Genomic DNA, 115,343 nt, shown 5'->3' on the forward strand with positions numbered 1-115,343 from the left:
GGGGAATAGGGGAATAGGGGAATAGGGGAATAGGGGAATAGGGGAATAGGGTGCGGGCAGGTGGTGGACAAGGCAAGCAAAATATTCGCCTTGACCGAGAATACGCATCCGGATGCATTTTCCCTTACTCCCTTACTCCCTTACTCCCTTACTCATTTTCCCCGGCGCTCAGTCAAAGGATAACGCTTCATTAAGCTTAATATCCGATAACTGACGAACGAATCCGCTATGGCGCCAAGTTGACGGCAAATGGCCGGAATCCGCAAGCAAAGCACTTGAGCATGTCTCCCAAAAGTGGGAACCGGTTTTGGGACAAAGACATGCATGAAACCAAAAGATTAAAGCGCGAGGCGCTTTAGGTATCGGGCCGCGTACCCGGGAAAGGATCGGAATGATGGCGAGCCTCGGCGGAGACAATTCTCAAGCCGGTGGGGCTGAAGTCCGTCACGTTCCGGTGCTGATCGCCGAAGTGATCGACGCCCTGAAGCCTGCACCTGGCGCAGTGATTGTCGATGGGACATTCGGTGCTGGTGGTTACACGCGTCGCATACTGGAAACGGGTGCGGATGTGATCGCGATTGACCGCGATCCGACCGCAATCGAGGCCGGGCGGGCGATGGAGAAGCAGTTTCCAGGCAGGCTCGATCTGGTTGAGTCCCGGTTCTCTGCTCTTGATGACGCAGTTTCGCATGTTAAAGGAGCGGACAGCAAAGTGGACGGTGTTGTGCTCGATATTGGCGTATCGTCGATGCAGATCGACGAGGCCGAGCGCGGCTTTTCCTTCCAGAAGGACGGTCCGCTCGACATGCGCATGTCGAAAAAGGGCCCCAGCGCTGCCGATGTGGTCAACCGCCTCAAGATCGGCGATCTTGCCCGCATTTTCAATTTTCTCGGCGAGGAGCGGCACGCGGGCCGCATCGCACGCATGATCGACAAACGCCGCGCGGTACAGCCTTTCACACGCACGCTCGATCTCGCCAATGCCATCGAAACGCTTGTTGGCCGCAATCCGAAGGATCGCATCCATCCCGCGACGCGCGTATTTCAGGCGCTACGCGTTTATGTGAATGATGAACTGGGCGAACTGGCACGGGCGCTGCTTGCCGCCGAGCGTATCTTGAAGCCGGGCGGTCGGCTGGTTGTCGTGACCTTCCATTCGCTCGAGGATCGCATGGTGAAGCGCTATTTCGCTGACCGCGCGGGCGGTAGCGCCGGATCGCGTCATCTGCCGGAAACGCATATCCGCCTGCCAAGCTTTACGCCTGCGGTCAAGGGCGCTGTTGGCCCGACAGCGGAAGAAGAAGAACGAAACCCGCGTGCGCGCTCGGCAAAGCTGCGCGCCGGGATCAGGACGGACAATCCGCCACTGGAAGACGATCTATCGCTGTTCGGGTTGCCCAAACTGCCCGAGACGAACGAACTGGCCCGGAGTTAAACGAGTGCTGCGTACTTTCGACATCATCATGATAGCGGCGATGCTGGTGGCGGCGACCGTCACCTACACGATCAAATATGACGCGGAAAAGCAGATCGCGGTCATCGCCAAGCTCAAGCGACAGATCGACTCCGAGAAAGACACGATCACGCTTCTGCGCGCCGATTGGGCATTGATGACCCAGCCAGGTCGCCTGCAGAGCCTTGTTGGTGTTTATGAAAAGGAACTCAATATCCAGCCGATCGAAGCCGAACAGCTTGTGCTGGGCGTCAACGAAATTCCGGAACGTCCGGTCGACGATATACAGAAGATCATTTCTGGCAGCGACGAACTGCTCGCAAGCGGTGTGCTCGAAAAGGATGCGATCACCACCGGCAGCGTCAAGAAGAGCGGGGCGAGGCACTGATCATGCGGCTGAGACTATTCGGAAAAAAGAATACGCAACTAGATGACGGTGTTGGGCCGGTCAGCGATGAAAAGCTGTCCGGCAACATGGCTTTTGTCGGTTCGCGCAAGAAGCATGGCAACCGCGCACGCAATCGCCTCTGGATGGCCATCGCCTGTTTTGTCGGCATCTATGGTGTCATGGCCGGCAAGCTCGTCTATTTCGGCGTCATCGGCGGGGAAAACGAGGACAATGCAGGTCCGGCTGTTCACCAGCTTGCATCGCGCCCGGATATTCTTGACCGCAACGGCGAAATTCTCGCCACCGATATCAAGACTGCTTCGCTCTATGCAGAGCCGCGCAAGATCGTAGACCCCGACGAAACCATCGAAATGCTGTCGACAGTGCTGCCCGATCTCGATTGGGAAGCGACGTACAAGCGTCTGAAAAGTGGTGCTGGCTTCGTCTGGGTCAAGCGTGGGCTGACCCCGAGACAGCAGAGCCAGATTATGGCGCTCGGCGTGCCGGGCATCGGCTTCCGCACGGAAAAGCGCCGCTTTTATCCAGGTGGGCCGACCGCATCGCATATTCTCGGTCTCGTCAATGTCGATAATCAGGGCATTGCGGGCATGGAAAAATATATCGACAGCCAGGGGCTGACCGACTTGCGTTCGGTTGGTCTTGCGACCGGACAGTCGCTGGAGCCGGTGCGCCTGTCGATCGATATTCGCGTGCAGCACATCATGCGCGACGTGCTGGTCAAGGCTATGGAACGCTACCGGGCGATTGCTGCCGGTGCGGTGGTGCTGAATGTCAAAACCGGCGAAGTGATCGCCATGGCATCGGTGCCGGATTTTGATCCGAACAACCCGGTCCATGCGCTGGACAAGGACCGCCTGAACCGCATGTCGGCAGGCACCTATGAAATGGGCTCGACCATCAAGAGCTTCACCACGGCGATGGCGCTCGATTCCGGCAAGTTCAACCTGCAGTCGAAACTCGATGCGAGCCGTCCGCTGGTGTTTGGTCGCCAGACGATCCGCGACTTCCACGGCAAGGGGCGCTGGCTGACGCTGCCGGAAGTTTTCATCTTCTCGTCCAATATCGGTTCGGGCCGCGAAGCGGATGCCGTCGGCATCGAAGGGCATCGCGCATTCCTCAAGAAGATCGGCCTTCTCGACCGCATGCAGACGGAGCTGCCGGAAGTGGCGCGTCCCGTCGAGCCGCGTGTGTGGAAGAAGGTCCACTCGATGACTATTTCGTTCGGTCACGGCATGATGACGACGCCGCTACAGACGGCCGTTGGTGCTGCCGCTCTGATGAATGGCGGCAAGCTGATGGAGCCGACTTTCCTGATGCGCACGCAGGCTCAGGCTGATCAGGTGGCCAAGCAGGTGGTTCATCCACAGGTTTCTGCGGATATGCGCTACCTCTATCGCCTTAATGCAACTGCCCAGGGCGGTTCTGGCAAGCGGGCGACGGTTCCGGGCTACCGCGTCGGCGGCAAGACCGGCACTGCCGAAAAGGTGGTGCACGGACGCTATTCGAAAGATGTGCGTTTCAACGCATTTCTTGCTTCATTTCCAATGGATGATCCAACCTATGTCGTCCTGACCATCATTGATGAGCCGAAGCCGGAAGAAGGCAAATTCAGTGCAACCGCAGGTCTCAACGCAGCGCCGATGGTTTCGGAGATCATCCGTCGTTCGGCTTCGTTCCTCGGTGTGAAACCCGATTTCCAACTCGAAGCCCAGCCAGCAATGGTTAGCAATTTAAGCGGCAAGCCTGATTTTCAACAGGAAGTGCCGCCAGCAATGGTTTCCAACGAATACGACTGATTCGCATAAAGCAGCCTTTGCAGCGAAACGCGCACAACTGAATCTGGATTTGGTATGACCATGAAACTGAAGGAAATCGCTCTCTTTAACGAACTGGCCTCCGGCAATGCCGGCGAGGTGGAGATCACCGGCATCACGTCGGACTCCCGCAAGGTCGAACGCGGTTTTCTTTTCGCAGCGCTGAAGGGCGTGAAAGCGGATGGTGCGGCTTTTGTCGCCGATGCCGTCAAGCGCGGCGCCAGCGCCATCATCGCAGGCAAGGAGACGGCCATCGCCGACGCAGGCGTGCCGGTTCTTCATGTCGATGATCCCCGCCTTGCATTGGCAGTCGCTGCGGCGCAGTTCTATGGCAAGCAGCCACAAGTTATGGTTGCCGTCACGGGTACCAGCGGCAAGACTTCCGTCGCGTCCTTTGCCCGCCAGATCTGGGCCTATGCCGGTTTCCCGGCGGCGAATATAGGCACGACCGGCGTGTTTTCGCCGACCCGCAGCGACTATAATTCACTGACGACGCCCGATCCTGTGGAGCTGCATCGCGTTCTGGCAGAGCTTGCCGACGAAGGCGTGACCCATGCGGCCATGGAAGCTTCGTCGCATGGTCTCGATCAGCGCCGTCTGGATGGTGTCAAGCTCGCCGCCGGTGCTTTCACCAATCTCGGTCGTGACCATATGGATTATCATGCGACCGTTGAGGAGTATCTCGGCGCGAAGATGCGTCTCTTCAACACGCTTTTGCCGAAGGGCGCGCCCGCCATCATCTTCTCCGACGACCATTTCTCGGCGCAGGCTATCGAAGCAGCAACGCTTGCCGGTTGTGACGTGAAGACGGTCGGGCGGAAAGGCAATTTCATTGCCCTCAAGCGCGTGGAGCATGAGCGTTTCCGCCAGCATGTCGAAGTGCGCATCGGTGACGATATTTTCGAGATCGAACTGCCGCTCGCTGGAGATTTTCAGGTTGCAAATGCGCTGGTCGCAGCGGGACTTGCGATGGTCACAGGCGTTCCGGCTGCGGCTGCGATGCGCGCGCTGGAGCGTCTGAAAGGTGCTCCGGGGCGCCTCGATCTTGTCGGTGCAACAGAAGATGGCGCGCCAGCCTATGTCGATTACGCCCACAAGCCAGAGGCGCTGGAAAATGTTCTGACTTCGGTACGCCCGTTCACGACCGGTCGGGTGATCGTCGTCTTCGGTTGTGGGGGCGACCGCGACAAGGGCAAGCGTCCGATCATGGGCGAAATCGCCTCGCGACTGGCCGATGTGGCAATCGTTACCGATGATAATCCGCGTTCGGAAGTTCCGGCCCAGATCCGCTCCGAAATCATGGCTGCGGCGCCGGGCGCGACCGAAATCGGGGATCGCCGTGAGGCAATTTTCACCGCCGTATCAATGATGCAGCCAGGCGATACATTGGTCGTTGCGGGCAAGGGGCACGAGGAAGGGCAGGTCGTCGGCAACATCACGCTGCCATTCTCGGATCATGCGGAAGTTGCAGCAGCACTTGCTGCCCGTCTTGAGGAGCGCTCGGAATGAGTGACTGGCTCTGGACGTCCAACGATATGGTCGAAGCCATGGAAGGCAGGCCCTTCGGCAATCTTCCTGCTGGTATAACCGGTATCTCCATTGATAGCCGCTCGCTGAAACCCGGCGAGGCATTTTTCGCGATCAAGGGCGAACAGTTCGACGGGCATGACTTCGTAACCTCTGCCATGGCCGCCGGTGCGGGTCTTCTTGTGGTGGCCGAGCATCGTCTGCCCGCATTCGGCAATTCAAAAGTGCCGATGATCGTCGTTGAGGACGTGCTTGAAGCTCTTACCAAGCTCGGCATTGCTTCGCGGGCGCGCTCGAAGGCACAGATCATTGCGGTGACGGGTTCCGTCGGCAAGACGACGACCAAGGAAGCCTTGCGTCATGTGCTTTCGGAAGTTGGCAAGGTTCATGCGTCAGTGGCGTCGTTCAACAATCATTGGGGTGTGCCGCTGACGCTTGCACGCATGCCTGCTGATACCGATTACGGTGTCTTCGAAATCGGCATGAACCACCACGATGAAATTCGTCCGCTGGTGAAGATGGTGCGTCCGCATGTGGCGCTGATTACGCTGATCGCACCCGCACATCTCGGTCATTTCGCCAATCTGGAAGAAATTGCTGTCGCCAAGGCGGAAATTTTTGAAGGCATTGTTCCGGGTGGCTATGCGCTTCTCAATCGGGACGACAAACGCTTCAAGCAACTGGAAGAACTGGCCGAAAAGGCCGGTATCGAACACATTGCCACATTCGGGGAAAATGCCCGTTCCGACTACCGCCTGCGCGAAGTGAAGCTTCATCCTACCTGCTCGTGCATGACGGTGAAGATCGGCACGCATGAAGCTGCGGTCAAGGTTGGCATGCCGGGCCGCCATATCGTGCAGAATATGCTTGCTGTTCTCGGTGCCGCTGATCTGGTCGGGGCTGATATTGCCAAGGTGATGATGGCCATGGCAACGCTTTCTGCCGAAGGTGGTCGCGGTGCGCGCCATGTGCTTCAGCATCCCGAGGGCACGTTCACGCTGATCGACGAGAGCTACAATGCCAATCCGACCTCGATGCGCGCAGCCCTGTCGCTGCTGCATTCGACGATACCGGAAGGTTCGCGTGGCCGTCGCATCGCGGTTCTGGGCGATATGCTGGAGCTTGGCCGTCAATCGGGCAAACTTCACGCCGATCTGGCGCGCCCGATCGTGGATGCCGAAGTGAATGCGCTTTTTATCGGTGGACCGGACATGGCGGCGCTTAAAAATGCCTTGCCGGTTGAAATTCAGACCGAGTACAGGCAAAGCACCGACGAATTGTTGCCGCTGGTGATCAAGGCGGTCCGTCCGGGCGATGTCATCATGGTGAAATCGTCGAAAGGGATCGGCTTTTCCAAAATCGTCAAGGCGCTGATCAGCCAGTTTCCGCCGGTGGAACCCGCGGAGTAAGCGGTATTTGAGGGATTTTTCTCTACATGTTGATGCTTCTCACCTTCTTCGCCGAACATATGACACCGCTCAATGTGTTCCGCTATATTACTTTCCGCACCGGCGGCGCGATGATTACATCGGCGCTGATCGTGTTCCTGTTCGGCCCGTCGATCATCAACTCGCTCCGGGTGCGTCAGGGGAAAGGCCAGCCGATCCGCGCTGACGGCCCGCAGACCCATTTCAAGAAAGCCGGTACACCCACGATGGGCGGCCTCATGATCATGACCGGCATTCTTGTGTCGTGCCTGCTCTGGGCCAATCTTGCCAGTGTCTATGTCTGGGTGGTGCTGACGGTCACGGTGGGCTTCGGAGCCATCGGTTTCTACGATGACTATCTGAAGGTAACAAAGCAATCCGACAAGGGCTTTTCCGGCAAGGCACGTCTCGGTATCGAATTCCTGATTGCCGCTGTCGCCGCTTTCATCATCATGCGGGCAGGGCAGGAGCCGTTCTCGTCATCGCTGACATTCCCGTTTGCCAAGCAGTTCGTCATCAATCTGAGCTGGTTCTTCATTCCGTTTGCTGCCTTCGTCATGGTTGGTGCAGGCAACGCCGTAAACCTGACCGACGGTCTCGACGGGCTTGCAATCGTTCCGGTGATGGTGGCCGCAGCCTCCTTCGGCTTCATCGCCTATCTTTCCGGTAATGCGATCTTCGCCGACTATCTGCAGATCCATTTCGTGCCAGGCACGGGTGAGCTTGCGGTGGTTCTCGGCGCTGTTATCGGCGCCGGGCTTGGCTTTCTCTGGTTCAACGCGCCTCCCGCCGCTATCTTCATGGGCGATACGGGTTCGCTGGCGCTGGGCGGCATGCTCGGCGCGGTCGCAGTTGCGACGAAGCATGAAATCGTTCTCGCCATCATCGGCGGTCTGTTCGTCGTCGAAGCGCTTTCCGTTATCATTCAGGTCGGCTCCTTCAAGCTGACCGGCAAGCGCGTCTTCCTGATGGCGCCTATCCACCACCATTTCGAGAAGAAAGGCTGGACCGAGAGTCAGGTCGTGATCCGGTTCTGGATCGTTGCGATCATTCTCGCGATGATCGGTCTTTCCACCTTGAAGCTCAGATAACAGGCATATCGAATGATCCCGATCACCGCCCTCAAGGATAAGACAGTCGCCCTTTTCGGACTGGGCGGGTCGGGCATTGCGACCGCCAAGGCTATTCTTGGCGGAGGAGCAAAGATCATTGCCTGGGACGACAATCCCGACAGCGTTGCCCGGGCCCAAAGCGCGGGCATTGCCACAGGCGATCTGCGGCAGGCTGACTGGTCGCAATTTGCGGCTTTCGTGCTTTCGCCGGGCGTCCCGCTGACCCATCCAAAGCCACACTGGACGGTCGATCTGGCTCATGCTGCCGGTGTTGAAATCATCGGCGACGTGGAGCTTTTCGTCCGCGAGCGCAATCATATCGCTCCCGATTGCCCGTTCATCGCCATCACCGGCACCAACGGCAAATCGACGACGACCGCTTTGATTGCCCATATCATCAAGGCTTCTGGCCGGGATATGCAGCTTGGCGGCAATATCGGCACTGCAATCCTGACGCTGGAACCACCGCAGGCAAATCGTTTTTATGTGGTCGAGTGTTCATCCTATCAGATCGATCTGGCGCCATCGCTGAACCCGACGGCGGGTATCCTGCTCAATCTGACGCCGGACCATCTCGACCGTCATGGCTCGATGGAAAACTACGCCGCGATCAAGGAACGTCTGGTGGCGGCGAGTGATACCGCGATCATCGGCGTTGACGATCCTCACTGCGAAGCCATTGCGGATCGGCTTTATCGTGACGGCGTGCACGTCGTGCGGATTTCCAAGGAAAAACGCCTCGGTAAAGGTTATTTTGCCGATGGTGCGAAGCTATTCTGGACGCAGGATGGGGAAATCGATGAAATCGCTTCGCTGGAAGGCATTGGTTCGCTGCGCGGCGCGCACAATGCGCAAAATGCACTTGCAGCTATCGTCGCCTGCCTGTCGGTCGGTTTGAGCATCGAAGAGATACATGCCGGGTTGAGGAGCTTTCCTGGTCTTGCTCACCGCATGGAACAGGTCGGGCATCGCGGGAAAGTCCTGTTCGTCAACGATTCCAAGGCGACCAATGCGGAAGCAACTGCTCCGGCATTGTCTTCCTTCCCGCAGAACATCTACTGGATTGCAGGTGGTGTGCCGAAAGCTGGCGGGATTTCTTCGCTGGCGGGTTTCTTCCCGCGGATCGCCAAAGCCTATCTGATCGGCGAAGCTGCAGCGCAGTTTGCAGCAACGCTTGGCGATGCGGCGCCGTTCGAGATTTCCGATACGCTTGCAGTCGCGGTCGAGCACGCGGCCCGTGATGCCGGTAACGATGCTGCTCCCGAGCCGGTTGTGCTGCTGTCGCCTGCCTGCGCGAGCTTTGACCAGTTCCAGAATTTCGAAAAACGCGGTGATGCATTCCGCAGCGCTGTTCTGGCGCTTGCGGGTGTTGAGCCGATAGGAGGAAAAAGCTGATGGTAAGCCGTGTCGATCGCGGTCCTGTCGCCAATTGGTGGTGGACAATAGACCGCTTCTTCCTCGCCGCATGTCTGGCCCTGATGGGCCTTGGCATTCTGCTGTCATTCGCCGCAAGTCCTGCCGTGGCCCAGCGTATCGGCCTCGACGGGTTCCATTTTGTCGAGCGCCAGATTTTCTTCATGCTTCCGGCAGTTGGTGTCATGATCGGCGTTTCGTTTCTCTCGCCACGTCAGATCAGGCGATTTGCATTGATCCTGCTTGGTATTTCGCTCGTGCTGATGGTTGCCGCACTGTTTTTCGGCATCGAGGTGAAGGGCGCGCGACGCTGGGTTAATCTGGCGGGCATCTCCATTCAGCCTTCGGAATTCATGAAGCCCGCGTTTGTGGTGGTTTGCGCCTGGCTGTTCTCAGAGCGGGAACGCGGTGGCGAAATGCCCGGCAATTTTCTTGCCATGCTGCTGTTCGGCACGGTTGCGGCGCTGCTCGTTCTCCAGCCTGACCTTGGCCAGACAATGCTGACCACTGGCACGTGGGGAGCAATGTTCTTCCTCGCCGGCCTGCCAATGTTCTGGATTCTGGTCCTCGGCGGCCTTGCCGTTTGCGGTGGTGTTTCAGCCTATTTCATGTTCGATCACGTCGCAGGGCGTATCAATCGGTTCATGACGGGCGAGGGCGACACGTTTCAGGTCGATGCCGGTCGTGAAGCGATCCTGCGCGGTGGCTGGTTCGGACAAGGTCCAGGCGAAGGCACCGTGAAGCGGATCATCCCGGACAGCCACACCGACTTCATTTTCTCGGTCGCCGCCGAAGAATATGGCATCATTTTGTGCATGATCATCATGCTGCTGTTTGCATTCATCGTCGTGCGCGGCCTGTCCATCGCACTGCGTGAGCGTGATCCATTTACACGTCTGGCCGTTTCGGGGATTGTCATTCTGTTCGGCTTCCAGTCGATCATCAACATGGCGGTGAACCTGCATCTCATGCCTGCAAAGGGCATGACCTTGCCGTTCATTTCCTATGGCGGTTCCTCGCTCATCGCTATCGCCATCACGATGGGCATTCTTCTTGCCCTGACGCGCCGTCGTCCGGAAGCGCGCATGACCCATACGGTCGGCAGTGGTGTCGATATGGGCAAACGCATTCCTGCGCTGTGAGGGCTTGATGGACAATCTTGCTAATCGGGGCGTAATTGTACTGGCCGCCGGTGGAACAGGTGGTCACCTGTTTCCGGCGGAAGCGCTGGCGCATGAATTGAAGGTGCGCGGCTGGGACGTTCATCTGGCAACCGATGCGCGCGCCCAGCGGTTTGCGGGCGCCTTCGCGGAAGATCATGTTCATGTCATTCGTTCAGCGACGATTGCAGGCCGCAACCCGATAGCGCTTCTGAAAACTTTCTGGTCGCTGTGGCAGGGCAATCTCGATTCTCGCAAACTGTTTCGTCGGCTGAAACCCAAACTCGTTGCGGGCTTTGGTGGCTATCCGACGCTACCGCCGCTTTATGCGGCCAGCAACATGCATATTCCGACACTGGTGCACGAGCAGAATGCTGTCATGGGCCGCGCCAATAAAGGGCTTGCAGGTCGGGTAAAAGCCATTGCTGGTGGCTTTCTGCCCGAAACCGGCGGTGCTTATGCCGAGAAGACGGTCACGACCGGCAATCCGGTTCGTCCGCCCGTTCTGGCTGCAGCCGGAACACCCTACAAGCCGGTCAAGGCGGATGAACGGTTTCGTCTGCTGGTCTTTGGCGGCAGCCAGGGCGCGCAGTTCTTTTCGACCGCCATTCCTGCTGCCGTGGCTTTGTTGCCGGAAAAGGATCGGGCGCGGCTGCTAATTACCCAACAGGCGCGTAAGGAAGACGAAGCCGCCGTGCGGGAAGCTTACAAGAAACTTGGTATTCCCGCCGACGTAGCGCCGTTTTTCAACGACATGCCTGCGCGTATGGCGGATGCCCAGTTTGTGATTTCGCGTTCAGGTGCTTCGACTGTTTCCGAGATCACGGTCATTGGTCGCCCGGCCATGCTGGTGCCGTTTCCACATGCGCTGGATCATGATCAGGCTGCCAATGCGGCAGCGCTCGCGGCTGTCGGCGGTGGCGAGGTTGTTCGCCAGTCGGAATTGTCGCCAGAACGCCTTGCCGGGATACTCCAGACCGCGATGAATGAGCCGGAGCGCCTCGAAGCACAAGCAAAAGCTGCAAAAAGCGTTGGTAAGCCAGATGCAGCGCGGTTGCTTGCTGATCTGGCAGAGGCTATTGCAGCGGGTAAATCAGTTCAGGAATTCAAAGAAGGAACTCGGCCATGAAAATGCCGCTGAATATCGGGCTTGTCCATTTCATCGGAATTGGCGGCATCGGCATGAGCGGTATTGCCGAAGTGCTGCACAATCTCGGTTACAAGGTACAGGGCTCAGACCAGTCCGACAGCGCCAATGTGCAGCGCCTGCGTGACAAGGGCATCGACGTCTTTGTCGGCCACAAGGCTGAAAATATCGGAGATGCCGAAGTGGTCGTCGTTTCGACGGCGATCAAGAAGAACAATCCCGAATTGGTTGCTTCGCGCGAAAAGCTGTTGCCCATCGTGCGCCGCGCCGAAATGCTGGCAGAGCTGATGCGCTTCCGCCGTGCCGTTGCCATTGGTGGCACGCACGGCAAGACAACCACGACGTCCATGGTTGCGGCATTGCTCGATGCGGGGCATCTCGATCCGACCGTCATCAATGGCGGCATCATCAACGCCTATGGTACCAATGCCCGCATGGGCGACGGTGACTGGATGGTGGTGGAGGCCGATGAAAGCGACGGTACATTCCTGAAGCTGCCCGCCGATATTGCGGTCGTGACCAATATCGACCCCGAACATCTCGACCATTACGGCAATTTCGACAATGTGCGCGCCGCCTTTGCACAGTTCGTCGAGAACGTGCCGTTCTACGGTTTCGGTGTCATGTGCCTCGATCATCCGGAAGTGCAGGCTCTTGTGAGCCGCATTGAGGATCGCCGCATCATTACCTACGGTCAGAACCCGCAGGCAGAAGTACGCTTTATCAATCATCGCATGGATGGTGCGGCGAGCCTGTTCGATGTCGTGATCCGCTCCCGCAAGGGCGAGGCGACCGAGATCAAGGATCTGCGTCTGCCGATGCCGGGTCAGCACAACGTATCAAATGCAACGGCGGCAATCGCCGTTGCGCATGAGCTGGGTATCTCTGCCGACGATATTCGTCGTGGTCTCGGCTCGTTCGGCGGCGTGAAGCGTCGCTTCACCCATACGGGCACATGGAATGGCGTCGAGATATTCGATGACTACGGCCATCACCCGGTTGAAATCCGCGCCGTGCTGAAAGCCGCGCGTGAAGCCACGAAAGGCCGTGTGGTCGCCATCGTGCAGCCGCACCGTTTCACGCGCCTGGCAAGTCTGTTCGACGAATTCGCGGCATGTTTCAACGATGCCGATACAGTCATCGTGACGCCGGTCTATACGGCTGGCGAAGACCCGATTGAGGGCGTCAATTCCGAAGCGCTCGTATCACGCATCAAGACCGCAGGTCATCGCGATGCGCGCTATGCCAGCGGCCCGGAAGCGCTGGCGCCATTGGTCGCGTCGATTGCAGAGCCGGGCGACTTCGTGGTCTGCCTCGGCGCAGGCAATATCACGCAGTGGGCATATGCACTGCCGAAAGAACTGGCTGAGCAGGGTAAGAAGTAAGATGGAAAGCGGCGAGACGCTTCTGAAGAAGCTCGACGGCAAATTGTCGGGCTTGCGTGGTCGGCTGACGCCCGATGCCGGTATGGACAAGATCACCTGGTTCCGCGCCGGCGGACCGGCACAGGTCCTGTTTCAGCCTGCCGACGAAGAAGACCTCTCTACATTTCTAAAGGCTGTACCAGAAGAAATACCGATTCTCGTCGTAGGTATCGGCTCCAACCTGCTTGTACGTGATGGCGGTGTGCCCGGTTTTGTGATTCGGCTGTCGGCGAAAGGCTTTGGCGAGGTGGAGCGTGTCTCCCACACGCAGCTCAGGGCGGGCACAGCGACGCCAGACAAGCGCGTGGCTGCGGCCGCGCTGGAGGCCGGACTTTCGGGCTTCCATTTCTACCACGGCATTCCTGGTGGCATTGGCGGGGCGTTGCGCATGAATGCGGGCGCCAACGGTGTGGAAACGCGTGAGCGCGTCGTGGAAGTTCGTGCACTTGATCGAAAGGGCGAGGTGCATCTGCTTTCCAATGCGGATATGGGCTACGCCTATCGTCATTCCTCAGCCTCACTGGATCTGATTTTCACTTCCGTATTGTTCGAAGGCAATCCGGGCGAGCCTGATGCAATCAGGCAGGCCATGGACGAGGTGCAGCACCATCGCGAGACGGTGCAGCCTGTGCGCGAAAAGACGGGCGGTTCGACCTTCAAGAATCCAGAAGGCACATCGGCCTGGAAGGAAATCGACAAGGCAGGCTGCCGTGGCTTGCGTGTCGGCGGCGCGCAGATGTCCGAAATGCACTGCAATTTTATGATCAATACAGGCACCGCAACGGGGCATGATCTGGAGACTTTAGGCGAAACAGTTCGCGCCAAAGTTTTCGAAAATTCGGGTATTCGCCTTCATTGGGAAATCAAACGTCTTGGTTTGTTCCGCGAGGGTGAGCCGGTTGAAGAGTTTCTTGGAAAATTTTGATAAAAAAGTTGCCCGGATTTTCTACCTGATATTCCGGGCTTTTTTGCCTTCACAAGCGACGCGTAAGGTTCGTCCCTTCCTATAGGGTCTTGTCACGGAATCAATCCTCTGATTCTTTAGGGTTAACCACACAGTGATTTGATTCGGCAGGATTTTCCTGCCGCGGGTGCCTGCGGCCTGTGCTGCTGGGTTACTCGGATTCTGTTTAATTGATGCGCAGGGGATTGCGCAGAGGGGATGCTAACATGACGGGAAAGCACGTCGCCGTTTTGATGGGCGGTTTCTCTTCGGAGCGCCCGGTCAGCTTGTCCTCCGGAACGGCTTGCGCTGCAACCCTTGAAGAGCGCGGCTATCGCGTGACACGTGTTGATGTGGATCGCAATATTGCCAGCGTTCTTGCCGAGCTGAAGCCTGACGTTGCGTTCAATGCGCTGCATGGTCCTTTCGGTGAGGATGGCGCTATCCAAGGTGTTCTCGAATATCTCCAGATTCCCTACACGCATTCGGGCGTGCTCGCTTCGGCGCTTGCCATGGACAAGGACCGCGCCAAGAAGGTGGCTGCCGCCGCTGGCGTCGCTGTGGCTCCCTCAAGGCTTATGAATCGTTTCGACATCGGTATGCAGCATCCGATGGAGCCGCCTTACGTGGTGAAGCCGGTTCGTGAAGGGTCGAGCTTCGGTGTTGTTATCGTCAAGGAAGATCAGGCGCATCCGCCGCAGGTTATCGGTTCAGCCGAGTGGAAATATGGCGATGAGGTTATGGTCGAGGGCTATATTGCCGGGCGCGAGCTGACTTGTGCCGTGATGGGCGATCGCGCCATGGACGTGTGCGAGATCATTCCGGTCGGGCATCAGTTCTACGACTATGATTCAAAATATGTTGCAGGCGCGTCATCTCACGTGTGTCCGGCAAAAATTTTACCAAATATTTACCAAAAAATACAAACAATGGCCCTTACGGCGCATCGGGCAATCGGGTGTCGGGGCGTAAGCCGGTCAGACTTCCGTTTCGATGATCGTTTCTCTGAAGATGGCGAAGTTATCTGGTTGGAAATCAATACCCAGCCGGGGATGACTCCTACCTCGCTCGTGCCTGATATCGCCAAAGCGGCTGGTATCTCTTTCGGTGAATTGTTGAGTTGGATGGTGGAGGACGCGTCTTGTTTGCGTTGAACGGAAAATCGGACGGATATGGGCGCTCGGGCTCGATGCGGGATGCATCGGGAGCGATGGGTGCTGCTTTTGTCCTGCCGCGCTTCCTGCGCAAGCCGTTCCGCTTCGCTGTTCGCCTTTTCCAGGGCAACGTTAATATCCCGCGCCATGCTGGCACTGTCGGTATGCTGGGTTTTCTTGGTGCTACCGGCCTTTACGGTATGGCGGTTGGTAATCATACGCCCGAGGTCGTCAAGGCGACAGCTTCCACGTTTGGTTTCGCAATCGAGGATGTGAAGGTTGTCGGCAATAACGAGACTTCCGATATTGATATTCTTGGTCAGCTCGATCTCGACGGCGAGACGTCTCTTGTCGGCCTGAGCGCTGAAGAAGCGCGCCAGTCCATCGACAAGCTGCCGTGGATTGAAAGTGCAGAAGTTCGCAAAATTTATCCCGGTACTGTTCTCGTCTCGCTGCACGAGCGCAAGGCGTTCGCCATCTGGCAAAACGACAAGGATCTGTCGCTGATCGACGCTGCCGGCGATACGATCGTTCCATTCCGTTCCGGCCGGTACAATTCGCTGCCGCTCGTCGTAGGCGAGGGCGCGGAAAAGAAGGTCAAGGGTTTCGTCGACGAGATTGCTGCCTATCCCGGTCTGGCCGGAAAGGTTCGCGCCTACATCCGCGTTGGCGACCGTCGCTGGGATCTGCTTCTCGATAATGGCGTGCGCATCATGCTGCCGGAAACCGATCCGCTGAAGGCATTGGCGCAGGTCGAGAAGCTCGATCAGGATCAGCATCTTCTGTCGCGCGATATTGCTGCGGTCGATCTTCGTCTCGATGATCGTGTGACGGTCCAATTGACGGCAACTGGCATGGAGCAGCGCCAGAAGTTTCTGGCCGAGCGTAAAAAAGAACTATCCCGCACGGGGAAGCGCGTATGAGTATTCTGGGCGGCAAGGGATCATCACAAGGCGGAACTGCAGGGCGCAAGGTGCGCCTGTTAACGGTTCTGGATGTCGGATCAAGCAAGGTTTCCTGCGTCATCGCACGGTTGCGTCCGCATGAAGGCGGCGCACTGCTGCCGGGTCGCACGCACCGTATGGAAGTGCTGGGCATCGGTCACCAGCGTTCGCGCGGCGTCAAGTCGGGCGTCATCATCGATCTGGATGCGGCTGAGCAGTCGATTCGTCTTGCAGTCGATGCAGCAGAACGCATGGCTGGCCTTACCGTCGATAGCCTGATCGTTAATATTTCGGCCGGTCGCCTCAAGAGCGAGACCTTCACGGCAAGCGTCAATCTGGGCGGCCATGAAGTCGAGCAGACCGATATTCGCCGCGTTCTGGCCGCTGGTGCCAAGCAGGCGCTTGCAGCCGAGCGTCACCTCGTTCATTCGCTCCCGGTTGGTTATACGCTCGATGGTGAGCGCGGTATTCGCGATCCGCTCGGAATGCTGGGCGACAGCCTTGGCGTGGATATGCATGTGCTGACCGCCGATGCAGCGCCGCTACGCAATCTGGAGCTTTGCATCAACCGCTGCCATTTGTCGGTGGAAGCCATCGTTGCAACGCCTTACGCCAGCGGTCTTGCGGCTCTCGTGGGCGATGAAGCCGAAATGGGCGCTGCCTGCATCGATATGGGTGGCGGCACGACGACGATTTCCGTCTTCTCGGAAGGCAAGTTCATTCACGCCGATGCCGTGGCCATTGGCGGCAATCACGTGACGATGGACGTGGCTCGTGGCTTTTCCACCCGGATGGAAGACGCTGAACGCCTCAAGGTCATGTACGGCTCTGCTCTTCCGAGCGCTGCCGATGACCGCGACCTCATCTCTGTTCCGCCCATCGGCGACGATGAGCGTGATGTACCCAATCAATATCCGCGCTCGGTACTGACGCGGATTATCCGTGCAAGAGTGGAAGAGACGCTAGAACTGGTGCGCGACAGGCTCAACCAGTCAGGTCTTGGACATATTGTCGGTAAGCGTGTGGTTCTGACCGGTGGCGCAAGCCAACTGCCAGGAATGCCAGAGGCTGCCAGGCGGATCCTTGCAAGAAATGTACGAATCGGGCGTCCTCTAGGAATAGCGGGATTGCCTGAGGCGGCTAAGGGGGCAGCTTTTGCCGCGACCGTTGGACTTCTGATTTACCCGCAGGTGGCCGGGATAGAAGAGCGGTCGGTGAAAGCAGCTTCCTCCGGTCTGATGACTGGTACGGGTGGGCGCATTCAACGTGTCAGCCAATGGCTGAGAGAGAGTTTTTGAGTAAGCATTGAGTGAACTGTTGAATCAGCGTGTTGAATTAGCATGTCGACTTATTGGGGCGTGACCATCTGGGTAACAACCAATCCACACCGCGGCGGCGAAGCGGTGGTAAGGCTTAAGAGGAACAAGGACCTATGACTATCAATCTGCAAAAGCCGGATATCACCGAGCTGAAGCCTCGCATCACCGTATTCGGTGTTGGCGGTGGCGGCGGCAATGCGGTCAACAACATGATCAATGCCGGTCTGCGCGGCGTGGATTTTGTCGTAGCCAACACCGACGCTCAGGCTTTGACGATGTCGAAGTCCGAACGCATGATCCAGCTTGGCGCTGCCGTCACGGAGGGTCTTGGTGCTGGTTCCCAGCCAGAGGTTGGACGCGCGGCTGCTGAAGAATGCATCGACGAAATCGTCGATCATCTGAATGGCACGCATATGTGCTTCGTGACCGCAGGCATGGGCGGTGGTACCGGCACTGGTGCTGCTCCCGTCGTGGCGCGTGCAGCGCGCGAACGCGGTATCCTCACCGTTGGCGTTGTGACCAAGCCTTTCCATTTCGAAGGCGCCCGCCGCATGAAGACTGCCGATCTTGGCATCGAAGAACTGCAGAAAAATGTCGATACGCTTATCGTCATTCCGAACCAGAACCTCTTCCGCATTGCCAACGACAAGACCACCTTCGCCGATGCTTTCGCAATGGCTGACCAGGTGCTCTATTCGGGCGTTGCCTGCATTACCGACCTGATGGTCAAGGAAGGCCTCATCAATCTCGACTTCGCTGACGTTCGTTCGGTGATGCGCGAAATGGGCAAGGCCATGATGGGTACGGGCGAAGCTTCCGGCGAAGGCCGCGCAATGGCGGCTGCCGAAGCTGCAATTGCCAACCCGCTGCTCGACGAGACCTCGATGCGCGGCGCGAAGGGCCTTCTGATCTCGATCACCGGTGGTCGCGACATGACCCTGTTCGAAGTCGATGAAGCTGCAACGCGTATTCGCGAAGAAGTCGATCCGGATGCGAACATCATCCTTGGCGCAACCTTCGACGAAGGCCTCGAAGGCGTCATCCGTGTGTCTGTTGTCGCGACCGGTATTGACAAGCAGTTAGGAGACGCGGCGCCTGCGCCGCTGGAATTTCGCCAGCCGGTAAAGCAGACCGCTCAGGTGAAGCCGATGGCTCCGCATGGCGCACTTCGTCCTCCGGTCGTTGAACAGCCGCGTCAGGTCGATCCGATTGCCCAGGCGATCCAGTCTGCTGAAGCTGAAATTCCAGCCGCACCGGCAGCTCCTGCCGCTTCTGCTGAGCCGGAGTTCCGCCCGCAGAGCCGCATTTTCCAGGCTCCGGCGCCAGAATCCTTCGAACGTGCTCCGGCTGCCCGTGCACCGATGCCACAGGCCCCGGCAGGTCATCAGGCAGCGCAGCCGCAGGCCTACCAGCAGCCGCAGATGCACGAACAGCCGGTACGCGAGCCGCGCCCGGCTCCGCGTATGCCTGCCGTTTCGGATTTCCCGCCGGTCGCCCAGGCTGAAATAAATGCCCGTCGTGCTCCACAGCAGCCTGCACAGGAAGAGCCGCGTGGCCCGATGAGCCTCCTGAAGCGCCTGACCCATGGTCTGTCGCGTCGCGAGGAAGATCAGCCTGCAGCTCGTTTGGAACCAGCACAGCATCGTGAACCCGGCATGCGCCCGGCTGAACGCCGCGCTCCACAGCAGGATTCGTCGATCTATGCACCGCGTCGTGGCCAGCTTGACGATCAGGGCCGTCCGCAGCCGCGTGCAGCTTCGGAAGAAGATCAGCTCGAAATCCCGGCCTTCCTGCGCCGCCAGTCGAACTAATCTTTTCTCAACAAAGTCATGAAAGCCCGCCTGAAACAGGCGGGCTTTTTTGCTTTTCGGGAGCCGTCTTGTATGAAGGTAAGGCATTTTGGATTGCCGCTCTGTCTTGAACTGATAAACGGCGATGAAGCGGGGCGGAGTAAATGAACAATCGTTATGGAAATCTTGCTGCCTGGGTCTATCATCTGGACAAGCCCGTGGGGCGTTCTTTCGGCGATGTCGAACTTTATCGTGATTTGCTGGGCAGCGCTTCCGGCCCTGTTCTGGAACCTGCGGTCGGCAATGGGCGTATGCTCGTTTCGCTACTCGAAGCGGGGTTTGAGGTGTACGGCTTTGATACTTCGCCAGAAATGCTTGCCTATTGCGAGACCGCCTGTAGCACGCGCGGCTTGAAGGCCAATCTCAGTCAGCAAAGCTTTTCCGATTTCACATTCGACAGAACATTTTCTGCCGTCATCGTTCCCGCTGGCTCGATCCAACTCGTGACCGACACAAAAGAAGCCCTCGCGGTTCTGCGCCGGTTCCATGATGTGTTGAATGTGGGTGGACGCCTCATTCTCGATCTGGATTCCATCCGCTGGCTCAGTGCTCCCGCGGACGCGATGCGGCATTGGGAGGACGGCGACGATATGCTGACGTTGCAGGAAGAGCGGCTGGAGACAGATTTTGCAAACCAGACGACGACCTCCCTGCTACGTTATGAACAGTGGAACAACGGCAAGCTCCTCAACACCGAAATCGAAACCTTTACCCTCCGTTTCTGGGGTATAGGGGAAATGGAACTTGCTCTGCGTGCCGCCGGTTTCCAATCCTTGAAGGTGCACGCCGGATATGAGCGCGATGGCGCCATTACCCCGGACAGCGAAATATTCACTTTTGAGGCTCTGAAAGGCTGAATGCCACGCTTTTTGTAATGTGGCGTTAAAAAGCGTGATTTTGTTCAAGTCACGCAAATTATTATTTTAATCGAAACGGGATATGGTTCGGGCAGCACAAGTTTGTGAAACCCCTGTATTCCCTGTCGCAATTTTAGCTATATCTATCCATATAGACGCAAAGAATTGCAAAATGGGCTGTGTTGAAATTTTGTTTGAACGGCCTGCATCCATTTTATTCAGCAGATTGGAACTGTCTTGAGCGCTTATCAAAAGACAATTGGTCGTGCGGTCACGCTTTCAGGCGTTGGCGTTCATGGCGGAGCTCCGGCTTCGGCGACATTTTTTCCAGCCGATGCTGATACGGGCATTGTCTTCCAGCGTTCCGACATGAAGGGCAGCGCACCAGAGGTACGCGCCCACGTTTCGCAGATCGGTGCAACGGATCTCTGCACATCGCTTGGGCCGAAAGAATCCAAGATTGATACGGTCGAACACCTGATGGCGGCAATCGCCGCATTGGGCATCGACAACCTTGTCGTGGAAGTCGATGGCCCGGAAGTTCCCATTCTCGACGGTACTTCTGCGCGCTTTATCGAAGCTTTCGATGAGGCGGGTATCGTCACGCAGGAAGCAAAGCGCCGCTTTATCCGCATTCTGAAAACGGTTCGGGTTGAGGCCGGAGGTTCCTGGGGGGAGTTCCGTCCATTCGCCGGTACACGATTTGAGGTCGAAATCGACTTCGAGTGCCCGCTGATCGGGCGGCAGAAATTTGCTGATGACGTGGATGAAGCGGCCTTTCGCAAGGAGCTTTCCACCGCGCGCACGTTCGGTTTCATGAAGGATGTGGAACGTCTATGGGCTTCGGGCCATGCGCTTGGCTCTTCGCTCGACAATTCGCTTGTCATCGGTGACGATAACTCGGTTATCAATCCGGGTGGCCTGCGTTTCAAGGATGAGTTCGTTCGCCACAAGACACTCGATGCTGTCGGTGATCTGGCTCTGGCCGGACTTCCGTTCATCGGCTGTTTCCGCTCTTATCGCAGCGGTCACAGACTGAACGCCGAAACGGTGAAGGCGCTGCTGTCGGACAAGACTGCATTCGACATTGTTGAGGCTTCCGGTGTCCGTCGGAATTCCAGGGCGTCGGATTTCGTTACTGTGAAGCCGAATATCGCCGCTCCATGGGCGCTCTAACTTCTTCTATTTCAAGCATAATCTTATCGATCCTCGTTTCACTCTGGTCGGATTATGCTCTAAAATCAGCCAAGAAATAAGTGTGTATCGGCGCATGGCCTTAATTGGGCCGTGTTCGCCGGTTCACCTCGCAATTGAGTCGGTGCGCCGTGTCTGCGGTGGATTGATCGGGGAGTATCTACCCATACGGGTGGTCAATACCGGGGACAATTCACACTGGTTACGCGTTTCGATACGCCGTCCGGCGCATTTCAGACCACTAGGCGATTGCCGATTTCTCTCGCATGTGGTTTATGGACGGCCAAAACAGCGTCAGCTATGTTCGTACATTCGCTGAAGCTGAATGATTTGTATGGATGGAGCCGCCGTGCAGTGTTAGAAGCACGCAACTCCAAACAGGAATGACGCTGCCAGAAGGCCGGAGACCGCATGACGAGTTTCAAATTCAAGGGTGTGACGAAAACCGCGCTGCTGACTGGCGCTATCGCCGTTCTTATCCCGCTCGCCGGTTGTGCCAGCAAGGACGACGACATCGATCTCACCAAATATGTCGAGACGATCGATCCAGCCGACAAACTCTACAATGAAGGCCTCGCCAATCTGGATGCAGGCCGCCTCGATGAAGCTGCGAAGAAGTTCGCCGCCGTCGACCGCCAGCATCCCTACACGGAATGGGCACGCAAGTCGCTCGTGATGGCTGCCTTCACCAACTACCGCAAGGGCAATTACGAAGAAGCGATCTCGATGGCGAAGCGTTACAACACGCTTTACCCGACTTCGCCTGAATCCGCTTATGCCTACTACATCATCGGTCTTTCCTACTTCCGCCAGATCCCTGACGTGACCCGTGACCAGGCTGCAAGCCGCCGCGCAATCGCTGCGATGCAGGAAGTCGTCGATCGCTTTCCGGATTCCGAATATACGGATGATGCCAAAGCCAAGATTCGCTTCGCCCGCGACCAGCTCGCCGGCAAGGAAATGCAGGTTGGCCGCTATTATCTGGAACGCAAGGAATATCTGGCAGCTATCAAGCGCTTCCGCGGCGTCGTGGAGGAATATTCCAACACCCGTCAGGTAGAAGAAGCGCTCGCTCGCCTCGTCGAAGCCTATTACGCACTTGGTCTGACGTCGGAAGCCCAGATGGCCGCCTCGGTACTCGGCAAGAACTATCCGGACAGCCAATGGTACAAGGACAGCTACAAGCTTCTGCAGAGCGGCGGTCTTCAGCCGCGCGAGAACGGCAATTCATGGCTGGCCAAGGCTTCGTCGCTCATCACCGGCGGCGGCTCATAAGCTGATTGTCACATGCTGTCGCACCTGTCGATCCGCGATATTGTTCTGATTGAAAGGCTCGACATCGAGTTCAAGACAGGCTTGTCCGTGCTTACCGGCGAAACCGGAGCGGGCAAGTCTATCCTGCTTGATTCGCTTTCGCTGGCGCTTGGTGCACGCGGCGATGCCTCCCTCGTGCGTCATGGTGCCGATCAGGGGCAGGTCACAGCGGTATTCGATGTGCCGGGTGGTCATCCGGCCCGACTTTTTCTTCGCGAAAATGGTTTTGACGACGATGGCGACGTTATTCTGCGTCGTTTGCAGATGGGCGATGGTCGCACGCGCGTCTTCATTAACGATCAGGCGGCGAGTGTCGCGCTTCTTCGCGATCTCGGACGCAGGCTGGTCGAAATTCATGGCCAGCATGACGACCGTGCGCTGATCGATACTGATCTTCACCGTACATTGCTGGATGCTTTTGGTGGTCTCGAGCAAGAGGCCGCAGTGGTTCGCGAGCGCCATAAAGCCTGGCGCGATGCGGAAACCGCACTTGCCAAGCATCGCGCCCGCGTCGAGCAGGCCGAGCGCGAAGGCGATTACCTGCGTTCTTCGGTTGAAGAACTGACCAAGCTCGATCCGCAGCCCGGCGAAGAAGAAGAGCTCGCCGAACGTCGCGCAATCATGATGAAATCCGAAAAGATCGCCGGTGACGTGAACGAAGCTGGCGAGTTGCTGTCGGGGCAGGGATCACCTGTACCGACGCTGGCGAGCCTCGTGCGCCGTCTGGAGCGCAAGATTCCGGAGGCACCGCATCTTCTGGAGCCGGTTTGCAAGGCAATCGATGAGGCGCTTAACAGTCTGGCTCTTGCGCAGGACGGCATAGATTATGCCATGCGCGAGATCGATTTCGATCCGCGCGTGCTGGAACAGGTGGAGGAGCGGCTCTTTGCTTTGCGCGCTGCCGCACGCAAATATTCTGTCGCGGTGGAGGGATTGCCTGCGCTGCGTGACAAGATGGATGCCGATCTTGCCGATCTCGATGCCGGGGCGGAAAAGCTCATCCAGCTTGAAAGTCAGGCGAGCGAAATGCGGGCGGCCTATGACACTGCGGCGGCCAAGCTTTCCGGTTTACGCAAGGAGACGGCGGAGCATCTAAAGGCCGCCGTAATGGCCGAACTGCCGGCACTGAAGCTTGAGCGTGCTGAATTCATCGTTGAAATGACGACTGATGCGCAAGCGCGGGCGGCGGAAGGCATCGATACGGTTGAATACTGGGTGCGGACCAATCCGGGCACAAGGGCTGGTCCGATGATGAAGGTTGCTTCGGGCGGTGAGCTGTCGCGTTTCCTTCTGGCGCTGAAGGTGGCGCTTGCGGATCGCGGTTCGGCCCCGACGCTCGTATTCGATGAAATCGATACCGGCGTGGGCGGTGCGGTGGCAGATGCCATCGGGCAGCGCCTTGCACGGCTCTCCGGTCGCGTGCAGGTCCTTTCGGTCACGCATGCGCCGCAGGTGGCAGCCCGTGCCTCCACACATTTCCTGATTGCCAAATCGGCAACCCATAAAGACCGGATGGCGACCTCGATCCGATCCATCGGGGTCGATGAGCGGCAGGAAGAGATTGCCCGTATGCTGGCCGGTGCCAGCATCACCGATGAAGCGCGTGCCGCTGCTGAGCGGTTACTGGCCGAGAATTGAGCATTTCCAGCAAAAGTGCGAAGCGGTTTTGCGTCGGATAATGCGTACAAACAAAGAAATAGTGCACTCGTCTCCTGACACGACGCTGTCTGGGGATTTGCATGTTCGTAATGTCGGGCCGATATAGGCGCGATGCCATTTCTTGGTTATGTTGAGCAAAATTGAATCAGCAGGTTTTGCTCCGCTTATGTCCGATATTCCCGTCGAAAAACTGACCGAACCAGAAGCTGCTTCTGAACTGGAACGACTGGCGCGTGAAATTGCTCATCATGATGAGCTTTATCATGCCAATGATCGGCCAGAGATTTCGGATGCCGAATATGACGCGTTGAAGCGGCGCAACGATGCGATTGAAGCGCGTTTTCCGCATCTGGTACGAGCAGACAGCCCGTCCTTACGGGTCGGCACTGCGCCGATTTCCAAATTTGCGCAGATTGTCCATGCGCGCCCGATGCTTTCGCTGGGCAATGCGTTTTCGGACGAGGACGTCCGCGATTTCGTGGGCAGTGTCTATCGCTTCCTGGGGCATCTACCGGATAATTCCATCGCCTTTACCGCTGAACCGAAGATCGACGGACTCTCCATGTCGATCCGTTATGAGAACGGAATTCTGGTTAGCGGTGCGACGCGCGGGGACGGTACGACCGGTGAGAATGTGACGGCGAATATCCGCACTATCGCCGAAATTCCGAACAGACTTCCGGCTGGAGCGCCTTCTGTGGTTGAAGTGCGCGGCGAAGTCTATATGGCCAAGAGCGACTTCCTCGCGCTCAACGAGCAGATGGCGGCCGAAGGCAAGCAGACTTATGTGAACCCGCGCAACACGGCAGCAGGTTCGCTCCGCCAGCTCGACGCCAAGGTGACGGCGAGCCGCAAACTGAAATTCTTTGCCTATGCCTGGGGTGAAATGTCGGACATGCCTGCCGATACGCAGCATGGCATGGTTGAGATTTTCCGTGAATGGGGGTTCCCCGTCAATCCGTTGACGAAGCGACTTCACGGTGCAGACGAATTGCTCGCGCATTACCGTGCCATCGGTCTTGAGCGCGCCGAACTCGATTATGACATTGATGGTGTCGTTTATAAGGTTGATCGGCTCGATCTGCAGACACGGCTTGGTTTCCGCTCGCGCAGCCCGCGATGGGCAATTGCGCATAAGTTTCCGGCAGAACAGGCTTTTACAAAGCTTCTGAAAATCGACATTCAGGTCGGACGTACCGGTGCGTTGACGCCGGTAGCGCGACTGGAGCCGATCACTGTTGGTGGGGTGGTCGTCACGAATGCGACGCTGCACAACGAGGACTACATCAAGGGTATCGGCCTTAAGGGTGAGCGTATTCGCGCGGATGAGCATGACATTCGCGTTGGCGATACGGTCATCGTGCAGCGTGCAGGCGATGTCATCCCCCAGATTGTCGATGTTGTGCTGGAGAAGCGCCCGGATGATGCTGTGCCTTTCCATTTCCCCCATGAATGCCCGGTCTGTGGCAGCCATGCCGTGCGCGAAGAGGGCGAGGCGGTTTATCGCTGCACCGGCGGTCTGACCTGCGCTGCACAGGCAGTTGAGCGCATTCGCCATTTCGTATCGCGCAATGCGTTCGATATTGAAGGTCTTGGTGAAAAACAGGTCGAGTTCTTTTTCCATGCCGAAGATGACAGCCTGAAGATCAAATCGCCTGCCGATATCTTCACGCTGCAAAAACGACAGGCCGAATCGCCTCTGAAGAAACTCGAGAACATCGAAGGCTTCGGCGTGACTTCCGTGAAGAAGCTTTACGATGCGATCAATGACCGGCGCGAGATTGCCCTGCATCGCTTTCTGTTTGGCCTGGGTATCCGTCATGTTGGCGAGGTGAATGCCAAGCGTTTTGCGCGCGCCTATCTATCTTACGCGGCGTTTGAAAAAGCTGCGCTGGAGGCTGTGCCGCCGAAAGAAGGCGACCGTACCGACAAGGGCAATGAAGCCTGGCAGGAGCTGATTGCGGTTGAAGGCATCGGTTCCATCGTTGCCGAAGCGGTCGTGGATTTCTATGCGGAGCCGCATAACGTGCAAGTACTGGCAGCTCTTCTTGCCGAAGTAACACCGCTCGATGAGGAGGCACGTGTTGCCACCGGTTCGCCGGTCGAGGGCAAGACGGTCGTATTTACCGGCAGTCTGGAACGTATGTCGCGCGATGAGGCAAAGGCCATGGCCGAGCGCTATGGGGCAAAGACAGCCGGGTCGGTATCGAAGAAGACCGATCTCGTGGTGGCCGGACCGGGAGCCGGTTCCAAACTCGCCAAGGCATCCGAGTTAGGCATCGAAGTCATCGATGAAGACGCCTGGTTCACATTGGTCGGAGAAGAATAATGGCCCCGTTCAGCGGATTTGGTGAGAAAGCGATCCCGTTTCTGAAAGCTCTGGATTTTCACCAGAATCGCGAATGGTTCGTTGAGAACAAAGATCTTTTCGAACAGCAATTGAAGGAGCCGCTTGGCGATCTTGTGGACGAACTGACTGGTCGTTTCGAAAAGGCCGGTCTGCCGTTCAAGGGCGACCGGGTGAAATCGCAGTTCCGTATCAAACGCGATACGCGGTTTTCCAAGGACAAGGCACCCTATAACCGCCACCTGTCTGCACTGTTGTCGCAATCTGGCACGAAATGGGATGAGAGCGGGTGCTTCTATGTCTGCATCGGCCTGCCGGGTGTCCGCGATTGCTACGCTTGTGTTGCGTGGTGGGGGCCGAAAAAAGAACTGCTTCTGGCCATACGCACTTCTATTGCCGAGAAGCCGGAAGAATTTCGCGCCATGGTCGCGAAACTCAAGAAAAACGGTTTGAAAATCAGTGATTATGACCGGCTGAAACGCACGCCACGTGGTTTCGAGGCCGTGACCGATGATGATCTGCTGGAAGCAATTCGCAATCGGCATTTTTCTGTGCGAATCGAAATCGATCCTGAAACGATTACCCGTGCCGATCTGGCAGATCGTCTTGTCGACTTTACCGAACGGGCTCGCCCGCTTGTGGACTGGATGCACAAAATCGAAAAGACCGTTCCGCAACAATCATGATCGTTCATGAATACATCAGCAGGATTTATGAGTGATGCGCAAATGCGGCATCGCTGTTTAATAGTATGATTTTTTGGGAAATCATATTCCAACAGGCCGTAGAATTTCCTAGTTACTCTTCATTCGGAGGAGTGAATATTCGTGGATCAGACTTTTCGGCCCGTAAGGGCTTCAGCGCGCGCCGATATTATTGACGGTGTCCGGCGCGGGCTTCCGCTTGTCGTTGCCGGGGCACCTTTTGGCCTGCTGTTCGGCGCGCTTGCAGTCGATAACGGATTGTCGCTCGCCGAAGCGGTATTCATGAGCTCCATCATCTATGCCGGTGCCAGCCAGATGGTCGGACTTGATCTTTTCGGGCAGAATATCGCGCCGTGGATGATCGTCATGTCGATCTTCGCCGTCAATTTCCGGCATGTCCTTTACTCGGCGACCACGGGCCGGCGTATCCGTCACTTCAAGCTTTGGCAGAAGGCGCTCGCCTTTTTCGTTCTGGTGGACATCCAGTATGCGGAAGTGGAACAGCGGGCGGAAGCCGGAAAGCCGGTCACCTTCGTCTGGTATATGGCCATCGGGCTCACATTCTATTTGACCTGGGTTCTCGAAGCGCTGATCGGTGGGCTGTTCGGCAATCTGATCACAAACCCCTATGCCTTCGGCATCGATTTTCTGTTGCCGATCTATTTTCTTGGCATGGTGATGAGCTTCCGCCATCGGCAGAACTGGCTGCCGGTCGTCATCGTCAGTGCGATTTCAGCAGTGGCCGCCTACAAGCTCGTAGGGTCTCCCTGGCACGTGTCACTGGGCGCACTCGGCGGCATTGTGCTTGCGGCGATTATTGCCAAGCCACGCGAAGGGGAGGCGTAAATGTCCACTACGATCTGGATCATTCTTGCAGGCGCGCTCTGCACTTACCTCACCCGTATTGGCGGGCATCTGGTCCTATCCAGGTTCAGCCGGGTGCATTATCGGGTGGAAGCGGCGCTCAACGCCGTGCCTGCGGCCGTTTTGACGGCCATTGTGGCCGCACCTGCTTCGGATCACGGCTGGCGCGAACTGCTCGTGCTTGCGGTCTGTATCGTGCTTTCGCTGCGGCTCAGCATGATGACCATGTTCTTTGCAGGCGTAGCGCTTTTGATCGCGCTACGCCATTTCACCGTGTGAATGCATTATCAAAGCGGCGCGGTTGCCGCTTCGAGCCATTTGCGTTCAGTGTCCTTGAGATGGCCTGACAGTTTCTCGCACACGCTGGCATGGTAGCTGTTCAGCCAGTCGATTTCCTCCTGCGTGAAAAGTGACTTGTCGATCAGGCGTCGGTCGATAGGACAGAAAGTCAGTGTTTCGAAACCCATCATCGGAAGGTCGCCGCCTTCGGGCACTTCCGGTTCTGTGACGATAATGAGGTTCTCGATGCGAATGCCGAACGAATCGGGTTTGTAATAGCCCGGTTCGTTGGAAAGGATCATGCCCGGCAATAGTTCCTGCGCGCCCTTTTTCGAAATGCTCTGCGGGCCTTCGTGCACCGACAGATAAGAGCCGACGCCGTGGCCGGTTCCGTGCGCATAGTCGAAACCATGCTTCCATAGTGCGATACGCGCCAGAACGTCGATATCCTGCCCGCGTGTGCCTTTCGGGAAGCGGGCAGTCGTGATCGCAATCACACCTTTCAATACGAGCGTGAAAGCCCTGATCGTCTCTGGCGTTACCTTGCCGATGGGGACGGTGCGTGTGATGTCGGTGGTGCCGTCGCGATATTGTGCGCCGGAATCGACCAGATAAAGCTCGCCGTCTTCAAGCGTTCGGTTGGTATCCGTATTGACGCGATAATGGATAATTGCGCCATTTGGGCCTGCCCCCGAGATCGTATCAAAAGATATGTCTTCCAGCGGCATCTGGAAGTCGCGCCCGGCATTGGCACGCGATTCTTCCAGCTTCTGCGCTGCGCTGATTTCATCGATTGTGCCGGGCTTCTGGGCGTCGATCCATGAGAGGAAATTGACCATCGCCACGCCGTCGCGCTCATGGGCAGAGCGCGAGCCGTCAAGCTCGGCCTTGTTCTTGATTGCGCGTGGAATACGGGCAGGGTCTTTGCCTTCGATCACGCTGCCGCCTGCGCTGGTGACAATGAGGCGAAGTTTTTCGGCCGCGAGAATCGGGTCGAGAAGAATAGCTTCGCCCTTGGCTGCGCGAGCGCTGAGATGCCCTTCCAGATCGGCAGGCGCCGAGAGCTTGGCAAGCTGGGTCAGATAGGCACGCGGTTCGATGGAGAGCTTGCGCTCATCGATGAAAAGCTCTGGCTCACCCTTTGCAGGAATGATGGCAAAGCTCAGCGGAAGCGGCGTGTTGGATACGTCCTTGCCGCGGATATTGAACACCCATGCGACTGAAGACGGGTCGGTCAGGACAGTCGCGCTGGCACCGCTTGCCGCAACTGCTGCCTGCATTTCCTTGATCTTGTCTTCTGCTTCATGGCCTGAGAAGCGAGCTGGCTGGATCGTGATTTCTGCCGTCGGCACTTCAGGTTGGTCGTCCCAAACAGAATCGACAAGATTGATTTCCACGGGAATGAGCTGCCCACCGTGGTTTTCGAGCGCATCGCGTAAGCTGCGGGCCTCCGAAATGGTATGGAGCCAAGGATCGAAGCCGATATTCAGGCTCTTGCCGTTTTCCGCCAGCCAGGAAGCGGGAGGATTTGTGACAAGGCTTTCATAGGAAAAGATCTTTGGATCGGTTTGGGCGCGGACCTGTAGCTCATAACGTCCATCAACGAAGATGTAGGCACTATTCTTGAGGATGAGCGCGGCACCGGCCGATCCGGTGAACCCGGTCAGCCAGGCGAGACGTTGTGCATGGGGCGGAACATATTCGCCCTGATGTTCGTCCGCCCTGGGAACCAGAAAGCCATCGAGGCCAAGTTCAGCCATCTTCGCACGTAATTTTGCAACGCGTGGGCCGCCGTTGGCTGGATTTGTGGTGACGTCGAAATTCTGAAAAGCCATAGGTGTAACTCGCTCAAAACAGGAATATGCCGTGATCTATACGGCCTGTTATTTCAGATGAATTGCCACCCAGCCTTCGCGATGCAACGTCTTTTGATGGGTGAGTCCCTGTGCCTGATAGGCAGCGAGCACCGCATCATGCTGACTGTCAAGTATTCCCGAAAGAATGATGGAACCACCGGATGCCAAATGCTCTTTGAGGGAAGGCGCTAGCTCGATAAGCGGATTGGCGAGAATGTTGGCGACGATCAGGTCGAATGGCGAATAGGAACGGAAGATCGAGTGGCCGAAACCTTCTGCCGTTGCTGTGACGATATGTTCTGCCACACCGTTTTTGGCGGCATTCTCGGCAGCCACCGTGACGGCAATGGGATCAATATCCGTGGCCAATACCGGAATCGGGGCAAGCTTGGCGATGGCGATGGCAAGAACTGCGCTGCCAGTGCCAAGGTCGAGCGCATTGGTCGGGTGTTCGCCGGTGACGGTTTCCTCGATCAGTTCGAGGCAGCCCGCTGTCGTACCGTGATGGCCGGTACCGAAAGCAAGACCGGCATCGATTTCAATGGGGATGTCGCCCGCTTCAATCTTGTCGCGGTCGTGTGAGCCGTGGACGAAGAAATGTCCGGCTCTCACTGGTTTCAGCCCTTCCAGCGAATGTGTGACCCAGTCGATGTCAGGCAGTTCCTCAACTGCGAAAATATTTGGCCCCACCAGAACATCGATTCGTCTGGCGACATCTTCGGCATCGTCTTCGACATAAACCGACACCTCGAAAATCTGCCGATCTTCATCGATCTCGGTGATAGCGATGGGGAAGCCGTCTTCCTCGAAAGCCTGTTCGAGAATGTTGTAGACGCGCTCGGCTTCCGCCTTATCCGCCGAAAAGAAAAGTCGTGACTGGGCCATGAAGTAAAAAGCTCTCTGCTGGAAATGCTTCGGAGCCTTTACTTAGCCGTTTGCAGCGGCTTTGGCCAGATTCTTCAACTTTTCCAGAGCCGTATCCGGGTTTTCCTGATAGGCGATGGTGCTGCGGAAGCGACCGCCCTTGTCGAGCAGAAATACCGATGCCGTATGATCCATCGTATATTCGCCGTCTTCGCCCGGAACCTTCTTGGCATAGACGTGGTAGGACTTGACCATATCAGCAATATTCTGCGGCGTGCCGGTGACGCCGATGATGCGATCGGAAACATTGCTCACATAGGTCTTCATGACTTCCTGCGTATCGCGTTCCGGGTCGACGGTGATGAAATAAGCCTTGATGTCACTGGCTTCCGGTCCAAGCTGCTTCAGCCAGCCATCAAGCTCATAGAGCGTGGTCGGGCAGACGTCCGGGCAATGGGTGAAACCGAAGAAGATGGCTGCGGGCGCAGCGCGCAGGTCCTTTTCGGTGAAAGGTGTGCCGTCCATGGTCACGAGGTTGAGCGGACCGCCGAAGGGTTCTTTCGCCGCCTGCTTATCGCGGAAAAGGTTGAGACCTGCAGCGCCGACTATGACGACGATAAAGGCGATGATGAAGATGGGCAGAAATTTTTTCATGTCCAGTCAGCCTTGAATTTCCGAACGCGCCTTTGCTGCGCTGCTCGACAACCTATCTTTTCTTTATGCGCTGCAGAACTGTCGATATAGCCGCATTCTGCCATCATGAAGAGTACTCTAACTATTTGTTTTGACGCACATCTTATCCGGAAACTGTTTCACGGTTTTCGGAATGCGCCTTAATGTACGGCCATTTATTCAATTTTCAATAATTTCTGAAACTTTTGACTATTTGTCGCTGGTCGCCTGGTGGATAACCATGCCTTGCAGAAACTGCAAGTTCATTGCGGTTTGCGGGCGACCAAAGTTGAACGAGTTCTCCATTCTTTCATTTTGCAAGCTCGACTGAACTGATATATTTCCATCATAAAACTGCAATTTATTGTGAGATTTATAGTGGACGTCGATTACGTAATCGCATGGGTCGATGGGCAGGACCCTGCGCATATGGCTGCCAGAAAAAAATTCGCACCGGATTCCGATCGTACACATTTTGAGGCTGTAACGAGCGAACGTTATCTCGATAATGGCGAGATTTACTACAACATCGCTTCCGTCATCAAATTTGCGCCGTTCATCAAACGCATTTTCATTATCACTGATCACCAGAAGCCCCGCTTTCTTGATGCCTTCAAAAATGAGGGAAAATGCGATTCTTCCTTTATCCAGATCGTATCGCATGATGACATTTTTGAAGGCTTGCCGGCTGCCCGCCCGTCGTTCAACGCTCGGACCATCGAAGGTGCGATGTGGCGGATACCCGGATTGTCGGAGCATTTCATTTATTCCAACGACGATTTCTTCGTGAATGCTCCACTGACGGTATCCGATCTTTTTGAGAACGAAGGTCCTGTCCTGCACGGCGATTGGGTGCGGCCTGAGAATACTCGCTGGAAATACAAGCTGCGTCGTTTGCTCGGGAAGATATCGCGGTACGAGTACACGTTCCCGAAATTCCGGCTGGCCCAATGGAAAGGCGCTGCTGCTGCTGGCATGAAGGACCGCTTCATGTCGATCCATCATCACCCGCATCCGCTGCGACGCAGTACGCTGGCGGCTTTCTTCGCCGAGAAACCCGATGTTCTGAATAAGCAGGTCAGTTTCCGGTATCGTGATATCGAGCAGTTCAACACGGTTGCTCTCGCCAATCATCTCGAGATTTTACGGCACAAAGCCTCCGTTCGCCCGGCAAGAGAACTGGCTTATCTGGATTTTGTTCAGGAGAAGCGTTGGGCGGAAGAACTGCAAGCAATCGAAGCGGGATCAGCGCCCTTCGGCTGTGTGCAGGGGTTTGAGCGTTTCGATCCCGCGTTCCGTGCCCAAATTCACCAGACACTCATTGCAAAGTTTGACGATGTTCTGCCGAATGTTATCAAGGATTATCTTTCCGGCGAGGAAGATGGTTCGCAGGAAGCGGCTTAGGCAGTTCGTTCCAGAGCTGACTGTGCTGCAGGAAAGCTTGGGGTGAATTTGCAATGACGTCGTCCGGTGATCTTCGTTTCCAGAACAGCGAACCGCGCATTCATTCCACGGCTCAGTTGAAATCCGTCAAGCTGGGGCGGTATGCCGACATTGGTGAGCGCGTGATTCTTCGTGACGTCACAGTCGGTGACTTCACCTATTTCGAGCGTAACGGTGAGGGGATCTACGCCGAAATCGGCAAGTTCTGTTCCATTGCCGCGAATGTCCGCATCAACGCGCTCGAACATCCGATGGAACGGCTGACGACGCATAAGGTCAGCTATCGGCCGAATGAGTATTTTCGCTATCTAGGCGTTGATGGAGAGTTCCGGGCAAGGCGTCAGGAACAGCGTGTGGTCATCGGCAACGATGTATGGATCGGCCATGGTGCGGTCATCACACCGGGCGTTCAGATCGCTCATGGTGCTGTGATTGGCGCGAATGCGGTCGTAACGAAGGACGTGCCACCTTATCACGTGGTCGGCGGCGTTCCCGCTCGCTTTATCCGGAAGCGCTTCGATAATGCGATCATTGATCGACTGTTGGAGCTCGCATGGTGGAATTGGTCGGTAGAAAAGCTCTATGAAGCGGTTCCCGATATTCAGACGCTGGAAATCGAAGCATTTCTTGAAAAGTGGAGCGGCTAAAGCGCATCCCGAAAAGTGTGAAGCGGTTTTCGGACAGGATGCGCATGCTAAATCTGGCTCTTGCAAAGCCGTAATTGGTTGCCCACCTTCGCATAACAACAGTTCTGGAGGCTGGAAGATATGGTTGGACTGAAGCGCTTTGCCGGTTGTTTGCTTGCTCCCATGCTGATCGTTGCTGCTTCGGCAGCCGCTGCCGAAGAAGTCGGCAAGGTTGGCGTCGACTGGCTTGGAAACGATATCGTCATCGATGCGGTCCAGGACCCGAAAGTGCAGGGCGTAACCTGTCATCTGGCGTCGTTCTCGCGCGGCATGATCGACCGGCTGCAAAAAGGCAACTGGTTCGAGGACCCGTCCAATGCTTCCATCTCATGCGAACAGACAGGGCCGATCACAATCGCTGATATCAATCTCGGCAAGGGTGGAGAACGGGTTTTCTCCGAGCGTACCAGTCTGATCTGGAAGAAGCTTGTCATCACCCGCATTTATGACAAGACAAATAATACGTTGCTTTATCTTGCTCATGCGACACAGGTTCAGGACGGTTCAGCGAAGACTTCGCTTTCAACCGTGCCGCTCTATAAGGGCGATGTTACGTGGGCGAAGGGCAAGCCGGAATAATCCGGCTGCCTGATGTTTGGTTGAAAATGTGGGAATTAGATCGGCTGGACGAAACTATCGAGAACACGTTTCTGTCCTGCTTTATCGAAATCGATTGTCAGCTTGTTGCCGTCGATGGCGGAGATTTTGCCATTGCCGAACTTCAGATGGAACACACGGTCGCCGGGCTTGAAGGCCGATGGTTTGTCGGCCACTGATTTCGCTACCAGTTCACCGTCAATCGTGCGTCCCTTCACGGAACCTCGCCCGGCTCCGAAACCTGAATCGGTCTCGCCATAGCCGATGCGTTCAACGCGGCTACCGGAGCGCGAGCCCCAGTTGTTGCGCGTGGCGTCGGAACGGTTCTGCTGCGCACGCTGCCAGCCGGGCGTCGAATAAGAGTTCTGGAACGGGTCAGCCTTGTCAAAGCGAGACTGTCCATAGCCGCCGCCATAACCACCGTAATTGCCTTCCAGTTCAGCCACTTCCACATGGGCTTCCGGCAGTTCTTCCAGAAAACGGGACGGAATGGTCGATTGCCACATGCCGTGGATGCGCCGGTTGGAAACGAACCAGATATGCAGGTTTTTTTTGGCACGTGTCACGCCGACATAGGCGAGGCGGCGTTCTTCCTCAAGGCCGGAACGTCCGCCTTCATCGAGTGCGCGCTGGTGCGGAAACAGACCTTCTTCCCAGCCAGGCAGGAAGACGGTTTCAAATTCCAGACCTTTGGCTGAATGCAGCGTCATGATATTGACGGCATCCATATCTTCGTTCTTCTCGGCATCCATGACGAGCGCGACGTGCTCGAGGAATCCACGCAGGCTTTCATATTCCTCCATGGAACGGATCAGTTCCTTGAGGTTTTCAAGTCGGCCCGGTGCTTCCGCCGATTTGTCGTTCTGCCACATGGCCGTATAGCCGGATTCATCCAGAATGGTTTCGGCCAGTTCCGTATGCGGCGTGTTGTCGATCAAGGACTGCCAGCGCAGGAAATTCTCGACCACTTCGCGCAGGGCGGAGCGTGGCTTCGGCTTCAGTTCTTCCGTTTCGATGAGATCGCAGGCAGCGGCGAACATGGAAATGTCGCGTGCGCGCGCATAATCGTGGATTTGCCGGATAGCCGCTTCACCCAGACCACGCTTTGGCGTGTTGATGATGCGCTCCAGTGCCAGATCGTCTGCCGGTTGTGCGACGACGCGCAGATATGCCATCGCATCGCGGATTTCGAGGCGCTCATAGAAACGCGGTCCGCCGATGACACGGTAGTTAAGGCCGAGCGTGACAAAGCGATCTTCGAACTCGCGCATCTGGAAGGAGGCACGGACGAGGATCGCCATGTTGTTGAGGAGGTGCCCCTGACGCTGGGCCTGTTCGATGGCCTCGCCAACAGCACGGGCTTCCTCTTCTGAATCCCATGCGGCGTGGATTTTGACTTTCGGATCGTCGGGATTTGGCGCTTCTGTGAAAAGCGTCTTGCCGAGGCGACCTTCATTATGTGCGATCAAATGGGCTGCGGTACCCAGAATATGTGCGGTCGAGCGGTAGTTGCGCTCAAGCTTAATCACGACTGCGCCTGGAAAATCCTTATCGAAGCGTAAAATGTTGTCCACCTCGGCTCCGCGCCAGCCATAGATCGACTGGTCGTCATCACCAACGCAACACAAGTTCACTTTGTTTTCGCTCACGCTGTCGCCGCTGCGCGGCTCGCTCCGCGGGGGCGCGCCATCAGGCGCGACGCCCGGTCGGGCTTGCCGACCTTCGGTCGGATAGGGCGCTGGTGCGGTCGTTCGTGATTTTGGTCGCTGTGCCAGTAGGCGCAGCCAGAGATATTGGGCTGTGTTGGTATCCTGATATTCGTCCACGAGAATGTAGCGGAACTTGGCGTGATATTCGCGCAGGATATCGGGATGATTGCGGAAGATGCGGATCGGATGCAGCAGAAGATCGCCGAAGTCGCAAGCATTCAGCGTGCGCAGGCGCTCCTGATAGGCCTGATAGAGCTCGCGACCTTTGCCGTTGCCAAACGAGCGTGCGTCGCCTTCCGGAATGTCGGAGGGGCCAAAGCCCTTGTTCTTCCAGCCGTCGATCATATTGGCGAAGGTGCGGGCGGGCCAGCGCTTGTCATCCAGACCTTCCGCCTGAATGAGTTGCTTGATCAGCCGGATCACATCGTCCGTATCAAGGATGGTGAAATCGGATGTGAGATTGACCAGTTCCGCATGGCGGCGCAGCAATTTCACGCCGATGGAGTGGAACGTGCCGAGCCACGGCATACCTTCCACTGCGCCGCCGACCAGATGGCCGATACGCTCTTTCATTTCGCGCGCGGCCTTGTTCGTAAACGTTACAGCGAGAATCTGGCTTGGATAGGCAAGGCCAGTGGTGATGATGTGGGCGATGCGGGTAGTCAGAACGCGGGTCTTGCCGGTGCCAGCGCCCGCAAGCACCAGAACGGGGCCCTCGGTGGTCAGGACGGCCTGACGCTGTTCGGGATTCAGCCCTTTCAGATAATCGGGCTCGTCACGCTGCTGGTTGCGTGCCGCCATGGCACGTGCGGCAATGCTTCCGGGAGCAGGTGCGCGGCCTGCCGGAGCTTCGTCATCGCCGAAAAACGGCATATCGTCGGGAAAGTCAGACATTTGACCCGAATGTAATGATTCGTGGCTGAAAGACCAGCGAAAGGGTTAAAATATTCGACTACTCTAATTGAGTGACGCGACGATCCGTAAAGTTCAGGCGATGCGAGGCCAGTGCCTCCACAAGACCGCGCAGTTCCGGTTCGCGCTGTAGGAGATCGTCGAGTTCCGTCATCTGGTTCATCGCAATCAGCCGCAGAATGTCGTCGCGTATAGTCCCGTCGGCTCGCCGTGGCAGGTGGGCAACCGGCTGGATCAGTTCGACTTTCTGTCCTTTGAGCCTTGCGCGAAGGCTTTTTTCGTCGGCGTTGAGCGTTTCCACGAAAGCGTAGATGCCAACGCCCTTGGCGGGCAGGGAATAGAGCGCGAGCGCTATATCCGTGACACGCGGGTCGGATTTGAGCGCGGCCTGAATTGCAGGCCCTTCATTGTCGATCCGGTCGCCGGTGCCTTCACCATCCGACCAGCTAAAAATGCCGCGCGTGATGAAGTTGTAGACTTTCTTGCCTGTGGCCAGCCAGATGCGCGACGGCAGGGAGCGGCGCGCCAGAATGCGCTTTTCCGTTGGCGTCATCAGGTCTTTTGCGAAAGCCCGCTTCTGCTTGATGAGGTGGCGGAAATCCTCATAGGCCATCAGTCGATAGAGGGCGCCACGACGACGATGAACGCTTGCAAGCTGGAAATCGATGACTGCCGCTTCGCCTTCGGGCGTCATCAGCCAGTTCTGCGGCTTGGCAAGATCGTTGTGGGTAACGCCAAGGCGGCGCATGTCGCGCAGGATACGGTGCGCGGTGCGATACCATTTCGGATCGGAGGGGCGCGCAAGATGCAGCGGTGTTCCCTCCGTCCAGGATCGATACAGTCCATCCTTGTCGGTGGCGAGGAGCTGCGGGACACCTTCAATGCCGCGCACTGTCTTGAGGCCGCGGATTTCTCGCCGGGCCAGTATCCACGCGAGCGGTCTCGACCACCAGGGAGCAGCGCTCACGACGCGACGGATGATGCGGGTATCGGGGTCGCCTGTGAAATAGCCAGCATGCGTTTCTGAAAACACGTCGCGCTTGAACACGGCGGTCTCGACAAATTCCGGTATTTGATCGCCTTTCAGAGGCACATCTATATTGGGGTTCTGAACCATAAGGCTCCCACTAGCCGCTTGCGTCCGATCAATCAAGTTTGATGGCGGATAACCCTCATTGCAATCGCGTGATCGAAAGCGCACAAGGAACACACAGATTTCGTTCAAGTCATCGGGGAAATGCAGAAAATGGCACAGGGCGACGACAACAAGCAGGCGATTGCGCAGATCATCCGACAGGAACAGGCGCTTATTTTTTCGTCGTTTGACGAGAACGAAGCATTTGCACTCGGTCATCGTATTCGCGACATCGCCGTGAAGGAAAAGCTCGGCATCGCCATCGAAATCTCACTGTGGGACCGGCAGTTGTTTTATGCGACGACTGCTGGAAGCACTGTGGATAATCAGGAATGGCTACGTCGCAAGTTCAATGTCGTGCGCCGCTTTCACACCTCAACTTATCGTCTTGTTCTGGAACAGAATCGCGACGACCGCATGTTCGCTCCCCATAAGGCGTTGAATGTTGAGGACTACGCGCTGGCGGGCGGCGGATTTCCGATCCGCGTTGCCGGGGCAGGTGTGATCGGCGCCGTAATCGTATCGGGGCTGCCGCAGCGCGAAGACCATAATCTGGTTATCCGGGCCGTTGCCGAGCATCTTGGACAGGATCCTGTTGCGCTGGCATTGCTTGCCGTTTGAATATGAATTTCGGAGAATGAACGATGTCGCTTGAGAATGTTGTCGCGCTTGCACGCAATGAGAACGGTATTGCAGCAGCAGTGGGTGTTCTCAAGCAGCGTTTCGGTGAGCGTGCGCAGACCGGTCAGGCTATCCGCGAACAGCACGGCCACACGACGACCTATGTGCCGACACAGGCGCCAGACATCGTCATTTTTGCCGAGACTGCGCAGGAGGTGCAGGACGTTGTCCGCATCTGTGCCGAACATCGTGTTCCTGTCATCGCCTTTGGTGCCGGTTCATCACTCGAAGGGCAGGTCAATGCACCCGCCGGTGGTGTATCTCTTGACCTCACGCGCATGAACAGGGTGATTGCCGTGCATGCGGAAGATCTTGATTGTGTGGTGGAGCCCGGCATCACACGCCGGGAACTGAACGAGTATCTGCGCGATACCGGACTGTTCTTTCCGATCGATCCGGGTGCCAATGCCACGCTCGGTGGTATGGCTTCCACGCGTGCGTCCGGCACGAATGCGGTGCGTTATGGGACCATGCGCGAGAATGTGCTGGCGCTGAAAGCTGTGATGCCCGATGGGCGGCTGATCGAGACTTCCAAGCGTGTGAAGAAGACGGCTGCGGGTTACGATCTCACGAGGCTGCTTGTCGGAGCAGAGGGAACACTTGGCATCATTACCGAGCTGACGTTGAAACTGCAGGGAATTCCGCAGGCGATTTCCGGCGGTATCTGTCCTTTCCCGGACGTGGATTCGGCTTGCCGTACGGTGATCGAAACCATCCAGATGGGCATTCCTGTTGCGCGTATTGAGCTTGTGAACACGCTTCAGATGCAGGCGCTGATCCTCCATTCCAAACTGCCTTACGAGGCGCAGCCTTATCTGTTCGTCGAGTTCCACGGCACGGAAAGTGGCGTTGCCGAACAGGCGGAACTGTTTGGGGAAATTGCTGCAGGCAATGGTGGGGGCGATTTCCAGTGGACGCACGATGCCGAGGAGCGTGACCGGCTCTGGCGGGCGCGTCACGACGCCTATCTCGCCTCCTTCCTGCTAAGGCCCGGTTGCAAGGGCGTTTCCACCGATGTCTGCGTGCCTATTTCGCGCCTGGCCGATTGTATTGGCGAGACGGAAAAGGATCTGGCCGAAACCGGCCTGATCGCACCGATTGTCGGCCATGTGGGGGATGGAAATTTCCATCTTCTCCTGCTTCTCGACACGGATGATGTGAGCGAGATGGAGCGTGCGGAGGCTTTCATGGATCGGCTGGCCAAGCGCGCCATTGCCATGGAGGGAACCTGCACCGGCGAACATGGCATCGGGCAGGGCAAGATGAAGTATCTGGCCATGGAGCTGGGTGAAGCCACGGATTACATGCGTGCCATCAAGAACGCACTCGATCCCGATAACATCATGAACCCCGGCAAAATACTGATTTCGTGATTCAAATCAGCCGTTTGGACGGGTTTGCCAAGAGTTTGATTCAGGCAGGCGTGCATATCGATGTGGCTGCGATGCAATTTGCCTTGTTGTCGCCGGATCGATGCCGTTATGTTGCGCAGATAAAGACAGCGTGATTCACTCTTTGTTTCGCGCTAACTTGCAATCTGTTTGACCGGAGCTGGTTCTTGGGCCGCATATTCGTCATCGTCGGCGGGCTTCTCGTGTTGCTGTTGACGGCAGCACTTGTCGTGCCGCCTTTTGTTGACTGGAGCGGCTATCGTGCCGATTTCGAGCGCGAGGCGAGCCGCGTTTTGGGGCGCCCTGTCAAGGTCGCCGGTGATGTCAGCGCGCGGCTTTTGCCATTTCCCTCCGTAGCATTTTCCGATGTGCGCGTTGGTGCCGATGGGGCTCATCCGGTGATGACGGTCGATACGTTTTCGATGGATGCAGAACTGATGCCGTTTCTGCGCGGCCAGCTTCTGATTTTCGATATGCGCGTGGATCGTCCCCGCGCTACAATTTCTCTCGACAAAAGTGGCAAGGTTGATTGGGCAATTCGCCCGTCGACGCCGCTCGATCCGACGAAAATCAAGCTGGAACGGCTTTCCGTCAGCGACGGAACAATTACCCTTCGCGAAGAAGCAAGCGGTCGCAGTCATACAGCAACGGAACTCAACGCCGTGATTTCCGCAAACAGTCTTGCAGGCCCGTGGCAGGCAAACGGAAGTCTCGTTCTTCAGGGTGAAAAGCTGGCGATCGATCTTTCGAGCGGCGAGGCAAAGCCGGACGGTTCGCTGCGCGTGCGTGCACGCATTTCGCCGGATGCAATCCCAGCTACTTTCGAGACGGATGGCGATGTGACCGTCACTGACGGGCGGCTCGATTATGCCGGTGATTTTTCGCTTCGCTCTTCCGATATGGTTGCCAAAGCCGGGAAAGACCAGAAAATACCGACAGAAACGCCATTTTTCAGTGGCGTGCGCGTAAGCGGAAAGTTCAAGGCGGATCGCAGTCGCTTCGATGCCAGTGAATTCCGCATGGAGCAGGGACCGACTGACAATCCATATGTGGTGAATGGGAAGGCATTCATCGATTATGGCGACAAGCCGCGTTTCGAGGTCAGCGCCGACGGGCAGCAGTTGTTCTGGGGGCCGAATGAAGCTGTCAGCGAAGAGCAATCCGGTTCTGCGATGCCCGTCCCGGATCGCATTGCGATAGCGCGTCGGGTTCTTGAACAGCTTCCTATTCCGAGCATACCTGGCAATGTGGATCTGCGCCTGCCTGCAGTTATTGCAGGGGGCACGACGATACGTTCGGTTACAGTGAGCGCTGAGCCGGACGGAAACAATTGGAATATTCGTCAGTTCGCTGCCGATCTTCCTGGTCGGACCAAGGTCGAAGCCAAAGGGACGCTCTCCGTTGGAAAGGATTTCGGCTTTAAGGGAGACATACTCGTCGCCTCGCGCCAGCCGTCCGGCCTGGCAAGCTGGCTCAACGAGACTGTTGATGATTCCGTGCGCAAACTTGAAGGTGCGGGATTTTCCGGACACGTGGATCTTCGCGATGGGATGCAGCGGATCGATAATCTCGAAATCGCGTTGGGGCAAACGTCACTCAAAGGATCGTTTGTTCGCGAGGCAAAGGGTTTGGCCCAACCTGCACTTACGCTCGCGCTTAATGGCGGCACGGTGGAAAGCGAGGCCCTGCAAGCCTTTATCACCTTTTTCTCAGGGGGTGAGGGGCTAGGGTTTCTCGATGGCCAGTCGCTGAACTTGGCGTTCAAGGCCGGTCCCGTCCGATATCAGGACATGGAAGCCGGTAATGTCGATATGGCGCTCAGGCTGCACGACGGTCGCTTCGATTTCGACCGGCTTCTGGTCGGTGATGTTGCGGGCACCACGTTGACTGCAACAGGCACGTATGAACCTTTCGTCAATACGCCCTCCGGTTCGCTCGATGCGACGATCCTGTCCGGTGATCTTTCGCGCTTCCTTTCCCTGATGGCTAATCGGTATCCTCAGCTACCGCTGTTTCATGCGCTTTCGATGCGGGCGGCGAATTTTCCAGGGCTGTTCGAAGATAGCGAAATCAATGTCATCGCCAATGCGGTGGCGCCGTCCGTGCCGAAGGCCGACAAGGCACCCGCGAAAAGCACGGCATCCAAGGGCAAGAGCGCACGGCCTGCTGAAGTAAAGACCAAAAACGTTCCCGGTGTTGGAGAGTTTTCGTTCAGCGTCACCGGAAAAACAGGTGGTATGAAACTGGATCTTTCGGGGACAGCGAGCGGGGGTGAGGGCGAGAGCGAGCCGTTGCAGATGCAGTTGAATGGTACTGCAACGTCGGATCAAGGCGAAGCTGTGCTTGCACTGATAGGCTTGCCCACATTGCCCCTGGGGCTTGCTGGCGAGCTTACTGCCGATCTGAACATGCAGGGCGCGCCGAGTGCAGGTATGCGGACTCAGCTCAAGCTTGCGGCACCTGATGGCTCGGCCGCCGCCGATGGCGTGATTTCGCTGGTCGGCGGCGATATAGCTGCCAGCGGCAAGGCACAGTTGAAGTCTGCCGATCTGCAACCGTTCATCGCGACAGCCGGTTTCGCGTTGCCTGGTTTCGGCGAAGGACTTTCGGCGGATCTGACCAGCGATTTCCAGTTTGCAAAGGGTATTTTACGTTTTCCCAATCTGGCCGGAAAGCTGGATGGAGAAGATGTTTCAGCGCGACTGGAGGCCAATTTTGCCGATAGTGGCTTGCCACAGTTGAAGGGTGAAGCAAAGCTTGCCACGCTCGAGGTCGATAGCCTTGCAGCAATCATGCTGGGGCAGGATGCATTCGAGCCGGCAAAACCCACCGCAAAGACCATCTGGCCACGCGGTGCATTCGCGGTTCGACCTTCATTACCACTGCTGCTGGATATGAAACTCAACGTGGCCCGGGCTCATATGGATGGGTTCGGAACTGCCACGGAGTTTTCCACACGGCTCCAGAAGACCATGGACGGTCTTCAGTTGAACGAGTTGACCGGTAATTGGGCGGGCGGGTATCTCGTCGGCAATGTTTCTCTGAGCAACAGCGACAAAAACGCTCTCCTCTCGACAGAGATCAAGTGGAGTGGCGCGAACCTCAAGGATTTCTATCGTCTGGAGGATGGTGCTGCTCCGCTGGGTGGCGTGGTGAAAGCTGCCGTGAATTTGAACGGCAGTGGCGAGAGCGTTGCAGCGTTGATCGGTTCGCTTGCGGGAACGGCAAGTTTTGACGTGGAGAATTTTACCGTTAACGGTCTGGACGGAGCGGCATTACCTGCAATGATCGGAGCCGCCGATATGATGGGGGATCAGTCCTCCGGATCCGACAAGCTGGCTTCCAAGCAATTTGTCGGTATTGCCGACAAGGCTACGGGGCAAGGCGTATTCGCGCCAGGTAATGCACGGTTCGATTTTACAGTTAGTGGCGGCGTCGCACGCATGGCGGCAACCAATCTGAATGACGGAAATGCTGCGCTTCTCAGTGATTTGCAATTCGATCTGTCGACGCTTGGTATCGGCGGAAACGGCACCTTGACGTTCCGGAATAGCGACGGCGCTGACACTGGCATCGCTCCGCAGGTGGCCATTTCGCTTGGTGGCAGCTACAGCGCACCCGAGGTGAAATTCGACCGACAGCCTTTGGTTCAGTTCCTGACTCAACGTGCGCTTGAGCGCGAACAGGAACGCGTTGAATCCATGCAGGCGAGCCTCATGGAGAAACAGCGTCTTCGTCGCCAGCTTGGGCTTTTCGAAGCGGATGAAGCGGAACGGGACCGTTCGCAACGTGAGGAAGAGGCGCGACGCCGTGCTGAGGCTAGTGCGCGCGAAGTGGCTCGGAAAACCGCCGAGGAAGCTCAGCGGCTTGAAGCAGAGAAGCCACAAGAGGGACCGGCGGGCGGGTCGAAAGATCCCCTGGCATCGCCGGAGGGTGGGCAATCTTTGAACGAGTTTCTGAAGAGTCTGGAGCAGACACCAGCGGTTCCTGTGCCTCAGCCGTGAGTTACTCTGGATTTAAGCCAGTCGAGAACGTGGAGTCTGAGCGCGGACGACAGGTTGATCGATCTGTCACGCTCGCTGTCGATTTCTGCAATCAGGGCCGCAACGGAAAGCTCTCGTGTGGCCGCGATTTCTTCGATCAATTCGAAGAATGGGTCTTCAAGCGTATAGCTGGTCGCATGCCCACGAATACTGACGGAATGTTTGCGTAGCGGACCCGACACGGTTACTTTTCCTCGTCCGGCTTGTCGCTTTTTTCCAAACGGTTCTGGTCCAGAAACCGCTCCGCTTTCGTCGCTTCCGTGCGAGCGAAAGCTTTTTCAGTCTTCGTTCGACCGAATTGAATGCGGTTCTGATCAGCCTGCTTTTCTTTTTCAGTGCGGGCTTTCTGCTTCTTGAATTGCCTGAGATTGACGATGTCGCTCATGGAACCACGCGGAAATGTTGAGGGTTTTGGAAAAATTACCGCGTTTCGGCTCGGTCTCGCAAGTTCGTAATGGGCTGGTACTATTTCTGCGGGTCCTTTGGATTGGTGAACCACCAGATGGCCAAGGACACCAGGATGAGGAGTATGAGCCCCACCGTCATCTGCAGAAGAGGAAAGTTGGGTTCGTCTTTTGCCACAAAGAAAGCAGCTACGATGCCGCTTATCCACAACACTGCCTGAGCAATTGCACGAATCATTGAACTCATTCCTGAACTGGTTGCCGTCAGGACAGAGTATAAAACGTCTGTTTATTTTTCACCATTGATTGCAATCAACAGTGAGATGAACTGTCCTGTCAAACAGGACAGCATAACCAGCGGGAAATTTGGCAGATTCGTGGGGCAGAGATGGCAGGTGCAGGATTACTTCTTGCGGAAGGCATCCAGCGAAACAACATCAGCCGTAGGCTTGCCGTCCTTATCTGCACCGTCATCTGCATTGCTGTCCTTGGATGCAGCGGCTTCTTTTTCGGCAGCAGTCTTGCGTGACTTCGATTTGGGCTTTTCTGCCTTTTCGACTGGCGCATCTGTCGGGACAATTTCGATGGGGGCAACATTGCCGCCTTCGTCATTGTCGCTTTCCGGCTGTGCGACCGCGACATCGAACTCGAGTTCGAAATTTACCGAAGGGTCATAAAAGCCGCGGACTGCCGAAAAAGGAACCGTCAGCTTTTCGGGGATGTCGCCGAAGGATAGGCCAACTTCGAACAATTGGTCCGTGACAAGCATGTCCCAGAACTGATGCTGTAAAACAATAGTCATCTGCTCGGGATATTTTTCCTTCAGGCGCGAGGAAATCCGCACACCGGGCGCTCCTGTCAGGAACGTGATGAAAAAATGATGGTTACCTGGCAAGCCAGCCTTGGCCACCTCCGCAAGTACCTTGCGAATGACGCCGCGTAGGGCTTCCTGAGCGAGAATATCGTAACGGATTAGGTCCTGTACCATGGTTTGCTTATCCCACGGATTCGGAGGTCGATGTCAAGTTCGTTCTCGCAGGAACTGATGATATATGACCTGAAATTGCGACAGGCGGTATCTATGATAGAAAGATACGCAACTTTTGAGCGCAACAAATGGGCGTTACTCTATCTGCATCCGAAAGCCATCAGAAACGTGCGCACCCCATTAACGGCGCTTTTCTCGATGATTGCGTCATCTATGCCTTGGCCGGTGAGCATGTGGTAGTGCGTATCGGCATTGATCAGCGCCATGAAATGGCGTGCCGCCAGATCCGGGTCATCAATGCGCAGATGGCCGTCCATTGCAAGGCGAGCCAGACGCGCAGCTATAGCAGGGATAGCCTGTGCCGGGCCTTTCGTATTGCAGATACTGGCTGCAAGCGGCAGGTTGGTCTCGTTGGCCTGCATGATCTTGCGTAGGAACGCACCGGACGGATCGTATATGCAGTTCCGGCTCATGCGGATGGAAAAAGCCACGAGATCCTGCTCCAGATTTTCCCCAGTCTGGGGGAAGGTGGCCAGAACCGCGAACAGGCTCGCATTCATGCGTGCGAGCGCATCCTCGACGACGGCGGCAAGCAACGCTTCCTTGTCGCGATAGTGATTATAGATCGTCTGACGCGACACGCCCGCTTCGCTGGCAATGAGGTCTATGCTCGCGCCTTGAAACCCGTCGCGATTGAAAACGCGCGCCGCAGAGCACAAAATAAAGTCGCGCTTCATGCACTGTCCGGGCTTTACCGCCGCGGAATTCAGGCCCTTTTCGGATACGGCGCGCTTCTCGGGCAGGACGGCCATGTCAAATATGTCAGTAGGCTTCATAACCCCAACATAAGATAGCTTGACGTTTTGGACAATGGTGTCTAATTTGACATTAGTGTCAAAACTGTTTTGACGTTGCGTATAGAATGCTTTTCGCTACTGATTTTTCGAGTGTCGGCCATATTGAGAAACGGGTCGATATCATCAAGGTGAAAAGAAAACTGGTAGTGAATACAAATATTTACCTGTCCTGTGCCGATTTTGCGAGCCCGATGGCGCCATCCTCCCAAGCAAAACCGGAGACCCGAAATCGGTGCGGGAATCTCACGAAACATTGATGAAAGCGCGTCCCCCATGGCTTCCAGTCTTGTGCGCAATGCCATTGTTCTTGGCCTTCTTTCCGCCATTGGCCCATTTGCGATCGATATGTATCTGCCAGCTCTGCCCACCATAGCCGCCGATTTGCATGCGGAAACGGGTGCCGTGCAGATGAGTCTTCTGGCCTTTTTCATTGCTCTCGCGGTTGCACAGCTTTTCTGCGGGCCGCTGTCCGACATGGTCGGGCGTAAACTCCCGCTTTATGGCGGTCTGGTGCTGTTCGGTATCGGCAGCATCGGTTCTGCTCTGGCGACGGATATAGACGTGCTGGTGTTGTTCCGTTTCGTGCAGGGGCTAGGGGCTGCTGCAGGCATGGTTATTCCGCGCGCTGTTGTGCGCGACCTTCACACAGGTGTCGAAGCGGCGCGTCTTATGTCGCTTTTGATGCTCGTCTTCTCCATTTCACCGATCCTGGCACCGTTAACCGGCTCGATCATCATCAGCTTCTTCGGTTGGCGCGGTGTTTTCTGGGCCGTTCTGGTCGCTGCTGCGATCGGAATAGTGCTGGTTGCGACGGCGCAGAAAGAAACGCGGACGGCCGAAGCACGCCTTGAAAGTAATCTCGGTACCGCTTTGCGCGGCTACGGTCGCCTGCTGAAGGATCGTTATTTCCTCGGGCTGGTTTCCGTCGGCGGCTTTGGGATCGCTTCCTTCTTTGTCTATCTCGCTAATTCGTCGTTCGTGCTGATCGACCATTATGGGCTGACGCCGACGCAGTATGCGATGGCCTTTTCGGCCAATGCGGTGTCGTTCTTCGGTGTTTCACAACTGAATGGGTGGCTTGGATCGCGCTTCGGACTTCGTCGTGTCATGCGATTTGCGGTTTCGGGATTTGCAGCGGCAATGCTCGCCATGTTCGCAGCCGCGCTCATGGGGCATCAGTCGCTATGGCTGATCGCGGGGTTCCTGTTCGTGGGATATGGCTTCTTGGGGCTCGTCATCCCGACAACGGCGGTGCTCGCTCTCGAAGATCACGGGGAGATTGCAGGAACCGCTTCTGCGCTGATGGGGACGCTGCATTTTGTGATTGGCGGCGTGGCGATTGGTGTAACCGGTTCATTCTTTGATGGAACGGCTCTGCCGATGACCGGAGGGATTGCCGGTTGTGCGCTGACGGCCTTCGTGCTGACGCAGATCGTTCTTTCGCGCAAGGCGAGCGAACTGGATACGGAAGCTGCCGCTGCATAGGCTTTGGGAAAGGGAAAGTGGAGGCTTCTGTTGCCAGGTGCCTCCGAACCCCGCCTTAAGGGGCTAACCCTAAGGACTTTAGAGTGGGTTTCCCGCACCGCCATTAGGCAGCGAGAGCATAACCCTGAGCTTTGTTGTCATTTGCAACTACTCAATTGACCCGATAACGGTGGTATCATGCCGAGTAAAAGAGCGATCTTTACACCCTTGTCGATCCTATTTCGCCCCCGCCACAATACAAACCGCCTGATTGATCTGTATTCTGGTGGAGGCGCCGGGTACCGCCCCCGGGTCCAATAGGTTTATTACACCGTCCGTTTATCACCATAGTCAGCTTGCGCCGACACGCCGTATATAGGCGCGGTTGATCGTGATTGGAAGAGGGTGCACAGTTTTTAACGGGTTTTGCCTGCGGGCCTCGACAACCAGCCCTTGCGTTCATTTTTCATTGACAGCCTGCATTTGCTGGTCAATCCTCGCAACATATCGGGGCCGGCAAGTAAATTCTTGTATAGCCGGATTCCGTGGCTGAAACGGGGTGCTGTACCCCATTCGAAGGAGAGTGGATATATGAGTGAATATCTCGCGGATGTCCGTCGCTACGATGCCGGTGCCGATGAAGCTGTAGTCGACAAGATCGTCAAGCATCTGGGCATTGCGCTGCGCAATCGCGATTCCTCGCTCGTTTCGGCAACGGACCCGGAAGAATTGAAGCGCGTCCGCACCAACTGGGTTGCCAAGAAACTCGGCATCGACGACGAAGCCAAGGGCGATGAGGTGGTTGCGCATGTTGCTGAAGTCATGAAGGGCGATCGCAACAAGAATCGCGTCACCTTCTATTATCTGGTCGCCAAACAGCTCGGAAAACTCGGCGGCCTCTGATCCACAGCGATTTTCTGAATCCGAAGCCCCGGTGCCCTCACACCGGGGTTTTTCTTTATAGTGGACTCGAAACGAATCGGTTCTGGATCATCGCCATGCGTACCTATCTCAATCTTCTTCAACATGTGCTCGATAACGGCGTCGACCGTGGCGATCGTACGGGTACAGGTACGCGGTCGGTTTTCGGATACCAGATGCGCTTCAATCTCGAAGCGGGCTTCCCGGTTCTGACGACCAAGAAGCTGCACCTTCGCTCGATCATCTATGAACTGCTCTGGTTCCTGAAAGGCGACACGAATATCGCCTATCTGAAGGAGAATGGCGTCTCGATCTGGGACGAATGGGCGGATGATAATGGCGACCTTGGTCCGGTTTACGGCTATCAGTGGCGCTCATGGCCGGCGCCGGATGGCCGCCATATCGATCAGATCGCGAATCTCCTGAAGATGCTGCATGGAAATCCCAATTCGCGGCGTCTGATCGTGTCGGCCTGGAACCCCGCATTGGTCGACGAAATGGCTTTGCCGCCATGCCACTGTCTTTTCCAGTTCTATGTCGCCGACGGCAAACTCTCCTGCCAGCTCTATCAGCGTTCTGCGGATATTTTCCTGGGCGTGCCGTTCAATATTGCGTCCTATGCATTGTTGACGATGATGATCGCGCAAGTTGCGGGTCTGAAGCCGGGAGAGTTCGTGCACACGCTTGGTGATGCGCATATTTACGCCAATCATTTCGACCAGGCGCGCCTGCAACTGAGCCGCACGCCAAAGAAATTGCCGACGATGAGGATCAATCCGGACGTGAAGGACCTTTTTGCCTTCCGTTTCGAGGATTTTCAGCTTGAAGGATATGAAGCCGATCCGACGATCAAAGCGCCGATTGCGGTCTGAGGTACGTCATGTCCGCAAATAGGCCGATAGTTTCGATTATTGTCGCCGCCGCCGAAAATGGCGTCATCGGACGTGACAATGACATGCCGTGGCGGCTTTCAACCGATCTCAAGCGCTTCAAGGCACTGACGCTCGGCAAGCCGGTTATCATGGGTCGACGGACCTGGGAATCCATCGGGCGGCCCTTGCCGGGACGGCCCAACATTGTGGTGACGAGGGACAACGGATTTCAGATTGAAGGTGCAGGTATTGTCGGTTCTCTCGATGAGGCGATAGCGCTCGGGCGAAAACTGGCTGCTGACATGGGTGTCGGGGAAGTTTGCATCATAGGCGGCGGGAAGATTTATGCGCAGGCTTTGCCTCTCGCGGACCGCATTCACCTGACCCGTGTTCTAGCCGAGATCGACGGAGACACGCTCTTTCCAGAAATCGATCCGCAACTGTGGTGCGTCGTTTCGCAGGAGGATGTGTCCGCCGGAGAGAAGGATAGCCATCCAACACGTTATTTCGTGTACGAAAAACGTGCTGTGTAAAGCGTAGTTCACGAATTTTGACGTCTTCGCGTTGAAAGCGGACCTCGCGATGCCTATAAAACGGAAACATTAGTTGATGACGGGAGTGGGTAACTCGCTTTCCCGTCACCCGGACGAGAGGTGAGGATGCCCTGGAGTAATCAGAATGGTGGCGGCGGTCCATGGGGCGGCGGCGGCGATAATAACAATAACAACAATAATGGCGGCCCTTGGGGACAAGGACCGAAGGGCCCGCGTGGCGGCGGCCAGAACACACCACCTGATCTCGAAGATATTCTGCGTAAAGGACAAGATCGTCTGAAGCAGGTCTTCCCCGGTGGTGGTGGCAAGGGCGGTAGCAATCGCGGCGTTCTTTTCCTTATCGGCGCAGCAGTTTTGGGTTTTTGGCTTTATCAGTCGATCTACACCGTGCAGCCCGACGAACTCGCCGTTGAATTGCGCTTTGGTAAGCCGAAGGATGAAGTGTCCGAACCAGGCCTGCATTTCCATTGGTGGCCGATCGAAACCTATGAGAAGGCGCAGATCGTCGAAAAGCAGATCAATATTGGTGGGCAGGGCAACCGAAGTGCAACGCAGGGCCTCATGCTGACGGGCGACCAGAACATCGTCAACGTTCAGTTCTCGGTTCTTTACCGTGTATCGGACCCGCAGGCTTATCTTTTCAACGTTGATAGCCCTGATGCGATGGTGCAGCAGGTTTCTGAAAGCGCGATCCGCGAAATCGTCGGTCGTCGTCCGGCTCAGGACGTTTTCCGCGACAACCGTTCGGCCATTGCAGCGAGCGTACGCGATATCGTTCAGCAGACGCTGGACACCTACAAGGCGGGTATCCAGGTCAACGCCGTATCCATCGAAGATGCCGCGCCGCCGCGTGAAGTGGCTGATGCCTTCGATGAAGTTCAGCGTGCCGAACAGGACGAAGACCGTTTCGTAGAAGAATCAAACCAGTATTCGAACCAGAAGCTTGGTCAGGCCCGCGGTGAAGCAGCCCAGCTTCGTGAAGAAGCAGCCGCTTACAAGAACCGTGTTGTTCAGGACGCGGAAGGTGAGGCGCAGCGTTTCAGCTCGGTTCTCGGTGAATACCAGAAGGCGCCGGAAGTGACGCGTAACCGTCTCTTCCTCGAAACGATGGAACAGGTGCTGAAGAGCACCAAGAAAGTTATTGTCGAACCTGGAAAGGATGTCGTGCCTTATCTGCCGCTGAACGAACTCATGCGCCAGCAGCCACGCCCCGGTGTGAATGCGACCACGACGACCCCGAGCGGAGGTGCCCAGTAATGGCCCAGAACAGGCTTCCAATCATTGGCGGTATCATCGCCGTCATCGTTTTCCTGATCTACTCCGCCACGTTCATCGTTTCCGAGCGTCAGCAGGCCATCGTGCTTCGCTTCGGTCAGATCGTTGATGTGAAGACGGAACCGGGCATCTACTTCAAGCTGCCTTTCGGGTTTCTTGACGCAGACACGGTGCAGTTGATCGATGATCGCCTGCTGCGCTTCGATCTGGACGATATTCGTGTTCAGGTTTCGGGCGGCAAGTTCTATGACGTCGATGCGTTTCTCGTCTATCGCATCACCGATGCCCGCAAGTTCCGTGAAACCGTTTCGGGCAGCACACTGCTTGCCGAACAGCGTCTGCGTACCCGTCTCGATGCTGCGTTGCGTAGCGTTTACGGCCAGCGTGGTTTTGAAGCGGCACTTTCGGAAGAGCGCGGCGACATGATGCGCGAAGTTCGTGACCAGCTTCGCCCGGACGCAACGTCGCTCGGCCTTACCATTGCCGATGTGCGTATTCGTCGTACAGACTTGACGGCTGAAGTTTCGCAGCAGACCTATGACCGCATGAAGGCAGAGCGCCTCGCCGAAGCGGAGCGCCTACGCGCGCGTGGTCGTGAAGCTGCCCAGCGTATTCGTGCTGTCGCTGATCGTCAGGTCGTGGAAACGATCGCCGAAGCGCGAAAGGAATCGGAAATCCTTCGCGGTGAAGGCGATGCCCAGCGCAGTGAAATCTTCGCAGGGTCTGCAGGCAAGGATCCTGGTTTCTTTGCCTTCTATCGTTCGATGTCCGCTTATCGTGAAGCGCTTGAAACACCGGATACAACGCTGGTTCTTTCGCCGGACTCGGAGTTCTTCAAGTTCTTCCGTGATGCTGGCGGCAAGCTGGCAACCCCTGCCCAGTAAACCGGGTCAAACGCTCATGAGCGATTTTCTAGCCGCCGTAGGTCTTCTCTTCGTTCTCGAAGGGCTGCTCTACGGCGGCTTTCCTTTTTTGGCGAAGAAACTTGCCCGTGAAGCAAGCGAAACGCCTGAAAATATGTTACGCATCGCCGGGATTGCGGCGCTTGCAATCGGCGTTGGTATTGTCTGGCTTGCCAGGGGATAAGCCGCTTTCCTTCTGTTATTTATTGTTTGTAGTCTATGCGGGGCCGTAAACAGGCCGTATTTTGCAGCGACTTATCGCTAATCAAACGACTGCAAGCAGACAGGAACGGAGCAGGGCTTCATGGCAATTGCACCAAAGGCGGGATTTGTTCGCACTCTTTTCGCAACCGTGGCATTGGGAGCGATGACCGTCGCTGGCACTCTTTCGGTAGGAACGCCTCCGGCAATCGCGGCTCAGGGGCCGGCTTCAGTTGCCGATCTGGCCGAAGGACTGCTTGATGCGGTCGTGAACATATCGACCTCGCAAACCGTCAAGGAAGACGGTGAAGGTGACGGCGCGGTTCCAATGCCGCAGGTGCCCGAAGGCTCTCCATTCCAGGAATATTTCAAAGACTTCTTCGGTGGCAAGGAAGGTGCGCAGGGCGACGAATCGCGCAAGGTCCAGTCGCTGGGGTCCGGCTTCGTCATCGATGCCGACAAGGGCTTCATCGTCACCAACAATCACGTCATTGCCGATGCGGACGAAATCGAAGTCAATTTCAACGATGGTTCCAAGCTGAAAGCGGAACTGGTTGGAAAAGACATCAAGACCGATCTGGCAATCCTCAAGGTCGATCCGTCCAAGCACAAGCTGAAAGCTGTGCAGTTCGGCAATTCGGAAAAAGCGCGTATCGGCGACTGGGTGCTTGCAATCGGCAATCCCTTCGGGCTCGGTGGAACCGTAACGGCTGGTATCATTTCGGCCCGCAAGCGCGACATCAATTCCGGCCCTTATGACGACTTCATCCAGACCGATGCGGCCATCAATAGGGGCAATTCCGGCGGTCCGCTGTTCGACATGGACGGCAAGGTGATCGGTATCAACACGGCGATCATTTCTCCATCGGGCGGTTCTATCGGCATCGGTTTTGCCATCCCTGCTGAAATGGCAGTGGGTGTTATCGACCAGCTCAAGGAGTTCGGCGAGGTTCGCCGTGGCTGGCTCGGCGTACGCATCCAGCCGGTAACCGAGGATATAGCCCAGAGTCTTGGACTGAAGGAAGCCAAGGGTGCGCTGATTGCCGGGCTGATCGAAAACTCCGGCGTTGACAACAAGGCTATTGAAGCCGGTGACGTCGTGATCCGCTACGAGGGCAAGCCGGTCGATACGGCTCGCGATCTGCCTCGACTGGTCGCGGAAACTCCTGTCGGCAAGGAAGTCGAGATCGTTGTGGTTCGTCAGGGCGAAGAGAAGACTGTTAAAGTGAAGCTTGGACGTCTGGTCGAGGATGACAAGAGCACCGAGGCTGCCGCGGAAGATCAGGCTCCACTTCCTGAAGGCGAGGGCGGTGACGAAGGCACACAAACGCCGGATACACAGAAAAAAGAACAGAAAAGCGATGCCGCTCCGAGCGTGCTTGGAATGAAGCTCAGCGAATTGAATGACGATGTTCGCGGAGAATTTGGCATTGCAGAAGATGTGGAAGGTGTTGCGGTCCTGTATGTTTCCCCCGGCTCAGCCGCAGGTGAGAAACGTATCGAAACCGGCGATGTTATCGTCGATATCGGACAGGTGACTGTGAAGACACCCGAGGACGTGAAAAAGCGTATTGATGCGCTGCGTCGCGAAGGGCGCAAGAATGCTCTTCTGATGTTGGCTTCCCGTTCGGGAGAATTGCGTTTTGTAACTGTCCGGATCAATTGATTCATAATTGAATACACTGCTGAAGCGGCATTGTAGAGAAATCTGCAATGCCGTTTTGCTTCGTAGTTTGAATGGCTTGACGCTAGAACTGCACAAACAGATTCGGGTAGTCCGCCGTTTGGCTATCCGAAATGGCAAAGCCTTCTGTTTCATAGGTCACCGGTGTGCTATGGACCGGCGCCATTCGGAGTAAGGTGAATTGGAAACAGTTGATATCGTGGTCATAGGCGCCGGTGCAGCAGGCATGATGTGTGCCGTCGAGGCGGCCAAACGCGGGCGTTCCGTGCTGGTCTTGGACCATGCAAAATCGGCTGGTGAGAAAATCCGCATATCGGGTGGTGGTCGCTGCAACTTCACCAATCTTCATGCAAGCCCGAAGAACTATCTCTCACAGAACCCGCATTTCTGCATCTCCGCTCTGAGCCGTTATACGCAACGCGACTTCATCGCGCTCGTTGAGCGTCACCGCGTCGCCTATCACGAGAAGACGCTGGGTCAGCTCTTCTGCGATGGTTCGGCATTGCAGATAATCGAGATGCTGCTGGGCGAACTGAAACGCTATGGTGCGCGACTGAAGCTTGGCTGTAGTGTCAGTTCGGTTGAAAAATCCGCAGAGGGTTTTTCTCTTCAACTGTCGGATGGACCTGTCCACTGTCGATCACTGGTCGTGGCCTGTGGCGGGAAGTCGATCCCCAAGATGGGGGCGACAGGTTTCGGTTACGATATCGCGACGCAGTTCGGATTGCGGATTGTCGAAACACGGCCGGCGCTCGTGCCGCTGACGTTTGAGCCCAATACACTGGAACGGCTGAAACCGCTGGCCGGTGTCGCCGTCGATGCCGTTGTCGCCTGCGGCAAAACGAAATTTGCCGAGGCAATGCTTTTTACGCATCGCGGTATCAGTGGCCCTTCGATCTTGCAGATTTCTTCCTACTGGCGGGAAGGTGAAGAAATCCGCATCGCGATGCTGCCGGATATGGATATTTTCGAGGCATTGCGCGAGCAGCGCAAACAAAACGGCAAACAGGCATTGCAGACGGCACTCGCCATTTATCTTCCAAGGAAGCTTGCGCAAACCATAGCCGAGGATATGGGCGCGACAGGTCATCTGGCGGATATGTCCGACAAGACTTTCCGCCGCGTCGAGGCTGCGATAAATGACTGGCGCATCAAGCCCGCTGGTTCGGAAGGTTACCGCACGGCCGAGGTTACGCTCGGAGGCGTCGACACGCGCGACCTCGATTCCAAAACCATGGAAACCAAATCCGTTCCGGGCCTGTTTTTCATCGGCGAGGTGGTCGATGTAACCGGCTGGCTGGGCGGCTATAATTTCCAGTGGGCCTGGTCTTCCGGCTGGGTGGCCGGTCAGGCTGCCTGAATACGATAGACCGCATGGCGTTTCAAATGCGGAGTTTCGTCCGGCACGCGCGGGTGATCGAAATCGCTCGCTGTATCCCGGGTCATGCCGATACGCTGCATGACGGCTGTAGACCGGTCGTTATTCTGAACGGCGAAGGAAACGACTTCGGTGAGGCCCAGCGTACCGAAAGCGTATTCCACTATCGCTTTGCCTGCTTCGGTTACATAGCCTTTGCCCCAGAAAGGTGTTGCCAGCCGCCAGCCAATTTCAACAGTGCCGTCCGGTAAATGAGGCTCGAGGTCGGTGCGGGAGAGGCCTGCAAAGCCGATGCACTGACCGCCTTCTTTTTCTTCAAGCGCATAGAAACCGAGGCCCGTTTCAGAAATCATCTTCTGTACGGAGTCGAACAATTCGTCTGACTGCGAGCGGTCCCTGCGAAAGGGAAAGAAACGCATAACTTCTTCATCGGAATTGATGACGTGGAACAGATCGCGGTCCCGATCCTCCCAGTTGCGGATGACGAGGCGCGCGGTTTCCAGAATAATCATTGAACGAAGTCCGTCTTTCGGTAGCCCTGAATATAGAGAAGAGCGGTCAGATCGCCATGGTCAACCCGCATTCGCGCCTGTGCGGCCACGGCTGGCTTTGCATGAAGTGCAACGCCGGTTCCCGCGAGTTGAATCATGCCGAGATCGTTGGCTCCGTCGCCCACTGCAATTGCATCATCCGGCGTGAGGCCAAGGCGCTCGGCAATTTCCACGAGCTTCTCGACCTTGGCTTCCCGGCCCAGAATTGGTTCCGTGACCAGGCCGGTCAGATGCATACCATCGTCGATTAACCTGTTTGCGCGCTCTTCGTTGAAGCCTATCATCTCGGCGATGCGCTGAGTGAACGATGTAAAGCCGCCGGATACCAGTGCCGTGTAAGCGCCATGTTTACGCATGGTGCGAACGAGTTCCGGCCCACCTGGCATCAGTGTGATGCGCGTTGAAATGACTTTGTCGATTACGTTGAGTGGGAGACCTTTCAACAAGGCCACACGCTCGCGCAAGGCCGGTTCGAACTCGATCTCACCGTTCATGGCGCGTGCGGTGATTGCAGCCACATGCTCGCGCAGACCGGCTTCTTCCGCCAGTTCGTCGATGCACTCCTGCTGGATCATCGTGGAATCCATGTCGGCAATCAGAATTTTCTTGCGTCGACGCTCCTGTTCCTGCACCACCACATCGATCGGCGCGCCGTCGAGCGAACGACGCAGCAGGGCTTCGGCTTCTTCACTGTCGATCCCCGACGGAAGCGCAATGTCGCAGGCAATGTCGTCGGCCAGCCAATAGAGTCCGGTTGCATTCACTGCCGCTGAGGCTTTAATCCCAAGCGCTGACGCAAGCGAGGCTTTGGCCGGGTTGGCGATCAAAGTGGCGACGAGAGAAACCTGTTGAGACATGGAGAGCAATTCCGGCGATGAGTGAGGATGCGGTCACGAATGCAATCCTGATAGCTGGCCCGACGGCCAGCGGCAAGTCGGCACTTGCCATTCGCATGGCTCAAGAGACCGGCGGCTTCATTGTAAACACCGATTCCATGCAGGTTTATGATGTTCTTGATCTTCTGACTGCCCGGCCCGGCAAAGCCGATCTCGCTTCGGCAGAACATCATCTCTACGGGCACGTCGCGCCGTCGATATCCTATTCAACCGGACGATGGCTGGACGATGTCACCGACCTGTTGTCGCAACCTGCAACGAAGAACCGAACGCCAATTTTTGTTGGTGGCACCGGACTTTATTTCAGGGCGCTGCTCGGCGGACTGTCACAAATGCCGGCGGTGCCGGTCGATACTCGCGCCTATTGGCGAGGCCGGATGGAGACGGACGGCCCGGAGCTTCTTCACCAGATCCTTCGTGAACGCGACCCGGATATGGCCGCAACCCTCAAACCCTTCGACAGTCAACGTATCGTTCGGGCGCTGGAAGTGTTTGAAGGCACCGGAAAGTCGCTTCTCATGTGGCAGCGTACTAAAGGGCGAGCGCTGGTGGATGACGATAGCGCGCGCAAAATTGTGCTGCTACCTGATCGGGCATGGCTTGCCGAACGAATTGCGAGGCGATTTGCGCTAATGTGGGACAATGGCGCGATCGACGAGGTCAAGGCATTGCTGGCGCTTGATCTCGATCCGGCATTGCCTGCGATGAAAGCCATCGGCGTGCGTGAAATCACAGCATTTCTGCGCGGCTCGATGTCACGGGAAGAAGCCGTTGAACGTTCGGTCATCGCCACTCGACAATACGCAAAACGTCAGTCGACCTGGTTTCGAAACCAGCTTGATGATCGCTGGGTGGTACACGCAAATTCTGACGATGCACTCGCTCAATTAACGACACTGAAATAACTCGCTGGCACTCTCTCGAACAGGAGAGGCGGGCGCGGACTATGCGGTTTCATAAATCGGAGCGGGCATTTTTTATTCTGATTGTTTTGATGTTCGGTATTGGGCTGTTGCTTTACCAGGCTCGTGTCGACATCGGACAATTGCAGACCTTGCCACTTGACGTGAGCGCTTCTGAACTGGTTTCGACGCTCGACCAGTTGAGCTATGTCACGATCTGGGTGCTGATTGCGACTATCGCGTGCGGGGTGTTCCTGATCTACCCTCAAATACGAACCGATGCACTGGACCGTGGCAAGCTGCAGGTCATCACGCAGGATCTTTCCGAACGATCGCAAAGTCTTGAACATGCCGCACTGACGGACAGCCTGACCGGCATGCAGAACAGACGTTATTTCGATGAGGCGTTAAAGGAATATCTGGTTCAGTTCGACCGTATCCAGCGGCCTGTCGGGTTGATGATTATCGATCTCGATCACTTCAAGACCGTCAACGATACCTATGGACACGACATTGGCGACATCGTGCTGCAAGAGGTGGCGCGGTGTCTCAAGGACTATACACGATATCATGATGTGGTAGCCCGGCTTGGTGGTGAAGAATTTGCCGTTCTTGCGCCGAATATGGATGCGGAATTGATGATCAAGCTCGCCAATCGTGTCCGCAAAGCCATATCGACGCTCGAAATCGACCTTGGCGATGAAAAGCTTGGTGTTACCGTCAGTATCGGTCTTGCGATATGGGACCGACGCGAGACATCAAAAGACCTCTATCGTCGCGCCGATAAGATGCTCTATGCGGCGAAGAACATGGGGCGAAATCGCGTCTGCGCCTAGCTCCAGGCTGATATGATTTTTGGATTCATTACACTAGCGCTCGCGGTCCTTGCGAAAGCTGCGCACCAGTTCGCCCATCTTCTCAATACTCTGTTTTGTGTCGAGGCTGAGTGATGTTTGCGGCTTCGACGAAGAAGAGCGATGGTAGGCTTCGTCCATAGGCGTTGGGTCACGGCGACTGGTGGAGACCGGGCTGCCCCACAGATTATCTTCGTCTCCGATCTGGTCCACCGGTTCAGCCTGCGAAGTGCTTTCAAAAGCACGCAGTTTTTCGACGATACGGTCGAGCGATATTTTGTCGTCACTGCGCCAACTGGAAAGAGCGCTTTCGTTCTTGCTGCGTCCTGGAAGCTGATGAGGCGGGATGGTTTCGAATGTAAGGCGCATCGGTGTCGAGAAGGCCTCGCCAAACGCTATGGCCTCGCGGTTAGCGATTGATGACAGGAAACCTGCCATGCTTTGGGCACCCCCGCGAATGGCGCCCCTGATGATTTCCTGATCACGTTCGTTGCCGAGCCGCATTGCAAAAATCGAATTGCACTGGGACAGAATTGTAGGGTCTAGTTCGCCCGGACGCTGGCTGATGACCCCAAGATAGGAGCCGTATTTTCGGCCTTCCTTCGCAATTCGCGCTATCGCTTGTCTTGTCGGCCAGAAACCGGCATCGCGGTCGGTTGGAATATACCGATGAGCTTCTTCGCAGATTACGAGTGTTTGCAGACTGCCCTCACTTGAAAGAGCGATATCGAATGCCAGGCGACACAAGACCGAGGCAACCGCGTTGACAACCTCGGATGGCAGTCCTGCGAGCTGGAATGTGCAGATCGGCTTTCCGTTTTGCGGAATGCGGAAAATGCGGCCAATGGCTTGCCGCATTGTTTCAGGGCCACCAGTTACGGCGAACATGAAGCGAAAGCGAGGATCGGACGAGATCGATTCCAGTCGAGCCTTGAGGCTGCGCAGATAGGGACGCTCCGCTTTGCTATCGAGAAGACCAATGCGCTCATCGACGAGGGCTAGCAGGTCAGCCAAGCGATAGGAGACAGGCGTGTCCGCGCTGACGCTCTGGCGGTCGGTCAACTGCCGCCGCAAGGTTTTCGTGGCCGACGTTTCGATGCCGTGCATTTTTTCGCGGGCAAGCTGGACCAGATCGCGCAGTATGTCGAGTTCCATCGGGTCCGGCGTGCGGCCACGAAAGATCACATCTGCGAATTCATCAAGCCGTAGCATCCAGAACGGCAGCTCGATATTTGTCTGATCGACTGCTACCGCCAGATCGGGAAAAGCGCTCGCAAATTCATTGTGTGGATCAAGAATGAGCACACGCAGATTGGGCTTTTCGGCGACGATGCGGCGTAGGAGCAGCATGACGGCGCTCGATTTGCCGACACCCGTTGTGCCGACGATGGCGAAATGTCGGGAGATAAGGTCATCGACCGAAATATAGGCGGGAACCGTTGCATCCTGTGTCAGTGTCCCGATTGAAACGTTGCTATGGCCGGCCTGCGCATAAATGGTCGCGAGATCGGTCGCCCGGATACGATGAGCAATAGCGCCGGGATGGGGGAACTGCGAAATGCCACCATTGAATACGGTCTGTCCGTTCGGCTGTACACGAACCTCGCCCAGAAACTCGATATGGACATGCAGCGTGTTGTCACCGCCACGTAGCCAGATATCGCCCGGAACAAGCACGTTGCGGATAAGGCCGACGACGCGATTGTCGCCTGTCTGAATGGATATGAGCTGGCCTACGGCCCAATAATCGTCGGATGCCGCCGAAGAAGGGCCTGACAGTGCCGAGACGACCGCACCTTCGCCATCACACTGGATGACATAGCCTTCCGTACGATTACGCTGAACATATTCGCCTTGTCCTCGCGCGTCAGAACCGTCCCCGATTTCGCTCATGTCGCCCATTCTGCCCCGACTTTCAACAAGAGGTTCCGCGCCATGATAGAAGCCTTCCGTTGAAATAAAGTTATCGTTTGAGGCGGGTGAGCCTAAGAAAATATCGCAGGCGACGTATTTATGCGTTGACGACGCCAAATCCGGCTATTAGTGTCCGCCACCATGAACACGTTTATTATTCTTGTGGTACGGGCGCGCATGGGCAGGATGGTGTAACCATCCGGCGAAAGCTCCCATGCGCGAAAGACAGGCTCCCTCGGGGGCCTTTTTTATTATCCAAAATCAGAAATGAAGTGCAGACGACGGGAAGAGAACAATGACTGCAGGTAAACATGAGGCGGATGCAAACGCCGCAGAAACGCAGGAAGCAAGCAATCCACGTGAAATGACCGGTGCCGAGATGGTCATTCAGGCTTTGATCGATCAGGGCGTGGAGAGCATTTTCGGCTATCCCGGCGGTGCCGTGCTTCCGATCTACGACGAGCTTTTCCAGCAGGATAAGGTTCAGCACGTTTTGGTTCGTCATGAGCAGGGCGCTGGACATGCGGCGGAAGGCTATGCGCGGTCGACCGGCAAGGTTGGCGTGATGCTTGTTACGTCCGGTCCGGGTGCGACCAATGCGGTCACCCCGCTTCAGGATGCGCTGATGGACTCCATCCCGCTGGTTTGCATTTCCGGTCAGGTTCCGACAACGCTGATCGGCTCCGACGCGTTTCAGGAATGCGATACGATCGGTATCACGCGCCCCTGCACCAAGCACAACTGGTTGGTAAAGGACGTCAACGACCTGGCGCGCATCCTGCACGAAGCCTTTCATGTCGCATCCACCGGTCGTCCCGGTCCCGTCGTGGTCGATATTCCAAAGGACATCCAGTTTGCCAAGGGCATTTATACGCCACCGGAAACTGCGCCGCGCACCAGCTACCGTCCGGTTCTCGACGGCAATGCGCAGGCAATTTCGGATGCCGTTCGTCTGCTCGTCAATGCGAAGAAGCCCGTCATCTATTCCGGCGGCGGCGTGATCAATTCCGGTCCGGCAGCTTCCCGTCTGCTGCGCGAGCTGGTCGAGATCAGCAATTTCCCGATCACATCCACGCTGATGGGCCTGGGTGCTTATCCGGCTTCCGGCAAGAACTGGCTCGGCATGCTTGGTATGCATGGCACTTACGAAGCCAACATGACCATGCATGATTGCGATGTCATGCTGTGCGTCGGCGCCCGTTTCGATGACCGTATCACCGGACGTCTGAACGCATTTTCTCCGAATTCGAAGAAGATTCATATCGATATCGATCCATCTTCGATCAACAAGAGCGTTCGCGTCGATGTTCCGATCATTGGCGATGTCGCCCATGTTCTGGAAGACATTGTTCGTCAGGTCCGGGCCTCTGATAAGAAGCCGGAAAAGCAGGCAATCGGCGCCTGGTGGGAGCAGATTGATCGTTGGCGCTCTCGCAATTCACTTGCCTATGCGCCGAATAAAGACGTCATCATGCCGCAATATGCAATTCAGCGGCTCTATGAGCTGACCAAGGATAGGAAGACCTATATCACCACGGAAGTTGGCCAGCATCAGATGTGGGCAGCGCAGTTCTATGGCTTTGAGGAACCAAACCGCTGGTTGACCTCGGGTGGTCTGGGCACCATGGGATACGGCCTGCCGGCGGCACTCGGTGTGCAGATCGCGCACCCTGGCGCACTGGTTATCGATATCGCCGGTGACGCCTCAATCCAGATGTGCATTCAGGAAATGTCGGCTGCCATTCAGCATAATGCGCCGATCAAGATCTTCATCCTGAACAACCAGTACATGGGCATGGTGCGCCAGTGGCAGCAGCTCCTGCATGGCAACCGCCTGTCGCACTCCTATACCGAGGCAATGCCGGATTTCGTGAAGCTGGCGGAAGCCTATGGTGCGCACGGTATCCGCTGCGAAAAGCCAGGTAAACTCGATGACGCCATTCAGGAGATGATCGACATTGACAAGCCGGTGATCTTCGATTGCCGCGTGGCAAATCTCGCCAATTGCTTCCCGATGATCCCGTCGGGCAAGGCACATAACGAAATGCTGTTGCCCGACGAGGCTACGGATGAAGCCGTCGCTAACGCCATAGATGCCAAGGGCCGCGCGCTCGTCTGATCCGGAGGAATGAAATCATGAATGCACAGAACCTAGCTTCCGGATCGGCCTATTTCATCGCAGCCGAAACGCAAACGCCGGAAACGCATACGCTTGCTGTACTCGTTGACAACGAACCGGGTGTCCTTGCCCGCGTGATCGGTCTTTTCTCCGGTCGCGGCTATAACATTGAAAGCCTGACGGTTTCGGAAACCGAACATGAAAAGCATCTGTCGCGCATTACAATTGTGACGCGCGGCACGCCGCACGTGCTCGACCAGATCCGCCACCAGTTGGCCCGCATTGTTCCAGTTCATCGCGTTGTCGATTTGAGCCATCGCGCCTCTGAACTCGGCCACGATCGTCCTGTCGAGCGTGAACTCGCACTGGTCAAGGTCGCTGGCAAAGGTGAAGCGAGAGCTGAAACGCTTCGTCTGGCCGATGCGTTCAAAGCCAAGGTGGTTGACGCGACAACAGACCACTTCATCTTGGAGATCACCGGAAAGACCGCCAAGATCGACCAGTTCATCTCGATCATGAAGCCACTCGGTCTGGTTGAGACCTGTCGTACGGGTGTCGCGGCCATGAATCGCGGGCCGGAAGGTATGTAACAGCTTTCAATCAAAACCGATACAATATCGTTGAAAACCGGCACAATGTTTCGATTGTGCCGGTTTTTTATTGAGCTAATTTGTCCCCATAAATCGAGGCCGTCCTATGTCCATTGAAGTTTTTTTGGCGCTTCTTGTCTTCGCCTTCGTCTCGTCCGTTACACCGGGACCAAACAATCTGATGCTTCTAGCTTCGGGCGTAAACTTCGGTTTCCGCCGCACCATTCCGCATATGTTGGGGATCGGCGTGGGCTTCTTCGTATTGCTGCTGGCGGTTGGTTTCGGTCTCGGCGCTTTGATCGAGATGGTGCCGTCATTCTATGTGGCGCTGAAGTTTGCCGGTGGTGCCTATATGCTCTATCTCGCCTGGAAAATTGCGATGTCGCGCTCCATTGGCGATGCCAAGCATTGGGATAAAAGCGAGCCAATGACTTTCTTACAGGCAGCGGCATTCCAATGGGTCAATCCGAAAGCATGGGTGATGGGGATTACAGGAATTGCCACCTATGCCAACCACGACAACTATTATGTCGCGGTGCTTCTGGTCAGCGTCGCCTTTGCGATCGTGAATTTGCCAAGCGTGTCAGTGTGGGCAGGATTTGGCACATTGCTGCGCAATTGGCTTTCCGATCCCTTTCGGTTGAAATGTTTCAATTTTATCATGGCTTTACTGCTCATTTTGAGCTTGTGGCCGATGCTGAAATAAAGGTGAAGGGCAAATGATGAACAAGCTTCCAACTTATGATGACGTGGTTTCTGCTGCAAAGCAGATCGAAGGCTATGCTCACCAGACACCGGTATTCACATCGTCCACCATCGACCACGAAACTGGTGCCCAATTCTTTTTCAAATGCGAAAATTTCCAGCGGATCGGTGCCTTCAAGTTTCGTGGCGCCTTCAATGCCCTGTCCCGATTTACAGATGAGCAAAAGGCTCGAGGCGTACTTGCTTTCTCATCCGGCAACCACGCCCAGGCAATCGCGCTTGCAGCAAAAATGCTTGGTATCGATGCGACGATCATCATGCCCGAGGATGCGCCGCGCGCGAAACTTGACGCTACGCGAGGTTACGGCGCGAAGGTTGTCACCTATAACCGCTATGAAGAAGATCGCGATGTGATCTCAAAGCGTTTGGCAGAAGAGGGGGGACTGACCCTCATTCCACCGTTCAATCATCCTGATATCATCGCCGGGCAGGGAACTGCGGCCAAGGAGTTGATCGAGGAAACGGGTCCGCTTGATGCTCTGTTCGTTTGTCTTGGCGGCGGTGGTCTGCTTGCAGGTTCGGCATTGGCCGCGAAAGCCCTGTCGCCGGGGTGCGATGTCTACGGCGTGGAACCAGAGGCGGGAAATGATGGTCAGCAGTCGTTCCGGTCGGGCAAAATAGTCCATATCGACGTGCCGAAGACGTTGGCGGACGGTGCCCAGACACAGGCCCTTGGTGACATGACTTTTGCCATTATCCGCGAAACTGTCAGCGATATTCTGGCCGTCAGCGACGATGAGTTGGTGCAAGGCATGAAGTTCTTTGCCAGCCGGATGAAAATGGTGGTGGAGCCTACTGGTTGTCTCGCTTTTGCTGGCGCACGACAGATGGCATCTAAGCTGCAAGGCAAGCGGGTGGGCGTAATCGTCAGCGGTGGCAATGTCGACCTCGACAGATTTGCGGCCTTAGTGACTAAAAACGTTTGATCACGGTTTGATCTTGTTTTCGGGCGGCGAATCCTGTCTGAAGGGACGATGCAGTTTTCACCGGAACAGGATCAGGCGCTGAAGGCCGTCGGGCAATGGCTCAAAGACGGCCGTAGCCCCATTTTCAGATTGTTCGGCTACGCGGGTACGGGCAAGACGACGCTCGCCCGCTATTTCGCTGAACACGTGGACGGCGATGTGCAGTTTGCTGCCTTTACCGGAAAGGCGGCGCAGGTGCTGCGTTCGAAAGGTGCCAGCAATGCCCGTACGCTCCATTCGCTGATCTATCGTCCGCGTGGCGAGGAAGCGATTGAGGACGAAACAACCGGCAAGACTTCCATCGCGCCGACCTTCTCGCTCAACCGGCAGAGCCCTGTTGCAAAAGCGGCGATGATTGTCGTGGACGAATGTTCCATGGTCGATGAAGCGCTGGGTCGGGATTTGATGAGTTTCGGCACTCCGATCCTCGTTCTTGGCGATCCTGGACAGTTGCCTCCCATTTCCGGCGGCGGGTTTTTTACGGAACACGAGCCGGATTATCTCCTGACCGAGATTCATCGTCAGGCGCAGGACAATCCGATCATCCGTATGGCGCTCGACGTGCGGGAAGGACGTGAGCTCCCCTATGGTGACCACGGCGCTGCAAGAGTTATCGGAAAGGGTGATGTCAATCAGGAGATGGTGCTGGCTGCCGATCAGGTGCTCGTCGGGACCAACCGGACCCGACGCCGCTATAATCAGCGCCTGCGGGAGTTGAAGGGCTTTACTGCGGATTATCCGCAAGCCGGTGACAAGCTGGTTTGCCTGCGCAACGATCCAGCCAAGGGCCTCCTCAACGGATCGTTATGGAAGGTGATGACATCGTCCAAGGAAACGGTGAAACCAGGCATCAATCTGCTGGTGACGCCCGAGGACGATGATCGCGGCGTTGCGAAGATCAAGCTGTTGAAGGCGCAGTTCGAAGACCCTGACAGTGAAATTCCGTGGCAGACCAAGAAGCGCTACGACGATTTCGATTATGGTTATGCCTTGACGGTTCATAAAGCACAGGGTTCGCAGTGGGATGAGGTCGTGCTTTTCGATGAAAGTTTTGCCTTTCGCGACACACGTGAACGGTGGCTTTATACGGCGATCACGCGCGCGGCGGAACGTCTAACTATTGTAAAATAATTACTCATCTGCGGGCTGGGCACTGAGCCATTCCCAGGCTTCGTTTTCCTCGTCTGCTTCGAACGCACGAAGCTCAATGGACAGAAAAGGCTGCATCAGAGTTATGCTTGCCTGAATCCACAAAGGCCCGCCGACAATTGCATAGTGGCGAAGCTTTTTCAGGGATTTAGAGCGCATGGACAGCATGCTTTCCGAAAAGGCAGCCGTCCAGTCGACCCCTTCATATCCGGTAAGGCGGATCAGAAGATCGATTTCTTCATGTGTTTCATAAGCTGCGTCGAGAAGGCCATAGAGGTTCTCCAATGACGCATCGTCGAGATGTCCTTCGATTGCAAAAGCGAAAACGTCTTCCCGGTTTGTTGGAATGCGGCGAATGACGGGTATGTCCTCATTTCGCATCATAAACCTCCATCATCAATCTGATTTAAACGCCAAAGCATGGGCAAAGGTTGCGATCACGCCGCAAATTCATATGAATTGGAAAAGCTCTGCAAACCCAGTTTGTTGTGGAGCGAAATGTGCTCACATTCGTTCGCGTTTCCGCTCCATCTGTTTGTTTTGCCGCACTTAAGCTACGTCAGGTGATACCACCTGACTGCAAAATGCTCGGGCAGATTTCACGGTTGGGGATTGCGGTTATGGTGCGACGGCAAAACACTCACATTTTTTCGCTGCAGCCGTTATAAAGCGGAATATTCATCCGGGAGTCTTCAATGCCTGCGAAATTATCGGTTAATCTCAATGCCATTGCGATGCTTCGAAACCGGCGTGATTTGCCGTGGCCAAGTGTTACAGGATTGGGAAGAGCAGCTCTTGTCGCTGGTGCTGCCGGATTGACGGTGCATCCGCGTCCCGATCAGCGTCATATCCGTTTTTCTGATCTGGGTGAGATCCGCGCTCTGATTGATGACGAATTTCCGCAGGCAGAGTTCAATATCGAAGGCTTCCCAAGCGAGGCATTTCTTGATCTGGTAGAAAAGCATCAGCCGGAACAGGTGACGCTTGTGCCCGACGACCCGACACAGGCAACGTCGGACCATGGCTGGGACTTCGTGTCGAAGGCTGACTTTCTGGCTCCGATCGTGGCCCGACTTAAAGCGGCCGGGATGCGGGTATCGCTGTTCGCCGATCCTGATCCGCTCGGATACGAACGCGCCAAGGCTATCGGTGTCGATCGTGTCGAACTCTATACTGGCCCCTATGGCGCGACTTATGACGACCCTGCGGCTGCCAGGCGTGAGCTGGATCGACTGGAAAAGGCGGCAAATGCAGCGACTGCGTTGGGCCTCGACATCAATGCGGGACATGATCTGACAGTAGACAATCTGCCTGCACTGGTGAAACGTATCCCGCAGTTGAGCGAAGTTTCCATTGGACACGGACTGACAGCCGATGCGCTGATGTATGGGATGCCGGTAACGGTCAGCCGCTACATCGCGGCCCTTGCGTAACGCGTCGGTCAATGCGCCTGGTGCATGGCTCGGATTGGAGCCGTGCAAAAAGCGCATTTGCATTCGAGTGAGACAAGCTTTAGGCGTCCGCCACTATTCATACGCGTTGGGGGCGCGCAGGATCGTATGAGGGAAGCATTGAAGCAGTTTTCCGACGTCTGCTTTCCGCGCCGAGGCAGTTCTATTGTCATTGCATTCGGGCAGATTGCCACGTTCAATTGGTGCCATGCCCATGATTAAAGTTGATTTGGGCAAGGGTACGGCAGCGAGGCTGCAATTCGCAACTTTTTGCGAATACACCCATTATCTCAATTCGATCCCCAGTAACTCCAGCCAAGATCTTTTCAGGAAGTTGCGAGGTGCCTGCATATGAGCGGCGAGCTGAATGGCAATGACACGCCGATACGGGCCGCTATGCCTGCTGTCGGTGTTCCTGAAAGCGTCGCTTTTGCTGAAGATGCCGAGCAGCATAATGAGAGCATGAAGACGCTGGTGCTTGGCGCTCTGGGGGTTGTTTACGGTGACATCGGCACCAGCCCTATCTACGCTTTTCGCGAAGCCCTTCATGCGGCGGCAAGCGATGGTATTCTTGCTCGCAGCGACATTCTAGGTGTTGTTTCACTGATTTTTTGGGCGTTGACGCTCGTTGTCACCATCAAATACGTGCTGTTCGTGTTACGCGCCGACAACAATGGCGAGGGTGGCATTCTTTCGTTGATGGCTCTTGTCAGAGGTGCGTTGAAAGGCAGACCTGATCTGATTCTAGGGGTAGGTATCTGCGGGGCGGCGTTGTTCTTCGGCGACGCAGTCATCACGCCTGCAATTTCGGTTCTTTCGGCAATGGAAGGTCTTGAGATCGTCGCTCCTGATCTCACGCCGTTCGTTGTTCCCATCACTGTCGTCATCCTCGTGACACTGTTTTCTGTCCAGAAACTGGGTACCGGCAAGGTGGCCATCGTTTTCGGGCCGATTATGGCATTGTGGTTTCTGGCGCTGGGTGCGTCCGGCCTTTGGCATATTTTCGATGATCCGACGGTTATGATGGCGCTCAATCCCTATTATGCGGTACGCTTTCTGACGGTTAGTCCCGGTGTGGCGTTCATCACTGTTGGTGCCGTGTTCCTCGCGATGACTGGTGCCGAGGCGCTTTACGCCGATCTTGGGCATTTCGGGCGCAAGCCGATTGTGCGTGCATGGCTATGGGTCGTTTTCCCATGCCTGCTGCTCAACTATTTCGGACAGGCTGCATTCATTCTTTCGCATGGTGAAGCCGCTGCTCTGCCGTTCTTCCAGATGATGCCGAGCTTCGCGCTTTGGCCCATGGTCCTGCTGGCAACGGCGGCAACAGTTATCGCGAGTCAGGCCGTTATTACGGGTGCTTATTCAGTGGCGCGTCAGGCTGTTCAGCTCAACATTCTTCCGCGCCTTGAAATTCAGCACACTTCGGAAAAACTGCATGGCCAGATCTATATTCCGCGCGTCAATCTGCTGTTGGGGCTGGCGGTGGTTATTCTGGTGCTTGGTTTCGAAAAGTCCAGCAATCTGGCTGCAGCCTATGGCATTGCCGTCACTGGCAACATGCTGGTCACGACGGTTCTGCTTTACATCGTGATGACCCGCATCTGGAACTGGCGTGTAAGCCGCGCCCTGCCGATTATTCTCGGCTTCCTTATCATCGATATCATGTTCTTCAGTGCGAATATCATCAAGGTTCATGAGGGCGGCTGGGCTTCAATCGGTATCGCGGTTGTACTCGTCCTCATCATGTGGACCTGGGTGCGTGGGACGCGACATCTCTTTCACAAGACTCGCAAGGCTGAAGTCCCGCTTGATCTCATTGTGGAGCAGATGGCCAAGCGTCCGCCGACCATTGTGCCGGGCACGGCCGTATTTCTGACCGGCGATCCTAAAAGTGCTCCAACCGCGCTCATGCACAGCCTGAAACATTATAAGGTTCTGCACGAAAACAATGTTATATTGACGGTCGTGACCGCATCGAAACCATGGGTTTCAAGTGCTGATCGAGCGCGCGTATCCCAATATAACGAACGCTTCATGCAGGTGACGCTTACCTTCGGCTACATGCAGCAGCCGAACATTCCGCGAGCGCTCGGCATCTGCCGCAAGCTTGGCTGGAAATTCGACATCATGACGACGTCGTTCTTCCTGTCGCGCCGGTCGCTCAAGGCGTCAGCTCATTCCGGCCTGCCGCTCTGGCAGGACAAGTTGTTTATCCTGCTTGCCCGAACCGCGTCCGACGCGACAGAATATTTCCAGATTCCGACCGGTCGTGTGGTGGAAATTGGAACACAGGTGAATCTGTAAACCCACCTGAATCGATAGTTTTAGAGCATAATCCGACCGGAGTGAAACGAGGATCGATAAGATTATGCTTGAAATAGAAGAAGTTAGAGCGCTTTTCCGGTTTCGGGAAGGCGCTTTTTTGCATTTCATATGGATGAAAATTAATCCTGCATTAGGCTGCCGTAATTTTTGAAAACATGCTTGACCGCTGATGAAACAATAATTATGAATTGGGAACCGTACCGTACGGTACAAGGTGGAGGAAAAGACCCGTGACTGATATCAGCGACGAATTGCAAGCTCAAAAGCAGCAAGCTCTTTCGCCGCGTCAGAACGATGTTCTGGAGCAGGCATTGCGCCTTCTAGTGGAGGGCGGGGATCGCGCTTTGACGACGGCTAGTATTGCTCGTGCCGCCAACTGCTCGAAGGAAAGCCTCTACAAATGGTTTGGTGACCGCGACGGTCTGCTGACTGCGATGGTTCGCTGGCAGGCATCGAAAGTTCGTGTCGTGCCGCTGACCCGCGAAAAGCTGGATGCGGAATCTCTCTTCTCAAGTCTGGAGCATTTCGCGCGCGACTGGCTGCTGGTGCTTTCGGGGAAAACCTCGATTGCCCTGAATCGATTGGCGGTGAGCCATGCAGCATCAGGTAAATCGATGCTCGGCGATATCGTTCTGGCCAATGGGCCTGTGGCCATGGCCAAGCGTCTCAAGCCTATTCTCCATATGGGGCAGGAGGTGGGTCTGCTCGCCTTCGACGATATCGATGAGGCATTTCGCACGTTCTTCGGGCTTGTCGTCCGAGACATGCAAATAAGGTTGCTGCTTGGCGACCATCTGGAACTGACTGACGACGTGGTCATCCGGGATGCCCGGCGTGCCACTAAGCAGTTTTTTGCCCTCTATGGGGCCTAATCACATCGGCAGACGCAAGAAAGCCGAAGAACAATCTGAACGAAGGGAATAAGGAAATGCGCGTTTACTACGATCGGGATGCAGACGTTAACCTGATCAAGTCGAAGAAGGTGGTTATCGTCGGTTATGGAAGCCAGGGCCGCGCCCATGCGCTGAACCTGAAGGATTCCGGTGCCGCTAACGTGCGTGTGGCCCTTCGTGAAGGTTCTGCGACCGCGAAGAAGGCACAGGCTGACGGCTTCGAAGTGACGAACGTTGCCGATGCCGCCAAGTGGGCTGATCTCATGATGATGGCCACGCCTGACGAATTGCAGGCTGACATCTACAAGGAACACATTCACGACAATCTTCGTGATGGCGCCGCAATCGCTTTCGCCCACGGTCTCAACGTGCATTTCGGTCTCATCGAGCCGAAGAAGTCGGTTGACGTTGTCATGATCGCGCCGAAGGGCCCAGGCCATACGGTTCGTGGTGAATACCAGAAGGGCGGCGGCGTTCCTTGCCTCATCGCCATTCATCAGGATGCCTCGGGCAATGCCCATGATCTGGCTCTCTCCTACGCTTCGGGTGTTGGCGGTGGCCGTTCGGGCGTCATCGAAACCACCTTCAAGGAAGAGTGCGAAACTGACCTGTTCGGTGAGCAGGCTGTTCTTTGCGGTGGCGTGGTCGAACTGATCCGTACCGGTTTTGAAGTTCTGGTTGAAGCGGGCTATGCTCCGGAAATGGCCTACTTCGAGTGCCTGCACGAAATGAAGCTGATCGTGGATCTGATCTACGAAGGCGGCATCGCCAACATGAACTACTCGATCTCGAATACCGCTGAGTGGGGCGAATACGTCACCGGTCCACGCATCATCACTGCTGAAACCAAGGAAGAAATGAAGCGCGTTCTGAAGGACATTCAGACCGGCAAGTTCACTTCCGATTGGATGCAGGAGTATCGTGCAGGTGCAGCGCGCTTCAAGGGTATCCGTCGCAACAACGACAGCCACCAGATCGAAGAAGTTGGCGAAAAGCTCCGCGGCATGATGCCATGGATCGCAGCGAACAAGCTCGTCGACAAGGCGCGCAACTAAAATCAGTGGGGTTCAGGTTCTGGCTGTCAGCAAATGCTGCGGTACACCGGAACCAGAATGTCATTTGATTTTCGAGCTTTTACGAAGGTCGAAATGAGGGGCGCTTCTTGCGCCCCTTCATACTTGGCACTCTATCGCAGAGTTGATCGTCAGCCTAAAGCGAACAAAAAGAACCCAAATTCTGCGCCAGTTTTTTCGTTTCATGCACTTTGAGGCCCAAAACAATTCCGAATATCTTTATTCCATAGAAGCATGGGAAAAGCTGTTCTCGTCTGCCGAAAAGTGCGCTAGAGCTTCACATCCAATAGCCAAGTTCTGAGGAGGCTTAGCTATTACAAGTTCCGTAAAATGTACGGATAGTCTAATTGAGGAGATTTCCCGTGTTGGACTGGGAAAATGTATTTGCAACGCGCTCGAAACGTATGCGCGCATCGGAAATCCGCGAACTACTGAAGCTTCTGGAACGTCCAGATATTATTTCGTTTGCGGGCGGAATTCCTGATCCGGCTCTTTTCCCGCACGAAGAATTCCAGGCAGCCTATAAGGATATTCTTACTGGCCCTGAAGCCAATGCTGCGCTGCAATATTCTGTTTCGGAAGGCTACAAGCCGCTGCGCACATGGCTGGTAGGTGAGCTTGCCAAGATCGGCATTCCCTGCACGGAAGAAAATGTGTTCATCACATCGGGTTCGCAGCAGGCTCTCGATTATCTGGGCAAGCTGTTTCTGTCGCCTGCCGATACAGCACTTGTGACCGCGCCGACCTATCTCGGCGCGCTGCAGGCTTTCAACGCTTATGAGCCGAACTACGATACGCTGGCGATCAACGGCAATCGTACCCCAGCGTCCTACGCTGAAGCTGCCAGGAAAGCTGGCGGTCAGGTCAAGTTTGCTTATCTGTCCGCCGATTTCAGCAATCCGACAGGTGAAACTGTAGATCTTGCCGGTCGTGAAAAACTGCTCGCGCAGGCGGATGAACTCGACATTCCTGTGATCGAAGATGCGGCCTATCAGTATCTTCGCTACAATGGCGATGCGATCTCGCCGATCCTGGCGCTCGACATTGCCCGCAACGGCGGAGATGTCGAGAAAACCCGCACCATCTATTGCGGCTCTTTCTCCAAGACACTGGCTCCGGGTTTGCGCGTTGGCTATGTGGTTGCGTCGAAGCCAGTCATTCGCAAGCTCGTTTTGATGAAGCAGGCTGCGGACCTTCATTCATCCACCATCAATCAAATCGCTATTCAACGAGTTGCGAGCGGCGGCTTTGATGTTCAGGTGGCGAAGCTGCACAGTGTTTATAAACACCGTCGCGACAAGATGCTTGAGGCACTGGCGAATTATATGCCGGAAACCACCAGTTGGACAAAGCCTGAAGGCGGTATGTTTATCTGGGTTACACTGCCGGAAGGTATGGATGGCGCGGCACTCCTCGCTGCATCCATCGACAGTGAGAAAGTCGCGTTCGTTCCGGGAAGGGCATTCTTTGCCGATGGGACTGGTGCCAATACTTTGCGCCTCAGCTATTCATGTGCCAACGACGAGATGATCGATGAAGGTATCAAGCGCCTTGGCCGTTTGATACGCGCTCAAACGAAATCCGCTGCTGCCTGATCAGCACGAACGAAAAAGCCCGGGATTGCTCCGGGCTTTTTCTTACTGGAATGGCGAATTACAACCTGATCTCGGCCCAGCCAATGGCTGATATGTGTTGTCGGATGTTCTGTAGCTGCGATAGCGGTTCGAGCACCACTGAATATGGTTGCTGGTCGGTCGCGCGCCCGCCGTTGGTGGCTGCATCGTGCGCCGATATTGCAATGCGTCACCGTTCTTGTAGTTCAATACGCCATGCTCGGTGACATAAGTTCCACTTTCCCGGCATTGCGTTGAACCGTAGCAATTGCGGGCGCTCGGGTCTGTGCGATTGGCGCCTGCCTGACCACCAATAATCAACGGACCACTCGGCTTCAGCGAGGGAAGATATTGACTGTTCCGCAGTTCGACGGCTGAACCAGCACTTGCAATGCCTGCAACGAACAGTCCGGTCAGTACGGTTAGGCGCAGAATTTTTCCCATCGTCTCGGCTCGCTTCAATCTCTATTCTCCCGATATATGGGCATATTCTATACCCAAGTCACCGCTTCAGCAGAAATTTATTGGTTTCGGAATTCATCCCCTTGCCAATCGCCCGGCAAGCAGAGAGATTGCGAAAGCATGTTTACTATAGCTACCTTCAATGTCGAAAATCTGATGCGCCGGTTTGATTTTTCCGGCTTTCGCAACGAATTGCATCAGGATCGCGCCTTGCAATTGTTCGAAATCAGCGATGAGGCGCAATATCGCCTTCTCGAACAGGCTCGTGCCGTTGCGCATGCGGATGATACGCGGCAGATGACAGCGCTCGCGATCGCGGAAACACGGGCGGATATTCTCTGCCTGCAGGAGGTCGACAATCTGGCTGCGTTGAATGCGTTTGAGTATGGATATCTTTTCAAGATGATAGGTCATGGCTTCCGGCATAAATATCTCATAGACGGCAATGACAGCCGAGGTATTGATGTTGCCGTTATGATGCGCGACACGACACGGGACGGGCAGCCCATCGAGGTCGACGAAGTCACAAGCTACGCCTATGTAACCTATAATGATTTTGGCCTTTATGAACCTGTCCTTGGGGAACTTGGGCTTGAACCTCATGACCGCATTTTCAAGCGGGATTGCCTGAATCTGGATATCCGAATTGCTGGAAAGCCCATATCGCTTTTTGTGACGCATCTGAAATCAATGACAGGTGCGCGCAACGGATTTGACGGACGGACAGCATCTCTGCCGGTGCGACGCGCAGAGGCACGCGCCATTCGCCGTATCATCGAGGATAAGTTCGGACCGTCTAATGTTGCAAATCGTCGCTGGCTGATTTGCGGTGATTTCAATGATTATCGTGAGCGGATCATTATCGGTGGCGATGAATGGAACGGCTATCAATTTACGCCGATGGTTGAAGAAGAAAGCGCGCTCGACGTGCTTTTAGGGGACGGCTTCGCGGTCAATCTGGTCGAGCGCCGCCCCGTTATGGACCGCTGGACGCTTTACCATACGCGCGGGCCACAAGAGCGTCATCTTTGCCAGCTTGACTACATTATGGCCTCACCCTCATTCGCGAAGAAGAATGAAAAAGCGGTGCCGGAGATCATTCGGCGAGGGCAGCCCTGGCGCACGATCTTTCCACCCGATCAGCAGGTCGACCGTTATCCCCGAACCGGATGGGACCGCCCGAAAGCAAGCGATCATTGTCCGGTGGCAGTGACAGTGAATATGGTTTGAATGATGCAACACGTCCGGGAAAATACCGTCTACGTTATTGATAGTGCTGATGTCCGGGTTTTACCTGGTCCTTTGCCATATACTGAGCAAAACAGCGAAGCGATTGCTTTGAACTGGGAGCGCGAGCGCGCCGCGAATCCAACTCTGTTCGATGGTGAGTTCTATTTGGCACCGCAAGCTGAATTGACAGGCGTTGTATTTCAGGCAGGCTTCAAGCGCACCAGTTTTGCGACGCTGATGCACTGGCGACATGATGAATCACAAGAACGTCCGTGGCATATTTTTGGTGTTGGTGTAATTGTTTCGCGTGAGGGCTATCTGATTGCCGGGCGAATGAGCGCGCAAAATGCGGGAGCAGGAAGAGTTTATTTTCCGGCAGGCTCAATCGACGATAATGACATTGTCGATCAATGTGTCGATTACGACGCCAATCGGCGACGTGAGGTGCAGGAGGAAACGGGTCTTGATATTCAGGACGCGCGCGCAGAGCAAAAGATCAATCTTGTGACCGGTAACCGTAGCATAGCGCTTTTCCGCCGTTATTATTTTGATGCACCATCCAAAGAACTGGTATCGCGGATTGAACAACATATGTCGTCGGAGGTGGAGCCGGAGCTGTCCGAGATCATACCGGTGAACGCAGCCGGTGCGATGGGAGATGCTACACCGTCTTATGTACGAGCATTTGCCGATTGGCATTTCAATAATCTCTAAAGCTTGCCCGGACTTGCAGATGACAGCGCCGCGAAATTGGCTATGCTCGCAAATAATGTGAAGCATAACGCATTGGAGTGAAATCGGCTTCGCAGTCGGTTTTATAGGCAGATTGAGGGGAGAATGAGGGATGAGTGACGCCGCTGTTTCCGGCAGGTTCTACGAGGTTTTCGACGTTTTCGCCGACAAGGCTCTGGCTGGAAATCCGCTGGCTGTCGTCCACGACGGCGAAGGCTTGAACGATACGCGTATGCAGGCCATCGCACGCGAGTTCAATCTTTCTGAAACGGTCTTCATCTTTCCTCCGAGCAATCCCGCGCATGAAGCAGCGGTGCGTATCTTTACGCCTGATTATGAGCTTCCCTTTGCCGGGCATCCGACAGTGGGGGCTGCCGTGTCGCTGGCCCGTCGTCGCAAGACGGGCAATGAGACGGATAGACTCGTGGCCTTGGAAGAGAAGGTGGGCATTGTTCGCTGTGGTGTAATACTTGGCGAGAACAGTGCCTTTGCCGAGTTCGATCTGCCCCGCCTGCCAGAGAAGCTTGACGTCAAGATCGAGAAGGAGGAGGCGGCTGCCGCCATCGGTCTCGGTACGCACGAGATCGGATTTGAGAATCATGTGCCTGCCGTCTGGAGCGCAGGCACGCCTTATCTCCTTGTGCCGGTTCATAATCTAATTGCTGCAGCAAAAGTGTCCATTGATCCGGTCTATGTGAACGAAAGCCTGCCGCACGTGGATGGCCGACCTTTGCCGATCTATGTCTATTGCCGCGAAACAATTCTGTTCGACAGCAATTTCCATGCGCGTATGTTTGTAACAGGCGCCAATGTCTATGAAGATCCTGCTACGGGCTCGGCCGCTGCAGCCTTTGCAGGCATGATTCAGAAGAACGACAAGCCTATTGACGGCAGTTCGCAGTGGTGGATCGAACAGGGGATGGAGATGGGACGGCCGTCGCGGATTCGTCTTGAACTGGATGTGGCCAAACAGCAGCTCACAGGAGCCCGGATCGGCGGCACTGCAGTCAAGATCGCGGAAGGGCGCCTGTTCGTCTAATAAAAACACAATGCTTTGCGATTTGATCACGGTCAAAGCTGCGACGCTGCCCTATGTTAATTTGTCAATAAACAAGCAAACGGCGGAGGCGTGCCATGATGATCAGGGAAATGTCGGAATACGATATCCGGGATATGATACAGCACACCCATCTGGGGCGGTTGGCTTATGTGCTCGACAACCGTCCGTTTATCGTACCGCTCAGTTTCCGGTTCAGTGGTGGCTCGCTCTATTCTTTTACGACGGATGGTCAGAAGACCGAGGCCCTACGCAAGAATGATGCCGTTTGTATCCTTTTCGATCACATCGAATCCCGAACGAGCTGGCGCACCGTTGTACTTAACGGTCACTATCGAGAGATCGAACGTGAGGACGAGAAAAGTTCGATTGTCGCGCTGATGGCTTCGGAGCCGACCTGGTGGGAGCCGGCGTACATAAAGACGATTGCGAAGGATGGGCACGAACGCAAACTTGAGCCGGTTTTTTTCCGTATTGATATCGAAAGTGCGACGGGCCACCAGACTGGTTGAAAACGAAGAAGACCCGATATTTTCGCGCCTTCTTTGTTGTTGCTTTACTTTACCACCAGAACCGGTGTGTTGCTGCGGGTCAGGACTTCATAGGTCTGACTACCGAGAAGCATCCCTTTCAGTCCGCGGCGACCATGGGAAGCCATGACGATAAGGTCGTTGCGTAGCTCCTTGGCCGTCTCGATGATGGATGTTGCCGGATGCGGGGCAACCTCATGCAGCGTATGAACTTCGACGTCTGTTTCAGCCGCCAGTTCGCGAGCGCGAGCGAGGGATTTATCAGCGTATTCGTTCCATTCCTGCTCGAAGCGCTCAATAAATGCAGGGCTGTCGGTCCAGCCGCCTGGAAGCCCGGAAACGGAATAGGGGGCGGTCACAGTTAGCACTGTCACCTTCGCGCCGACTGTATGCGCCAGCTTAAATGCGTGGACGAGCCCACGCTCTGCAAACTCTGACCCATCGGTCGTTACGAGAATATTCTTGTACATGCTGCCCTCGCTGTTGCTTTTCCACCTTTAAGCTAATGTTTTAAAGAACCATATCAAACCCCTTGTCTGCCAAGTTGTTTAGACGGAACAATTTCATGCCCCTCGACTGCGACGCCTTTCATGCTAGCTGGATAGCGACAGTTCTCAATCTCGATTGGCCGTCGCGCAGTTCGTCCCGCATTGAAGACGATGCCCAACGTATAAAGCGCCAGAAACAGGAATTGGTCAGGCTTTTCGATGAAGCGTCCGAGCATGGTATCAATGCGGTCATTTTTCAGGTTTCGCCAACCGGCGATGCATTTTACCAATCGTCCTATTTGCCATGGTCATCCTATTTGACTGGAACCCTTGGCAAAGATCCGGGTTTTGATCCGCTGAAATTTGCAATTCAGGAAGCGCATAAGCGCGGCATAGAATTGCATGCATGGCTTAACCCCTATCGTGTCTCGATGGACACAAAGCCATCGACCCGCAAGGAATTGCGGAACTCGTCGAAGGAATCTCCTGTCAGTGTTTATAAGTCTCATCCAGATTGGGTCGGTGTCTCGGCGGATCGTTATGTCCTTGATCCCGGCATTCCGACTGTTCGCGAATGGATAACGAATGTGACAGCAGAGGTCGTGCAGAAATATGATGTCGATGGCATCCAGTTCGATGACTATTTCTACTACGAAACAGCATCGTCGAAACTTGATGACGACAATTCATATGCACGGTTTGGCACGCGCTTCTCAAGCAAATATGAATGGCGTCGCTACAATACCCACACGCTGGTGCGGGACATTTCAGACAGGATAAAATCCATCAAGCCGAATGTTCGCTTTGGTATCAGCCCGAGCGGCGTTTGGCGCAACGCTGCGGACGATCCGCGCGGTTCTGCAACCCGTGCCGGAAAAACCAACTATGACGGAGATTTTGCCGACACGCGGCGATGGGTGAAAGAAGGCATAATCGACTATATCGCGCCGCAGATTTACTGGTCCTTTGGCCGCAAGGATGTGTCTTACGGAACGATTGCCAAATGGTGGGCTGATACGGTTCGCGGGACGAAGACCGATCTCTATATCGGCTTGGCACTCTATCGAGCCGGTTCCGGAACCACGCTTGAACCCGGCTGGCAGGTGGGTGAGGGTGTGACCGAAATTAAACGCCAGCTTGAGCTCAACGAGTCTTTGCCGGAGGTGAGAGGAAGCATTCTCTTTCGCCAGGGTTTCCTTTCCGACCCGAAGGTCGAAGGTGTGTCGAACTATCTGAAGAAAACGTGGGGCAAATGCAGGTCACGGAAAGCTGACGGCAAAAAATGATCATGGACCGCTGAATTGTTGTTTGTTTGATTGAAATCAAAGAGCTTCGTTTGAGCGGGTGCTAACCAACCATCGTTGCCGGTTTCCACCAGAGCCGGTGACCCGGGGTGCCGAGGCCCTACTCGAATGGCACCCCGGCTAAATCAATCTGTCGAGCGCATGAGCGCGATCTTTCCGTAACGTCGTCTTGTCGACAGCCAGCGGGTGCTGTCGGCGTTGCTCCCCTCTGTTTCATCAAATCAGCACCCGCGTCCAATTTCTATAAAAATGGGACCACTTTAGCCGTTCTTGATCCTAATCAAGGCGGGCAACCGTGACCGCGATTAGAGCAGATCTAACCGGGAGTTTGCGATTCTGGATCGCTTCCCCCAATTCACCGGTTGCTAAATGAAAAGGTAGTTCCATATCATTCCCGAGAAGGTTCTGGCAGACGCTGGAGGCGGGGCGGTGGGGACAATCAAAACCCTTGCAGGCAGCGACCGCTTGCCGGTGCTTCGTTTGAAGACGGCGTTGTGACGATGATGGCAATGAGGGTGTTTCATTATGGCTTTCAACCGTAAGCAATGGATACTGGCCGGGGCGATTATCGTTCTTGCCGCAGGCGGGTATTATGCTTGGAAGACGCTGAACGGCGATGGATTGCCGGAAGGTATTGCCAAAGGCAATGGGCGTATAGAGGCGGTTGAAATCGACATTTCGACGAAGAGTCCGGGGCGCATTCGCGAAATCCTCGCGGATGAGGGCGATTTCGTGCAGGAAAATGACATCCTTGCGCGCATGGATACGGATCAGTTGGAAAGTCAGCGCAAGCAGGCTGAGGCGCAATTGCGCCGGGCGGAGATTGGTATCGAGACCGCACGCAGCCTTGTCACGCAGCGGGAAGCTGAGCGCACGGCAGCAGAAGCGACTGTGGCGCAGCGCGAAGCGCAACTGGATGCTGCCCAGCGTCGCCTGGCCCGATCCCAGCAATTGACGCAATCGCGCACCGTTTCGCAACAGGTTCTCGATGATGACCGAGCAACCGCGCAGGGGGCAGAAGCCGCTGTCGGTGCAGCCAAGGCGCAGCTTGCGGCGACCGAAGCAGCTATTGGGGCTGCTAAGGCGCAGGTTGTGGATGCCGAAGCGTCAGTTGAAGCGGCCAAGGCAGCGATCGCGAGCATTGAAGCAGATATCAATGACGCCACTTTGAGGGCACCTAAGCCGGGCCGGGTTCAATACCGTGTTGCTCAGCCGGGCGAAGTGCTTTCCGCAGGCGGGCGGGTGCTCAATCTTGTAGACGTCAGCGATGTTTACATGACCTTCTTCCTGCCGACGGCGCAGGCCGGGCGAGTGGCCATGGGTGCGGATGCCCGGATCGTTCTCGATGCTGCGCCGCAATATGTCATTCCTGCGAAGATCAGCTTTGTGGCTGATGTGGCCCAGTTTACGCCGAAGACCGTTGAAACGGAGGAGGAACGCCAGAAGCTGATGTTCCGGGTCAAGGCGAAGATTCCGCAGGAACTGCTTCAAAAATATATCCAGCAAGTGAAAACGGGATTGCCGGGCATGGCCTATGTCAAGCTTGACCCCAATGCCGAATGGCCGAAGAATCTTGCGGAAACCGTGAAATGAACGATGTTCCTGTCAAAGCTGGCGCCAATGACGACAGCTTTGTCGTCCGGGCGCAAGGCGTAGGGCTGTCCTACGGGAAAACACGTGCTCTGCGCGAAGTAAACCTTGATATTCCCGCCGGTTGCATGGTCGGTTTGATCGGCCCTGACGGGGTAGGGAAATCGAGCCTGTTATCATTGGTGGCCGGGGCGCGGACGATGCAACAGGGCCGCATCGAGGTCCTTGGTGGTGACATTTCTGATAAGCGTCATCTTCAGTCCGCCTATCCCCGTATCGCCTATATGCCGCAGGGGCTTGGAAAGAATCTTTATCCGACGCTTTCGGTGTTCGAAAACATCGATTTTTTCGGACGGTTGTTCGGACATAACCGAAAAGAACGTGAGCGTCGGATCGCCGATCTTCTGGCCCGCACGGGTATGTCGTCCTTCGCGGATCGTCCGGCTGGCAAACTTTCCGGCGGCATGAAGCAGAAGACAAGTCTTTGCTGCTCGCTGATCCATGATCCCGATCTGCTTATTCTCGACGAGCCGACAACTGGCGTCGATCCGTTGTCTCGGCGCCAGTTCTGGGAACTGATCGACGACATCCGCAAGGACCGTCCCGGAATGAGCGTCATCGTCGCCACGGCCTATATGGAAGAAGCTGAGCGCTTCGATTGGCTGGTTGCAATGAATGACGGGCAGGTTCTGGCGACGGGGACGCCTGGGGAATTGCTGCAGCGAACCAACACGCCAAACCTCGATGCTGCCTTTATCGCGCTCCTGCCGGAAGAATTGCGAAGGGGCCATCAGGATATCGAGATTCCGCACCGTGACTTTGGTGCCAACGCTGAAATCGCGATTGAAGCAGAACACGTCACCGTTCGCTTTGGCAATTTCACTGCGGTGAATGATGTGAGTTTTCGCATCCCGCGTGGCGAAATCTTCGGTTTTCTTGGTTCAAACGGTTGCGGCAAAACCACGACTATGAAGGTTTTGACGGGGTTGTTGCCTGCCAGCGAGGGAACGGCGCGGCTGTTCGGGCGCGAGGTGGACCCCAAGGATATCGATATACGCCGTCATGTCGGGTACATGTCACAGGCATTTTCGCTCTATTCGGAATTGACCGTCCACCAAAATCTGGAACTTCACGCCAAACTGTTTGATATGGCGCAGGATCTGACCGAACGCCGCATCAAGGAGTTGACCGAACGCTTTGATCTCACAGAGGTTATGGACTCCTTGCCTGACGCCTTACCGCTTGGTATCCGCCAGCGCTTGTCACTGGCTGTGGCTCTGATTCATTCCCCTGATATTCTCATTCTCGATGAGCCGACATCGGGTGTCGACCCGGTCGCTCGGGATGCTTTCTGGCAAATTCTTGCCGACCTGTCCCGCAAAGATAATGTTACGATCTTTGTTTCTACCCATTTCATGAATGAAGCAGAGCTTTGCGACCGGATTTCGCTGATGCATGCCGGCAAGGTGCTGATAAGCGATACGCCGAAGGCGATTACCGAAAGTCGCCATGCCGAAACTCTGGAAGAGGCTTTCGTCGCGTATCTTCAGGACGCAATCGGCGAGACAGAACAGTCAGTACCATCGCCTGCAATTCTTCCAGAACAGATGACGGAGGCAGGCGAAACGCATCCAAAGAAGGCTTCAAGCTGGTTGCCGGACATGAGGCGAATGCTGGCCTACACACGGCGTGAGGCGCTGGAACTGAAGCGTGACCCAATCCGCGCCACGCTGGCTATTCTCGGTAGCGTCATCCTGATGTTTGTCATCGGTTACGGTATTAATCTGGATGTCGAGAATCTGAAATTTGCGGTGCTCGATCGTGACGATACGACAATCAGCCGTGATTATACGCAGCAGATTGCGGGTTCGCGCTATTTCTCTGAGCAACCTGCCTTAACAGATTACGATGATCTTGATCGAAGGATGCGTGATGGTGAAATCAGTCTTGCGATTGAAATTCCACCGAACTTCGGCGCAGATGTGATGCGTGGGCGCCCGGCCGAAATCGCTGCATGGATTGACGGCGCAATGCCGTCGCGGGCCGAGACCGTGAAAGGCTATGTTCAGGGTATGCATGCCAACTGGCTGACGCAGAAAGCCCGCGAGCTTTATGGCAGTGCGGCGAATGTCGGCAGTTTCAATCTGGAGATACGCTACCGATATAACCCCGATGTGCAAAGCCTTGTGGCTATGGTGCCGGCGGTCATTCCGTTGCTGCTGCTCATGATTCCCGCAATGCTGGCGGTGCTGAGCGTGGTTCGTGAAAAGGAGCTGGGATCGATCATCAATTTTTACGTAACGCCGGTGACGAAATTCGAGTTTCTGTTCGGCAAGCAATTGCCCTATATCGGGCTGGCATTTCTGAATTTCCTGATGCTGACAGCCTTTGCGGTGTTTATTTTCCGGGTTCCGTTTACGGGAAGCTTCCCTACTTATGCGCTGGCGGCGCTGCTCTATGTGACGATCGCGACCGGTATGGGACTGGTTCTGTCCACCTTCATGAACAGCCAGATTGCAGCAATCTTTGGAACGGCGCTTCTAACACTCATTCCGGCCGTACAGTACTCCGGTATCATCGACCCTGTGTCGTCGCTGCAAGGTGCAGGCGCATTCATCGGAAAAATCTATCCGGCGACCTATTTCGTGACCATTTCGCGCGGGGTTTTCTCCAAGGCGTTGGGGTTTGCCGATCTCGCAAGTTCGTTTCTGCCCTTATTGATAGCGGTGCCGGTGCTCATGGCGCTAGCTATCGTTCTTCTCAAGAAACAGGCGAGCTAAGATGCGGATATCCAACATATTCCAGCTTGGCGTGAAGGAACTGCGCGGTCTTGCGCGCGATCCGATGTTGCTGATCCTGATCGTTTATGCCTTTACGCTTGCGATCTATACGGCATCAAAGGCGATGCCTGAAACTCTTAACAATGCGGCAATAGCGATTGTCGACGAAGATCAGTCGCCGGTTTCCAGCCGGATAACGACGGCATTCTATCCGCCATATTTTGTGCCTCCGAAGCTGATTTCATCCTATGAAATGGATGCCCGGATGGATGAAGGGCTCGATACGTTCGCGTTGAACATACCGCCGAATTTCCAGCGCGATCTTCTGGCAGGCCGTTCGCCGACAATCCAGCTCAATGTCGATGCAACCCGGATGAGCCAGGCCTTTACCGGGGGTGGCTATGTGCAGTCAATTGTGTCGAGTGAGGTGAGCGAATTTCTCAATCGCTATCGCGGTAGCGCACAAGCGCCTGTCGAACTCAATCTCAGAGCGAGATTCAATCAGGATTTGAACAAGGGCTGGTTCGGTGCAATCAATAACGTGATTTCATCGGTTACGATGCTGTCGATCATCCTGACGGGCGCAGCCCTCATTCGAGAACGCGAACATGGAACCATAGAACACCTGCTGGTGATGCCGGTAACGCCGGTTGAAATCATGGTCAGCAAGATATGGTCTATGGGGCTCGTCGTGCTGATTGCTTCTGCTTTTGCGTTGGTCTTCGTGGTTCAGGGGCTGCTTGCCGTCCCGATCTATGGGTCGGTATCGTTGTTTCTCGTGGGCGCAGCGCTCCAGCTTTTTGCGACGACCAGCCTTGGCATTTTCCTGGCAACGGCGGCTGGTTCCATGCCGCAGTTCGGAATGCTGCTGATGCTGGTGCTTCTGCCGTTACAGGTGCTTTCAGGGGGGACAACACCCCGCGAAAGCATGCCCGAGATCATCCAGACAATCATGCTGGCCGCGCCGAATACGCATTTCGTCATATTGGCGCAATCGATCCTGTTTCGCGGGGCAGGGCTGGGCGTCGTCTGGCCGCAATTTCTGGCACTGATCGTTATTGGTTCTGTGCTGTTCTACTTTGCGCTTCAGCGGTTCCGTGCATTTCTGCGATAGGAAAATTCTTTGAAATCAGGAAGCTGAATCCATTCCTTGCGAATGTGATTCAGTTTTCTGTACCGGATTGCGCTTTAGTGGAGTTGCGAATCCTTAACCATGTTGCTATCGCAATAACTAGGAGACGGTTCCGCTGTTCAGGCGGATGAAAAGGGAACACGGTGAAGCCATCTGGCTGATGCCGCGACTGCCCCCGCAACTGTAACCGGAGAGCTATCCTCCATAACCGTGTGAGCGGTGAAAGCCACTGAGAGCATTCGATGCACTCGGGAAGGCGGAGGGGAAGCGACGACCCGGAAGTCAGGAGACCTGCCGTATCCGGTCACCCATGCATGGACACGGGGTGTGTTCAGGCGCGGCTGCCCGTGGCGGTGACATTGTTGAAATGTTGCCGTTGGGAGGAAGGGCGTTTTGCGCTGCCATTGCTTCAACCTGCGGTGAGAGGAAATGCCGTTTATCGGTCTCCGGTTCGGCGGGTTGAGGGAAAATGTGCCTTTTAAAATCATCGGTTCTACTTGTATCGGCCAGCGTTCTTGCGCTGCCATCCACGACGCTTGCTCAAAATCTGCCAGATGGCGACGGCAGCGTCGTCCTCGATACAATTGTGGTCACGCCATTGCGCCGCGCATCTTCGCTGCAGCGCTCGACCTCGTCTGTGACTGTTATCGATTCAGCAGATATCGAACGGTCGGCTGCTCCTGATCTGCAGTCGCTGCTGAAGTCCTATAGCGGTATCTCCATAAAGACGAATGGCGGGCAGGGTTCTTCCGCCGGAATTTTTATTCGTGGAATGTCTTCTGATCAAACAGTTGTTCTGGTCAATGGCGTGCGCACCGCGTCGGCAACGAGTGGCTCGACCGCGCTTTCCAATATTCCTCTAACCTCTATCGAGCGCATAGAAATCGCCAAGGGGGCTCATTCTGCACAATATGGCGCTGATGCCATGGGTGGGGTGGTCAACATCATCACGAAGCAGGGTGGAGCGTGTGGTGAACACCCTTGGTGCGGCAGTCTTTCTACCGGTGTCAGCCATCCCTGGGGTGGGTATGCTTCGGGGTCCATCCAGGGACGCAGCAACGCCGGTGTCGACTATGCTTTTGGCGCAGCTATAACCGGCACGCAAGGATATGACTTCACTACATCGGACGCCTATGGCCATGAACCGGATCGCGACGGGTTTTTGCAAGGCTCTTTCAACTTTGCCCTGTCGAAGGACTTCGACTGGGGTAAAATTTATGCGGATGGTCTCTTCAGTCGGGGACGCAACCAGTACGACGCCAAAGCGCCATCGCCGAACCAGGCTGACAGCACAGCATTTACGGGCAAGTTCGGAACGCGTGTCGATCATACGGCAGATTGGTCGTCTACGCTGGAGTTCAGCACGGGCATCGACAGCAGCCGTAACTTCCGCAAGGGCGTGAGTGGATCCGATCGGTTTGAAACCAAGCGTTATGGTGTCTTTGCCTCGACCGAAAAGAGTTTCGATACGGGCAAGGTCGGCCACACTGTGACCGCTGGTGTGGAAGCCTATCGCGAGGAGATCAACACCAGCGTTGCTTATGATGAAACCAGCCGCGATCTGGCCGCCATATTCGGACAATATTCGCTCGAATATGAGGCGCTGCGTTTCGATGGCGGGTTGCGTTATGATCACAACAGCCAATTCGGCGATGTCGCCACCTATAATCTTGGTGTGAGCTATGAAATTCTGCCCGATCTGGTGCTGCGGTCTTCTTACGCTACCGGTTTCCGCGCGCCGACGTTCAATGATCTCTATTATCCCTTGTCGGGAAATCCGGATCTAAAACCCGAGAAATCGGGCTCTTATGAACTGGGTTTGAACTGGCAGATAAGTTCCGGCACCAGTCTGGATATGGCATTCTACGACACCCGGTTAAGGCAGGGTATTAGCTGGAGAGAGGACGAACAAACACATCTGTGGTTGCCAGTAAATGTTGATCGAGCTCACATAACCGGGTTTGAAGCGACGCTTGGCCACCGCTTCAACGAACAGTGGGGTGTCAAAGGTTTAGTGGACCTTAAACGGCCTATTGATGAAGCCACAGGAAACGATCTTCCCTATCGCGAACGTTTTAAGGCTGCGGCTGAGGTGAATTTCACACCAATTGAGAAGCTCGATCTTACCGCAAGATTGATCTATGGCGGTTCGCGCTATGCTGACGCTGCGAACAGCAAGAAACTTGGTGACTATGTGACTGCTGATTTCGTCGCGCTCTATTCCATCGACAAGCAATCGCAATTGAAGTTCTCTGTCGAGAACATCTTTGACAAGGATTATCAGACCAGCTCCGGCTATATTGCACCGGGACGCACCATCAATATCGGGTTGACCCGGAATTTCTGAGGCTGAACAGAGAATGAAAAGGGCATCCGTAAAATGGATCACCAGCTTCTGCCTTGCGGTTGGGCTGGCCCTTTTTGTTCGAAATTCAGCCGACGCAGTGGAAATCCCCCAACGCGTCGTTTCCATCAATGTATGTACCGATCAACTCGCATTGCTACTGGCGGGCGAGGGGCAGTTGCAGTCGGTTTCCTATCTGTCGCAGGACCCGGAACTGTCCGTCATGGCTGCGAAAGCCCAGAAGGTGACGGTCAATCATGCGCAGGCAGAAGAAGTTTTTCTGATGAAACCTGATCTTGTGCTGGCGGGCACATTCTCGTCAAGGGCAACGGTTGGGCTGTTGCGCAGGCTGGGTGTCCGTGTGGAAGAGTTCGCGCCAGCACGCTCGTTCGGCGATATAGAAGCTCATCTGCGTCGCATGGGTGAGTTACTAGGAAGACAGGCGGAAGCGAGCTCGGAAGTCGATAAAATGAAGGCTGCTTTGGCGGTAATTCGGCCCCCAGCCCAGCGCAAGACGGTCGCGCTTTATTACGCCAACAGTTACACATCCGGTCGGGGAACGCTGGTCGATGAGGCTGTGCGGCTTGCAGGGCTTGATAATCTGGCCGATAGGGTGGGCGTCAGTGGTTCTGCTCCGTTGCCCTTGGAAAAGCTGCTGCTCGAAAAGCCGGATATTCTGGTGCGCAGTTCAAGAGATCGTGCACCTGCGCTGGCTTTCGAGAATTTTGAACATCCAGCGTTGCGGGCGCTTGAAAAACAGGCGAGGCCAGTGACGATAGCGGATAATCTGACGGTTTGCGGTGGTCCATTCAGCGTCGAAGCTGTGGCGGAACTTGCGGAGGCAGCGCGTGACTGAACGTCAGCGCTTCTATCTCCTGCTTGCCGGACTGGCCATGCTTATGGCTTTGCTTTTCATTGTTTCTTTGCTGACGGGACCGGCTGCGATCAGTATGGCTGACAGCTTCAAGGCGCTTTTCGGCAATGACAGTGAAATGATCGTACTGGTCATGCGTGAAATCCGTTTGCCCAGGGCATTGCTTGCACTTCTCATCGGAGGTTCACTTGGATTGTCTGGTGCTGCCTTGCAGGGTTATCTGCGCAACCCGCTCGCCGAGCCTGGTCTGCTGGGTGTGAGCGCATCCGCGTCATTCGGCGCGGTCATTGCTATCTATAGCGGTCTATCGCTTCTGTTTCCCCTGGCTTTGCCGCTGCTCGCACTGGCAGGAGCCTTCGTGTCGGTGTTTCTGGTCAAGCTTCTGGCAGGGCGTAATGCCGGTACGCTTGCCGTCATTCTCGCCGGAGTTGCGGTGACAAGTCTCGCTGGCGCATTCACAGCACTGGCGCTCAACCTGTCGCCCAACCCGTTTGCGGCAATGGAGATCGTCTTCTGGATGCTGGGATCATTGGCAGACAGGTCAATGACGCATGTGGCGCTCTCTGCACCGTTTATCCTCATTGGCTGGGTGATGCTTCTGGCACTCGGACGGTCTCTCGACAGTTTGACACTAGGCGCAGATGCCGCGGCCACTATGGGGGTTAATCTGGTTCGCGTGCAGCTTTTTGCTGTGCTGGGCACAGCGGCCTGCGTGGGCGCTTCCACCGCCGTTGCCGGTGCAATTGGTTTCGTCGGATTGGTGGTTCCTCATCTTCTGCGACCGCTTGTCGGTGCGCGTCCATCGCGATTGCTGGTCGCAAGCGGTTTCGGTGGGGCTGCCCTGTTGTTGGCTGCTGACGTACTGGTGCGTATCGTCATGCCGGGACGTGAGCTGAAACTGGGCGTCCTGACGGCAATCATTGGTGCGCCATTCTTTCTGTGGCTTGTATTCAAATATCGGAGGCAGCTCGTATGACTTCGCTTTCGGTAAAAAATCTTTCCGTTTCGCTTGGCGGGAAGACAGCACTCAGCGACGCAAGTTTCAATATTCATGGCGGTGAATTCATCGGACTGATCGGACCTAACGGCGCGGGGAAGACGACATTATTGCGCGCCATTCTTGGACTTGTCGCATCCAGAGGGGAAATTTCCCTCGACGGGGATGATTTGCGGCAGACGAGTGCTTCGATGAAAGCGCAGAATCTTGCATATCTGCCGCAGGATCGCGATGTTGCGTGGCCGGTATCGGTCGAAATGCTTGTTTCGCTGGGCCGCTCCGCGCTGAAGCCGGTATTTGCGAGCCTGAGTGCGCAAGATGAAGTGCTTATCGAGACAGCAATGCAGCGTATGGACGTCGCGCGATTTCGGGACAGGTCGGCGACAGAACTTTCCGGTGGTGAACGCGCACGGGTGCTGATTGCACGTGTCTTGGCGCAGGATACGCCCGTAATACTCGCTGATGAGCCAGTCGCCGGACTTGACCCATCTCATCAGCTTGGATTGATGCAAAGTTTCGCCGAACTTGCGCAGGAGGGCCGGACCGTTGTCGCCTCATTGCATGAGTTGAGCCTTGCGGCACAACATTGCACACGCCTTATTCTGCTCGACAAGGGACATATCGTTGCAGATGGCAAGCCGACGGAAGTGCTCACGCCGCAACTGTTGCACGACGTCTACGGCATAAGAGCGAAAATCATGATGGTGGATGGCGAGTTCATCGTCCATCCGATCTCACGTATAGGCTAGATATTTTTCCACTGGCGCGCGCGGGAAGAGGCATAGATCGTTTCCACAGTCTTCTGAACTTCGTAGCCCTCGCGAAAATCGGCGTGATTATTCTTCTGTCCAGCAATGGCAAGCAGAAAGTCACGGACTTCAATTGTCTTCAGATCGTTGAAGCCGATCTGATGGCCACCCGCTACGCAGAATGCGCCATAGGGTTCGTGTTCCGGACCTGCGAAGATCTTGCGGAAGCCCTGTTGTCCCTTTTTGTCGGAAAAGAGAAACAGATCGAGTTCATTGAAGCGTTCCTGCGAAAAGAGCAGGGAGCCTTTCGACCCGGAAATCTCAAAGTCGTGCTGCATCTTGCGACCGCTGGCGATCCAGCTTGCCTCAAGTGTGCCGGTCGCTCCGTTCTCAAAACGTATGAAAGCATGGCAGACATCGTCCACTTCGACGCGTTTCATTTGCGAAGGGTTAAAGCTATCCGGACGCTCGCTGATGATGGTGAGGGAGTCGCCCATAACTGCTGCTATCGGTCCAATGAGATAGCGTGCGGCGGCGATGATATGACTGCCGATATCTGCTAGTGCTCCACCGCCGCCTGCCGGGTCGAGACGCCAGGTCCAAGGAATGCGGGCATCGGCCATGAAATCTTCGGCATGAATGCCGCGAAAATTGCGAATTTCGCCCAATTCGCCGTTGTCGATGATTTCCTTCGCCAGTTTTATCATCGGGTTCTTCAGATAGTTGAAACCGACGGCTGTCTGGATGCCCTTCTGCTCTGCCGCGAGCGTCATTTCGAGGCATTCGGCAGCGGTCGGCGCAAGCGGCTTCTCGCAATAAACGTGTTTGCCTGCCTCGATAGCGGCAAGCGCCATTTCCTTGTGAAACCGGTTTGGTGTGGTGATGTCGATGACATTGATATCCGGGTTTGAGATCAATTCCCGCCAGTCGCCGGTGGCACTTGCAAATCCCAACTGTTTTGCGGCTCTTGCCGCTGTTTCCGCATTCACGTCGGCCAATGTATGAAGCTGGACATCGATCGGTAAGTCGAAGATGCGGTTGACATTTGCAAGAGCAAGGGCGTGCGTCTTGCCCATGAAGCCGGATCCGATCAAGCCTGCCACAACACCCCCAGCTTTATCAGCCATTGTCCATTCCTCCAGAAACGATGGTCGAAGCGTTTGGCGCCGCGCGACTTCTTTGGGAAATAAGCATATCGTCGGCAGCTTATGCGATTGACATGAGCTACCAGAAATGGAATTATAATTCCACGATAATTTGTTATGAATGTTTCATTCTATTGAATAGATCCACGATCTGCATGTGGTAACGGGGAAACGCTTGGAGGAGCGCCGGGATGCTGCAGTGGGAAGATAAGGCGTTAACGCAAACCGGCGGGGAGTGCCGGACAAGGGAGGAGTGAACATGCAATCTCTATTGAAGTCGGCAGTAGCCGGGGTGGCGTTGCTGGCTGCATCTTTCGCAGCCCACGCGGCGGATATTAACATCGTCGTCGTCAGTCACGGTCAGGCATCGGACCCGTTCTGGTCGGTGGTGAAGAACGGCGTTGCCGAAGCGGCAAAGGATACGGGTGCGAAGGTCGATTATCGTGCGCCGGAAACCTTTGACATGGTGCAGATGGCCCAGCTTATCGACGCTGCGATCAACCAGAAGCCGCAGGGCATTGTGGTTTCCATTCCAGATGCGGATGCGCTTGGGCCGTCGATTCAGCGTGCTGTAGCAGCCGGTATTCCAGTGATTTCCATGAACTCCGGTTCCGATGCTTCGAAGAAGCTCGGAGCTCTGCTGCATGTTGGTCAGGACGAGTTCGATGCTGGTAAGGTCGCGGGTGAAGCGCTGAAGAATACTGGTGGCAAGAAAGGTATTTGCGTCAATCAGGAAGTCGGCAATGTCTCGCTTGATCAACGCTGTGCAGGCTTCAAGGAAGGCTTCGGTGATGTAACGGTTCTGCCCACATCGACCGATCCTGCCGAGAACGAAGCCAAGGTTCGTGCTGCCTTGGCATCTGATGCTAGCGTCGACACGATCCTGACGCTCAATGCAACACTCGCGGGTGAACCTGCTGTGAAAGCCGCTTCCGAAAGCGGTCGCAGTGGAATCCATGTTGCGACGTTCGATATGTCGGCTGGCTTCCTGGAGGCCGTTGAAAAGGGACAGGCAGACTTCGCCATCGACCAGCAGCAGTTCTTGCAAGGTTATCTGCCGGTATCGTTCCTCGCACTTAATGCGAAATACGGTCTGATGCCGGGTGGTAATGTTCCATCGGGCCCGAACCTTATCACCAAGGATAAGGCGAAGCAGGTCGTGGAACTTTCGGCCAAGGGCATCCGGTAAGCATCATTTAGACTATCTGATATCGAACCCGCCCATGAAAATGGGCGGGAACGGGTCTCTGTACCCAGAATACAGCAGGAGAAGATCATGAGTGAGCCACTTCCCCATGAAAAGGCCAGCACGGCGGCGCTATCGAAAGATGAGCGACTTCAGTCGGCGAGCCCATTGCAACGGCTCCTGAGCAGGCCCGAATTAGGAGCAGTTTCCGGCCTGATCCTTATTACGATCTTTTTCGTCTCAGTTGCCAATCCGGCGATGTTTACTGCGGCCGGCATCATGAACTTCATGGCTCCCGCTTCGCAGCTCGGCATTCTGGCGGTTGCTGCGGCACTTCTCATGATCGGCGGTGAGTTCGATCTGTCCATCGGGTCGATGGTGGCTTTTGCTGGATTGATCTTTGCCGCTGCCCTGGTCGTTTGGCAGGTGCCGCTTGGCGTCGCAATTATCGTCACTTTGCTGTTTGCCGCATTTGTGGGTGTGGTGAATGCCCAGATTGTAATCCGGACCGGCTTGCCATCCTTTATCGTAACGCTCGCTTTCCTGTTCATTCTGCGCGGTCTGTCGCTGGTCGGGCTGAAATGGGCAACAGGCGGCGCTACCCAGTTGCGTGGTGTCAAGGAAGCCGTTGCAGGCAGTTATCTTGCCGGGCTTTTTTCCGGTGATGCGTTTCAGGGATTTTTCGCCTGGATGGCTGAGAACGACCTGATTGACAAATTCCCCAATGGTGAGCCTTCGGTGAAAGGCGTGCCGGTCGAAGTTTTGTGGTTTATCGCCATCGCGCTTATTGCAACCTATGTGCTGGTGCGCACGCGCTTCGGCAACTGGATTTTCGCCGCAGGTGGCGACGCTCTGGCTGCTCGCAATTCCGGTGTCCCCGTGCGTCGCGTCAAGACGACGCTATTCATGTGCACGGCTATGGCTGCGGCGTTGGTGGCTATCCTTACCGTTCTGGATGCAGGTTCAACCGATGCGCGTCGCGGTTTCCAGAAGGAATTCGAGGCGATTATCGCTGCGGTCATTGGCGGCTGTCTGCTGACCGGGGGCTATGGTTCTGCAATTGGCGCATTCTTCGGCGCAATCATTTTCGGCATGGTGTTGATTGGGCTGACCTATACCCAGATCGACCAGGATTGGTATCTGGTCTTCCTTGGTGGGATGCTTCTGATCGCGGTGCTCTTCAACAATTTCATTCGCAAGCGCGCGACCGGCGAGCGCTGAGAGGGAGATTTGCCATGACGACACCCATCATCGAAGTCCGCAATCTCGTTAAACATTTCGGTCCGGTCATTGCATTGAACGGCGTCTCGTTGAGCGTCGAACCAGGACAGGTCCATTGTCTGCTTGGCGACAATGGTGCCGGTAAATCGACCCTGATCAAGACGCTTTCCGGGGTTCACAAGCCGACCACCGGTGACTTCCTGGTCGAAGGAAAGCCGGTCACCTTCAAAAGCCCACGCGATGCGCTCGATCATGGCATTGCGACGGTCTATCAGGATCTTGCGATGATCCCGCTGATGTCGGTCATGCGCAATTTCTTTCTTGGACGCGAACCGACAAAGGGTGTCGGACCTTTCCGCTGGTTCGACACGCAGCAGGCCGAAGAAGTAACGCGCGAAGAGATGCGAAAGATCGGGATCGATGTCCGTGATCCGCAGCAGGCGGTCGGAACGCTATCCGGTGGTGAACGCCAATGCGTTGCAATTGCCCGTGCCGTCTATTTTGGCGCAAAAGTGCTGATCCTCGACGAACCGACTTCTGCGCTGGGTGTGCGGCAGACGGCCATGGTTCTCAAATACATCAATCTGGTGCGCTCGCGCGGGCTGGGGGTGATCTTCATCACGCACAATGTTCGTCATGCTCATGCGGTCGGTGACAAGTTCACGGTTCTCAATCGCGGTGTGACGCTTGGAACGCGTACGAAGAACGATGTGGACATGGACGAATTACAAAGCCTCATGGCGGGCGGGCAGGAACTCGCCGATCTGACTGCCGAACTGGGCGGCAGGGTTTGACTAGAGCGGTTCCGGTTTAAATGGAATCGCTGGAACCGCTCTATCTGTTTGTTTTCACGCATTATCCGACGCAAAACCGCTTCGCACTTTTGCTGGAAATGCTCTTGAATTTCGGAGCTCGGAATGGACGGACAATTCAACGGAAAAGTTGCTGTTATTACGGGAAGCACGCAGGGGCTTGGAGCAGCGACAGCGAAGCTATTTGCAGAAAGGGGCGCTGAAGGCCTCGTGATATGCGGGCGTTCGGTTGAAAAAGGACAGGCGCAAGTCGATCAATTGGCAAGTTTTGGAACCAAAGCCGTTTTCGTGCAGGCTGATCTTGAGAAGGTGGAAGACTGCCGCAAGATCGTTTCGGAAGCTGACCGTGTTTTTGGAAAGCTAGACGTTCTTGTAAATGCTGCTGGTCTGACAGATCGGGGCACCATTCTGAACACCAGTCCGGAATTGTTCGACCGTTTATTTGCTGTAAATACGCGAGCGCCATTTTTCCTGATTCAGGAAGCAATAAAGCTGTTCCGCCGCGAGACGGTGGAGGGAGCGATCGTCAACATTTCGTCGATGTCGTCCATGGGCGGTCAGCCCTTCATTGCAGCTTATTGTGCTTCCAAGGGGGCGCTGGACACACTGACCCGTAATGTAGCCTATTCGGTTCTGCGCAATCGTATCCGCGTCAATAGTCTGAACATAGGCTGGATGGCATCGGATGGCGAAGACCGTATTCAACGCGAGTTTCACAATGCGCCAGAGAACTGGCTTGATGAAGCAGCCCGAAGCCAGCCTTTCGGCAGGCTGATCGATCCGAGCGAGGTTGCACGCGCAATAGCATTTCTGGCCTCGGAAGAGTCCGGTTTGATGACCGGCGCCATCGTGAACTTCGATCAATCCATTTGGGGAGCCTATGGTTCATCTCCGCACCCCGATCAGCCGCTTTGAGCGGCTGACAGTATCTCTATGTTTGATTGAGAGGGATAGTAACCGGTTCAATAGCTGAAATGAAAATGTAGATATTTCGTCGAGAATATGAATGCTTTGCCCATTGCTTTGCTCGAGTATTGCTTGAGCAAACTGTAAAATATTGTGAGAAACTTTTGCGATCCTGCTTGCGCTTGCAATTTCAGGTAGTTAGAGCATCTGTCTGCCTGACCGATTCAGGCTGTGTGTTTTAAGCAGTTGTTTTAGCCGTATTAACGCAATGTCGAAGCCTCCCTTTCGGCTGCGAATTCGTCCTAGGCAATGGCTTGCACAGACACCGTTTTAATTTGCGCTGAAAGGACCAGCATCGTGGAGCAGGCAAAGAACGGAACCCGTAAGGGTGGGCGCAAGGCGCTGTGGGCTGCAGTTGCGGTAATCGCCATCGCTGCCGCCGGTTTAACCGGATACAAGATCACACTTGAGAAGACCATTACATCGCAGCTTGACAAGCGTGGCGGCAAGGCCTCTTCGGTTGAGGCAGATTTTCTCGGACGTATTCACTTGCGCGACGTGACGTTGCCGTTGAAGGATGGCTCCAACGTTCGTATCGCTTCGGTTGATGGTCGCCCCAAGTTTCTGTTCCTCACCGGCATGCTGAATGCGTCGGGCATTGATACAGAGATTGGAACCTACAAGATTTCCATTCCAAGCGTGGCAATCGAAGACGCTAATTTCGATACCGCCATGCTGAAGGACACATTCGGTAATAGCGGTCTGACACTGCCAGAGCGCGTTGGTCGTTTCTCGGCAAAGCGCCTGACTGCGCAAGAAATCAAGGTCGTCCAGACTGTTGCGAATAACGAACAGAACATCGTCTACAAGGACGTTGCGCTGGAAGATATCAACCTCGGTAAGGTTGCTCGTTATACGGCGGGCGGCACGGCTTTTGACTTCACGATCCAGGTGCCTGGTGAAGACGGTGAAAAAGTCGCGGACAAGATGACAGGCACCATGGGTGCCGCAGAGGGCAAGGACATTGATGGTGTCTTCCTCGCCCGTCTCTATACCGAAAAGGCAGGCCCGGACGACAAGGAAGCAAAGCCCGTCTACGGTCCTTTCTCGGCGAAGAATATCGTCATGAAGACGAAGGATGCGAGCTTCAGCTATGATGAAATTCGCAGCAATGGCTTCACGGCTCGTATGCCTGCCGTGCCGTTCACCGAAACCTTGGAGAAGCTACAGTCTCTCGAAAATGCAGACGAACTTTCACCGGAGGAAACACGCGAGCTTATTCTTCAGGTGAGCTCACTGTTCGACACCATCGGCAAGGGTGATGTTGAAATGCTCGGCATGAAGATCGAGCCAACTGATGCATCGAAGGGCAAGGGCGGTATCGAACGCGTCGCAGTTGCTTTCGACAATCAGAAAATGGATGCGACCATTAAAGGCTTGGCGTTCTCCGAAGGTCAGGACTACATGAAGATGGAGGAAGCTTCCTTGAAGGGCTTCTCCTGGGCGACTTCAGTTGAAGCTCTGAAAAAGTTTGCGGCGCTGAATGAAGAAGAAGTTGAAAACTTCCCTTTCACGACCATGCTTCCGGAATTCGGCACACTTAAGGTGGTGGGGATCGACGCCGATCTGCCATATGAAAAGTCTGAAGATGTGGATGCAAGCGAGGAAAACGCGGACGATGGAGATCAGGCTGTAACCGAAGAGCCGTCGGTTCCTTCGCTGCCTGAACGTATTCAGTTCGCCATGAAAAGCTACGAAGTGGCTCTCAACAAGCCTTACAACGGTATTCCGACCGATGTGCGCATCGCTTATGAAGATATGTCGCTCAAAGTGCCGACGCAGGCTGATGACGAGTTTTACCAGCAGCTTCGGGCACTTGGCTATGATAGTCTCACCATGTCGTCAAACTTTGAGGCAAGCTGGGATGAAGCAAACCAGAATCTGATCATCAAGGACATCTCGATCAGCGGCAAGGATATGGGTGCCGTATCCATGTCCGGTTTGATGGGCGGTCTGACGAAGGAATTCTTTTCTGGCGACAAGGTGATGATGCAGGTCGCTCTGCTTGGGCTCAAGGCCAAGCAGGTAAACCTGAAAATTGAGGAAAAGGGCATCATCTCCAATGCTATCAAGACTTATGCCAAAGAAAAAGATATGTCGGAAGATGAAGTGCGTAGCGCGATGTCTCTGATGGCTGCCGCCTCTCTGCAAGAGCTGGCAGCGGACCAGCCACAATTGCAGGATGTTGCGACGGCGTTTTCTACCTTCCTCGCAAAGCCGAATATTTTCGAGCTCACTGTGAAGTCGAAGGCTGAAAAGGGAATTGGCGCTCTCGAAATGGTAGCTGCATCGCAGGATCCGATCTTGCTGCTCGACAAAGTCGATATCGAAGCCAAGGCGGAATAATCGACTATTCCATTGATCCAAGCGAAACGCCGGCCCTTGGCCGGCGTTTTCTGTAATCAGAGCTTCACCAAAACATTACACAAGGGTCATGCCCTTGATATATAAGGGTTCTAGTAAGCCTCGGAAATAACGAGGCCAACATGACCAGAAAAAATGTCCTGCTTATCGTCGTTGATCAATGGCGAGCAGATTTTATCCCTCAACTGATGCGGGCAGAGGGGCGCGAACCCTTCCTCAAAACGCCCAATCTTGATCGCCTTTGCCGGGAAGGTTTGACCTTCCGCAATCATGTCACGACCTGCGTGCCATGTGGCCCGGCAAGAGCAAGCCTGCTTACGGGGCTCTACCTGATGAACCATCGGGCAGTGCAGAACACGGTTCCGCTTGATCAGCGCCATTTGAATCTCGGCAAAGCTCTCCGCGCCATCGGCTACGATCCCGCGCTCATCGGTTACACAACGACGACACCTGATCCGCGTTCGACGTCCCACAGAGATCCGCGTTTTACGGTTCTGGGCGATATCATGGACGGGTTTCGCTCTGTGGGCGCATTCGAACCCAATATGGACGGATATTTCGGCTGGGTGGCTCAGAACGGCTTTGAACTGCCGGAGAATCGCGAAGATATCTGGCTGCCGGAAGGCGAGCATTCCGTTCCGGGCGCTACGGACAAACCATCGCGTATCCCAAAGGAGTTTTCGGACTCCACATTCTTCACCGAACGCGCGTTGACCTATCTTAAGGGGAGGGATGGCAAGCCTTTCTTCCTGCATCTCGGCTATTATCGCCCGCATCCGCCGTTTGTCGCCTCTGCGCCTTATCATGCAATGTACAAGGCCGAAGATATGCCTGCGCCCGTCCGCGCGGACAGTCCGGATGCCGAAGCGGCACAGCATCCGCTTATGAAGCATTATATCGATCACATCAGGCGCGGTTCGTTCTTTCATGGAGCGGAAGGTTCGGGTGCAACGCTGGACGAGGGCGAGATTCGCCAGATGCGGGCCACGTACTGCGGTCTGATCACGGAAATCGACGATTGTCTGGGGCGGGTTTTCGCTTACCTTGATGAAACTGGTCAGTGGGACGACACACTGATCATCTTCACCAGCGACCACGGCGAGCAGCTCGGCGATCATCATCTACTCGGCAAGATAGGCTATAATAACGAGAGCTTCCGCATTCCTTTGGTCATAAAGGATGCAGGACAGAACCGGTACGCTGGCCAAATCGAAGAAGGCTTTTCCGAAAGCATCGATGTCATGCCGACCATCCTCGAGTGGCTGGGCGGGGAAACGCCACGCGCTTGCGACGGACGTTCGCTACTGCCGTTTCTGGGTGAGGGAAAGCCCGCCGACTGGCGTACAGAACTGCACTACGAGTTCGATTTCCGCGACGTCTTCTACGATCAGCCGCAGAACTCGGTGCAGCTTTCGCAGGATGATTGCAGCCTCTGTGTAATTGAGGACGAAAACTACAAGTACGTGCATTTTGCGGCCTTGCCGCCGCTGTTCTTTGACATGAGGGCAGACCCGCACGAATTCAACAATCTGGCTGAAGACCCCGCTTATGCGGTTCTCGTTCGCGACTACGCCCAGAAGGCTTTGTCGTGGCGGCTGTCTCATGCCGACCGGACACTCACCCATTACAGATCCGGCCCGCAAGGGCTGACAACGCGCAACCATTGATCTCAGGAGCAACCAAATGATCAATCTGACCCGACGCGGGATGCTCGGCCTTTCAGCCGGTGCTGCCGGTTCGCTCATCCTGCCGCGCTTTGCAATCGCACAGGCTGACAATCGCCCATCGATCACTATTGCCGTGCAGAAGGTGGCAAATAGCAATACGCTCGACGTTCTTCGTGAACAGTCGAATGTGGGTGAACGTGTTTTCTTCTCCAGCCTCTGGGAAGCGCTGATCGACCGTGACTGGCTGGGTGGTCTTTCAGCGGTGCCAGGTCTTGCGACTGAATGGACCCGCATTGACGACAAGACCGTTGAACTGAAGCTCCGGCAAGGTGTGAAGTTTCACAACGGTGACGAGATGACCGCCGAAGACGTTGCCTTCACTTTTGGCAAAGAACGTATGTTTGGCGACACGCAGCCAGTCGAAGGCAAGACCATTTATGTCTCGGAGAAAAACCCGCTCGGTCGCGAAAGCAAGGAGTTGCCGCTTGAAGTGCCCGCAACCGCACGCCGCTCGTGGCCGGCCCTGCTGGGTGTCGAAGTGGTCGACAAATACACGGTGCGCTTCAAGAACGGTACGCCAGACGTGACCATGGAAGGCCGCATCTCGCGTTACGGCAGCCAGATCATGAGCCGCCGTGGCTGGGAAGAGTCCCCCAGCTATCTCGACTGGGCGCGCAAGCCGGTTACCACCGGACCTTACAAGGTTGTCGAGTTCAAGCCAGACAATATGCTGGTGCTTGAAGCGCATGACGAATATTGGGGCGGGCGCCCGCCGCTGAAGCAGATCCGCTTCATCGAAGTGCCGGAAGTTGCGTCCCGCATCAATGGTCTGCTCTCTGGCGAATACCAGTTTGCTTGCGATATTCCACCAGATCAGATCGAAGGCATCGAAAAGAATGATGCTTTCGAAGTTCAAGGTGGCACGATCCTCAACCATCGTCTGACCGTATTCGACAAGTTCCATCCTCAGTTGGAAAACCCGTTGGTGCGTCGCGCATTCACCCACGCGATCGATCGTCAGGCTATCGTGGATTCGCTGTGGGCCGGACGTACAGTCGTTCCGGCGGGACTCCAGTGGGACTACTATGGTGATATGTTCGTTCAGGGCTGGAATGTTCCGGAATATAACCCGGACCTCGCCAAACAGCTTCTGAAGGAAGCCGGTTACAAGGGCGATGCGATCCCATATCGCCTGCTCAATAACTACTACACGAACCAGACGCCGACGGCGCAGGTCCTTGTCGAGATGTGGAACCAGGTCGGCCTGAACGTCGAAATACAGATGCAGGAAAACTGGCAACAGGTTCTGGAAAAGAGCCCGAGCCGTGCGGTGCGTGATTGGTCCAACTCGGCGCCGTTCAACGATCCGGTTTCTTCCATCGTCAGCCAGCATGGTCCGAACGGTCAGCAGCAACAGGTTGGCGAATGGACGAATGAGGAAGCCAACAAGCTTTCAGTCATTCTGGAAACCAGCACCGATCATGCCAAGCGCAAGGAAGCATTCAAGCGGATGCTGGAAATCTGCGAACGGGAAGACCCCGCTTACACGGTCCTTCACCAGAACGCGACTTTCACTGCCAAGCCGAAGTCATTGAAGTGGAAGGCTGCGCCCGCTTTCGCAATGGACTTCCGCAAGAACAACTGGGCCTGATCCATTTGTAAAGGCGAGTCCGGTTCAATCGGGCTCGCTTTTCCTTTGGGGTTTCGAGCCCCGCGACTGTGAATGAACCAGAAGGATTGCATGATGCCGCTGGTCGAAATTTCCAATCTCAAGGTAGCTTTTGATGGTGTACCGGTTCTGCATGGTATCGACCTCTCGATTGAACGAGGTGAAGCCGTGGGACTTGTCGGTGAATCGGGCTGCGGTAAATCTGTGACCTGGCTTGCGGCGCTCGGTCTTCTGCCGAAGAAGGCGTCTATCTCCGGTAGCGTTCTCCTTGAGGGAACAGAATTGCTCACTGCGTCGCGCGGTACGCTCGAAAACATTCGCGGTTGCCGTATTGCGATGATCTTTCAGGACCCGTCGAGTTCCTTGAACCCGGTTATCCGGGTTGGGCGCCAGATCGAGGAGGCTGTGCGACTTCATCGTAATATCAAGGGGCCGTCCGTCCGAGCAGAAGCTCTACGGTTGATGGAACTGGTTGGAATTCCCGATGCACGTCGCCGTATTGATAATTATCCGCACGAGTTTTCCGGTGGTCAAAACCAGCGTTTGATGATCGCCATGGCGCTTGCTGGCAATCCTGATATCCTTATCGCTGACGAGCCCACGACGGCGCTTGATGCGACGATTCAGGCTCAGATTCTCGATCTACTCGCCGCCTTGCGCGCCGAAACAGGCATGGCGGTGGTCTTTATCAGCCATGATCTTGGTGCCGTTTCGCAAATTTGCGAACGAGTTTCCGTCATGTATGCCGGACGCATTGTCGAACAGGCGCGGACCGAAGCGCTTTTTGCCGCTCCGCGCCATCCCTATACGCACGGCCTGTTTGATTCCATTCCTAGTCTCGACGGTGGACGCAGTCGTCTGATCCCTATCGAGGGTACAGTGCCAGAACCCGGCAAGCTTCCGTCAGGTTGTGCGTTTTCTCCACGCTGTTTGAGCGCCACGGATCTCTGCGCACGTAGCCTCCCAAGGCTGGGTGTTCCGCTGGATGATGCCGGTGAGGGGCGCGCTGTCGCCTGTTTTCATCCCTACCCGGCATCGTCGCATTTGCCGTCATCCATGGGGGGCCATATTTCGATCCCAGCGAGCACAAGGGCAATAGCACAATGACCGCCGTTCTCATCGAAGCTCGCGACCTTGTCAAAACCTATACGTCGCGCAAGGGTTTTTTCGCCCAACCGGTTGCTGTGCGCGCTGTCGACGGACTCTCGATATCGGTTGCTCCGGCGACGACACTGGGAATTGTGGGAGAATCCGGGTCCGGTAAGTCCACAACGGGGCGTTTGCTTCTCGGTCTGGAAGATCCCAGCGAAGGAGAAGTTACTTTCGAAGGTTCGGCTTTGCCTCCGCAAAAAACTGCGAGCTGGCGGGCATTGAGAGCGCGTATGCAGCTCGTCTATCAGGATCCGCTGGCTGCTCTGGACCGACGGATCCCTATCGGTCGTCAGATTGCTGAGCCGCTGGAAATACACGGAATTGGAACCCCCGGTGAGCAAAGAGCCCGCGTCGCGGAACTGATGCGAGCGGTCGGACTTCGTCCGGATCAGGCTTTGCGCTATCCTCACGAGCTTTCGGGCGGACAGCGTCAGCGTGTTGTCATCGCTCGAGCCATCGCGTGTAAACCGCAACTCATTGTCTGCGACGAACCCGTATCGGCGCTGGATGTTTCCATTCAGGCGCAAGTTGTGAATCTCTTGCGGGATTTGCAGGAGCGCGAAGGCATTGCCATGGTGTTCATCAGCCATGATCTGAAGGTGGTGCGTAACATCGCAGATCGTGTGGCGGTCATGTATCTGGGCCGTATCGTAGAAGAGGCATCTTCGGACGAGATTTTTGCCCGACCGCTTCACCCCTATACGCAGGCACTCGTGTCCAGTGTTCCCGTCGCAGGGATCCCTCTCAGTGACCGTATCATCCTGCAGGGAGAGCCGCCTAATCCCGCCGCACGGCCCAATGGCTGCGCCTTTCATCCACGCTGTCGTTTTGCCGCTCAGCGCTGCAGCAACGAGACACCGGAACTCCTCGACATGCCAGCGGGACGCAAAGTGGCTTGCCACTTTGCCGGAACCCTGCAGACGGACGATATTCATGCTTAGATTTTTGATGGTTCGCGGGTTTCGGGCATTTGTGACCATTCTGCTCGTGGTGACATTTGCTTTCATCGTGTTGCGCATGTCCGGTGATCCGGCACAGATCATCATGGGACCGGACGCCCCGCCAGAAGCGATAGCTGCTTTCCGGAAGAACTGGGGGCTCGACGATCCGCTCTGGCAGCAATATCTGCGTTATTTCGGAGCTATCGCGCGCGGTGACCTCGGAATATCCATGCGCGACGGCCAATCGGCAATTGCACTTGTGGTCGAACGCATTCCGGCGACCCTCCAACTGACGATACCAGCACTTCTGATCAAGCTTGGACTAGGCATTCCCGCCGGTATTTATGCTGCACTGCATCGCAACAGTACTATTGACCGGGCTGTCATGGCGACCGCCGTCATCGGATTCACTTTGCCGAGCTTCGTTTTAGGGCTACTTCTCGTGCTGGTTTTCTCGGTTTCGCTGGGATGGTTGCCCTCTGGCGGACAGGATAGCTGGATGCATGCCATTCTGCCCATCATCACCATGGGGCTTGGTGGCGCCGCGATTCTGGCGCGTTTCTCCCGCAGCGCGATGATCGAGATTCTGGGACAGCCTTATATCCGTACGGCGAGTGCAAAAGGTGTGTCCTGGCGGAATGTCGTTTGGCGGCACGCGCTACCCAACGCGGCTATTCCAATCGTCACTATCGTGGGTTTCATGGTGGGGTCGCTGATTGCAGGTGCAGTGGTCGTTGAATCGCTCTTTTCCTGGCCGGGTGTGGGCAGATTACTCGTGGTTTCGGTTGCCAATCGCGATCTTGCTATCGTGCAATGCATATTGCTTCTCGTGGCAGTGACGATGGTGATCTCCAATTTCATCGTCGATCTTCTCTATGGTTATCTCGATCCGCGTCTTCGTCAGACGCAGGGCAAGGCGTGAGGTTGGACCGATGACGGATGTAACCGCCAATACAGCCGCTGTTTCAGCGCAACCGAAAAAGGGTCGTTCGCGCATTCCGCTGATGGTCATCATCGGCTTTATCTGGATCGCGGCAATGATCCTGATTGCTTTGACCGGGGATTGGATAAAGCCCTATAACATCACAGCTTTCGATCTTAAAAACCGCCTCGCACTGCCGGGAAATCCGCAACACTGGCTGGGTACTGACGAGCTGGGACGTGATGTGCTTTCACGCCTGATCGAGTCCATTCGCATTTCGTTGCTCATCGCTTTCGGCGCGACGATTATCTCTGCGGTATTCGGAACGACGCTCGGTTTTCTCGCAGCGTATTTTCGCGGTGCCGTAGAGCAGGTTGTCGTCATGCTGGCTGATTTTCAGGCGGCACTTCCATTCCTGATCCTGTCGCTTGCCGTACTTGCATTCTTCGGTAGCTCACTTCTGCTATTGACCTGCCTTATGGGCTTTTATGGTTGGGAACGTTATGCCCGTATCGCACGCGGACTGGCTGTTTCGGCGAATGCACAAGGCTATGCTGCAGCGGTTACCCAACTCGGCGCAACACCGTCACGCGTTTATCTCAAGCATATCTTGCCGAATATTGCTTCGACGCTGATTGTTTCCATGACGCTGACATTTCCGGAAATTATTCTCCTCGAAAGCAGTCTTTCGTTTCTGGGATTGGGCGTGCAGCCACCAATGACCAGCCTTGGCAACATGGTCGGTTATGGTCGCGAATATCTTACCCGCGCGCCGTGGATCATGCTCGCGCCGTCATTCGTAATCATGTTCACAACGCTGTCGATCAGCTTTGTGGGTGATTGGTTGCGCGACAAGCTGGATCCGACAACCAAATAAGGTCGTTTGCCCTTCTTACCGCGAAGTTGCGCTTCAACCTTGCGATAATGAAAGCAAGTTGCTCAGAGCGGTTCCGGTTGAAACCGAAACATGGAACCGCTCTATCTTTTTGTTTTTACGCAGTATCCCACGCAAAACCGCTTCGCACTTTTGCCGGAAATGCTCTAGTGTGAGGCGACGGAATTTTTATGGGAACTGACTTCTTATGTTGAAGAACATCAATCCATTGCTGACCGGTTCGCTGCTCGAGGTCCTTGCAGATATGGGACACGGGGACGACCTCGTGATTGTCGACGCCAATTACCCGGCGCAGTCCTCCGGTGTGCATGTGCTGGATTTTCCGGGAATCACCGCGACCGATATGGCTGAAGCTGTGCTGTCGCTGCTGCCTTTGGACGATTTTGTCGACAAGCCAGCCGCTGTCATGCAGGCGCCCAATGAAACGCCGGCGATTTTCAAGGAATTTGAAACGGTGATAGAGAAGGCGGAAGGCCGGAAGATTTCCGTCGATCCGGTTGAGAGATTTGCTTTTTATCACCGCGCTCGTGACGCTTTCGCTATCATTCGTACGGGTGAGAAGCGGCTTTACGGCAATATCATCTTCAAGAAAGGCGTTATCCGCTTCTGAGCGGTGCCGTTGATATTGGTGTATAAAAAAACCCGGGCATTGAGCCCGGGTTTTTTATTTCAGATTTATTCCTGGGGCTTCTCTGCCTGACCCTTCATCGGGCCTTTGTGCTCGCCGCCTTTGTGGTTGCCCATCCGATGCGGCCCCTTATGGTGTGAGCCTTTTGCGTGATGGTACATCTTCGCTGCGCGCATTTCGCTGCGATCGACCTTGCCATCCTCATTCCGATCCAGTGCAGCGAATTCCTTCTTGCGTTGGTTTTCGACTTCCGCAAGCGTGACCTTGCCATCACCATTAACGTCAAGGCGACGTTCCATGCGATCGGCTGCACGGCTCACGACGCGCTTGAGCGCCAATGCTTCGATCTCGTCTCGAGAAAGAACGCCATCGCCGTTGGTGTCGGCGGCCTTGAGGTCATCCATACGCGAGAATTTCTCAAGATCGACAGGGCCGTGCTGGCCCTTCATATTTTTGTGTGGGGCAACGGTCGTCTCTGCTGCCGGTTTATCAGTATTTGCACCGCTATTGTCTTGTGCGAGTGCGGGAACAGCAAGCAAAGATGTTGCAATTACAGCGATAAATGCGGTCTTCGATTTCATGGTTATTTGACTCCGTTACTCTTTTACAGGGGCGCCACTAAATGGCGTGCGAGTAATGTCTGTCTTTTTAGATGAACCGCATATGAATATGCCAATTAATTATCGGTAATGTATTGGGGGGGCTAGAAAACCAAAGCCGATGCGAGCTTGAAAACGAAAGCAGGCACGCAGCCGATACGGTGTGTATTTGATCGGATTAGGACAAGGGACGTCCGGCCCATCAGGATCTGTTATCAGCGGAAGCGTTTGTTTTCAGAAGAGAAAATGGTGGGTGATGTAGGGATCGAACCTACGACCCGCTGATTAAGAGTCAGCTGCTCTACCAACTGAGCTAATCACCCACTCGCTTTGCCGAGGCAGCGGCCCCGGTGAAGTGAGCGGTTCTATAACGGCCTCTTTTCAACCTGTCCAGCCTCCAGTCGCAAATTTTCTGAAAAAAATGACATCTTGCGCAGAAAGCCCCGAAATGCGGGAGTTTCTGGTTTCCATCTTTGCGCGTAACCCGTGTCTTTTTCTAGCTTGCCTATTCTGGTTGTGCCTGTTCAGGGCGTTTTGGAGAATCAAGGATGAGAGATTCTTGATTTGATTCATTTTTTCACGTTTCCAGCGTTGTAAGCGGAACCAGAGGACTCCATATTCGGCAATGCTGGTCTTATATGGTCGGCGGGGAGGTTTTGTTCAGGGAGTAGGCCTACGCTGCAAATGTCGCAGCCATGTCATCAATTTTTGATGCTTGTCTGAGATGCTACGGCATATAAAAGACTTGATCGGTTGGTAGTTGTCCTGAATCCGTGGATACCGACACCGCCCCAAAAACTTATCAGAGCAAGGCGCTTTATGCACCGGGTTGCCCTTGCCGAAGAAAACAGGAACGGCTCATATCGTTTCAAAATCCGGTTCGCGACATTTGAGGACGGAATGGAAAGTATAATAGGCGATCTCGGACAGTTTATTTCCGATCATCGGGCATGGGCTGGGCCTATCGTGGGGATTATCGCCTTCGGTGAATCTCTCGCCATTATAGGAATGTTCATTCCAGCCACGCCGATAATGATCGCCATCGGCGGCCTCGTAGGTGCCGGAATCATTGAACCCATTCCCGTCATCATCGGCGCAATAATTGGCGCTGTGATTGGCGACATCATTTCCTATTTTCTTGGCTGGTGGCTTGGCCGCAATATCATTCATAAGTGGCCGCTTAACAAGCATCGTAGCGGCGTGGCGCGCGCGCGCCTTCTCTTCCGTCGCTATGGTTTCTCGGCGGTGTTTCTGGGGCGTTTCTTCGGTCCTGTGCGCTGCACGGTGCCGATGGTGGCCGGTATGATGTCCATGGACCAGACGCGCTTTCAGACAGCCAATGTTCTCTCTGCGCTGGTATGGGCCCCGCTGATGTTCCTTCCGGGCTGGCTGGCAGGGCGTGGTGCTGGCATTTTCGCCAGAATGGACGGTGATCATATGTTCTGGTTTGTGATCGGAATCACTATTGTCACCATTATTGCGACGGTCATCGGTGTACGTTTTTTCAAAGCCCGCCCGCGCCGGGAGCGCAAGCGCCGCGTTCACGTCTCACCGGCTGAATGATCGGCCTCTTGTGTCGCAGGCTTCGGTCTGCTTAATAGCAGAACCATATGTTCCATATGGCAACCGGTGTCGCTGAGGCTTCATGCCTCGCAAGCCCCCTATAAGGTTCATCGCGCTTAATGCCCGACGACAGTTCTGACGATTCGTCTTCTCGAAGTCCGAGTACCCCGGAGGGGTGTTCGGACTTCGCGCGTATTGAACCATTCCCGACAATCTTCGTCTGCATCAGGCTGGCCCGCATAATAGCGGCCGGGCCGCAAATTGCTTGCGCTGTGTTTTCCAATTTCCGTTTCTGCTGATCTTTAAAGGAGCCGACATATCATGGACTGGTCCATGGACTGGATTGCCGACCCCAATGCCTGGATAGGTTTGGTGACATTGGTGGTACTCGAGATCGTTCTCGGTATCGACAATCTCGTCTTCATTGCCATTCTGGCTGATAAGCTGCCCCCGCACCAACGCAATCGCGCGCGCCTGATCGGTCTTACTCTGGCTCTTTTGATGCGTTTGGTGCTGCTCGCTTCGATTTCGTGGATTGTTACTCTGCGCGAACCACTGGTCTCGCTGATGGGCATGTCCTTCTCGGGCCGAGACATCATCATGCTGATCGGTGGTCTGTTTCTGCTTGCCAAGGGCACCATGGAGCTCCACGAGCGGCTAGAGGGTGATCATGGGCCTAAAAATTCCAAGGTCGTGCATGCCGTGTTCTGGCAGGTGATCGTCCAGATTGTCGTTCTTGACGCTGTGTTCTCGCTGGATAGCGTGATCACTGCTGTAGGCATGGTTCAGCATTTGCCGGTCATGATGATCGCTGTCGTTATTGCCATTGGCGTGATGATGCTTGCTTCCAAGCCGCTGATGGATTTTGTCAACAAGCACCCCACCGTCGTCATCCTCTGTCTCGGCTTCCTGATGATGATCGGCTTCAGCCTGGTGGTAGAAGGTTTCGGCTTCCATATTCCAAAGGGCTATCTCTATGCAGCTATCGGCTTCTCGGTGTTGATCGAAGCGGCCAACCAGATGTCGCGACGCAACCGCGAGAAGCTTGTAACCACCAACGATCTGCGGGAGCGCACGGCCGGTGCGGTCCTGCGTCTGCTTGGTGGCAGTCGCGGAGAAAATCCGCTCTCCGATACGGTCGACGTGATTGCCCAGCAGACGGCAGCCAGCGATATTTTTCTCCCAGAAGAAAAAGAGATGATCCGTGGCGTTCTCGATCTGGCTGATCGGCCGGTTCGTTCGATCATGTCACCTCGCAACGAGATCGAATGGCTCGACCTCGATGAAGACGAGGCGGAGCTTGATGCGGCCATTCGCAAGCTGTCGCATTCGCGCGTCATTGTTGCACGCCGTCAGGTGGATGAGTTTGTTGGCGTGGCACTGGTTAGAGATCTACTGCTCGATATCGGCGATAGGAAGCCTATCGACTGGGATAAAACGGTAAAACAGCCGCTTGTCGTACATGAAAATGCCAACGTGTTGCGCGTCATGGAGCAGCTACGCAACTCTCCTGTACAGATTGCAGTGGTTGTTGACGAGCATGGCTCTTTCGAGGGTATTGTGACGCCGACGGACGTTCTCGAAGCTATTGCCGGCGAATTCCCCGACGAAGATGAAGAGGCGGCTGTCGCGCAGGCGGACGGGCAGGGCGGTTATCTTGTGGACGGGTTTACCGATATCCGCCGGTTGAGCGGTCTTCTGGAACGCGACCTTGTGGATGACGGTGATCGTTATACCACTCTTGCCGGCTATGTTCTCTGGCATCTGGGACATCTGCCGCTGGGAGGTGAAAACTTTGTGGCCGATGGCCTGGAGTTCAGGATCGAGTCGATGAACGGACGTCACATCGGCAAGGTCCGTATCACGCCTTCAAGCGACTACGAGGTATAACAGGAATAAATTTGCGGGCCGCCAAGGCTGGCTCGCAAATTATTTCACACTGTTAACTCCGATAAAATAAGTAGGTTATTGACAAAAACCCGGAAGCCTTCAAAATTAACCTATCGTTCATTGTTGCGGCGAAAGCGCGACAAATTTGAGCGTGATGCAATGAGGAGGCTTGGCATGAAGCGAACTGTTCAACTGCTCGCTACGAGAATGAAGAATACGTTTTTGCGTGTTCCTGTCTTTCTGGAGCAGCCTTGGCGCGAGATGAAGTTGAATGCAGAAGAGATTGCAGCCCGCCGCCGCAGCCGGTTGGAGCGTGGCGAGCATAACTTTCTCTGGTGCTGGCAGCATCGCGGTTTCTGGTAAGCCAGACAGGCGAAAAATTATCGAAGGCAGGGGGTGGAAGTCTCCTGCCTTTTTGTATTCTTTTTAAGGTTCTGCTCCAGATGAGAATTATTTTCTCATGCCGGTAAATGGTTTGGACGCAGGTTTCATGATCGGCCAGAAAAGTAGTTTATATATTTAAATCAATGATTTAGATTGATTTTGTTTCTTCTCTCGTTAGATTTGTTTTCCGAAAACAATCCGGATTAGAGCGCTTTTCGCAAACAGCGCGGTGGGGATGGGTCTAATGAGAAAAATTATTCTATATGCAGCGCTAGCCCTTGGTTTAGGCTCTGCACCGGTTCACGCGCAGGAGCCGACGGAAATTCTGAATGTTTCCTATGATATTGCGCGGGAACTTTACGAGCAGGTCAACAAAGCCTTCATCGCCGATTGGAAGACGAAGACCGGCGAAGATTTGACCGTCAATCAATCCCATGCAGGTTCCTCGAAACAGGCGCGTTCGATTCTGGAAGGGCTTGAGGCGGACGTCGTTACGTTCAATCAAGTGACCGATGTGCAGGTCCTGCACGACAAGGGCAATCTGATTCCTGCGGACTGGCAGCAGCGGCTGCCCAACAACTCGTCGCCTTATTATTCGCTCCCTGCATTCCTTGTCCGTGAGGGCAACCCGAAGAACATCAAGAATTGGGACGATTTGGCGCGTGACGACGTGAAGGTGATCTTCCCGAACCCGAAGACCTCGGGCAATGCGCGTTATACCTATCTCGCTGCTACGGCCTACGCGAATGAGGCGTTCAAGGGCGATCAGGCAAAGGTACACGAATTCATCGGGAAGATTTTCAAGAACGTCCCTGTGTTCGATACAGGTGGCCGTGGCGCAACGACGACTTTTGCCGAACGTGGCATTGGCGACGTATTGGTGACCTTCGAGGCTGAAACACGTGGAACCGAGAAGGTTCTTGGCCCCGACAAGTATGATGTCGTCGTCCCCGAAGTCAGTCTTCTGGCGGAGTTTCCAGTTACGGTCGTCGATAAGGTCGTAGACAAGCGTGGATCGCGCAAGATTGCCGAAGCTTATCTGAATTATCTCTATTCCCCGGAAGGCCAGGAGATTCTAGCCCAGAACTTCAACCGCGTGCATGACAAGGACGTCATCGCAAAGCACAAGGATATCTATCCTGATGTGCGTCTCGTAACGGTTGAAGATGCTTTTGGCGGCTGGGAGAAGGTACAGAAGGAACATTTCGCCGAAGGCGGAGTGCTCGATCAGCTCTTCACCGGCAAATAAACAGAGCCAATTGGCGATCCCTGACGGGATCGCCTGCTTTTCGGAAAAATCCAGTGGCGCTTCTAAGCATGAAACGTAATTCTGTGCTGCCGGGGTTCGGACTGACCCTTGGCTGCACTTTGCTTTATCTGGCAGTGATCGTAGCTCTGCCGCTTCTAGCCATGATCCTGAAGACCGCAAGTCTGGGCTGGAGCGATTTCTGGAGCATTGTGACTTCAGACCGGGCGCTGGCAACCTATAAGATCACCTTGAGTGCCGCTGCGGTGGCAACCGTGTTCAATGGCTTGTTCGGTCTTCTGCTGGCCTGGGTGCTGACGCGGTATGAATTTCCAGGCAAGCGGTTGATCGATGCCGCCGTCGATCTTCCTTTCGCTTTGCCTACCGCTATAGCGGGTCTGGCACTCGTAACCTTGTTTGCCCAGAATGGCTGGTTCGGAAGGTTCCTCGAACCAATCGGAATAAAGGTTGCCTACGCACCGCTTGGCATCATGATTGCGATGTTCTTTACCAGCATCCCATTCGTCATTCGTACGGTTCAACCGGTGTTGGAGGATATGAGCGCCGATGTGGAAGAGGCCGCTCGCAGCCTCGGGGCCAGTTCCTGGCAGATATTCTCCCATATTATCTGGCCGACCATTTTTCCGGCTTTTCTTGCAGGCTCATCGCTCTCCTTTGCGCGCAGCCTCGGTGAGTTTGGTTCGATTGTCTTTATCTCGGGCAATCTTCCCTTCGAAACCGAAGTGACATCGCTGCTCGTCTTCATCCGGCTTGATGAATATGACTACCCCGCCGCAGCAGCACTTGCATTTGTGATGCTGGTTACAGCTTTCGTCATGCTTCTCGTGACAAACCTCATTCAAGCGAGGCAGCTTCGTTATGCAGAACGCTAGCGCAAGTTTACAGGCGCGAAACTCCGGACCAGCGCGCAATCTGTTGATCTGGCTGGCGGTGGGCTTGTCGGTGATCTGCATTGGAGCACCGCTTGCAATCATCTTCTCCTATGCGTTCAGCAAGGGTGTCGCTGTCTTCTTCAGCGAAATATTGAAACCCGACACATTGCATGCGGTCTGGCTGAGTATTCTCACGGCTATCGTCGTGGTACCGATCAATATGGCCTTCGGTGTCTGTGTTGCATGGCTTGTAACCAAGTTCCGCTTTCCGGGGCGGCGGTTGCTGATTACTTTCGTAGAGATACCGTTCTCCGTATCGCCCATCGTGGCCGGTGTGACTTATCTTTTCCTTTATGGATCGCAAGGTCTGCTGGGGCCGCTGCTTGAATCCTACGATATCAAGATCATGTTTACTGTTCCGGCGATTTTTCTTGTCAGCCTGTTCGTAACATCGCCCTTCGTGGCGCGTGAACTGATCCCGCTCATGGAAGTGCAGGGGAGCGATGAAGAAGAAGCGGCGCTCACACTTGGCGCCAATGGCTGGCAGACCTTCTTCTATGTCACTCTGCCCAATATCAAATGGGCGTTGCTCTACGGCGCCGTGCTTTGCAATGCGCGTGTCATGGGAGAGTTTGGAGCAACTTCGGTCGTCTCGGGCGCAATCCGCGGCAAGACCAACACGCTGCCGCTTCAGGTGGAACTGCTGTTCAATGACTATAATGTTGCTGGTGCCTTCGCTGCGGCTTCGACACTTGCCTTGATTGCACTTCTAACTCTTGTTTTGAAGGTTCTGCTCGAACGCAGGCAGGGCGCTTAAATAAGAAAGCCGCCTATTCGAAGAATGGATGGCTGGAGCATTTTCAGCAAAAGTGCGAAGCGGTTTTGCGTGAGGCAAATGCGTAAAGACAAAAGAGCTTGAGCGGTTCCATTTTAACTGGAACCGCTCCTGCGGTCACGCTGCTTGGGAAAGCGTGTTGTTTACCGGTTCCCGGTGAAGAGAAGATGCGAGAATAACTCCCTCCGGCCAACGACTGAAGCCGCTTGCTACGTTGATGTGGCCGGCATGACCGAGATCGACGAAACCCGATCCCCACACATGCGAAAGAGCTTCTGCCTTGGCAAAGCTCATATATTCATCGTTGCGGCTCGCCACGACGATGGAAGGGAAACCCAGCTCATGGCGTGGGAGCGGGGCAAAGCTCTGGAAACGGCTGTCCTTGCGGGTCATGGTTTCCGCGTCGGCCGGTGCAACGAGAAGAGCGCCCGCCACGTGAGCTGCTGATGGGCGGCTTGCCAGATGTGCGACGAGCGCGCAGCCGAGGCTATGGGCGACCAGAACCGCGCCTGGATTTTCGGCGAGTTTGGCTTCGAGCGCGTACATCCAGTCGGATAGCACCGGATAGTGCCAGTCGTCCTGTTCGACGAGCAATGCTGACGGATCGTCATGCAACCATTGGCGCTGCCAGTGGCCTGCTTCCGATCCCTTGTAACCAGGGATGATCAATGTCGCAGGCATGCGTTGTTCCTCTTGAATAAAGCCTTGGGAGGGCGTTCAATTTCGCAGTTTGCATTTTTTGCGAAACTGGTTCCAAGATAGGCGGCTTGAGCCGCCATTTTAAGGAAAATAAATTCAATTTATGGCAGCTTTTGTGAAAGCTATGCTCCGCAGTCGACTTGGTTCTATTTCCGCTGTTTTTCGTTCCATCGCAGGAGAAACTGCGACTTCTCGAAGATCAGCACCACCACAAGCGACATCGCGAATGGAATGAGAAGGTAGAGGAGGCGGAAGACGATCAGCGCTGCCAGCACGTCAGCCTGATTCATATCCGGCAAGCCGGTGAGGAAAACGAGTTCCAGAACACCGAGGCCGCCTGGAGCGTGTGAGATCAGGGCCGCCGAGAACGAGACAAGAAAGATGCCGAGAATAATAAGAAAGCCGGGATTGCCAGCCTCGGGCAGGGCGAAGTAGATGATGCCGGCGGCGCCGATCAGTTCCAGCGGCGCAACGATGAGCTGCTGCACAACAACCGACATGCGCGGATATTCCAGGCGGAAACTGCCGATCTGAAGCGGGCGCAGGCGCAGCCAGCTACCAAAGACATAAAGCAGCACGAATGCCAGCATCAAAAGTGCGATGACAATGGAGACAGTCGGCGTGAGTTCCTCGTTGAAGCGCATGAGAATATGCGGTTCCAGCAAGAGAACAACACTGGACGTTATGATGACGCCGAGAATGAATGTGAAAGAACAGAAGGCGATGAGGACGGCGATTTCACTGCCGGGCATGCCTTGAGAGGAATAGGCCCTGTAGCGCACGACCGCGCCTGAGACGACCGAGGCGCCAATATTGTGCGACAAGGCATAGGTGGTGAAGGAACAAAGCGCGATAAAGAGCCAGGAAATCTTACGCTTGAGGTGTAAAAGCGCAATACGATCATAGCCCGCAAGCGAACTGTAGGCCAGAAGCGCCGACGCTGCCGCCAGTGCCCAATGATGGGCGCGAATAGCATAAAGGCTGTCCAGAACATCATCGAGTGAAATGCTGCGAAGTTCGCGATAGAGGAGCCAAGCCGAAATACCGACTGCGCAAATACCCACGACCGGCCAGATGTAATCCTTTGCTTTCATCAGCCGGTCACCATGCCTTCATGCTTCATGTCATCCCCTTTTTTGCCCACGATATCGGTCGATCTGTCTTCCGATATTATCCCTGATATATTGGTCTGAGATTCGGTTTCCGTGTTTTCCTTTGTGATCTCAGTTCCGATCGCCTTTGCCATGGCGGCTGCGATTTCCTCTTCTCCCAGAATGACAAAATCTGCGCCAAGGTCGCGCAAATATTGCGATTCGGCCTTCGAACAGGCGCGCACGATGATGCTGATTTTCGCGTTGGCTGCTTTGGCCAATGCGGTCACCCGTCCAGCTTCGAAAGCATTGGGTATTGCGATGACCAGATTTCGAGCCGTTGCCGGATTGGCTGCTTTCAGTATTTCTGAATCTGAGGCGTTGCCCGCAATGGCTTCGATGCCTTTATCCTTCAGCGACGCACTGATTTTCGGTGAATC

General features: G+C 55.4%; 101 protein-coding genes, 1 tRNA gene, 1 other RNA gene and 1 riboswitch (1 of these 104 running past the window's edge). Of the genes, 80 read left to right on the forward strand and 23 right to left on the reverse strand.

Translation table 11 applies throughout. The features are described from left to right. Positions 1-391 precede the first annotated feature (391 nt). From rsmH to FIB18_RS18435, 23 genes are all read left to right on the forward strand, one after another. A complete protein-coding gene (gene rsmH / locus FIB18_RS18315) occupies positions 392-1,435 on the forward strand; it encodes a 16S rRNA (cytosine(1402)-N(4))-methyltransferase RsmH (protein ID WP_174977452.1) in 1,044 nt (347 codons plus the stop codon). A 4-nt stretch (positions 1,436-1,439) separates the two neighbouring features. After that, entirely contained in the window at positions 1,440-1,841 is a 402-nt protein-coding gene (gene ftsL / locus FIB18_RS18320; RefSeq protein WP_105542253.1) for a cell division protein FtsL, read from the forward strand. Between the two features lie 2 nt (positions 1,842-1,843). Beyond that, positions 1,844-3,658: a peptidoglycan D,D-transpeptidase FtsI family protein gene (locus FIB18_RS18325; protein WP_140022071.1), complete on the forward strand. Its 1,815-nt coding sequence runs from the start codon at positions 1,844-1,846 to the stop codon at positions 3,656-3,658. A 54-nt stretch (positions 3,659-3,712) separates the two neighbouring features. Then, positions 3,713-5,185 (forward strand): UDP-N-acetylmuramoyl-L-alanyl-D-glutamate--2,6-diaminopimelate ligase, encoded by a 1,473-nt coding sequence (locus FIB18_RS18330; RefSeq protein ID WP_140022072.1) that lies wholly within the window; start codon positions 3,713-3,715, stop codon positions 5,183-5,185. Further along, a complete protein-coding gene (locus FIB18_RS18335; protein WP_140022073.1) occupies positions 5,182-6,612 on the forward strand; it encodes a UDP-N-acetylmuramoylalanyl-D-glutamyl-2,6-diaminopimelate--D-alanyl-D-alanine ligase in 1,431 nt (476 codons plus the stop codon). Before FIB18_RS18330 ends, FIB18_RS18335 begins: the two co-directional genes overlap by 4 nt. A 26-nt stretch (positions 6,613-6,638) precedes the next feature. After that, a complete protein-coding gene (mraY, locus tag FIB18_RS18340; RefSeq protein WP_140022074.1) occupies positions 6,639-7,721 on the forward strand; it encodes a phospho-N-acetylmuramoyl-pentapeptide-transferase in 1,083 nt (360 codons plus the stop codon). Between the two features lie 12 nt (positions 7,722-7,733). Then, positions 7,734-9,137: a UDP-N-acetylmuramoyl-L-alanine--D-glutamate ligase gene (murD, locus tag FIB18_RS18345; RefSeq protein WP_140022075.1), complete on the forward strand. Its 1,404-nt coding sequence runs from the start codon at positions 7,734-7,736 to the stop codon at positions 9,135-9,137. Next, positions 9,137-10,297, forward strand: coding sequence for a putative lipid II flippase FtsW (gene ftsW, locus FIB18_RS18350; RefSeq protein ID WP_105542247.1), 1,161 nt, complete (start codon positions 9,137-9,139; stop codon positions 10,295-10,297). The genes murD and ftsW overlap by 1 nt, the downstream gene beginning before the upstream one ends. 7 nt (positions 10,298-10,304) lie before the next feature. After that, positions 10,305-11,444, forward strand: a complete 1,140-nt coding sequence (murG, locus tag FIB18_RS18355; RefSeq protein ID WP_140022076.1) for an undecaprenyldiphospho-muramoylpentapeptide beta-N-acetylglucosaminyltransferase — start codon at positions 10,305-10,307, stop codon at positions 11,442-11,444. Next, entirely contained in the window at positions 11,441-12,847 is a 1,407-nt protein-coding gene (gene murC / locus FIB18_RS18360) for a UDP-N-acetylmuramate--L-alanine ligase (RefSeq protein WP_140022077.1), read from the forward strand. Before murG ends, murC begins: the two co-directional genes overlap by 4 nt. 1 nt (position 12,848) lies before the next feature. Next, the gene (murB, locus tag FIB18_RS18365; RefSeq protein WP_140022078.1) at positions 12,849-13,811 is read left to right on the forward strand and encodes a UDP-N-acetylmuramate dehydrogenase; all 963 of its coding nucleotides are present in this window, start codon (positions 12,849-12,851) and stop codon (positions 13,809-13,811) included. 245 nt (positions 13,812-14,056) lie between these two features. Further along, positions 14,057-14,983, forward strand: a complete 927-nt coding sequence (locus tag FIB18_RS18370) for a D-alanine--D-alanine ligase (protein ID WP_140022079.1) — start codon at positions 14,057-14,059, stop codon at positions 14,981-14,983. Further along, positions 14,971-15,906: a cell division protein FtsQ/DivIB gene (locus FIB18_RS18375; RefSeq protein WP_140022080.1), complete on the forward strand. Its 936-nt coding sequence runs from the start codon at positions 14,971-14,973 to the stop codon at positions 15,904-15,906. Before FIB18_RS18370 ends, FIB18_RS18375 begins: the two co-directional genes overlap by 13 nt. Then, positions 15,903-17,225, forward strand: a complete 1,323-nt coding sequence (gene ftsA, locus FIB18_RS18380; RefSeq protein WP_104755970.1) for a cell division protein FtsA — start codon at positions 15,903-15,905, stop codon at positions 17,223-17,225. The genes FIB18_RS18375 and ftsA overlap by 4 nt, the downstream gene beginning before the upstream one ends. Positions 17,226-17,359: 134 nt before the next feature. Continuing rightward, positions 17,360-19,057 carry a cell division protein FtsZ gene (gene ftsZ, locus FIB18_RS18385; protein ID WP_140022081.1) on the forward strand — a complete coding sequence of 566 codons (1,698 nt, stop codon included), beginning with the start codon at positions 17,360-17,362 and terminating at the stop codon, positions 19,055-19,057. Between the two features lie 143 nt (positions 19,058-19,200). Continuing rightward, the gene (locus tag FIB18_RS18390; RefSeq protein WP_140022082.1) at positions 19,201-19,953 is read left to right on the forward strand and encodes a class I SAM-dependent methyltransferase; all 753 of its coding nucleotides are present in this window, start codon (positions 19,201-19,203) and stop codon (positions 19,951-19,953) included. A 237-nt stretch (positions 19,954-20,190) separates the two neighbouring features. Next, positions 20,191-21,129, forward strand: a complete 939-nt coding sequence (gene lpxC / locus FIB18_RS18395) for a UDP-3-O-acyl-N-acetylglucosamine deacetylase (RefSeq protein WP_140022083.1) — start codon at positions 20,191-20,193, stop codon at positions 21,127-21,129. 429 nt (positions 21,130-21,558) lie between these two features. Continuing rightward, positions 21,559-22,422: an outer membrane protein assembly factor BamD gene (locus tag FIB18_RS18405; RefSeq protein WP_140022084.1), complete on the forward strand. Its 864-nt coding sequence runs from the start codon at positions 21,559-21,561 to the stop codon at positions 22,420-22,422. A 12-nt stretch (positions 22,423-22,434) separates the two neighbouring features. After that, positions 22,435-24,099, forward strand: a complete 1,665-nt coding sequence (gene recN, locus FIB18_RS18410) for a DNA repair protein RecN (RefSeq protein WP_140022085.1) — start codon at positions 22,435-22,437, stop codon at positions 24,097-24,099. Between the two features lie 187 nt (positions 24,100-24,286). Next, positions 24,287-26,449 (forward strand): NAD-dependent DNA ligase LigA, encoded by a 2,163-nt coding sequence (ligA, locus tag FIB18_RS18420; protein WP_140022087.1) that lies wholly within the window; start codon positions 24,287-24,289, stop codon positions 26,447-26,449. Beyond that, the gene (locus FIB18_RS18425) at positions 26,449-27,153 is read left to right on the forward strand and encodes a DUF2461 domain-containing protein (protein ID WP_140022088.1); all 705 of its coding nucleotides are present in this window, start codon (positions 26,449-26,451) and stop codon (positions 27,151-27,153) included. The genes ligA and FIB18_RS18425 overlap by 1 nt, the downstream gene beginning before the upstream one ends. 141 nt (positions 27,154-27,294) lie before the next feature. After that, positions 27,295-28,017, forward strand: coding sequence for an AzlC family ABC transporter permease (locus FIB18_RS18430; protein WP_140022089.1), 723 nt, complete (start codon positions 27,295-27,297; stop codon positions 28,015-28,017). Then, complete coding sequence (locus FIB18_RS18435; protein WP_010659742.1) at positions 28,018-28,314, forward strand: AzlD family protein; 297 nt, start codon at positions 28,018-28,020, stop codon at positions 28,312-28,314. Between the two features lie 8 nt (positions 28,315-28,322). Here FIB18_RS18435 and FIB18_RS18440 read toward each other — a convergent pair whose 3' ends face one another. From FIB18_RS18440 to FIB18_RS18450, 3 genes are read right to left on the reverse strand one after another with little or no spacing between them, the layout of a single operon-like run. Then, positions 28,323-30,149: an aminopeptidase P family protein gene (locus FIB18_RS18440; protein WP_140022090.1), complete on the reverse strand. Its 1,827-nt coding sequence runs from the start codon at positions 30,147-30,149 to the stop codon at positions 28,323-28,325. Positions 30,150-30,197: 48 nt separating this feature from the next. Then, a complete protein-coding gene (locus tag FIB18_RS18445; protein WP_140022091.1) occupies positions 30,198-31,055 on the reverse strand; it encodes a 50S ribosomal protein L11 methyltransferase in 858 nt (285 codons plus the stop codon). 42 nt (positions 31,056-31,097) lie between these two features. Further along, the gene (locus FIB18_RS18450) at positions 31,098-31,688 is read right to left on the reverse strand and encodes an SCO family protein (RefSeq protein ID WP_140022092.1); all 591 of its coding nucleotides are present in this window, start codon (positions 31,686-31,688) and stop codon (positions 31,098-31,100) included. Positions 31,689-32,135: 447 nt separating this feature from the next. Here FIB18_RS18450 and FIB18_RS18455 point away from each other — a divergent pair, with 447 nt between their 5' ends. The 3 genes from FIB18_RS18455 to FIB18_RS18465 all read left to right on the forward strand — a co-directional run bounded on the left by FIB18_RS18455 (position 32,136) and on the right by FIB18_RS18465 (position 34,414). Continuing rightward, positions 32,136-33,110 (forward strand): hypothetical protein, encoded by a 975-nt coding sequence (locus tag FIB18_RS18455; protein ID WP_174977456.1) that lies wholly within the window; start codon positions 32,136-32,138, stop codon positions 33,108-33,110. Positions 33,111-33,163: 53 nt separating this feature from the next. Continuing rightward, positions 33,164-33,796, forward strand: a complete 633-nt coding sequence (locus FIB18_RS18460; RefSeq protein WP_140022094.1) for a DapH/DapD/GlmU-related protein — start codon at positions 33,164-33,166, stop codon at positions 33,794-33,796. Positions 33,797-33,916: 120 nt separating this feature from the next. Continuing rightward, complete coding sequence (locus FIB18_RS18465; RefSeq protein WP_140022095.1) at positions 33,917-34,414, forward strand: CreA family protein; 498 nt, start codon at positions 33,917-33,919, stop codon at positions 34,412-34,414. Positions 34,415-34,449: 35 nt separating this feature from the next. Here FIB18_RS18465 and FIB18_RS18470 read toward each other — a convergent pair whose 3' ends face one another. Further along, positions 34,450-37,035 (reverse strand): ATP-dependent helicase, encoded by a 2,586-nt coding sequence (locus tag FIB18_RS18470; protein ID WP_140022096.1) that lies wholly within the window; start codon positions 37,033-37,035, stop codon positions 34,450-34,452. Between the two features lie 58 nt (positions 37,036-37,093). Further along, a complete protein-coding gene (locus tag FIB18_RS18475) occupies positions 37,094-38,170 on the reverse strand; it encodes a serine/threonine protein kinase (RefSeq protein WP_140022097.1) in 1,077 nt (358 codons plus the stop codon). Positions 38,171-38,299: 129 nt separating this feature from the next. On the opposite strand from FIB18_RS18475, the gene FIB18_RS18480 reads away from it, so the two are divergent. The 3 genes from FIB18_RS18480 (at position 38,300) to FIB18_RS18490 (ending at position 44,264) form a co-directional block, all read left to right on the forward strand. Next, positions 38,300-38,809: a heme-degrading domain-containing protein gene (locus tag FIB18_RS18480; RefSeq protein WP_140022098.1), complete on the forward strand. Its 510-nt coding sequence runs from the start codon at positions 38,300-38,302 to the stop codon at positions 38,807-38,809. A gap of 23 nt (positions 38,810-38,832) precedes the next feature. Continuing rightward, on the forward strand, positions 38,833-40,242 hold the full coding sequence (locus FIB18_RS18485; RefSeq protein ID WP_140022099.1) for an FAD-binding oxidoreductase: 1,410 nt from the start codon (positions 38,833-38,835) through the stop codon (positions 40,240-40,242). Positions 40,243-40,427: 185 nt separating this feature from the next. Then, the gene (locus FIB18_RS18490) at positions 40,428-44,264 is read left to right on the forward strand and encodes an AsmA family protein (RefSeq protein WP_140022100.1); all 3,837 of its coding nucleotides are present in this window, start codon (positions 40,428-40,430) and stop codon (positions 44,262-44,264) included. On the opposite strand, the gene FIB18_RS18495 is transcribed toward FIB18_RS18490, so the two are convergent. From FIB18_RS18495 to FIB18_RS18510, 5 genes are all read right to left on the reverse strand, one after another. Beyond that, on the reverse strand, positions 44,255-44,485 hold the full coding sequence (locus tag FIB18_RS18495; protein WP_140022101.1) for a ribbon-helix-helix domain-containing protein: 231 nt from the start codon (positions 44,483-44,485) through the stop codon (positions 44,255-44,257). The genes FIB18_RS18490 and FIB18_RS18495 overlap by 10 nt on opposite strands. 2 nt (positions 44,486-44,487) lie before the next feature. Continuing rightward, entirely contained in the window at positions 44,488-44,688 is a 201-nt protein-coding gene (locus FIB18_RS18500; protein WP_140022102.1) for a DUF4169 family protein, read from the reverse strand. 80 nt (positions 44,689-44,768) lie between these two features. Continuing rightward, positions 44,769-44,945 carry a hypothetical protein gene (locus tag FIB18_RS25020; protein WP_174977453.1) on the reverse strand — a complete coding sequence of 59 codons (177 nt, stop codon included), beginning with the start codon at positions 44,943-44,945 and terminating at the stop codon, positions 44,769-44,771. Between the two features lie 165 nt (positions 44,946-45,110). After that, positions 45,111-45,695 (reverse strand): SspB family protein, encoded by a 585-nt coding sequence (locus tag FIB18_RS18505; RefSeq protein ID WP_140022103.1) that lies wholly within the window; start codon positions 45,693-45,695, stop codon positions 45,111-45,113. Between the two features lie 140 nt (positions 45,696-45,835). Then, positions 45,836-46,531: a TetR/AcrR family transcriptional regulator gene (locus FIB18_RS18510; protein ID WP_140022104.1), complete on the reverse strand. Its 696-nt coding sequence runs from the start codon at positions 46,529-46,531 to the stop codon at positions 45,836-45,838. 294 nt (positions 46,532-46,825) lie between these two features. Here FIB18_RS18510 and FIB18_RS18515 point away from each other — a divergent pair, with 294 nt between their 5' ends. After that, entirely contained in the window at positions 46,826-48,037 is a 1,212-nt protein-coding gene (locus FIB18_RS18515; protein ID WP_105542220.1) for a multidrug effflux MFS transporter, read from the forward strand. Positions 48,038-48,053: 16 nt separating this feature from the next. On the opposite strand, the gene ssrA is transcribed toward FIB18_RS18515, so the two are convergent. After that, positions 48,054-48,421, reverse strand: a transfer-messenger RNA (tmRNA) gene (ssrA, locus tag FIB18_RS18520). A gap of 186 nt (positions 48,422-48,607) precedes the next feature. On the opposite strand from ssrA, the gene FIB18_RS18525 reads away from it, so the two are divergent. The 8 genes from FIB18_RS18525 (at position 48,608) to FIB18_RS18560 (ending at position 55,785) form a co-directional block, all read left to right on the forward strand. Continuing rightward, complete coding sequence (locus FIB18_RS18525) at positions 48,608-48,919, forward strand: DUF2853 family protein (protein WP_140022105.1); 312 nt, start codon at positions 48,608-48,610, stop codon at positions 48,917-48,919. A 95-nt stretch (positions 48,920-49,014) separates the two neighbouring features. Further along, the gene (locus FIB18_RS18530) at positions 49,015-49,809 is read left to right on the forward strand and encodes a thymidylate synthase (protein WP_140022106.1); all 795 of its coding nucleotides are present in this window, start codon (positions 49,015-49,017) and stop codon (positions 49,807-49,809) included. An 8-nt stretch (positions 49,810-49,817) separates the two neighbouring features. Next, complete coding sequence (locus tag FIB18_RS18535) at positions 49,818-50,342, forward strand: dihydrofolate reductase (protein WP_140022107.1); 525 nt, start codon at positions 49,818-49,820, stop codon at positions 50,340-50,342. Between the two features lie 126 nt (positions 50,343-50,468). Further along, a complete protein-coding gene (gene hflK / locus FIB18_RS18540) occupies positions 50,469-51,620 on the forward strand; it encodes an FtsH protease activity modulator HflK (protein WP_140022108.1) in 1,152 nt (383 codons plus the stop codon). Further along, entirely contained in the window at positions 51,620-52,522 is a 903-nt protein-coding gene (hflC, locus tag FIB18_RS18545) for a protease modulator HflC (RefSeq protein WP_140022109.1), read from the forward strand. The genes hflK and hflC overlap by 1 nt, the downstream gene beginning before the upstream one ends. Positions 52,523-52,538: 16 nt before the next feature. Further along, the gene (locus tag FIB18_RS18550) at positions 52,539-52,724 is read left to right on the forward strand and encodes a DUF2065 domain-containing protein (RefSeq protein ID WP_140022110.1); all 186 of its coding nucleotides are present in this window, start codon (positions 52,539-52,541) and stop codon (positions 52,722-52,724) included. Between the two features lie 120 nt (positions 52,725-52,844). Next, positions 52,845-54,407, forward strand: a complete 1,563-nt coding sequence (locus FIB18_RS18555) for a Do family serine endopeptidase (RefSeq protein WP_140022111.1) — start codon at positions 52,845-52,847, stop codon at positions 54,405-54,407. Between the two features lie 199 nt (positions 54,408-54,606). After that, on the forward strand, positions 54,607-55,785 hold the full coding sequence (locus FIB18_RS18560; RefSeq protein ID WP_140022112.1) for a BaiN/RdsA family NAD(P)/FAD-dependent oxidoreductase: 1,179 nt from the start codon (positions 54,607-54,609) through the stop codon (positions 55,783-55,785). On the opposite strand, the gene FIB18_RS18565 is transcribed toward FIB18_RS18560, so the two are convergent. Both FIB18_RS18565 and serB read right to left on the reverse strand, forming a co-directional pair. Beyond that, on the reverse strand, positions 55,773-56,315 hold the full coding sequence (locus tag FIB18_RS18565) for a GNAT family N-acetyltransferase (RefSeq protein WP_140022113.1): 543 nt from the start codon (positions 56,313-56,315) through the stop codon (positions 55,773-55,775). The genes FIB18_RS18560 and FIB18_RS18565 overlap by 13 nt on opposite strands. Next, entirely contained in the window at positions 56,312-57,211 is a 900-nt protein-coding gene (gene serB / locus FIB18_RS18570) for a phosphoserine phosphatase SerB (protein WP_140022114.1), read from the reverse strand. The genes FIB18_RS18565 and serB overlap by 4 nt, the downstream gene beginning before the upstream one ends. 17 nt (positions 57,212-57,228) lie before the next feature. Between serB and miaA the strand changes: the two genes are divergently transcribed. Continuing rightward, positions 57,229-58,155, forward strand: coding sequence for a tRNA (adenosine(37)-N6)-dimethylallyltransferase MiaA (gene miaA, locus FIB18_RS18575; RefSeq protein WP_140022115.1), 927 nt, complete (start codon positions 57,229-57,231; stop codon positions 58,153-58,155). 41 nt (positions 58,156-58,196) lie between these two features. After that, positions 58,197-58,988, forward strand: coding sequence for a GGDEF domain-containing protein (locus FIB18_RS18580; RefSeq protein WP_140022116.1), 792 nt, complete (start codon positions 58,197-58,199; stop codon positions 58,986-58,988). Positions 58,989-59,021: 33 nt separating this feature from the next. On the opposite strand, the gene FIB18_RS18585 is transcribed toward FIB18_RS18580, so the two are convergent. After that, positions 59,022-60,899: an ATP-binding protein gene (locus FIB18_RS18585; RefSeq protein ID WP_140022117.1), complete on the reverse strand. Its 1,878-nt coding sequence runs from the start codon at positions 60,897-60,899 to the stop codon at positions 59,022-59,024. Between the two features lie 316 nt (positions 60,900-61,215). Between FIB18_RS18585 and FIB18_RS18595 the strand changes: the two genes are divergently transcribed. The 5 genes from FIB18_RS18595 (at position 61,216) to FIB18_RS18615 (ending at position 66,490) form a co-directional block, all read left to right on the forward strand. Continuing rightward, positions 61,216-63,039 carry an acetolactate synthase 3 large subunit gene (locus FIB18_RS18595; protein ID WP_140022118.1) on the forward strand — a complete coding sequence of 608 codons (1,824 nt, stop codon included), beginning with the start codon at positions 61,216-61,218 and terminating at the stop codon, positions 63,037-63,039. A 17-nt stretch (positions 63,040-63,056) separates the two neighbouring features. Then, the gene (ilvN, locus tag FIB18_RS18600) at positions 63,057-63,629 is read left to right on the forward strand and encodes an acetolactate synthase small subunit (protein ID WP_010659773.1); all 573 of its coding nucleotides are present in this window, start codon (positions 63,057-63,059) and stop codon (positions 63,627-63,629) included. 106 nt (positions 63,630-63,735) lie between these two features. After that, a complete protein-coding gene (locus FIB18_RS18605) occupies positions 63,736-64,335 on the forward strand; it encodes a LysE family translocator (RefSeq protein WP_140022119.1) in 600 nt (199 codons plus the stop codon). Positions 64,336-64,351: 16 nt separating this feature from the next. Then, positions 64,352-65,320: a threo-3-hydroxy-L-aspartate ammonia-lyase gene (locus FIB18_RS18610; RefSeq protein ID WP_140022233.1), complete on the forward strand. Its 969-nt coding sequence runs from the start codon at positions 64,352-64,354 to the stop codon at positions 65,318-65,320. Between the two features lie 48 nt (positions 65,321-65,368). Continuing rightward, the gene (locus FIB18_RS18615; protein ID WP_140022120.1) at positions 65,369-66,490 is read left to right on the forward strand and encodes an ATP-dependent DNA helicase; all 1,122 of its coding nucleotides are present in this window, start codon (positions 65,369-65,371) and stop codon (positions 66,488-66,490) included. Here FIB18_RS18615 and FIB18_RS18620 read toward each other — a convergent pair whose 3' ends face one another. Continuing rightward, entirely contained in the window at positions 66,491-66,889 is a 399-nt protein-coding gene (locus FIB18_RS18620) for a SpoIIAA family protein (protein WP_174977454.1), read from the reverse strand. It abuts the gene before it with no gap. Positions 66,890-67,203: 314 nt separating this feature from the next. Here FIB18_RS18620 and FIB18_RS18625 point away from each other — a divergent pair, with 314 nt between their 5' ends. The 5 genes from FIB18_RS18625 to FIB18_RS18645 all read left to right on the forward strand — a co-directional run bounded on the left by FIB18_RS18625 (position 67,204) and on the right by FIB18_RS18645 (position 73,848). Further along, positions 67,204-67,941, forward strand: a complete 738-nt coding sequence (locus FIB18_RS18625) for a pyridoxine 5'-phosphate synthase (RefSeq protein ID WP_140022122.1) — start codon at positions 67,204-67,206, stop codon at positions 67,939-67,941. A gap of 369 nt (positions 67,942-68,310) precedes the next feature. Then, a complete protein-coding gene (locus FIB18_RS18630) occupies positions 68,311-70,266 on the forward strand; it encodes a potassium transporter Kup (protein ID WP_140022123.1) in 1,956 nt (651 codons plus the stop codon). Between the two features lie 251 nt (positions 70,267-70,517). Next, positions 70,518-71,159: a TetR/AcrR family transcriptional regulator gene (locus FIB18_RS18635; RefSeq protein WP_140022124.1), complete on the forward strand. Its 642-nt coding sequence runs from the start codon at positions 70,518-70,520 to the stop codon at positions 71,157-71,159. 56 nt (positions 71,160-71,215) lie between these two features. Continuing rightward, the gene (gene ilvC / locus FIB18_RS18640; RefSeq protein ID WP_140022125.1) at positions 71,216-72,235 is read left to right on the forward strand and encodes a ketol-acid reductoisomerase; all 1,020 of its coding nucleotides are present in this window, start codon (positions 71,216-71,218) and stop codon (positions 72,233-72,235) included. Positions 72,236-72,615: 380 nt separating this feature from the next. Beyond that, positions 72,616-73,848, forward strand: coding sequence for an aminotransferase-like domain-containing protein (locus FIB18_RS18645; protein ID WP_140022126.1), 1,233 nt, complete (start codon positions 72,616-72,618; stop codon positions 73,846-73,848). A 42-nt stretch (positions 73,849-73,890) separates the two neighbouring features. Here the strand turns inward: FIB18_RS18645 and FIB18_RS18650 are convergent, their stop codons facing one another. After that, positions 73,891-74,310 (reverse strand): BA14K family protein, encoded by a 420-nt coding sequence (locus FIB18_RS18650; RefSeq protein ID WP_140022234.1) that lies wholly within the window; start codon positions 74,308-74,310, stop codon positions 73,891-73,893. 138 nt (positions 74,311-74,448) lie between these two features. On the opposite strand from FIB18_RS18650, the gene FIB18_RS18655 reads away from it, so the two are divergent. The 4 genes from FIB18_RS18655 (at position 74,449) to FIB18_RS18670 (ending at position 77,859) form a co-directional block, all read left to right on the forward strand. Next, positions 74,449-75,558, forward strand: coding sequence for an endonuclease/exonuclease/phosphatase family protein (locus tag FIB18_RS18655; protein ID WP_140022127.1), 1,110 nt, complete (start codon positions 74,449-74,451; stop codon positions 75,556-75,558). A 3-nt stretch (positions 75,559-75,561) separates the two neighbouring features. Then, positions 75,562-76,272 (forward strand): NUDIX hydrolase, encoded by a 711-nt coding sequence (locus tag FIB18_RS18660; protein ID WP_140022235.1) that lies wholly within the window; start codon positions 75,562-75,564, stop codon positions 76,270-76,272. 130 nt (positions 76,273-76,402) lie between these two features. After that, positions 76,403-77,329, forward strand: a complete 927-nt coding sequence (locus tag FIB18_RS18665) for a PhzF family phenazine biosynthesis protein (protein ID WP_140022128.1) — start codon at positions 76,403-76,405, stop codon at positions 77,327-77,329. A gap of 95 nt (positions 77,330-77,424) precedes the next feature. Continuing rightward, positions 77,425-77,859 (forward strand): pyridoxamine 5'-phosphate oxidase family protein, encoded by a 435-nt coding sequence (locus tag FIB18_RS18670; protein ID WP_140022129.1) that lies wholly within the window; start codon positions 77,425-77,427, stop codon positions 77,857-77,859. A 44-nt stretch (positions 77,860-77,903) separates the two neighbouring features. On the opposite strand, the gene FIB18_RS18675 is transcribed toward FIB18_RS18670, so the two are convergent. Further along, on the reverse strand, positions 77,904-78,347 hold the full coding sequence (locus tag FIB18_RS18675) for a universal stress protein (protein ID WP_140022130.1): 444 nt from the start codon (positions 78,345-78,347) through the stop codon (positions 77,904-77,906). A 95-nt stretch (positions 78,348-78,442) separates the two neighbouring features. Here FIB18_RS18675 and FIB18_RS18680 point away from each other — a divergent pair, with 95 nt between their 5' ends. From FIB18_RS18680 to FIB18_RS18715, 8 genes are all read left to right on the forward strand, one after another. Further along, a complete protein-coding gene (locus FIB18_RS18680) occupies positions 78,443-79,651 on the forward strand; it encodes a glycoside hydrolase family 10 protein (RefSeq protein WP_140022131.1) in 1,209 nt (402 codons plus the stop codon). Positions 79,652-80,194: 543 nt separating this feature from the next. Then, entirely contained in the window at positions 80,195-81,262 is a 1,068-nt protein-coding gene (locus tag FIB18_RS18685) for an HlyD family secretion protein (protein WP_140022132.1), read from the forward strand. Then, on the forward strand, positions 81,259-84,039 hold the full coding sequence (rbbA, locus tag FIB18_RS18690; RefSeq protein ID WP_140022133.1) for a ribosome-associated ATPase/putative transporter RbbA: 2,781 nt from the start codon (positions 81,259-81,261) through the stop codon (positions 84,037-84,039). The genes FIB18_RS18685 and rbbA overlap by 4 nt, the downstream gene beginning before the upstream one ends. Before the next feature lies 1 nt (position 84,040). Next, entirely contained in the window at positions 84,041-85,153 is a 1,113-nt protein-coding gene (locus tag FIB18_RS18695; protein ID WP_140022134.1) for an ABC transporter permease, read from the forward strand. A gap of 108 nt (positions 85,154-85,261) precedes the next feature. Further along, positions 85,262-85,484: riboswitch (cobalamin riboswitch) on the forward strand. 156 nt (positions 85,485-85,640) lie between these two features. Next, entirely contained in the window at positions 85,641-87,518 is a 1,878-nt protein-coding gene (locus FIB18_RS18700; protein WP_140022135.1) for a TonB-dependent receptor domain-containing protein, read from the forward strand. Positions 87,519-87,531: 13 nt separating this feature from the next. Then, a complete protein-coding gene (locus FIB18_RS18705; protein WP_140022136.1) occupies positions 87,532-88,371 on the forward strand; it encodes an ABC transporter substrate-binding protein in 840 nt (279 codons plus the stop codon). Further along, positions 88,364-89,365 (forward strand): FecCD family ABC transporter permease, encoded by a 1,002-nt coding sequence (locus tag FIB18_RS18710; RefSeq protein WP_140022137.1) that lies wholly within the window; start codon positions 88,364-88,366, stop codon positions 89,363-89,365. Before FIB18_RS18705 ends, FIB18_RS18710 begins: the two co-directional genes overlap by 8 nt. Further along, on the forward strand, positions 89,362-90,135 hold the full coding sequence (locus FIB18_RS18715) for an ABC transporter ATP-binding protein (RefSeq protein WP_140022138.1): 774 nt from the start codon (positions 89,362-89,364) through the stop codon (positions 90,133-90,135). Before FIB18_RS18710 ends, FIB18_RS18715 begins: the two co-directional genes overlap by 4 nt. Here FIB18_RS18715 and FIB18_RS18720 read toward each other — a convergent pair. Continuing rightward, positions 90,132-91,262 (reverse strand): Gfo/Idh/MocA family protein, encoded by a 1,131-nt coding sequence (locus FIB18_RS18720; protein ID WP_140022139.1) that lies wholly within the window; start codon positions 91,260-91,262, stop codon positions 90,132-90,134. The two genes, FIB18_RS18715 and FIB18_RS18720, sit on opposite strands and share 4 nt — an antisense overlap. Before the next feature lie 277 nt (positions 91,263-91,539). On the opposite strand from FIB18_RS18720, the gene FIB18_RS18725 reads away from it, so the two are divergent. The 12 genes from FIB18_RS18725 (at position 91,540) to FIB18_RS18785 (ending at position 105,685) form a co-directional block, all read left to right on the forward strand. Continuing rightward, complete coding sequence (locus FIB18_RS18725; RefSeq protein WP_140022140.1) at positions 91,540-92,469, forward strand: sugar ABC transporter substrate-binding protein; 930 nt, start codon at positions 91,540-91,542, stop codon at positions 92,467-92,469. An 87-nt stretch (positions 92,470-92,556) separates the two neighbouring features. Beyond that, a complete protein-coding gene (locus tag FIB18_RS18730) occupies positions 92,557-93,687 on the forward strand; it encodes an ABC transporter permease (RefSeq protein ID WP_140022141.1) in 1,131 nt (376 codons plus the stop codon). Between the two features lie 14 nt (positions 93,688-93,701). Next, a complete protein-coding gene (locus FIB18_RS18735; protein ID WP_140022142.1) occupies positions 93,702-94,481 on the forward strand; it encodes an ATP-binding cassette domain-containing protein in 780 nt (259 codons plus the stop codon). Positions 94,482-94,604: 123 nt separating this feature from the next. After that, entirely contained in the window at positions 94,605-95,414 is an 810-nt protein-coding gene (locus FIB18_RS18745; protein ID WP_140022144.1) for an SDR family oxidoreductase, read from the forward strand. 348 nt (positions 95,415-95,762) lie between these two features. After that, positions 95,763-97,811, forward strand: a complete 2,049-nt coding sequence (locus FIB18_RS18750; RefSeq protein WP_140022145.1) for a hypothetical protein — start codon at positions 95,763-95,765, stop codon at positions 97,809-97,811. 140 nt (positions 97,812-97,951) lie between these two features. Continuing rightward, positions 97,952-99,496, forward strand: a complete 1,545-nt coding sequence (gene pehA, locus FIB18_RS18755; protein ID WP_140022146.1) for a phosphoric/sulfuric ester hydrolase PehA — start codon at positions 97,952-97,954, stop codon at positions 99,494-99,496. 16 nt (positions 99,497-99,512) lie between these two features. Next, positions 99,513-101,147 carry an ABC transporter substrate-binding protein gene (locus FIB18_RS18760; protein ID WP_140022147.1) on the forward strand — a complete coding sequence of 545 codons (1,635 nt, stop codon included), beginning with the start codon at positions 99,513-99,515 and terminating at the stop codon, positions 101,145-101,147. 90 nt (positions 101,148-101,237) lie between these two features. Further along, positions 101,238-102,272, forward strand: coding sequence for an ABC transporter ATP-binding protein (locus FIB18_RS18765; protein WP_140022148.1), 1,035 nt, complete (start codon positions 101,238-101,240; stop codon positions 102,270-102,272). Continuing rightward, on the forward strand, positions 102,269-103,258 hold the full coding sequence (locus tag FIB18_RS18770) for an ABC transporter ATP-binding protein (RefSeq protein WP_140022149.1): 990 nt from the start codon (positions 102,269-102,271) through the stop codon (positions 103,256-103,258). Before FIB18_RS18765 ends, FIB18_RS18770 begins: the two co-directional genes overlap by 4 nt. Continuing rightward, positions 103,251-104,180, forward strand: a complete 930-nt coding sequence (locus FIB18_RS18775) for an ABC transporter permease (RefSeq protein ID WP_140022150.1) — start codon at positions 103,251-103,253, stop codon at positions 104,178-104,180. The genes FIB18_RS18770 and FIB18_RS18775 overlap by 8 nt, the downstream gene beginning before the upstream one ends. A gap of 10 nt (positions 104,181-104,190) precedes the next feature. Then, entirely contained in the window at positions 104,191-105,057 is an 867-nt protein-coding gene (locus FIB18_RS18780; RefSeq protein ID WP_140022151.1) for an ABC transporter permease, read from the forward strand. A gap of 205 nt (positions 105,058-105,262) precedes the next feature. Continuing rightward, a complete protein-coding gene (locus FIB18_RS18785) occupies positions 105,263-105,685 on the forward strand; it encodes an RbsD/FucU family protein (RefSeq protein WP_140022152.1) in 423 nt (140 codons plus the stop codon). Between the two features lie 65 nt (positions 105,686-105,750). Here the strand turns inward: FIB18_RS18785 and FIB18_RS18790 are convergent, their stop codons facing one another. Next, positions 105,751-106,284, reverse strand: coding sequence for an EF-hand domain-containing protein (locus FIB18_RS18790; RefSeq protein ID WP_140022153.1), 534 nt, complete (start codon positions 106,282-106,284; stop codon positions 105,751-105,753). Between the two features lie 265 nt (positions 106,285-106,549). After that, positions 106,550-106,625 (reverse strand) — tRNA-Lys (locus FIB18_RS18795). A gap of 577 nt (positions 106,626-107,202) precedes the next feature. Between FIB18_RS18795 and FIB18_RS18805 the strand changes: the two genes are divergently transcribed. From FIB18_RS18805 to cysW, 6 genes are all read left to right on the forward strand, one after another. After that, positions 107,203-107,865 carry a DedA family protein gene (locus FIB18_RS18805; protein WP_140022154.1) on the forward strand — a complete coding sequence of 221 codons (663 nt, stop codon included), beginning with the start codon at positions 107,203-107,205 and terminating at the stop codon, positions 107,863-107,865. A 321-nt stretch (positions 107,866-108,186) separates the two neighbouring features. Continuing rightward, on the forward strand, positions 108,187-109,755 hold the full coding sequence (locus FIB18_RS18810; RefSeq protein WP_140022155.1) for a TerC family protein: 1,569 nt from the start codon (positions 108,187-108,189) through the stop codon (positions 109,753-109,755). Between the two features lie 174 nt (positions 109,756-109,929). Beyond that, complete coding sequence (locus FIB18_RS18815) at positions 109,930-110,118, forward strand: hypothetical protein (RefSeq protein WP_140022156.1); 189 nt, start codon at positions 109,930-109,932, stop codon at positions 110,116-110,118. A gap of 265 nt (positions 110,119-110,383) precedes the next feature. Further along, positions 110,384-111,388, forward strand: coding sequence for a sulfate ABC transporter substrate-binding protein (locus tag FIB18_RS18820; protein WP_140022157.1), 1,005 nt, complete (start codon positions 110,384-110,386; stop codon positions 111,386-111,388). 68 nt (positions 111,389-111,456) lie between these two features. Then, positions 111,457-112,278 (forward strand): sulfate ABC transporter permease subunit CysT, encoded by an 822-nt coding sequence (gene cysT, locus FIB18_RS18825; protein WP_140022158.1) that lies wholly within the window; start codon positions 111,457-111,459, stop codon positions 112,276-112,278. Next, positions 112,265-113,095: a sulfate ABC transporter permease subunit CysW gene (cysW, locus tag FIB18_RS18830; RefSeq protein WP_140022159.1), complete on the forward strand. Its 831-nt coding sequence runs from the start codon at positions 112,265-112,267 to the stop codon at positions 113,093-113,095. Before cysT ends, cysW begins: the two co-directional genes overlap by 14 nt. Before the next feature lie 135 nt (positions 113,096-113,230). Here cysW and FIB18_RS18835 read toward each other — a convergent pair whose 3' ends face one another. From FIB18_RS18835 to ybaL, 3 genes are all read right to left on the reverse strand, one after another. Beyond that, positions 113,231-113,794 (reverse strand): alpha/beta hydrolase, encoded by a 564-nt coding sequence (locus FIB18_RS18835; RefSeq protein ID WP_140022160.1) that lies wholly within the window; start codon positions 113,792-113,794, stop codon positions 113,231-113,233. Positions 113,795-113,958: 164 nt separating this feature from the next. Then, the gene (locus FIB18_RS18840; protein WP_140022161.1) at positions 113,959-114,906 is read right to left on the reverse strand and encodes a lysylphosphatidylglycerol synthase domain-containing protein; all 948 of its coding nucleotides are present in this window, start codon (positions 114,904-114,906) and stop codon (positions 113,959-113,961) included. Next, positions 114,906-115,343, reverse strand: partial view of a YbaL family putative K(+) efflux transporter gene (gene ybaL, locus FIB18_RS18845; RefSeq protein WP_140022162.1) — the final stretch only. Its footprint extends 1,392 nt past the window's final position; only the last 438 of its 1,830 coding nucleotides appear in the window; the start codon falls outside the window, past its right edge; its stop codon occupies positions 114,906-114,908. The genes FIB18_RS18840 and ybaL overlap by 1 nt, the downstream gene beginning before the upstream one ends.

The sequence above is a fragment of the Brucella pecoris genome, from assembly GCF_006376675.1.
Taxonomy (GTDB): Bacteria; Pseudomonadota; Alphaproteobacteria; order Rhizobiales; family Rhizobiaceae; genus Brucella; species Brucella pecoris.

Bases quoted from the DNA above. Each gene is read 5' to 3' on its own strand.
- FIB18_RS18810 (WP_140022155.1), top strand. From the start codon at position 108,187: ATGGACTGGTCCATGGACTGGATTGCCGACCCCAATGCCTGGATAGGT.
- FIB18_RS18390 (WP_140022082.1), top strand. From the start codon at position 19,201: ATGAACAATCGTTATGGAAATCTTGCTGCCTGGGTCTATCATCTGGAC.
- FIB18_RS18335 (WP_140022073.1), top strand. From the start codon at position 5,182: ATGAGTGACTGGCTCTGGACGTCCAACGATATGGTCGAAGCCATGGAA.
- hflK (WP_140022108.1), top strand. From the start codon at position 50,469: ATGCCCTGGAGTAATCAGAATGGTGGCGGCGGTCCATGGGGCGGCGGC.
- FIB18_RS18535 (WP_140022107.1), top strand. From the start codon at position 49,818: ATGTCCGCAAATAGGCCGATAGTTTCGATTATTGTCGCCGCCGCCGAA.
- FIB18_RS18720 (WP_140022139.1), bottom strand. From the start codon at position 91,262: ATGGCTGATAAAGCTGGGGGTGTTGTGGCAGGCTTGATCGGATCCGGC.
- FIB18_RS18735 (WP_140022142.1), top strand. From the start codon at position 93,702: ATGACGACACCCATCATCGAAGTCCGCAATCTCGTTAAACATTTCGGT.
- hflC (WP_140022109.1), top strand. From the start codon at position 51,620: ATGGCCCAGAACAGGCTTCCAATCATTGGCGGTATCATCGCCGTCATC.
- murG (WP_140022076.1), top strand. From the start codon at position 10,305: ATGGACAATCTTGCTAATCGGGGCGTAATTGTACTGGCCGCCGGTGGA.
- murC (WP_140022077.1), top strand. From the start codon at position 11,441: ATGAAAATGCCGCTGAATATCGGGCTTGTCCATTTCATCGGAATTGGC.
- FIB18_RS18480 (WP_140022098.1), top strand. From the start codon at position 38,300: ATGGCACAGGGCGACGACAACAAGCAGGCGATTGCGCAGATCATCCGA.
- FIB18_RS18440 (WP_140022090.1), bottom strand. From the start codon at position 30,149: ATGGCTTTTCAGAATTTCGACGTCACCACAAATCCAGCCAACGGCGGC.
- FIB18_RS18650 (WP_140022234.1), bottom strand. From the start codon at position 74,310: ATGGGAAAAATTCTGCGCCTAACCGTACTGACCGGACTGTTCGTTGCA.
- FIB18_RS18835 (WP_140022160.1), bottom strand. From the start codon at position 113,794: ATGCCTGCGACATTGATCATCCCTGGTTACAAGGGATCGGAAGCAGGC.
- FIB18_RS18470 (WP_140022096.1), bottom strand. From the start codon at position 37,035: ATGTCTGACTTTCCCGACGATATGCCGTTTTTCGGCGATGACGAAGCT.
- FIB18_RS18370 (WP_140022079.1), top strand. From the start codon at position 14,057: ATGACGGGAAAGCACGTCGCCGTTTTGATGGGCGGTTTCTCTTCGGAG.
- FIB18_RS18475 (WP_140022097.1), bottom strand. From the start codon at position 38,170: ATGGTTCAGAACCCCAATATAGATGTGCCTCTGAAAGGCGATCAAATA.
- FIB18_RS18725 (WP_140022140.1), top strand. From the start codon at position 91,540: ATGCAATCTCTATTGAAGTCGGCAGTAGCCGGGGTGGCGTTGCTGGCT.
- FIB18_RS18550 (WP_140022110.1), top strand. From the start codon at position 52,539: ATGAGCGATTTTCTAGCCGCCGTAGGTCTTCTCTTCGTTCTCGAAGGG.
- FIB18_RS18500 (WP_140022102.1), bottom strand. From the start codon at position 44,688: ATGAGCGACATCGTCAATCTCAGGCAATTCAAGAAGCAGAAAGCCCGC.
- cysT (WP_140022158.1), top strand. From the start codon at position 111,457: ATGAAACGTAATTCTGTGCTGCCGGGGTTCGGACTGACCCTTGGCTGC.
- rsmH (WP_174977452.1), top strand. From the start codon at position 392: ATGATGGCGAGCCTCGGCGGAGACAATTCTCAAGCCGGTGGGGCTGAA.
- murB (WP_140022078.1), top strand. From the start codon at position 12,849: ATGGAAAGCGGCGAGACGCTTCTGAAGAAGCTCGACGGCAAATTGTCG.
- FIB18_RS18525 (WP_140022105.1), top strand. From the start codon at position 48,608: ATGAGTGAATATCTCGCGGATGTCCGTCGCTACGATGCCGGTGCCGAT.
- FIB18_RS18730 (WP_140022141.1), top strand. From the start codon at position 92,557: ATGAGTGAGCCACTTCCCCATGAAAAGGCCAGCACGGCGGCGCTATCG.
- FIB18_RS18760 (WP_140022147.1), top strand. From the start codon at position 99,513: ATGATCAATCTGACCCGACGCGGGATGCTCGGCCTTTCAGCCGGTGCT.
- FIB18_RS18815 (WP_140022156.1), top strand. From the start codon at position 109,930: ATGAAGCGAACTGTTCAACTGCTCGCTACGAGAATGAAGAATACGTTT.
- ilvN (WP_010659773.1), top strand. From the start codon at position 63,057: ATGAATGCACAGAACCTAGCTTCCGGATCGGCCTATTTCATCGCAGCC.
- FIB18_RS18610 (WP_140022233.1), top strand. From the start codon at position 64,352: ATGAACAAGCTTCCAACTTATGATGACGTGGTTTCTGCTGCAAAGCAG.
- mraY (WP_140022074.1), top strand. From the start codon at position 6,639: ATGTTGATGCTTCTCACCTTCTTCGCCGAACATATGACACCGCTCAAT.
- FIB18_RS18695 (WP_140022134.1), top strand. From the start codon at position 84,041: ATGCGGATATCCAACATATTCCAGCTTGGCGTGAAGGAACTGCGCGGT.
- rbbA (WP_140022133.1), top strand. From the start codon at position 81,259: ATGAACGATGTTCCTGTCAAAGCTGGCGCCAATGACGACAGCTTTGTC.
- FIB18_RS18660 (WP_140022235.1), top strand. From the start codon at position 75,562: ATGCAACACGTCCGGGAAAATACCGTCTACGTTATTGATAGTGCTGAT.
- FIB18_RS18705 (WP_140022136.1), top strand. From the start codon at position 87,532: ATGAAAAGGGCATCCGTAAAATGGATCACCAGCTTCTGCCTTGCGGTT.
- FIB18_RS18515 (WP_105542220.1), top strand. From the start codon at position 46,826: ATGGCTTCCAGTCTTGTGCGCAATGCCATTGTTCTTGGCCTTCTTTCC.
- FIB18_RS18790 (WP_140022153.1), bottom strand. From the start codon at position 106,284: ATGAAATCGAAGACCGCATTTATCGCTGTAATTGCAACATCTTTGCTT.
- ftsA (WP_104755970.1), top strand. From the start codon at position 15,903: ATGAGTATTCTGGGCGGCAAGGGATCATCACAAGGCGGAACTGCAGGG.
- FIB18_RS18435 (WP_010659742.1), top strand. From the start codon at position 28,018: ATGTCCACTACGATCTGGATCATTCTTGCAGGCGCGCTCTGCACTTAC.
- FIB18_RS18580 (WP_140022116.1), top strand. From the start codon at position 58,197: ATGCGGTTTCATAAATCGGAGCGGGCATTTTTTATTCTGATTGTTTTG.
- FIB18_RS18325 (WP_140022071.1), top strand. From the start codon at position 1,844: ATGCGGCTGAGACTATTCGGAAAAAAGAATACGCAACTAGATGACGGT.
- FIB18_RS18555 (WP_140022111.1), top strand. From the start codon at position 52,845: ATGGCAATTGCACCAAAGGCGGGATTTGTTCGCACTCTTTTCGCAACC.
- ilvC (WP_140022125.1), top strand. From the start codon at position 71,216: ATGCGCGTTTACTACGATCGGGATGCAGACGTTAACCTGATCAAGTCG.
- miaA (WP_140022115.1), top strand. From the start codon at position 57,229: ATGAGTGAGGATGCGGTCACGAATGCAATCCTGATAGCTGGCCCGACG.
- FIB18_RS18745 (WP_140022144.1), top strand. From the start codon at position 94,605: ATGGACGGACAATTCAACGGAAAAGTTGCTGTTATTACGGGAAGCACG.
- FIB18_RS18665 (WP_140022128.1), top strand. From the start codon at position 76,403: ATGAGTGACGCCGCTGTTTCCGGCAGGTTCTACGAGGTTTTCGACGTT.
- serB (WP_140022114.1), bottom strand. From the start codon at position 57,211: ATGTCTCAACAGGTTTCTCTCGTCGCCACTTTGATCGCCAACCCGGCC.
- FIB18_RS18775 (WP_140022150.1), top strand. From the start codon at position 103,251: ATGCTTAGATTTTTGATGGTTCGCGGGTTTCGGGCATTTGTGACCATT.
- FIB18_RS18510 (WP_140022104.1), bottom strand. From the start codon at position 46,531: ATGAAGCCTACTGACATATTTGACATGGCCGTCCTGCCCGAGAAGCGC.
- FIB18_RS18680 (WP_140022131.1), top strand. From the start codon at position 78,443: ATGCCCCTCGACTGCGACGCCTTTCATGCTAGCTGGATAGCGACAGTT.
- FIB18_RS18455 (WP_174977456.1), top strand. From the start codon at position 32,136: ATGGCTGCCAGAAAAAAATTCGCACCGGATTCCGATCGTACACATTTT.
- FIB18_RS18530 (WP_140022106.1), top strand. From the start codon at position 49,015: ATGCGTACCTATCTCAATCTTCTTCAACATGTGCTCGATAACGGCGTC.
- FIB18_RS18675 (WP_140022130.1), bottom strand. From the start codon at position 78,347: ATGTACAAGAATATTCTCGTAACGACCGATGGGTCAGAGTTTGCAGAG.
- ftsZ (WP_140022081.1), top strand. From the start codon at position 17,360: ATGACTATCAATCTGCAAAAGCCGGATATCACCGAGCTGAAGCCTCGC.
- FIB18_RS18780 (WP_140022151.1), top strand. From the start codon at position 104,191: ATGACGGATGTAACCGCCAATACAGCCGCTGTTTCAGCGCAACCGAAA.
- FIB18_RS18805 (WP_140022154.1), top strand. From the start codon at position 107,203: ATGGAAAGTATAATAGGCGATCTCGGACAGTTTATTTCCGATCATCGG.
- FIB18_RS18700 (WP_140022135.1), top strand. From the start codon at position 85,641: ATGTGCCTTTTAAAATCATCGGTTCTACTTGTATCGGCCAGCGTTCTT.
- FIB18_RS18595 (WP_140022118.1), top strand. From the start codon at position 61,216: ATGACTGCAGGTAAACATGAGGCGGATGCAAACGCCGCAGAAACGCAG.
- FIB18_RS18670 (WP_140022129.1), top strand. From the start codon at position 77,425: ATGATGATCAGGGAAATGTCGGAATACGATATCCGGGATATGATACAG.
- FIB18_RS18450 (WP_140022092.1), bottom strand. From the start codon at position 31,688: ATGAAAAAATTTCTGCCCATCTTCATCATCGCCTTTATCGTCGTCATA.
- cysW (WP_140022159.1), top strand. From the start codon at position 112,265: ATGCAGAACGCTAGCGCAAGTTTACAGGCGCGAAACTCCGGACCAGCG.
- murD (WP_140022075.1), top strand. From the start codon at position 7,734: ATGATCCCGATCACCGCCCTCAAGGATAAGACAGTCGCCCTTTTCGGA.
- FIB18_RS18820 (WP_140022157.1), top strand. From the start codon at position 110,384: ATGAGAAAAATTATTCTATATGCAGCGCTAGCCCTTGGTTTAGGCTCT.
- FIB18_RS18715 (WP_140022138.1), top strand. From the start codon at position 89,362: ATGACTTCGCTTTCGGTAAAAAATCTTTCCGTTTCGCTTGGCGGGAAG.
- FIB18_RS18585 (WP_140022117.1), bottom strand. From the start codon at position 60,899: ATGAGCGAAATCGGGGACGGTTCTGACGCGCGAGGACAAGGCGAATAT.
- FIB18_RS25020 (WP_174977453.1), bottom strand. From the start codon at position 44,945: ATGATTCGTGCAATTGCTCAGGCAGTGTTGTGGATAAGCGGCATCGTA.
- FIB18_RS18460 (WP_140022094.1), top strand. From the start codon at position 33,164: ATGACGTCGTCCGGTGATCTTCGTTTCCAGAACAGCGAACCGCGCATT.
- FIB18_RS18840 (WP_140022161.1), bottom strand. From the start codon at position 114,906: ATGAAAGCAAAGGATTACATCTGGCCGGTCGTGGGTATTTGCGCAGTC.
- FIB18_RS18505 (WP_140022103.1), bottom strand. From the start codon at position 45,695: ATGGTACAGGACCTAATCCGTTACGATATTCTCGCTCAGGAAGCCCTA.
- FIB18_RS18330 (WP_140022072.1), top strand. From the start codon at position 3,713: ATGACCATGAAACTGAAGGAAATCGCTCTCTTTAACGAACTGGCCTCC.
- FIB18_RS18565 (WP_140022113.1), bottom strand. From the start codon at position 56,315: ATGATTATTCTGGAAACCGCGCGCCTCGTCATCCGCAACTGGGAGGAT.
- FIB18_RS18625 (WP_140022122.1), top strand. From the start codon at position 67,204: ATGCCTGCGAAATTATCGGTTAATCTCAATGCCATTGCGATGCTTCGA.
- FIB18_RS18405 (WP_140022084.1), top strand. From the start codon at position 21,559: ATGACGAGTTTCAAATTCAAGGGTGTGACGAAAACCGCGCTGCTGACT.
- FIB18_RS18655 (WP_140022127.1), top strand. From the start codon at position 74,449: ATGTTTACTATAGCTACCTTCAATGTCGAAAATCTGATGCGCCGGTTT.
- recN (WP_140022085.1), top strand. From the start codon at position 22,435: ATGCTGTCGCACCTGTCGATCCGCGATATTGTTCTGATTGAAAGGCTC.
- FIB18_RS18785 (WP_140022152.1), top strand. From the start codon at position 105,263: ATGTTGAAGAACATCAATCCATTGCTGACCGGTTCGCTGCTCGAGGTC.
- FIB18_RS18605 (WP_140022119.1), top strand. From the start codon at position 63,736: ATGTCCATTGAAGTTTTTTTGGCGCTTCTTGTCTTCGCCTTCGTCTCG.
- ftsW (WP_105542247.1), top strand. From the start codon at position 9,137: ATGGTAAGCCGTGTCGATCGCGGTCCTGTCGCCAATTGGTGGTGGACA.
- FIB18_RS18620 (WP_174977454.1), bottom strand. From the start codon at position 66,889: ATGCGAAATGAGGACATACCCGTCATTCGCCGCATTCCAACAAACCGG.
- FIB18_RS18630 (WP_140022123.1), top strand. From the start codon at position 68,311: ATGAGCGGCGAGCTGAATGGCAATGACACGCCGATACGGGCCGCTATG.
- FIB18_RS18770 (WP_140022149.1), top strand. From the start codon at position 102,269: ATGACCGCCGTTCTCATCGAAGCTCGCGACCTTGTCAAAACCTATACG.
- pehA (WP_140022146.1), top strand. From the start codon at position 97,952: ATGACCAGAAAAAATGTCCTGCTTATCGTCGTTGATCAATGGCGAGCA.
- FIB18_RS18765 (WP_140022148.1), top strand. From the start codon at position 101,238: ATGATGCCGCTGGTCGAAATTTCCAATCTCAAGGTAGCTTTTGATGGT.
- ligA (WP_140022087.1), top strand. From the start codon at position 24,287: ATGTCCGATATTCCCGTCGAAAAACTGACCGAACCAGAAGCTGCTTCT.
- FIB18_RS18465 (WP_140022095.1), top strand. From the start codon at position 33,917: ATGGTTGGACTGAAGCGCTTTGCCGGTTGTTTGCTTGCTCCCATGCTG.
- FIB18_RS18615 (WP_140022120.1), top strand. From the start codon at position 65,369: ATGCAGTTTTCACCGGAACAGGATCAGGCGCTGAAGGCCGTCGGGCAA.
- FIB18_RS18445 (WP_140022091.1), bottom strand. From the start codon at position 31,055: ATGGCCCAGTCACGACTTTTCTTTTCGGCGGATAAGGCGGAAGCCGAG.
- FIB18_RS18685 (WP_140022132.1), top strand. From the start codon at position 80,195: ATGGCTTTCAACCGTAAGCAATGGATACTGGCCGGGGCGATTATCGTT.
- FIB18_RS18485 (WP_140022099.1), top strand. From the start codon at position 38,833: ATGTCGCTTGAGAATGTTGTCGCGCTTGCACGCAATGAGAACGGTATT.
- FIB18_RS18425 (WP_140022088.1), top strand. From the start codon at position 26,449: ATGGCCCCGTTCAGCGGATTTGGTGAGAAAGCGATCCCGTTTCTGAAA.